The organism is Breznakiella homolactica (assembly GCF_016616095.2).
Taxonomy (GTDB): Bacteria; Spirochaetota; Spirochaetia; order Treponematales; family Breznakiellaceae; genus Breznakiella; species Breznakiella homolactica.
Window position 1 is genome coordinate 3,512,007 of the sequence record NZ_CP067089.2, and the last position, 115,343, is coordinate 3,627,349.

113 protein-coding genes and 1 pseudogene (2 of these 114 cut by a window edge) are annotated in these 115,343 nt (G+C 46.2%); 72 read left to right on the forward strand and 42 right to left on the reverse strand.

Annotated elements, in window-relative coordinates; translation table 11 throughout:
• Together JFL75_RS15820 and JFL75_RS15825 are read left to right on the forward strand one after the other, a co-directional pair.
• On the forward strand, positions 1–754 hold the 3' portion of the coding sequence (locus tag JFL75_RS15820; protein WP_215627644.1) for a nickel/cobalt transporter. It extends 188 nt beyond the left edge of the window; 754 of the gene's 942 nt are visible here — the last part of the coding sequence; its start codon lies beyond the left edge, outside the window; it ends in the stop codon at positions 752–754.
• Between the two features lie 27 nt (positions 755–781).
• On the forward strand, positions 782–1,342 hold the full coding sequence (locus JFL75_RS15825; RefSeq protein ID WP_215627645.1) for a hypothetical protein: 561 nt from the start codon (positions 782–784) through the stop codon (positions 1,340–1,342).
• A 123-nt stretch (positions 1,343–1,465) separates the two neighbouring features.
• Here the strand turns inward: JFL75_RS15825 and JFL75_RS15830 are convergent, their stop codons facing one another.
• The 5 genes from JFL75_RS15830 to JFL75_RS15850 form a co-directional block, all read right to left on the reverse strand.
• The gene (locus JFL75_RS15830) at positions 1,466–2,080 is read right to left on the reverse strand and encodes a DUF3793 family protein (protein WP_223292671.1); all 615 of its coding nucleotides are present in this window, start codon (positions 2,078–2,080) and stop codon (positions 1,466–1,468) included.
• Positions 2,081–2,082: 2 nt separating this feature from the next.
• The gene (locus tag JFL75_RS15835; RefSeq protein ID WP_215627647.1) at positions 2,083–2,511 is read right to left on the reverse strand and encodes a flavodoxin; all 429 of its coding nucleotides are present in this window, start codon (positions 2,509–2,511) and stop codon (positions 2,083–2,085) included.
• A 300-nt stretch (positions 2,512–2,811) separates the two neighbouring features.
• Positions 2,812–4,956: a ferrous iron transport protein B gene (gene feoB / locus JFL75_RS15840; RefSeq protein ID WP_215627648.1), complete on the reverse strand. Its 2,145-nt coding sequence runs from the start codon at positions 4,954–4,956 to the stop codon at positions 2,812–2,814.
• The gene (locus JFL75_RS15845; RefSeq protein ID WP_215627649.1) at positions 4,949–5,299 is read right to left on the reverse strand and encodes a FeoA family protein; all 351 of its coding nucleotides are present in this window, start codon (positions 5,297–5,299) and stop codon (positions 4,949–4,951) included. Before JFL75_RS15845 ends, feoB begins: the two co-directional genes overlap by 8 nt.
• A 113-nt stretch (positions 5,300–5,412) precedes the next feature.
• Positions 5,413–6,567: an endonuclease/exonuclease/phosphatase family protein gene (locus JFL75_RS15850; RefSeq protein ID WP_223292672.1), complete on the reverse strand. Its 1,155-nt coding sequence runs from the start codon at positions 6,565–6,567 to the stop codon at positions 5,413–5,415.
• Between the two features lie 248 nt (positions 6,568–6,815).
• On the opposite strand from JFL75_RS15850, the gene JFL75_RS15855 reads away from it, so the two are divergent.
• The 54 genes and pseudogenes from JFL75_RS15855 (at position 6,816) to JFL75_RS16120 (ending at position 51,440) form a co-directional block, all read left to right on the forward strand.
• Positions 6,816–8,069, forward strand: coding sequence for a tyrosine-type recombinase/integrase (locus JFL75_RS15855; RefSeq protein WP_215627650.1), 1,254 nt, complete (start codon positions 6,816–6,818; stop codon positions 8,067–8,069).
• 179 nt (positions 8,070–8,248) lie between these two features.
• On the forward strand, positions 8,249–9,943 hold the full coding sequence (locus JFL75_RS15860; protein WP_215627651.1) for an ATP-dependent nuclease: 1,695 nt from the start codon (positions 8,249–8,251) through the stop codon (positions 9,941–9,943).
• Between the two features lie 193 nt (positions 9,944–10,136).
• Positions 10,137–10,841 (forward strand): hypothetical protein, encoded by a 705-nt coding sequence (locus JFL75_RS15865; protein ID WP_215627652.1) that lies wholly within the window; start codon positions 10,137–10,139, stop codon positions 10,839–10,841.
• A 435-nt stretch (positions 10,842–11,276) separates the two neighbouring features.
• Complete coding sequence (locus JFL75_RS15870; RefSeq protein WP_215627653.1) at positions 11,277–11,909, forward strand: hypothetical protein; 633 nt, start codon at positions 11,277–11,279, stop codon at positions 11,907–11,909.
• A 186-nt stretch (positions 11,910–12,095) separates the two neighbouring features.
• Positions 12,096–12,488 carry a hypothetical protein gene (locus tag JFL75_RS15875; RefSeq protein WP_215627654.1) on the forward strand — a complete coding sequence of 131 codons (393 nt, stop codon included), beginning with the start codon at positions 12,096–12,098 and terminating at the stop codon, positions 12,486–12,488.
• A gap of 350 nt (positions 12,489–12,838) precedes the next feature.
• Positions 12,839–13,828, forward strand: coding sequence for a hypothetical protein (locus JFL75_RS15880; RefSeq protein WP_215627655.1), 990 nt, complete (start codon positions 12,839–12,841; stop codon positions 13,826–13,828).
• A gap of 1,391 nt (positions 13,829–15,219) precedes the next feature.
• On the forward strand, positions 15,220–16,284 hold the full coding sequence (locus JFL75_RS15885) for a YARHG domain-containing protein (protein ID WP_215627656.1): 1,065 nt from the start codon (positions 15,220–15,222) through the stop codon (positions 16,282–16,284).
• Positions 16,285–16,552: 268 nt separating this feature from the next.
• Complete coding sequence (locus JFL75_RS15890) at positions 16,553–17,101, forward strand: hypothetical protein (protein ID WP_215627657.1); 549 nt, start codon at positions 16,553–16,555, stop codon at positions 17,099–17,101.
• A 222-nt stretch (positions 17,102–17,323) separates the two neighbouring features.
• The gene (locus tag JFL75_RS15895) at positions 17,324–17,881 is read left to right on the forward strand and encodes a hypothetical protein (RefSeq protein ID WP_215627658.1); all 558 of its coding nucleotides are present in this window, start codon (positions 17,324–17,326) and stop codon (positions 17,879–17,881) included.
• 199 nt (positions 17,882–18,080) lie between these two features.
• On the forward strand, positions 18,081–18,383 hold the full coding sequence (locus JFL75_RS15900) for a hypothetical protein (protein ID WP_215627659.1): 303 nt from the start codon (positions 18,081–18,083) through the stop codon (positions 18,381–18,383).
• Between the two features lie 4 nt (positions 18,384–18,387).
• Complete coding sequence (locus tag JFL75_RS15905; RefSeq protein ID WP_215627660.1) at positions 18,388–18,876, forward strand: GNAT family N-acetyltransferase; 489 nt, start codon at positions 18,388–18,390, stop codon at positions 18,874–18,876.
• A gap of 805 nt (positions 18,877–19,681) precedes the next feature.
• Complete coding sequence (locus tag JFL75_RS15910; RefSeq protein WP_215627661.1) at positions 19,682–20,008, forward strand: hypothetical protein; 327 nt, start codon at positions 19,682–19,684, stop codon at positions 20,006–20,008.
• Positions 20,009–20,279: 271 nt separating this feature from the next.
• A complete protein-coding gene (locus JFL75_RS15915; RefSeq protein WP_215627662.1) occupies positions 20,280–20,513 on the forward strand; it encodes a hypothetical protein in 234 nt (77 codons plus the stop codon).
• A complete protein-coding gene (locus tag JFL75_RS15920) occupies positions 20,503–20,835 on the forward strand; it encodes a type II toxin-antitoxin system HicB family antitoxin (RefSeq protein WP_215627663.1) in 333 nt (110 codons plus the stop codon). The genes JFL75_RS15915 and JFL75_RS15920 overlap by 11 nt, the downstream gene beginning before the upstream one ends.
• Positions 20,836–21,036: 201 nt before the next feature.
• Positions 21,037–21,744, forward strand: coding sequence for a dihydrofolate reductase family protein (locus JFL75_RS15925; protein ID WP_223292673.1), 708 nt, complete (start codon positions 21,037–21,039; stop codon positions 21,742–21,744).
• A 200-nt stretch (positions 21,745–21,944) separates the two neighbouring features.
• Positions 21,945–22,808, forward strand: coding sequence for a hypothetical protein (locus tag JFL75_RS15930; RefSeq protein WP_215627664.1), 864 nt, complete (start codon positions 21,945–21,947; stop codon positions 22,806–22,808).
• Between the two features lie 230 nt (positions 22,809–23,038).
• On the forward strand, positions 23,039–23,494 hold the full coding sequence (locus tag JFL75_RS15935) for a hypothetical protein (protein ID WP_215627665.1): 456 nt from the start codon (positions 23,039–23,041) through the stop codon (positions 23,492–23,494).
• 6 nt (positions 23,495–23,500) lie between these two features.
• Positions 23,501–23,980 (forward strand): NIF family HAD-type phosphatase, encoded by a 480-nt coding sequence (locus JFL75_RS15940; protein ID WP_215627666.1) that lies wholly within the window; start codon positions 23,501–23,503, stop codon positions 23,978–23,980.
• An 86-nt stretch (positions 23,981–24,066) separates the two neighbouring features.
• Positions 24,067–24,624, forward strand: a complete 558-nt coding sequence (locus JFL75_RS15945) for a hypothetical protein (RefSeq protein ID WP_215627667.1) — start codon at positions 24,067–24,069, stop codon at positions 24,622–24,624.
• The gene (locus tag JFL75_RS15950) at positions 24,599–25,366 is read left to right on the forward strand and encodes a hypothetical protein (RefSeq protein WP_215627668.1); all 768 of its coding nucleotides are present in this window, start codon (positions 24,599–24,601) and stop codon (positions 25,364–25,366) included. Before JFL75_RS15945 ends, JFL75_RS15950 begins: the two co-directional genes overlap by 26 nt.
• A gap of 197 nt (positions 25,367–25,563) precedes the next feature.
• On the forward strand, positions 25,564–26,010 hold the full coding sequence (locus JFL75_RS15955) for a GNAT family N-acetyltransferase (protein WP_215627669.1): 447 nt from the start codon (positions 25,564–25,566) through the stop codon (positions 26,008–26,010).
• Between the two features lie 498 nt (positions 26,011–26,508).
• The gene (locus JFL75_RS15960) at positions 26,509–27,141 is read left to right on the forward strand and encodes a hypothetical protein (protein ID WP_215627670.1); all 633 of its coding nucleotides are present in this window, start codon (positions 26,509–26,511) and stop codon (positions 27,139–27,141) included.
• 204 nt (positions 27,142–27,345) lie between these two features.
• Positions 27,346–27,744: a hypothetical protein gene (locus JFL75_RS15965; RefSeq protein WP_215627671.1), complete on the forward strand. Its 399-nt coding sequence runs from the start codon at positions 27,346–27,348 to the stop codon at positions 27,742–27,744.
• Positions 27,745–28,068: 324 nt separating this feature from the next.
• Entirely contained in the window at positions 28,069–28,548 is a 480-nt protein-coding gene (locus tag JFL75_RS15970; protein WP_215627672.1) for a GNAT family N-acetyltransferase, read from the forward strand.
• 398 nt (positions 28,549–28,946) lie between these two features.
• On the forward strand, positions 28,947–29,843 hold the full coding sequence (locus JFL75_RS15975) for a hypothetical protein (RefSeq protein ID WP_215627673.1): 897 nt from the start codon (positions 28,947–28,949) through the stop codon (positions 29,841–29,843).
• Between the two features lie 214 nt (positions 29,844–30,057).
• Positions 30,058–30,567, forward strand: coding sequence for a hypothetical protein (locus JFL75_RS15980; protein ID WP_215627674.1), 510 nt, complete (start codon positions 30,058–30,060; stop codon positions 30,565–30,567).
• Positions 30,568–30,814: 247 nt separating this feature from the next.
• Complete coding sequence (locus JFL75_RS15985) at positions 30,815–31,522, forward strand: hypothetical protein (protein WP_215627675.1); 708 nt, start codon at positions 30,815–30,817, stop codon at positions 31,520–31,522.
• Positions 31,523–32,035: 513 nt separating this feature from the next.
• Entirely contained in the window at positions 32,036–32,509 is a 474-nt protein-coding gene (locus tag JFL75_RS15990) for a hypothetical protein (protein ID WP_215627676.1), read from the forward strand.
• A 241-nt stretch (positions 32,510–32,750) separates the two neighbouring features.
• Positions 32,751–33,248, forward strand: a complete 498-nt coding sequence (locus JFL75_RS15995; RefSeq protein WP_215627677.1) for an NUDIX hydrolase — start codon at positions 32,751–32,753, stop codon at positions 33,246–33,248.
• A 436-nt stretch (positions 33,249–33,684) separates the two neighbouring features.
• Entirely contained in the window at positions 33,685–34,074 is a 390-nt protein-coding gene (locus tag JFL75_RS16000; RefSeq protein ID WP_215627678.1) for an RDD family protein, read from the forward strand.
• 215 nt (positions 34,075–34,289) lie between these two features.
• Positions 34,290–34,970: a hypothetical protein gene (locus tag JFL75_RS16005; protein WP_215627679.1), complete on the forward strand. Its 681-nt coding sequence runs from the start codon at positions 34,290–34,292 to the stop codon at positions 34,968–34,970.
• Positions 34,971–35,167: 197 nt separating this feature from the next.
• Positions 35,168–35,851, forward strand: a complete 684-nt coding sequence (locus JFL75_RS16010) for a hypothetical protein (RefSeq protein ID WP_215627680.1) — start codon at positions 35,168–35,170, stop codon at positions 35,849–35,851.
• Positions 35,852–36,676: 825 nt separating this feature from the next.
• Positions 36,677–37,702 (forward strand): putative phage abortive infection protein, encoded by a 1,026-nt coding sequence (locus JFL75_RS16015; RefSeq protein WP_215627681.1) that lies wholly within the window; start codon positions 36,677–36,679, stop codon positions 37,700–37,702.
• Between the two features lie 233 nt (positions 37,703–37,935).
• The gene (locus tag JFL75_RS16020; protein WP_215627682.1) at positions 37,936–38,211 is read left to right on the forward strand and encodes an AAA family ATPase; all 276 of its coding nucleotides are present in this window, start codon (positions 37,936–37,938) and stop codon (positions 38,209–38,211) included.
• A 17-nt stretch (positions 38,212–38,228) separates the two neighbouring features.
• Positions 38,229–38,903, forward strand: a complete 675-nt coding sequence (locus JFL75_RS16025) for an AAA family ATPase (RefSeq protein WP_349629704.1) — start codon at positions 38,229–38,231, stop codon at positions 38,901–38,903.
• 132 nt (positions 38,904–39,035) lie between these two features.
• On the forward strand, positions 39,036–39,326 hold the full coding sequence (locus JFL75_RS16030) for a hypothetical protein (RefSeq protein WP_215627684.1): 291 nt from the start codon (positions 39,036–39,038) through the stop codon (positions 39,324–39,326).
• 72 nt (positions 39,327–39,398) lie between these two features.
• A complete protein-coding gene (locus JFL75_RS16035) occupies positions 39,399–39,599 on the forward strand; it encodes a hypothetical protein (protein ID WP_215627685.1) in 201 nt (66 codons plus the stop codon).
• A gap of 233 nt (positions 39,600–39,832) precedes the next feature.
• A complete protein-coding gene (locus JFL75_RS16040) occupies positions 39,833–40,459 on the forward strand; it encodes a Type 1 glutamine amidotransferase-like domain-containing protein (protein WP_215627686.1) in 627 nt (208 codons plus the stop codon).
• A gap of 533 nt (positions 40,460–40,992) precedes the next feature.
• Positions 40,993–41,397, forward strand: coding sequence for a VOC family protein (locus JFL75_RS16045; RefSeq protein ID WP_215627687.1), 405 nt, complete (start codon positions 40,993–40,995; stop codon positions 41,395–41,397).
• A 19-nt stretch (positions 41,398–41,416) separates the two neighbouring features.
• Entirely contained in the window at positions 41,417–41,914 is a 498-nt protein-coding gene (locus JFL75_RS16050; RefSeq protein WP_215627688.1) for a hypothetical protein, read from the forward strand.
• 209 nt (positions 41,915–42,123) lie between these two features.
• Positions 42,124–42,873, forward strand: a complete 750-nt coding sequence (locus JFL75_RS16055; protein ID WP_215627689.1) for a tetratricopeptide repeat protein — start codon at positions 42,124–42,126, stop codon at positions 42,871–42,873.
• Positions 42,874–43,056: 183 nt separating this feature from the next.
• Positions 43,057–43,440, forward strand: coding sequence for a hypothetical protein (locus tag JFL75_RS16060; RefSeq protein WP_215627690.1), 384 nt, complete (start codon positions 43,057–43,059; stop codon positions 43,438–43,440).
• Between the two features lie 4 nt (positions 43,441–43,444).
• The gene (locus JFL75_RS16065) at positions 43,445–43,957 is read left to right on the forward strand and encodes a hypothetical protein (RefSeq protein ID WP_215627691.1); all 513 of its coding nucleotides are present in this window, start codon (positions 43,445–43,447) and stop codon (positions 43,955–43,957) included.
• Between the two features lie 271 nt (positions 43,958–44,228).
• Positions 44,229–44,432, forward strand: coding sequence for a type II toxin-antitoxin system VapB family antitoxin (locus JFL75_RS16070; protein WP_215627692.1), 204 nt, complete (start codon positions 44,229–44,231; stop codon positions 44,430–44,432).
• A complete protein-coding gene (gene vapC, locus JFL75_RS16075) occupies positions 44,429–44,830 on the forward strand; it encodes a type II toxin-antitoxin system VapC family toxin (RefSeq protein WP_215627693.1) in 402 nt (133 codons plus the stop codon). Before JFL75_RS16070 ends, vapC begins: the two co-directional genes overlap by 4 nt.
• 237 nt (positions 44,831–45,067) lie before the next feature.
• On the forward strand, positions 45,068–45,910 hold the full coding sequence (locus JFL75_RS16080; protein ID WP_215627694.1) for an NADase-type glycan-binding domain-containing protein: 843 nt from the start codon (positions 45,068–45,070) through the stop codon (positions 45,908–45,910).
• Between the two features lie 323 nt (positions 45,911–46,233).
• Positions 46,234–46,482, forward strand: a complete 249-nt coding sequence (locus JFL75_RS16085; RefSeq protein WP_215627695.1) for an AbrB/MazE/SpoVT family DNA-binding domain-containing protein — start codon at positions 46,234–46,236, stop codon at positions 46,480–46,482.
• Between the two features lie 3 nt (positions 46,483–46,485).
• Entirely contained in the window at positions 46,486–46,887 is a 402-nt protein-coding gene (locus tag JFL75_RS16090; protein WP_215627696.1) for a putative toxin-antitoxin system toxin component, PIN family, read from the forward strand.
• Between the two features lie 418 nt (positions 46,888–47,305).
• Positions 47,306–47,590 (forward strand): hypothetical protein, encoded by a 285-nt coding sequence (locus JFL75_RS16095; protein WP_215627697.1) that lies wholly within the window; start codon positions 47,306–47,308, stop codon positions 47,588–47,590.
• A gap of 261 nt (positions 47,591–47,851) precedes the next feature.
• Complete coding sequence (locus JFL75_RS16100; protein WP_215627698.1) at positions 47,852–48,322, forward strand: hypothetical protein; 471 nt, start codon at positions 47,852–47,854, stop codon at positions 48,320–48,322.
• A gap of 238 nt (positions 48,323–48,560) precedes the next feature.
• Positions 48,561–49,046 carry a hypothetical protein gene (locus JFL75_RS16105; RefSeq protein ID WP_215627699.1) on the forward strand — a complete coding sequence of 162 codons (486 nt, stop codon included), beginning with the start codon at positions 48,561–48,563 and terminating at the stop codon, positions 49,044–49,046.
• Positions 49,047–49,340: 294 nt separating this feature from the next.
• A complete protein-coding gene (locus tag JFL75_RS16110) occupies positions 49,341–50,135 on the forward strand; it encodes a nucleotidyltransferase domain-containing protein (protein ID WP_215627700.1) in 795 nt (264 codons plus the stop codon).
• Positions 50,132–50,821 carry a hypothetical protein gene (locus tag JFL75_RS16115; RefSeq protein WP_215627701.1) on the forward strand — a complete coding sequence of 230 codons (690 nt, stop codon included), beginning with the start codon at positions 50,132–50,134 and terminating at the stop codon, positions 50,819–50,821. The genes JFL75_RS16110 and JFL75_RS16115 overlap by 4 nt, the downstream gene beginning before the upstream one ends.
• Before the next feature lie 61 nt (positions 50,822–50,882).
• Positions 50,883–51,440: pseudogene (locus JFL75_RS16120) on the forward strand (AAA family ATPase).
• Positions 51,441–51,549: 109 nt separating this feature from the next.
• Here the strand turns inward: JFL75_RS16120 and ffh are convergent.
• The 12 genes from ffh to JFL75_RS16180 form a co-directional block, all read right to left on the reverse strand.
• Entirely contained in the window at positions 51,550–52,902 is a 1,353-nt protein-coding gene (gene ffh, locus JFL75_RS16125) for a signal recognition particle protein (RefSeq protein ID WP_215627704.1), read from the reverse strand.
• Positions 52,903–53,296: 394 nt separating this feature from the next.
• Positions 53,297–54,367 carry an NAD(P)H-dependent glycerol-3-phosphate dehydrogenase gene (locus tag JFL75_RS16130; protein WP_215627705.1) on the reverse strand — a complete coding sequence of 357 codons (1,071 nt, stop codon included), beginning with the start codon at positions 54,365–54,367 and terminating at the stop codon, positions 53,297–53,299.
• A gap of 47 nt (positions 54,368–54,414) precedes the next feature.
• Positions 54,415–56,262: a M3 family oligoendopeptidase gene (locus JFL75_RS16135; RefSeq protein WP_215627706.1), complete on the reverse strand. Its 1,848-nt coding sequence runs from the start codon at positions 56,260–56,262 to the stop codon at positions 54,415–54,417.
• On the reverse strand, positions 56,246–56,689 hold the full coding sequence (gene ndk, locus JFL75_RS16140; protein WP_215627707.1) for a nucleoside-diphosphate kinase: 444 nt from the start codon (positions 56,687–56,689) through the stop codon (positions 56,246–56,248). Before ndk ends, JFL75_RS16135 begins: the two co-directional genes overlap by 17 nt.
• Before the next feature lie 38 nt (positions 56,690–56,727).
• Positions 56,728–57,201 (reverse strand): DUF6672 family protein, encoded by a 474-nt coding sequence (locus JFL75_RS16145; RefSeq protein WP_215627708.1) that lies wholly within the window; start codon positions 57,199–57,201, stop codon positions 56,728–56,730.
• The gene (locus tag JFL75_RS16150; protein WP_215627709.1) at positions 57,198–58,331 is read right to left on the reverse strand and encodes an ABC transporter permease; all 1,134 of its coding nucleotides are present in this window, start codon (positions 58,329–58,331) and stop codon (positions 57,198–57,200) included. The genes JFL75_RS16145 and JFL75_RS16150 overlap by 4 nt, the downstream gene beginning before the upstream one ends.
• Positions 58,328–59,386: an ABC transporter permease subunit gene (locus tag JFL75_RS16155; RefSeq protein WP_215627710.1), complete on the reverse strand. Its 1,059-nt coding sequence runs from the start codon at positions 59,384–59,386 to the stop codon at positions 58,328–58,330. The genes JFL75_RS16150 and JFL75_RS16155 overlap by 4 nt, the downstream gene beginning before the upstream one ends.
• Positions 59,383–60,996, reverse strand: a complete 1,614-nt coding sequence (locus tag JFL75_RS16160; RefSeq protein WP_215627711.1) for a sugar ABC transporter ATP-binding protein — start codon at positions 60,994–60,996, stop codon at positions 59,383–59,385. The genes JFL75_RS16155 and JFL75_RS16160 overlap by 4 nt, the downstream gene beginning before the upstream one ends.
• Before the next feature lie 214 nt (positions 60,997–61,210).
• Positions 61,211–62,428 (reverse strand): DUF3798 domain-containing protein, encoded by a 1,218-nt coding sequence (locus JFL75_RS16165; protein WP_215627712.1) that lies wholly within the window; start codon positions 62,426–62,428, stop codon positions 61,211–61,213.
• A gap of 54 nt (positions 62,429–62,482) precedes the next feature.
• Positions 62,483–63,727 (reverse strand): DUF3798 domain-containing protein, encoded by a 1,245-nt coding sequence (locus JFL75_RS16170; protein ID WP_223292674.1) that lies wholly within the window; start codon positions 63,725–63,727, stop codon positions 62,483–62,485.
• A gap of 194 nt (positions 63,728–63,921) precedes the next feature.
• A complete protein-coding gene (locus tag JFL75_RS16175; RefSeq protein WP_215627713.1) occupies positions 63,922–64,917 on the reverse strand; it encodes a tryptophan--tRNA ligase in 996 nt (331 codons plus the stop codon).
• A gap of 374 nt (positions 64,918–65,291) precedes the next feature.
• Positions 65,292–65,834 carry a metallophosphoesterase family protein gene (locus tag JFL75_RS16180; RefSeq protein ID WP_215627714.1) on the reverse strand — a complete coding sequence of 181 codons (543 nt, stop codon included), beginning with the start codon at positions 65,832–65,834 and terminating at the stop codon, positions 65,292–65,294.
• Positions 65,835–66,089: 255 nt separating this feature from the next.
• Between JFL75_RS16180 and JFL75_RS16185 the strand changes: the two genes are divergently transcribed.
• The gene (locus tag JFL75_RS16185) at positions 66,090–67,751 is read left to right on the forward strand and encodes a Na/Pi cotransporter family protein (protein WP_215627715.1); all 1,662 of its coding nucleotides are present in this window, start codon (positions 66,090–66,092) and stop codon (positions 67,749–67,751) included.
• Between the two features lie 20 nt (positions 67,752–67,771).
• On the opposite strand, the gene JFL75_RS16190 is transcribed toward JFL75_RS16185, so the two are convergent.
• Positions 67,772–68,416 (reverse strand): MBL fold metallo-hydrolase, encoded by a 645-nt coding sequence (locus JFL75_RS16190; protein ID WP_215627716.1) that lies wholly within the window; start codon positions 68,414–68,416, stop codon positions 67,772–67,774.
• Between the two features lie 29 nt (positions 68,417–68,445).
• Between JFL75_RS16190 and JFL75_RS16195 the strand changes: the two genes are divergently transcribed.
• The gene (locus JFL75_RS16195; protein WP_223292675.1) at positions 68,446–69,615 is read left to right on the forward strand and encodes a hypothetical protein; all 1,170 of its coding nucleotides are present in this window, start codon (positions 68,446–68,448) and stop codon (positions 69,613–69,615) included.
• On the opposite strand, the gene JFL75_RS16200 is transcribed toward JFL75_RS16195, so the two are convergent.
• Together JFL75_RS16200 and JFL75_RS16205 are read right to left on the reverse strand one after the other, a co-directional pair.
• Positions 69,607–70,221: a DbpA RNA binding domain-containing protein gene (locus JFL75_RS16200; RefSeq protein ID WP_215627717.1), complete on the reverse strand. Its 615-nt coding sequence runs from the start codon at positions 70,219–70,221 to the stop codon at positions 69,607–69,609. The genes JFL75_RS16195 and JFL75_RS16200 overlap by 9 nt on opposite strands.
• A 53-nt stretch (positions 70,222–70,274) precedes the next feature.
• Positions 70,275–71,198, reverse strand: coding sequence for a GNAT family N-acetyltransferase (locus JFL75_RS16205; protein WP_215627718.1), 924 nt, complete (start codon positions 71,196–71,198; stop codon positions 70,275–70,277).
• A 665-nt stretch (positions 71,199–71,863) separates the two neighbouring features.
• Here JFL75_RS16205 and JFL75_RS16210 point away from each other — a divergent pair.
• From JFL75_RS16210 to JFL75_RS16220, 3 genes are all read left to right on the forward strand, one after another.
• On the forward strand, positions 71,864–72,604 hold the full coding sequence (locus tag JFL75_RS16210; protein ID WP_215627719.1) for a tyrosine-protein phosphatase: 741 nt from the start codon (positions 71,864–71,866) through the stop codon (positions 72,602–72,604).
• A 64-nt stretch (positions 72,605–72,668) separates the two neighbouring features.
• Positions 72,669–73,202: a TIGR03546 family protein gene (locus JFL75_RS16215; RefSeq protein ID WP_215627720.1), complete on the forward strand. Its 534-nt coding sequence runs from the start codon at positions 72,669–72,671 to the stop codon at positions 73,200–73,202.
• Positions 73,203–73,214: 12 nt separating this feature from the next.
• Positions 73,215–75,521, forward strand: coding sequence for a hypothetical protein (locus tag JFL75_RS16220; RefSeq protein ID WP_215627721.1), 2,307 nt, complete (start codon positions 73,215–73,217; stop codon positions 75,519–75,521).
• A 9-nt stretch (positions 75,522–75,530) separates the two neighbouring features.
• On the opposite strand, the gene JFL75_RS16225 is transcribed toward JFL75_RS16220, so the two are convergent.
• From JFL75_RS16225 to JFL75_RS16245, 5 genes are all read right to left on the reverse strand, one after another.
• Positions 75,531–76,340, reverse strand: a complete 810-nt coding sequence (locus JFL75_RS16225; protein WP_215627722.1) for a response regulator transcription factor — start codon at positions 76,338–76,340, stop codon at positions 75,531–75,533.
• 22 nt (positions 76,341–76,362) lie between these two features.
• Positions 76,363–78,051, reverse strand: a complete 1,689-nt coding sequence (locus JFL75_RS16230; protein WP_215627723.1) for a sensor histidine kinase — start codon at positions 78,049–78,051, stop codon at positions 76,363–76,365.
• 163 nt (positions 78,052–78,214) lie between these two features.
• On the reverse strand, positions 78,215–79,876 hold the full coding sequence (locus JFL75_RS16235; RefSeq protein ID WP_215627724.1) for an ABC transporter permease: 1,662 nt from the start codon (positions 79,874–79,876) through the stop codon (positions 78,215–78,217).
• Complete coding sequence (locus JFL75_RS16240) at positions 79,857–80,960, reverse strand: ABC transporter ATP-binding protein (protein WP_215627725.1); 1,104 nt, start codon at positions 80,958–80,960, stop codon at positions 79,857–79,859. Before JFL75_RS16240 ends, JFL75_RS16235 begins: the two co-directional genes overlap by 20 nt.
• A 98-nt stretch (positions 80,961–81,058) precedes the next feature.
• Entirely contained in the window at positions 81,059–82,120 is a 1,062-nt protein-coding gene (locus tag JFL75_RS16245) for an extracellular solute-binding protein (RefSeq protein WP_215627726.1), read from the reverse strand.
• 637 nt (positions 82,121–82,757) lie between these two features.
• Between JFL75_RS16245 and eno the strand changes: the two genes are divergently transcribed.
• Together eno and JFL75_RS16255 are read left to right on the forward strand one after the other, a co-directional pair.
• A complete protein-coding gene (eno, locus tag JFL75_RS16250) occupies positions 82,758–84,056 on the forward strand; it encodes a phosphopyruvate hydratase (protein ID WP_215627727.1) in 1,299 nt (432 codons plus the stop codon).
• Positions 84,057–84,155: 99 nt separating this feature from the next.
• Positions 84,156–84,722: a hypothetical protein gene (locus JFL75_RS16255; protein ID WP_215627728.1), complete on the forward strand. Its 567-nt coding sequence runs from the start codon at positions 84,156–84,158 to the stop codon at positions 84,720–84,722.
• 20 nt (positions 84,723–84,742) lie between these two features.
• Here JFL75_RS16255 and JFL75_RS16260 read toward each other — a convergent pair whose 3' ends face one another.
• The 6 genes from JFL75_RS16260 to JFL75_RS16285 are packed head-to-tail and all read right to left on the reverse strand — an operon-like array spanning position 84,743 to position 90,189.
• On the reverse strand, positions 84,743–85,552 hold the full coding sequence (locus JFL75_RS16260; protein WP_215627729.1) for an ABC transporter permease: 810 nt from the start codon (positions 85,550–85,552) through the stop codon (positions 84,743–84,745).
• A complete protein-coding gene (locus JFL75_RS16265; RefSeq protein ID WP_215627730.1) occupies positions 85,549–86,313 on the reverse strand; it encodes an ABC transporter ATP-binding protein in 765 nt (254 codons plus the stop codon). Before JFL75_RS16265 ends, JFL75_RS16260 begins: the two co-directional genes overlap by 4 nt.
• Positions 86,307–87,227 (reverse strand): ABC transporter substrate-binding protein, encoded by a 921-nt coding sequence (locus JFL75_RS16270; RefSeq protein ID WP_215627731.1) that lies wholly within the window; start codon positions 87,225–87,227, stop codon positions 86,307–86,309. Before JFL75_RS16270 ends, JFL75_RS16265 begins: the two co-directional genes overlap by 7 nt.
• Before the next feature lie 10 nt (positions 87,228–87,237).
• Positions 87,238–87,819 (reverse strand): UbiX family flavin prenyltransferase, encoded by a 582-nt coding sequence (locus tag JFL75_RS16275; protein WP_215627732.1) that lies wholly within the window; start codon positions 87,817–87,819, stop codon positions 87,238–87,240.
• Positions 87,820–87,866: 47 nt separating this feature from the next.
• Complete coding sequence (locus JFL75_RS16280; protein WP_215627733.1) at positions 87,867–88,745, reverse strand: 4-hydroxybenzoate octaprenyltransferase; 879 nt, start codon at positions 88,743–88,745, stop codon at positions 87,867–87,869.
• A complete protein-coding gene (locus JFL75_RS16285; RefSeq protein WP_215627734.1) occupies positions 88,735–90,189 on the reverse strand; it encodes a menaquinone biosynthesis decarboxylase in 1,455 nt (484 codons plus the stop codon). Before JFL75_RS16285 ends, JFL75_RS16280 begins: the two co-directional genes overlap by 11 nt.
• A gap of 316 nt (positions 90,190–90,505) precedes the next feature.
• Between JFL75_RS16285 and JFL75_RS16290 the strand changes: the two genes are divergently transcribed.
• Entirely contained in the window at positions 90,506–91,003 is a 498-nt protein-coding gene (locus tag JFL75_RS16290) for a pyridoxamine 5'-phosphate oxidase family protein (RefSeq protein WP_215627735.1), read from the forward strand.
• Positions 91,004–91,053: 50 nt separating this feature from the next.
• On the opposite strand, the gene JFL75_RS16295 is transcribed toward JFL75_RS16290, so the two are convergent.
• Together JFL75_RS16295 and JFL75_RS16300 are read right to left on the reverse strand one after the other, a co-directional pair.
• Positions 91,054–91,560: a DUF2314 domain-containing protein gene (locus tag JFL75_RS16295; RefSeq protein WP_215627736.1), complete on the reverse strand. Its 507-nt coding sequence runs from the start codon at positions 91,558–91,560 to the stop codon at positions 91,054–91,056.
• Between the two features lie 47 nt (positions 91,561–91,607).
• The gene (locus JFL75_RS16300; RefSeq protein WP_215627737.1) at positions 91,608–93,527 is read right to left on the reverse strand and encodes an AMP-dependent synthetase/ligase; all 1,920 of its coding nucleotides are present in this window, start codon (positions 93,525–93,527) and stop codon (positions 91,608–91,610) included.
• A 579-nt stretch (positions 93,528–94,106) separates the two neighbouring features.
• Between JFL75_RS16300 and JFL75_RS16305 the strand changes: the two genes are divergently transcribed.
• From JFL75_RS16305 to JFL75_RS16325, 5 genes are all read left to right on the forward strand, one after another.
• Positions 94,107–95,642, forward strand: coding sequence for a glutathione ABC transporter substrate-binding protein (locus JFL75_RS16305; RefSeq protein WP_223292676.1), 1,536 nt, complete (start codon positions 94,107–94,109; stop codon positions 95,640–95,642).
• Between the two features lie 95 nt (positions 95,643–95,737).
• Positions 95,738–96,664, forward strand: coding sequence for a nickel ABC transporter permease (gene nikB / locus JFL75_RS16310; RefSeq protein ID WP_215627738.1), 927 nt, complete (start codon positions 95,738–95,740; stop codon positions 96,662–96,664).
• Positions 96,665–96,673: 9 nt separating this feature from the next.
• Positions 96,674–97,567: an ABC transporter permease gene (locus tag JFL75_RS16315; protein ID WP_223292677.1), complete on the forward strand. Its 894-nt coding sequence runs from the start codon at positions 96,674–96,676 to the stop codon at positions 97,565–97,567.
• A 10-nt stretch (positions 97,568–97,577) separates the two neighbouring features.
• Entirely contained in the window at positions 97,578–98,588 is a 1,011-nt protein-coding gene (locus JFL75_RS16320) for an ABC transporter ATP-binding protein (RefSeq protein WP_215627739.1), read from the forward strand.
• Positions 98,585–99,556 (forward strand): ABC transporter ATP-binding protein, encoded by a 972-nt coding sequence (locus tag JFL75_RS16325; RefSeq protein WP_215627740.1) that lies wholly within the window; start codon positions 98,585–98,587, stop codon positions 99,554–99,556. The genes JFL75_RS16320 and JFL75_RS16325 overlap by 4 nt, the downstream gene beginning before the upstream one ends.
• Before the next feature lie 349 nt (positions 99,557–99,905).
• Here JFL75_RS16325 and JFL75_RS16330 read toward each other — a convergent pair whose 3' ends face one another.
• The 4 genes from JFL75_RS16330 to JFL75_RS16345 all read right to left on the reverse strand — a co-directional run bounded on the left by JFL75_RS16330 (position 99,906) and on the right by JFL75_RS16345 (position 106,312).
• On the reverse strand, positions 99,906–100,457 hold the full coding sequence (locus JFL75_RS16330; RefSeq protein ID WP_215627741.1) for a hypothetical protein: 552 nt from the start codon (positions 100,455–100,457) through the stop codon (positions 99,906–99,908).
• Positions 100,458–102,989: a DNA translocase FtsK gene (locus JFL75_RS16335; RefSeq protein ID WP_223292678.1), complete on the reverse strand. Its 2,532-nt coding sequence runs from the start codon at positions 102,987–102,989 to the stop codon at positions 100,458–100,460.
• 37 nt (positions 102,990–103,026) lie between these two features.
• On the reverse strand, positions 103,027–105,264 hold the full coding sequence (locus tag JFL75_RS16340) for a flagellar assembly lytic transglycosylase (protein ID WP_223292679.1): 2,238 nt from the start codon (positions 105,262–105,264) through the stop codon (positions 103,027–103,029).
• 70 nt (positions 105,265–105,334) lie between these two features.
• Complete coding sequence (locus JFL75_RS16345) at positions 105,335–106,312, reverse strand: Hsp70 family protein (protein ID WP_215627742.1); 978 nt, start codon at positions 106,310–106,312, stop codon at positions 105,335–105,337.
• Positions 106,313–106,908: 596 nt separating this feature from the next.
• Here JFL75_RS16345 and JFL75_RS16350 point away from each other — a divergent pair.
• Complete coding sequence (locus tag JFL75_RS16350) at positions 106,909–108,291, forward strand: tetratricopeptide repeat protein (RefSeq protein WP_215627743.1); 1,383 nt, start codon at positions 106,909–106,911, stop codon at positions 108,289–108,291.
• A gap of 8 nt (positions 108,292–108,299) precedes the next feature.
• Here JFL75_RS16350 and JFL75_RS16355 read toward each other — a convergent pair whose 3' ends face one another.
• The 5 genes from JFL75_RS16355 to JFL75_RS16375 form a co-directional block, all read right to left on the reverse strand.
• Positions 108,300–109,130, reverse strand: a complete 831-nt coding sequence (locus tag JFL75_RS16355; RefSeq protein WP_215627744.1) for a metal ABC transporter permease — start codon at positions 109,128–109,130, stop codon at positions 108,300–108,302.
• Positions 109,127–109,873: an ABC transporter ATP-binding protein gene (locus JFL75_RS16360; RefSeq protein ID WP_215627745.1), complete on the reverse strand. Its 747-nt coding sequence runs from the start codon at positions 109,871–109,873 to the stop codon at positions 109,127–109,129. The genes JFL75_RS16355 and JFL75_RS16360 overlap by 4 nt, the downstream gene beginning before the upstream one ends.
• 2 nt (positions 109,874–109,875) lie before the next feature.
• The gene (locus JFL75_RS16365; protein WP_215627746.1) at positions 109,876–110,625 is read right to left on the reverse strand and encodes a metal ABC transporter substrate-binding protein; all 750 of its coding nucleotides are present in this window, start codon (positions 110,623–110,625) and stop codon (positions 109,876–109,878) included.
• A 474-nt stretch (positions 110,626–111,099) separates the two neighbouring features.
• Complete coding sequence (locus tag JFL75_RS16370; RefSeq protein WP_215627747.1) at positions 111,100–111,540, reverse strand: DUF3842 family protein; 441 nt, start codon at positions 111,538–111,540, stop codon at positions 111,100–111,102.
• A 12-nt stretch (positions 111,541–111,552) separates the two neighbouring features.
• The gene (locus JFL75_RS16375; RefSeq protein WP_215627748.1) at positions 111,553–112,788 is read right to left on the reverse strand and encodes a DNA recombination protein RmuC; all 1,236 of its coding nucleotides are present in this window, start codon (positions 112,786–112,788) and stop codon (positions 111,553–111,555) included.
• Positions 112,789–113,018: 230 nt separating this feature from the next.
• Here JFL75_RS16375 and JFL75_RS16380 point away from each other — a divergent pair, with 230 nt between their 5' ends.
• Positions 113,019–114,572: an NfeD family protein gene (locus JFL75_RS16380; protein WP_215627749.1), complete on the forward strand. Its 1,554-nt coding sequence runs from the start codon at positions 113,019–113,021 to the stop codon at positions 114,570–114,572.
• 86 nt (positions 114,573–114,658) lie between these two features.
• Positions 114,659–115,343 carry the 5' portion of a flotillin-like protein FloA gene (gene floA / locus JFL75_RS16385; RefSeq protein ID WP_215627750.1) on the forward strand. Its footprint extends 299 nt past the window's final position, so only the first 685 of its 984 coding nucleotides appear in the window; its start codon is at positions 114,659–114,661; its stop codon lies off the right edge, out of view.

A 115,343-nucleotide genomic window follows, 5' to 3' on the forward strand; every position in this document is an offset into this window, starting at 1 on the left:
TTCGGCTTTTAAGGATGGCCGCAGTCCTTTTATGGTGGTGGCCGTTCTTTTAGGCGCCTTTATTTATGGGGTCCTGCACGCGGCCGGTCCGGGGCACCGCAAGGCCGTGGTTTTTTCCCTCTTTCTCACGAGAAATGCAAAGCCCTGGGAACCGGCGGCCGCTGGTTTTTTATCTGCCGCGGTCCATGCCGGAACGGGTCTGGCTATTGTCGGTATTTTCAGTCTTATCAGCGGCGCCGCGGCCCGTATTTCCGCGGTGGATAATGCTTCGCTTTATATGGAAGGTTTTAGTTTTGCTGCCCTTGGACTGGCTGGCTTGGTTCTCGGAACAATTAAAGCGATTTCCATGGTACGCCGCCGGAACAACCCAGGAGGCAGCTGCGTCTTTCACGGTACCGGTACTCCGGAGAATAATGTCAATTCCGGCAGCAGGGAGCGCAGCATATATATGGTCGCCGCTGTTTCCAGTTTTGTTCCCTGTCCCGGAGCGACCATGGTACTCCTGCTCGCGCTCTACCTGAATCTGACATTTATCGGAGTTTTTGGGGTTCTTGCCATGTCCGTGGGAATGGGAATCGTAATCTCCGCCGCGGGATACCTGGCGTACTTCGGCAGGGAAGGGCTTTTCATGCGGTTTAAATCACGGGGCAGAACCATCGGTACGCTTGCGGATTTTCTGGAATTATTCAGCTATATGTTTATGGTAATATTTGCTTTTTATACCGCGGCCCCGTTTTTGATTTCACTCTTCTAGTTGTTTATACTCAACATAGGAGTCAGAATGAAACGCCGCCGTGGGATTGTTATAGTTTTGCTGCTGTCCGTAAATACCGCCTATGGTCTGGATCTTTCGGCAATGTGGAATCTCGGGACCATTTCCCTTGACATTACTCCGGTTAATACCAGTCAGCTTTTTGAGTGGGATCTCAGTCTTTTTAATCTGACCCTTTATGATTATTACGGAAACTGGGGATTGAGCACCGCATTCTTTAAAACCCGGTCCGAGCGCGGTGATTCCTATGTTACCCTTTTCCCCCTGGAAATCTCTTTCAGTTCCTATTACAACCGGAAGTTCAAACGGCCGCTCCAGGCTTTTCTGTTGGCCGAACTGGATGTGGGGCCAAAGATACTGCCGTACCTAAAAGCCGGAGTCCGCGTTCAGGTGCAGTCTCTCATTGATTATTCCTATGCTCCCAAAGCCGGCCTGGAATTGAGTTTTGATACCATGCTGCGTTTCAGGATTACCGTATACGCCGATCTTGGCGCGGCGGCGTATTTCTTTTTTAAACGTCAAAGGCGGGATCTGGAGGAACAGATTCCCGAAGGTTATCTACGGTCATAAAAAACCCGGAACTGCGACGCAGCCCGGGTTAGAATGGAGAGCTTGTTTTTTTAAATAAGAACCCATAACCACTAACAACTTATCGGAAATGTCCCAGAGAGGTTGAAGGACCTTCCTATTGTTCTAAATCATTGCCTCCTGTACGAGGCGGATCCGTGCTTCGTTAATATAGTTAAAAATCCGGCTGGCCCTTTCAGGCCGGTGGTAAACTTTCCAGCATCCCTTGCAGGGGTGCGCCTTTTTATTTCCCCGGATAAAATCGATTACATCTTCCAGCGGATAACCGAGGAATATCCCGACTTCATGGGGAATATTTCCCGATATGTTGAACCGGCGGTTCAATTCCTCAAGGCACGCAGTAATCCCGGAATCAACCGGGTAAAGTAAAGAACACAGATACCTGCCCGCCGGACCTGTCAGAACTTTCCTGAGAAGCCGCGGTTTGTACAGCAGCAGCAGTATCCCCTTCGAACTGTCCCGGAGGGGCAGGGCTGAAAGCCCTAGGCCGCCGCACAGTTCCATACCCCATTTTTCCCAGGCTACATTCAATCTCTTATGGTCTTTTGCTATACGTACCATGGACGATGCTTTTATATCTGTAATTGACGCCGCAGCTGTCCAGCGTATAAACAATTCCAGCTGCTTTTTATCCGCCGGCTTCCGGGAGAACACGTGCCTGTATTCTAATAGTAGTGTAGTTTCCGGCAGTGCTTTTCCGGATCCGGCTGCGTCCCGCATAATTACTCGGCCAGCCGTTTCCCGAGGTCATAGCATTTGGAGAGCGCCGCTTCATCCGGTTCCAGCTGTGTTATAACGGCTTCCCCATTGATCTGTGCGCCGAGCCCCTTCATCCGGTCAGCCCAATCCCGCATCCATTGGCCGTCTCCCCAGTCATAGGAGCCGAAAAGCCCCAGGCTTTTTCCTTCCAAATCCTTGGATCCCAGGGATGCGATGAACGGTTCCATTTCACTTTCCTCAAGGACTTCATCGCCCATGGCGGAACAGCCAAACGCCAATGCATCCGCCGCGGCAACATCTTCGGCGGATGCCTTCGCCGCTTGCCGCAGATCCGCTTCGGCCCCGGCTTCCTTGACACCTCTGACCACTGATTCGGCCATGGCTTCCGTATTTCCGGTTCCGCTCCAATATACAATCAGCACCTTCTTCATAATTCCTCCATATAGTTAGAATGTTCTAACAAAAATAATAAAAAAATATAATCGGCAACCTGGTATTCATACAAACACCGGGTTACCGGTTTTAACCATCATCCAGAATGCGGCGCGGCTGCTTTGGTTCCCCACTGCATTGAGAGCAGTGCGGGCAGCCCGCTGGTTTTCCTTTTCCCTGCCGTGATGATCCGGAACAGCAGGAACGTTTGCCTCTGATGGAAGCCACTATCCGCAGGGCAATAAAAACCGCGGCGGCTATTCCGGCCGCGGCTATAATCGCTATTTCAGCGAAAAAACTCAACCGAGACCCCCAAACATACCAATCTGGTAAACCAGGAAACATAGGGTCCAGCCCAGGAGCAGCTGGAACACAAGCTCAAAACCAAGCCATTTCCAGCCGATTTCCGCCTTTATTGCTGCCATAGCCGCAAAACACGGAGGGATGATCAGTGTAAACAGCATGAAAACAAAGGCAACCAGCGGCGACATATTCGGGTCATTGTGTATGGCTTCCCTGAGGCTTTCGCTTTCCTCATTCTCTTCCGTACCAATGCTGTACAAAATGCCCAGTGTGGAAACCACAACTTCCTTGGCGGCGAAACCTGTTATCGATGCAACCCCTATCTTCCAGTCAAACCCGAGGGGTCTGAACACCGGCTCAATAAATTTTCCGAGACGCCCCGCGAAACTGTATTCTATGGCTGAATTGGCTACGGCTGTTTCCACCCATGCTTCGGCTTCCTCTTCGCCGCTTCCGGGATTTTCCGCCATAAAGGTTACTGACAATTCTTCAATATACTCGTCCGACGGTTCGTAGGTCGGGAAGTAAGTAATAAGCCATATCAGGATAGATGACGCAAGAATAATGGTTCCCGCTTTCTTTACATACATCCAGGTTTTTTCCCAGACGTGCCATAAAACACCCCGGAGCGTAGGCGCCCGGTACGGCGGCAGCTCCATAACGAATGGGGTTGGGTCACCCTTAAGAACCGTTTTTTTGAACACGAAGGCGGATAACAAAGCCAGAATAATGCCTATTGCATAAATCAGCATTACCATATTGGCCGCGTTGTCGGGAAAGAATGCCGCGGCAAGCAGGACATGAACCGGCAGTTTCGCCCCGCAGCTCATAAATGGGGTAACCAGGATGGTAATTATCCGGTCCCGCGGACTTTTGAGGGTCCTGGCCGCCATTATCGCAGGAACAGAACAGCCGAACCCAAGCATCATGGGGAAAATCGACTGGCCGTGAAGTCCGAATGCATGGAGCAGTTTGTCGGTCGCAAAAGCTGCCCTGGACATGTATCCGATATCTTCCAGAAGGGACAGCAGGAAAAAGAGGATAACAATATTGGGAACAAACGAGAATACTCCGCCGACGCCGCCGATTATCCCATCGACTATCAGGGATTGAACCATGCCGTCTGGGATAATTGAAGCGAATGCTCCACCGAGGAACTCAAAAAACGTCTCAAGCCATCCCATGGGATATTCACTGAGGATAAATGTCAGCTGAAACACCCCGTAAAGAACCAGGATGAAGATCGGTAGGGCAAGAAACCGGTTCATGATGACTTTATCAATAGCTTCGGTTACTGAGAAATCAACCTCTTTTACTGTTTGCACCGATTCCTGTATGGCTCCGCGGATATACCCATAACGCTGTTCTGAAACAATGATTTCCGCGTCTTTTCCGAAATGTTTCTCAATCCATTCAACGGATTCCTGGGCGGCGGCTTCAATTTCCCCGGCATTGGGATGTTCCTTTAGTCTTTGATATGCATTGGAATCCTTTTCGAGGAGTTTTACCGAAAGCCAGCGTACGGGGTATTTCGCGACAAATCCGGCATCGGCGCTGATCAGTTTCTCCAGGTTTTCCAGTTTGGTTTCGATTTCCTCACCGTAATTAACCGCCCGGTCGGATTTATGCTTTCCTGCCGAAACTTCGTCGATGCAGTCCAGCAGCGCTTCCGTGCCGGTTCCTTTGGGCCCGATGGTCTTTACCAGCGGAATACCCAGCATTGTAGAAAGATGCTTTTCATCAATGCGGATCCCTTTTGATTCGGCCTCGTCACTCATGTTCAGTGCGCCGATGACCGGAATCCCGAGCTCCTGGAACTGCAGACAGAGATACAAATTGCGTTCCAGGTTTGTGGAATCCAAAACGTCCAGAATAATATCCGGCTGTTCATCGAGTATAAAATCCCTCGCGACTACTTCATCAATAGAATACGCGGTTAAGCTGTATATGCCGGGAAGATCTATAAAATGATACTGCCGGTCACCCCTTGTCCGGGTTCCTTCCCGTTTTTCAACTGTTACTCCGGGATAATTCCCGACTTTATGGTGGGCACCGGTGAGAGCGTTAAAAAGTGTGGTTTTTCCGGAATTTGGGTTTCCTGCCAGGGCAATACGCAGTTCTTTGCGGTTTATTTTACTCATCGCTGTTTTCCTTATTTACGGAAGAATTGTTCCCGTTTGAAACCGGCGTTTCGGCGGCCATTCTTTTTGCCCTGAGACGGCCGAAGAAACGGTTCGCGTCGTCTGCGGCTGACCAATCACCGATGGGTTCAACTTCAATGCCTGCGGCCTCAAAACGGCGAATAAGTATATCATAACCCCGAATGCGGATCTGTAAGGGGCCCCGGAAAAAACCGGAACGGACAACCGCTCCTTCAGTTCCCTGGGTAAAACCCATATCGGCCAACCGCTTCCCAACTTCCTTTCCCAGGGTTACTTTTACCACCCTGAAAGAAGCACCATTCGGAGCATCGGATAAAAACATTATTCACTCCCCTTACAAGCGGTTGTTTATTATTCCGGGCAACAGCAACTGCAGAACAAAAATCCAGAAAAACAGCTAATATAAGTTAGTTATACATAACAAGAATTGGGTTGTCAAGGGGATTTTTTTATAGTAGCCATAAGCGGCAGGTGGTCGCTCAGGCCATAGCCGGTCCGTGGATTATACGGCACGGGAACTCCCTTCACACTCGTAAAAGGCGGCGTATCAACAACGGCGCAGGAATCGAATTCCCAGCCAGCATCGTCAAACCAACCCGGTGAAAACAGTAAATGATCGATAGTTTCCCATTCATTTTTATAGTAATACGAACCATTTTTCAATTCCTGTTCCCAGGGTGAGTAAAATACCTGTACGGCTCCCGGAAAATAAACTGTTTTGGGAGGTTTTTCCGCGGATATTATAAGAAAATCACCCTGATATCCAGCTTCTTCGCTTGAATCCCGGAATACAGTTTCCTGCATGGCGAGTTCCGCTGCCTTAGGATCATCAGGCAGGATAGCACATATATAATTTCCCGCCTGGCGGTAAAACTCATCGTGGTTTTCATTCAGATCTCCCATAATGAGTACTGGAATTCCCGGAGTTTGGTTTTCTATTTCCTTAAGTCGCCGGAGAATAATTCTTGCCGAAGCCCTGCGGAGGGTTTCGGTTGTGCTGTCCCCGCCAAGTTTTGATTTCCAGTGACAGATAAATAAGACAATAGGGGAGTTTTCGAGTTCAATCCATATTTCCAATACCGGCCGGGGAGCGGCTTCACCATTGAAAACTATGGCATGAACTTTCGGGCTGGAGAGGGGAAACCGGCTAATGATACCGATTCCCAATGCGGTCCCGGGGGATTTTGAGAAAAACGAATGACCATATCCGCTCCCGGATAACGCTTTCTCCGCCAGCAATTCCAGAACGGCGGGATTTTCGACTTCCTGCAAAGCCAGTATATCGGGTCCGTTTTTTCCTATTTTCTGTATGGCTTCCCCGAGGGACAGCAGCCGGGCGTTGAATTTTTCCGTGTTCCAGCCTTCCGAAGGAAGATAGTCGCTGTATTCGGTTCCGTGTTCCTCCCCGTCAAATAATGTCTGACTATTCCATGATACGATTGTGACAGCCTCGCTCTGTATATCATTTTTTCCGTTTCCGCCGGCCTGTAAGCCGGTCAAACCTTCACAGCTAAGAAGGCAGCTGACCAAAACGGAATACAGCAGCAGCATAACCGGGAATGGTTTTTCGGGGTTCAGCACGTATTTCACTGGATATTCCTCCCGTACTTAACACGGTCTGACAATGAAAAATACTTCAACTCAAAGGCATTTTGATTGAAGCAGAATATATATCCGGTTTTTACTATTTATGTTCGTTTTTTCGTGGTTTTCATGGTAGTATATGAGTAGGATTGCCTAAAAACCGGCTTCCGGAGTATGTTTCGGCTGCCCGGAAATGCTTTTCAAGAATCCTCCATTTCCTGCCAAAAGGGAAAATTTAGCCATACCATGGCACAATGGAGGCAGAAATGGAGCTAATGTATGTTTTTTATAATGAAAATTACATAGTGATCCCTTTTCTTCAATATAATAGTAGTTTTTTCCGTTATATCCTGCAGTCAGGCACGGCTGTATGGAATCCCTGCGGGCGTTTTTTTCGTATTGAAGATTCAATTTTTTCGCGCTGCATGATACAGCTGATCCTTGGGAATACGATTCATATAAAAATAGAGGAAAATACCAGCGGTTCCGTTGAGATTTACAATTTCCTCCATAGACCCTGGTTTACCGGAAATGGATCCGTTCCCGTAAAATCTTCCGCAGAGATACCAAACAAGACGGACCAGATCAATTCCGCTCTTTCCATGAAGAAAATACAGAGGCCGGACGACTACACCTGTCTTATCGAAAGCAAGATTCCTCCGGATCATTTCAGCGCTGAATGGCAGCAAAAATTGGAGGTGGAACTCCATTCCCGGAAATACAGCACCCAGACAGTAAAGGCTTATATTTTTTATAACCGAAAATTCTGCAGAACTGTTAAAAAGGGACCGGCGGATATTCTTCCAGGTGATATTTCACTTTTTTTATCCATTTTGGATACGGTCGAAAACCTGTCTTCTTCATCAATGAACTTGGCCATCAGTGCGTTAAATTTCTTCTATATAAATGTGCTTAAAAAAGACATAATTCACGAACACCATCGTCCCCGGAATGACAAACGGCTGCCATCGGTTCTTTCTTATGAGGAAGTGAGGGATCTGCTTAGTACCGAAAGAAACCCAAAACACCGGCTTTTATTGATGCTTGCATATTCCTCCGGGCTCAGGGTCAGTGAGGTAGTAAAGATTCGCCGGGAGCAAATTGATGTAAACCGGCGGGTTATTTTTATCCGGGCCGGAAAGGGGCGAAAGGACCGGTACACGGTTTTGTCGGAAAGGGCGGCGGCTTTTTTGAATGAGTATTTTAATCTGTTTGCTATTGATGAATGGGTATTCCCGGGAGTAAGCAATAAGTTTCCGATATCGATCAGAACAGCGCAGCGTATTTTTGAGAAATCCTTAAAAAACGCGGGCATATACAAATTGGCTTCCATACATAGTCTTAGGCATTCTTTTGCAACACACCTCCTGGAAAATGGGACGGATATAAAATATATTCAAGCCCTTCTTGGCCACAGTTCAGTCCGTACAACTGAGCGCTATACCCATGTAGCCCGGAAGGATTTGCTGAAAATACAAAGTCCTTTGGATGTAATAATTAATTCTTAGATTAATCAATTTTGGTGAGCTGTCTTTTAATCGTAGTATAGGTGTAATAATGCGAAGTATATGTCAGATAATAAGAACGGTTACTGTGTTATTATGCAACCGCTTTATTATATCAAATTAGCGTATTATGTAACGAGCGTGTAAGGGACGTTAGACGCAATTTTTTAGAAGGAGTTAAAATGGCATTAATAAAACATATTTCAATATCTAATTTTCTGATCTTTAGAAAAGAAATAACATTTATTCTTAATGATGGTGTTATAATAGTTGGAGTAAACAATTCTGGTAAGTCTGCAATATTAAAAGCACTTGATACATATTTTAACGATATTTTTGATATAAGTTATTTGAATAGAACCGAATATCTTTCAAAAGGAAAAGATTATAATAAATCAACAATTAAAATTATTTTTGATTTGGAATATATAAATAACAAAGAACTATTGAAACGATTAAAAAATAAATATAGCGAAGCTATCGAAATTACAAAAACTTTTGTTTATAGACCTGATTCAGAAACAATTGATATTAATTATTATGTTAATGGAAATTTAATTGATATAAATAAAGAAAATGATATAAAAAAACTAGTTACTAGCGTTAAGGTCTCGTATATACATCCACAACAAGGCATCGAACTTTTAAGAAAAGCCCAGGATAAACTAAGGTCAAGATTGCTTGCTCGTTGGGGTCAACATGTAGAAATGACAAAAACCATGGCGGACCTAGATAAACAATGGCAAGCATTAAAAGAGAGAGCCCAAAAATATTTATCGACTATGTTAAGCTCATCGTTACAAACGAGCTGGCCCGGCTCTGAAGTTAATATTGAGTTTCCAAGCAAAATTGATGACATGATAAATATTTCAAATATTGTATTTAGAACACGAAGGAACGAGCCGGCAATACCATTAACATCACAGGGTACAGGTGCACAAGTTTCAATTTTATATAATACTCATTTCATTTTAGATAGTGATAGGAGTCTTCATAAAGGAGAATACCATCCAATATTCTTACTAGAAGAACCAGAATCATTCTTACATCCAGATCTCATTATGAAGCAAATAAAAACATTTATGAGTAATGAATGGCTAAATAATATACAACTAGTTATAACCACACATAATCCTATTATGTTGGCTTATAGCCATGTTCAGGAGGAACGTGTAAATTGGATTTTTATGGATAAAGGCGTTGTAAAGAAAAATAACTTAATAGAAGATTGGAATGATGATGATATTAAAGAGATTTCAAAAGTTATGGGGGATACTAATTTTGAAGTTTATTTTTATAGTTCCAGCAAAAATAGAAATGTCTTTATCGAAGATAAATCCCCAATCATTAGAAAAATATTAGAAACTAATGACATAAATATTTCAAGACAGTTGGGTGGAATTTCAATAGTTAAGAAATATTTAGATATTCTAAAAGATAATAAAGGCTTATTACATGTTCCGACATATTTTCTTGTTGATGGTGATAAAGGGATAGATGAAGTAAGAAGTTATTTAGAAGAAATTGATTCACAAAATAATACAGCCACTAGATATAAAGTTGAGGATAATTTATTTGTAATTGTATTATCAAATCAATGTGCGTTTGAAAATTTATGTGATGCTTGGCCGCGTCTAATAAAACAAGTTTACAATGAAATATATGATAAAAGTGGACAAATTTTAAGTAAAGTACCAAAACAGTATGCCGATATTGTCTCTTTAATCGAAAAAAGGAAATTAGCAAATAAAGATGAAATATTATATTTAATAAAATCCGATTATTCTTTAAAAAAATCTTTCTGGGATGATGTAGAAAAAGGAATTTATAAAATAAGTAAGACTAAAATGGCAGATTTAAAGCATTTGCTTCACTAAAAAACTGCGTCTAACAAACGCTATACGCTACGCCGCCCATTCGGGCGGCTCGGGTTTCGCTGCGGCTAGGTCACATTCGTTCCCACGCCTCCGCTCAACCACATTTGCTTCGGCCCGGTTGGCCTCAGCAAACGTCGTATAGCTGTAACGTTAGGTGCAATTGCATAATTTTATTGTATTTGGATGTTAATATATGGATGAGATAAAAAAAATTACTAATACATTGTTACCCGGATTTCTCCTTGTATTTTTTCTGACTGGGTCATTATTTTTAATTCTCATTTATTCTTATATAAAAATTATTAAATATGATTTTATATTTAATAATTATGATTTATTAGATTCAAATCAATCAATCGAAAAGTTCATTTTTATTCTTTGTTTTATTTTAGGATTGATTATCTTTGGAATTAGAAATCTTGGTTTTCAATATTATCGATCTATATGGAAAATACAAAAAAGGAAACAAAAGAAAAGAGGCATTGTTCAAAAAATTATTTTTTATTTATTTAGAAAAGGCACACTCGTTGAAGAGTGTCTTAAAATGAAAAGAGATATATATGATAATAATCAACATGAATGGTTAAATAAAAGTAATAATCCAGAAAAGGAAATATGGGTTCATGCTCAGAAAATAGCTAAAACAAAACATTCGATTTACACATTTTATTATTTAAGTGAAGTATTCCAAAATTTGGATACTATGCTATTTCTAACTGCATTTATTATTTTATTCTTTAATATTTATAACCTTATATTTCAAATATCAATGACAATTATAGTATCATCATTGATATTTATTTTTGTAATTATATCTTTTCATTGTTTTTGCAAAGCTATTTCAACATCTTTCGCACAAAGATTTATCTTTGAAGTTGAAATTGCATTAAAACAATGAAAAATGTTGATTCTATTCTCATAATAGAATAGTTTTCCTAGCAAAAGATTTAAGAGAAGCAGTATTAAACTAATTGATGAATTTGAAGCGTGGGGAGCAATGACAGATAGACTAGATATTACAGATGCTGTACAGAATATTGAAAAATCTGTATTTTTTATAGAATGGAAGTAGAGAAAATACAAAAGAAATAACTGTATTACATTATTCACCATAAATGCAACTGCACCTAACAAACGCTATGCGCTGCGTCGTCGCTTCGCTCCTCCTCGGGTTTCGCTACGGCTAGGTCAGCTGCGCTTCCCACGCCTTCGCTCAACCACATTTGCTTCGGCCCGGTTGGCCTCAGCAAACGTCGTATAGCTGTAACGTTATGTGCAATTGGGGTGAAATTTCTTAACATCAAACAAAAGAATATTATTGAAGCCTTTTTATATGGAATACTTTGAGAAGAGTAGCATTACAGATTATAGAACTCGATTATTAAATTCTTTTCCAAAAGAATTAGAGATTGATGTTGAAAATGTTATTAAAATATTACCATTTGATAAAAATATTGTAATGGGTTCTAATGGTATAAATTATATTAAAAATGACTTGATTAACGATGAGAATATTAACGTTGCTGTAAACGATGAAATAATAAATATACCGTATAGAATATATTTTAATAAAGTTGAGGATATTGGCAGATTAACTAAAATCCAGAAGACAATTTTAAATTGTATATATTCAAGGCATTTTAATGGATATATTAGACAAGAAAATGTAGAGAAATTAATAACTGAATCGAATTATTGGGTTATACCATATTTCGTACAATTATTTGGTGAATACATTCCTGAAATCTATCCTATAATAGATAAACATATAGATAGAAATGTAAGTAGCTATTTAAAATTTATTAATCAAAATAAAAAGTATTGGGAAATGACAACTCAAAGAATGACAAGTTATTGGAGTGAATTTAATAGAGGTAAATGTTATTATTATAGAAAATATATAGGTAAAAAAATTATTGGGAAAATGAATAGAATAAGAAACTGTAGACACCCCAACTGCACATAACAAACGCTATACGCTGCGCCCTCCCTTCGGTCGGTGCTCGGGTTTAGCTGCGGCTAGGTCAGCTGCGCTTCCCACGCCTCCGCTCAACCACATTTGCCTCGCGTCGGTTACGCTCGGCAAACGTCGTATAGCTGTAACGTTAGACGAAATTGGGCAATTTACTCGTAAGTTACCCTTGAGAAATACATGGAAAATATAATAACACTGGAATATAAAGAAGAATTAAGAAGAGATTTTACGAAAAACTATCTGAAGATTATTTATAATAAAAAGACAGAAATATACAATGAAATATATTTGTATAATTATGAACATGGAATAATAGAAATAACTAATGGTGTAAAAACTGTTCATAGATGGGAAAATGAAGAAGAGGCACAATCGCATTCCTATCTTAATAGAAGATATACTGCAACATTTTTAGATGGTGAAATTAATGATATTGAACTGGAAAAAGAAATAATAAACGAATTATTAAAATATCTAGGAACCATTTTTATCAAAAAAGAAGAAGAGACAATAATTAATAAAATGTTAGAATATATAAGAAAATTATTTTTTAATACTTTGCCCGGATAAAATATAAAATGAAATCTTCCGGATTATAATAATATAAAATCAGGAAACATTTTATAGGAAAAATATTTAATAATGATAATACAAAATAAAATAAAGAATAATGTTACATAAACTAATGGGAAGAATAGGAGATAATGTGTGAGTGCCCAACTTCGTCTAACAAACGCTATACGCTACGCCGCCCTGGCGGGCGGCTCGGGTATCGCTACGGCTAGGTCAGCTACGCTTCCCACGCCTCCGCTCAACCACATTTGTGCGGGCTCGGTTAGCCCGCACAAACGTCGTATAGCTGTAACGTTAGGCGTAATTGGGGTAGCCAGTTCTTTGAAAATCAAACAAGATAAATACTTATGAACATAAAGATAAATAGCATATTATTAATACTCATTTTTTGCAGTAAAATCTTTGCAGATGATCTTAATATTTTAGAAGAATATAAGTTGCTGTATACAGATTTATCACATTTTAATGAATATGGTTATAAATCATTTTACAATGACAAATCAAATAATGCATTGCCAAATATAAATTTCTCACAAGGAATGTTAAAAAGAACAGATAATCATTATGATTGTGCTATTTTTGGCGATGGATTTTTTAAAATACGACTCAATAATGGATTGGTTGGATATACTCGATCTGGAGAATTTAAAATCAATTCAGATGGTGAAATTAAAACCAAACAAGGATATTCATTGTACGATCCAATATTCGCTGATGAATATTTTTCATATATTGAGATACATAATAATCATGAAGTATATGAAGTCTTATATACTGGTGAGAAGAAAATAATAGGAGAATTGTTAACGTATATAGTGCCATATAATTTATTGGAACATTATGAAGATGCAATTTATGTATTAAAAGATAATCAAACAGTCAAAGATGAACTTATAATAGAAAATATGTTGTATAACCAATTTCTTGAATGTAGTAATTATAATATGCTTTCCGTACTTTTAAGGATGTATTATTTATTATCGATCCCAAATAATAATCTTATACAAAATAAAGACTTTAAGAAAGAACTTGTACGATTGCAAATTGCAAAGATTTCAAACCAGAATCTAGTTTTAGATAGAAGCATACTAAATCTAAATGCGAATATAAAAGAAATAATGGTTTTAATGAAAAATATCGAAATACCTGAAATGAAAGAAAGAAATGTTGAAGATAATGAAATTGTTGATTTATTAATGATGGAAATAAAAATCCGAGAGATAAAAAATATGATTAGGCAGATAGAGGAGGGGAGTATTACCCAGTATGATCAGTATTTTGATGCTAATAATAATTATTTAGAAGCAATTCTTCCATTCATAAAATGGGACTATTAAAATACCCCAACTACGCCTAACAAACGCTATACGCTGCGCCGCCCATTCGGGCGGCTCGGGTTTCGCTGCGGCTAGGTCAGCTACGCTTCCCACGCCTCCGCTCAACCACATTTGCTTCGGCCCGGTTGGCCGCAGCAAACGTCGTATAGCTGTAACGTTATGCGACATTTTTTGAAAACTGGTTCGAAATCTTCTGAAAAAAATAAAATAATGGCATTTATACTCCGGAATGATTTCTTGAAAGATAAGGAATTTCCTTCTGAAGGTGTAAAACATATCTTATGATATTTATATCAAAACGGATTGTTCATTTTTATAAAAGAAAAACGGCAATCACTTTTTGATGGCTTTTTCTAAAACGGATTGTGATATTTTATGAGGGCAAATAAGGAAAATAAAAAAGACGAGACTGTAAGAGGCGAATCTGGAATATTCCATCTCGCACTTTTTCAGTATACGCCACACTTTTGATTCGTCAAGGCTAAACCCTTCGGGCTCGCTTCGCTCGGCCTTGACAAATGAAAAGGTGTGGCGTGACAACGCACCTCCTGGTGCGAGATGGCTTGGCTGTTTCGCATACATCATTTTACGGAGGTGCTATATGCACACTACTTCATTGAGTCGCGGTTACTCACCGCAGTTGAGCAGGGACGCTATTTATGTCCTTCGTCGGTTAGCCTGGTTTTATCGCCAGCCTATGACTAAGACACTGGACCAATTGGTTCTTAATGCTGTACAGCAGATAGATGCTTTGGACATCTGTCAGTCATGCAAGGGCACAATTAACCAGTGTAAGAAGTGTATAATCAGAGAAGAAGTGGCCACCCACCAAGGTTCAACCACTCCTTCAAACCACAAGTAAGTGGTCAATTGTATACTGGATGGTTGGAAACAGCCATTCAGTATACATAATATAATACGGAATGATTATGGGATTTGATTTAAGAAAAAGAAAAATACTTTTACTGGAATCAAAAAACGTCGCATAACAGCGTGTATCCGCAGACGCGCACTTCGTGCGCTGGCCTGCGTTCGGCTAGGTCAGCTATGCTTCCCACACCTCACTCCGGCACATTGGACAGCAGCGGCCTTGCTGCGCAAGTCCTTATTAGCTGCTGTCCAATGTCGGATACACCCGGGACGTTATGCGCAATCCGCCCGGGATGTATTTGGCAAATTTCATTCATAGTCAATGAAATATTTTTTTGTGGGAATATGTATCCTAATACTGCATTATGGAGAGATTATTTATGATATCTCAATGTAAAAAGATCGGATTATTAAGTGTGATATTTCTATTCCTATCAATAAATCTTTTTTCAGAAAGCAACTGGATTTCTTCATACAATATTAGCAGTTTACTCCCTCATAGTGAGACTGGTGAATATGATATGCTTGAATTAATAAAAGAAGAAGTTTTTATAAGTTTTCATGAAAATAAATATTTCCCTTCTGATGAATATGTAATACAGGCTGAATATACAATAAAGAATAATAGTAAAAGCGATACAAGATTATCTGTTGGATTATTGTTTTATAATTGGGAGGATAGGGGAAATGTTCCGCCAATTCCTGATGGCGTTGAGTTTTGGGTAAATAGTGAGAAAAAGGAATATAAATCGGAATTAGCTGAAGAGAGATTAAAAAATGATATGTATCCATTCCCTGATGAACCGGTTTATTGGGCGGTTATTGATTGTGTATTCCCGGCGCAGGAAAAAACAATAATCAAAGTAAAATACATTAATGGAATGTCTGGCAGTTTGCGTGAAGTAACTTGTGGTTATAATAACACAATGTTTACTGGTTTGAATCTTCCGGAATGGAAAGGTATACCTGAATTTAGCATAAATATTAGCAATAATCTTTTAGCTATAAATAATGTCTTGGAAAAAGAACTCTTTTATGAATTCTATTGGATTAGTAATGTGATGGTTACGAAAAAATATGATAGAATGAATCCCTTTGACTTAAACGATGAATTACTATTTTTACAAACATTACATCCAGGTTTGTATTCACTTAAAAAAAATGATAATAATAATTGGCAGATTCAGTTTACGAATACTTTTGTTGAGAATTATGGTCGCGATATTGTTTTATTTTTAAAAATCTGGGGTTCTACTCCCCAATATTGTTATCTTGGTCAATATCCAAATAATATTATTCAATTAGGTCATTTTCCTCTTGGGAGTAGAGAGTCTAAAATATCAGAAAGATATCTAGGGCCTTATGAATTGATATTCCTCACCAATAATCAATTGCGTATAATGAGAAATATATTTTATGCACAATATGGTTATATTTTTCAAGATGAAGAATTATTTGATGCATTTAAAATGCTCATTAATTGGCCCTTGTATAAAAAAAATGAATCATTTTCTGAGAATATGTTAACCGACATTGATAGGGTAAATATAGAAACAATTCGAAAATTAGAAAATCTCAAGCCTTAATTAACAGGAGACAAAGATTCTAAAATACTACAACAGTCTGTTTCTGAAATAAATACGACCGACCGGACTGCGCATAACAGCGTGTATCCGCGGACGCGCCTGTCGGCGCTGGCCTGCGTTCGCCTAGGTCAGCTACGCTTCCCACGGCTCACTCCGGCACATTGGCCAGCAGCGGCCTTGCTTGCGCAAGTCCTATTAGCTGCTGTCCAACGTCGGATACACCCGGGACGTTAGGCGACATACCACTTTATTGTAATTCTGGAAAATTATGAAAAACCTTATCTTACTTTTTCTTTTTGCTGTAATATGTAATAACATTCTTAAGGCAGAAGACTATTCAAATCAAGATGTTATTCAAAACGATTTTGATATTTCAAGAGAAAAAATACAATCATTTATTGATAATGAACTATTAAATGGAATTAAGTATCAAGAATCATTTAAAGATAAAGATGGTGTAATTAATACTTATGGGAATCCAATCGAAGATAGGATAAAAACTATTAAACCTTTTTCTTTTGAAGGTGGAACTGTTATTGGAATAAGGGAATTAATATATAATGATTTTATACATACGTATTATATCTTTGAGAATGGAAATCAATTATACGCATCTGTTGAATACAATAATAAATTAGGTAGAGTCAAAAAAATAAATATTGGTAATACATTTGAAGAATTAAAAATAGCGTTTGGAAATCATTATTACGAAGGTAAAGGTGAAAATATAATTTATTATGGAAAAAATGTAGAGGTTATATTTTTAATAAACGAAAAAATAATACAAAGCATACAAATTAATTATTTATTAATATAAAAAAATAAGGTACGTCGCCTAACAAACGCTATACGCTGCGCCGCCCTGGCGGGCGGCTCGGGTTTCGCTGCGGCTAGGTCACTTCGTTCCCACGCCTCCGCTCAACCACATTTGCTTCGGCCTGGTTGGCCTCAGCAAACGTCGTATAGCTGTAACGTTATGTGCAATACCCATTGGCAATTGTTTGATATAAATATGGAGACTAATATAAAGGAGTAATTTATGTTAAAAAGATATTTTTCAAGAATAATTTTAATGATATTTGTTACTATTACTTTTGGGTGTGCAAGCCAACAAAAAGATAATAATACTCTTGAAATTGAAGACAGAATAATTACAAAGTCATTTGGTTCATATATAATATCAGCAGGTTGGGTAGAAGTTCCTCAATGGACAAGGGGTGAAAAATATTTTTATGCAAATGAAGACTCAAAATATTTGAATTTACCGACTAATATTTCAGTAGAAATGGGTACAAATAGATATGTTCTTGATGATCACATGACATTTAGATATGCAATTTTAAGGCAGATGTTAGCACAGGCAGGGGAAGGACATGTGTATGGTTCTGGAACATTTACAGACAAAGGTGACCCTTTATATATATTCACAATAGAAGATGAAAATGAAATTCCAAGAGTAAAAACTGTACAATATTATATCATTGGTGAAAAAAGACATATTTTAATTCACTTAACGGATTATTATAATGAAAATGTACAAAATGCAGAAGAAATTGCTCTTGAAATAGTAAACACTTTTTCTTGGGCAAATAAATAATAAACAATGGGTACTGCACATAACAAACGCTATACACTACGCCGCCCTGGCGGGCGGCTCGGGTTTCGCTGCGGCTAGGTCGTCTAAAGACTCCCACGCCTCCGCTCAACCACATTGCCCTCGGCCCGGTTGGCCTCGGGCAACGTCGTATAGCTGTAACGTTAGGCGACATTTTGAAAAATATTGTAGGAGGATGCCAATGAAAATTATTACTATATGTGGCAGCCTGAAATTTGAAGCGGATATAAAACAATATACAGAGAGACTCGCACTGGAAGGAAACTGTGTATTGAGTATTATCTATCCAGTGAAAGCAAAAGAAGAATACACTCACGAAGAAATTGATCTTTTACATAAAGAACATTTTATGAAGATTCAACTATCAGATTCAATATTTGTAGTAAATAAACATGGTTATATTGGAAATGCAGTGAAAGATGAAATCGCATATGCACAAAAACTTAATAAAGAAGTTTTATATTTAGAAAATATACAAAGTTAATAAAATGATACGAAAAATTATATATGACGATATTCCTCAAGCAGCATCAATGTTTTCATCTGTATGGAAATCAACTTACAAGGATGTATTTGATGAATCATTCCTTGAGAAGAGAACAGCGGATTTTTTTCAGAATAGTTTAGAAAAAGTTATAAAAGAGCATCTTGAAACAATGTATATATATGAAGAGGATCAAAATATTTACGGAATTATTTCTGGAAACATATTACATAATAAAAATTATGATTGCGAAATAATACGACTATATATTAGTTTAGATTCTCAAGGTAAAGGAATAGGAACAAACTTGTTAAACTATATGCAAGAATATTACAGGAGCAATGGATGTAAAGAAATGATTATATGGGCAATAAAAGGTCTGAGAAACAATGATTTTTATAAGAAGCGTGGTGGAAGAGAAGTCGAAAATATGGAAAAAACATTTGGAGATAAGCAGTATCCAATGATAGGATACGGATATAATCTAGCCTAACAAAACGTCGCCTAACAAACGCTATACGCTGCGCCGCCCATTCGGGCGGCTCGGGTTTCGCTGCGGCTAGGTCGTCTAAAGACTCCCACGCCTCCGCTCAACCACATTTGCTTCGGCCCGGTTGGCCTCAGCAAACGTCGTATAGCTGTAACGTTATACGAAATTTATTGCCCAGATTTATCTCCGTAAGCCCGCCGTCCATGGCGGGACATTTCATAAACCATAAATGAGAGAAGAATATAAAAAACAGTTTTATGAAAAAAAATTGTGTTACATTCTTAATAAGAAATACGAGAAGAATGATTTTCTAAAAGTTTAATGTTTAAATATAAATACTTCTAAAGAGAATATTTTATTAGATATTAATTGCATAAAAATAAAGTAAAAGAAGAAATATAAAACTTGAAAAATATATGTTTTAAAATCTTAACTGAAATAATGGAGTAAAACATTTTCTGTAAAAATAAAAGCTAAAGCCATTACTCAAGGTATTACTGGAAAGGGCGTCACTCGGTGTGTTCCATCTCGCGTCTTTTCATTGTACGGTTCATTTTTCATTTGTAAAGGCTAAACCCTTCGGGCTCGCTTCGCTCGGCCTTGACAAAAGAAAATTATAAAAGATTTTATCACACCATATTTTAAGAAAAATGGGTTTATAAAAAGGGGAGTAAAATATTACACCACAATAAATCATCTGACAATTGAAGCGTGGATACAGACTTTAAAATATCATAAAAATGAAAATACAGATGAATTTAGAATAGAAATAAAAATCTACCCCGAAAATGAGGGTGCTTATTCGAACATGTATTTCGGATATTATAAAATTCCTAAAAATGCATCACATCTAATAATAGATGAAAATACAGATCCGGAAAACTTAGAAAAAAGTTTGAACAAAGAATTTAATGAATTTTCAGAATATATGAGAAGATATAAAAATGTTAAAAAAATAATAGAAGAGCAGAGAGAGGAAATAAAAGAATTAGAGAATAAAATACTGGAAAAGAAACATGAATTAGAAATAGAGACACAAAACATTAATCAAATAGCAATAATAAAGAACACGATTAAAATATATGAAGAAGACATTAGTATAAAAACCAATTGGATAAAACTAGTAATGGAATAATTATGTTCAGCGCAACTGCATATAACAGCGTGTATCCGCGGACGCGCCTATCGGCGCTGGCCTTCGTTCGGCTAGGTCACGTTCGTTCCCACGCCTCACTCTGGCACATTGTGCAGTGGCGGTCTTTGCTACGCAAATCCCTATTAGCCACTGCACAACGTCGGATACACCCGGGACGTTAGACGACATACATTAGGCCAATAATATATAAATACATTTTCTAATAAAATTGTACTTGCCGCATGATAGTATATATGCTATCATATATTATATGAATATTGATGGCTTAAAGAATCCAAAGAATGTAAAATTTGAGGATTTACTAAAGATTTGTATCCACTATTTTGGAAAGCCAAGGATTACTGGAAGCCATCATATTTTTAAAACACCTTGGAAAGGAGATCCAAGGATAAATATCCAAAAAGATGGAAAAATGGCAAAACCATATCAAGTAAAAATGGTTTTAAGGGCACTGGAAAAACTAGAGGAAAAACATGGAAGCTAAAGACTTAGTTGATAAATATACATACAGGGTAGAATGGTCAGAAGAAGATAATGCGCATATTGCGCGGTGCCTTGAATTTTCTTCATTAATGGCCCACGGGGATACAGCAAAGAAAGCCTTAATGGAGATAGAGAAAGTGGTAAAAGAAACCATTGAATGGATGGAAGAAGAAAAAGAAGAAATTCCGGAACCATTCGGGTTAAAAAAATATAAAGGCAATTTAACGTTAAGAATACCTTCGGAAGTACATAGGAAATTAGCAATAAAATCAGCCGAAGAAGGTATTTCAGTAAATCAATACATATTGTCAAAAATATCCTAATGTACGTCGTCTAACAAACGCTATACGCTGCGCCGCCCATGCGGGCGGCTCGGGTTTCGCTGCGGCTAGGTCAGCTACGCTTCCCACGCCTCCGCTCAACCACATTTGCTTCGGCCCGGTTGGCCTCAGCAAACGTCGTATAGCTGTAACGTTAAGTGCAATACCCATTGACTTTTGTTTTAAAAAAAAAGAGGAGTTTTTGTGGGAAAACCAATAACAACATTATTTATGCTTATGTCTGTTGATGGAAAAATATCTACTGGAAATATTGATGAGCGCGATGTAGATAAAGATTTTCCAAAAATTATTGGAATAAAAGATGGTTTAAAACAATATTATGAAATAGAAAAAACAACGGACCTCTTTTCAATGAATAGTGGAAAGGTAATGGCAAAAATTGGCTCAAATATTAAAAAAGAAAATGTGTCTAAAATTAGCGTAAGTTTTATAATTATAGACAATAAACCACATTTGAATCATATTGGCATTGAATATTTTATAAAATTATCAAAAGGATTTTATCTAGTTACAAACAATAGAAATCATCCTGCATTTGAATATAAAAACGAAGAAAATTTTCATATAATTTATTATGAAAATAAAATAGATTTTGTGGATTTGTTTGATAAATTAAAAAATAAATATGGGATAAAATCAATGACTATTCAAACTGGAGGGACATTAAATTCAATTTTATTGAGAGAAAAATTGATTGATAAAATATCAATAGTTATAGCACCGGCATTAATTGGTGGGAAAGAAACCTCAACATTAATTGACGGAGAGTCATTACAAACATTTGATGATCTAAAAAAAATAAAGGCATTAAAGTTAATAGAAAATAAGACATTAATGGATTCATATATAAACTTAAAATATGAAATAATGAATGAAACAAAAATAGAATAAAAACAATGGGTACTGCACTTAACAAACGCTATACACTACGCCGCCCATTCGGGCGGCTCGGGTTTCGCTACGGCTAGGTCAGCTACGCTTCCCACGCCTCCGCTCAACCACATTTGCCTCGCGCCGGTTGCGCTCGGCAAACGTCGTATAGCTGTAACGTTAGACGCAATGCCCCAGAATTAACGCAAAGAAGATATTGAATGAGTATATTTGTACACTTAACAGAAGAAAGAAATAAGAACAAAATAATACAGAATGGTATTAAAACCAGTAAAATACATTATGAAAACATTCCTAAAGGTGTTTTCTGTATGCCGGTTATTAATGATTTTTATGCAACCCATCAATGGCTACGAGAGATTAAACAATATAATTCCGGAAACGAAATAATAGCAGTATATTTTCGTATACCAGATGATGATGAAGTTTATTATGGAAAATATACTGAAAAAATGATTATGGGTTTATCAAAAGAAGCTCATAAAACTTTTCTTAGTCTGGAAGATAAGATGGGATTCCAGACAATAATTGAAAGGAAAATAAGTTCAAAAGAAATTATTAGAATAAAAAATTTGCCGCAAGTTATTGGATGGAGGCATTATCCAAAATCTCACGAAAGAAAAAGATGTTTATGCCCAGCTTGTTTATTGAAAGGAAGTTATAAATCAACAGCATTAAAAGAATTGGAACAAGAAAGCTTATTTAAAGAACTAATAAAAGCAACTGATAATGATAAAATTAAAAGTATTCTCTGGAAAATTGATGATTTAGGTTTGCGAGGAGAAATTGGAAGTAAAGAAGAAAAGCTCATTAATGAATATCTTAATTCAAATGATGATGGAATTAGGACTGCTGCTATTAACTGTTTAACCACTTTATACAGAGGTAATTATAAAGATAAATTCTTGGAAATAATCTATGGAAAAGATAGTATTGATGTAATTGAAACGGCGATTGATTCATTAATAAGAATTTATAATGATACAATTGTTGAAGAAATAGATCTTTCAAAATGTAATGAAGAAACGATAAGATTAATAAATGAATATAAAGATTTAGATTAAATGAAGCTAGGGCACTGCGTCTAACAGCGTGTATCCGCAGACGCGCACTTCGTGCGCTGGCCTGCGTTCGGCTAGGTCAGCTGCGCTTCCCACGCCTCACTTCGGCACATTGGACAGCAGCGGCCTTGCTTCGCAAGTCCTATTAGCTGCTGTCCAACGTCGGATACACCCGAAACGTTAGATGCAATTGCGCACGGTTATCAAAATAAAAAACTATCTGAAGGTATTTTGTGAGACTAGAACGTTCAATAAATGAGATTCTAAAATCAGAACAGGATATAGTTACTGATTTATTAGTGTTTTATGATGACGGGAAAGATTATTCAAAAATCATTTATACGGATTGGTCGGCAAAAGATGTTTTAGGTCATATACTATCATGGCATGAAAGTTTTGCGAGAAATGTTAGTGATATAGTAGAAGATAGAAAACCTAATCCCTTAAAAGGTTCTTTATATGAAGTTAATGAAAATGGAGTGAGACAATTTAAGGAAACTCCAATAAGGGAATTATCGCAACGACTGATTGAAGCTCAAAAAATTATAAATGAAAATATCTTAAATAAGAAAATAGAATTGATACCCTATAAAAAAGGTTCAAGAAGTTATTCACCTCAAGAACATTTGGAAGTTGTATATAAACATATAAAAAATCATTTGACTGATTTAAATAAAGCCTATAAATAAATATAAATGAAAATAGCGATAGATATGGATAATACATTAATAGATGAACTTGGCTCAACAAAACGTCCTGGAATTGAATATTTTCTTGAGACAATTTCACAGAAAAATGAACTTCATTTATTGACAAATTCGACTAAGGCGAGAGCCTTGGAAATAATGAAATATAATGATTTAAGAAAGTATTTTGTAGATGTTATCGCGAGAGAAGATTATGATCCGGAAGGAAAAGGAATTTATAAGGATTTACGAAAATATGATTTTGATATACTCATTGATGATGACCCAGAGGAAATACAAATTATTGGGGTAGGCGCAACTGCATCTAACAGCGTGTATCCGCAGACGCGCACTTCGTGCGCTGGCCTGCGTTCGGCTAGGTCAGCTTACGCTTCCCACGCCTCACTCCGGCACATTGTGCAGTGGCGGTCTTTGCTACGCAAATCCCTATTACCCACTGCACAACGTCGGATACACCCGGGACGTTAGGCGCAATCTTTTATAAAATTGTTCTGTTGGACAATTAGGGGGATGTATGGTAAAATTAGACCTTAATAAGGATATAAGGTTTTAATATGCAGGACAATGAATTTAATGAATTAGTAGTTAAAATGGAGAAAATTGCTGAAATTGTAAATAAATTCTCTAATTCTGAACTACAGAGTGATGTTTATAATAGACTAATTTCCTGTCTTAATATTATTACTGTAGAAGATAAAAAGAAGACACCGGTTCCGCCTACACCTCAAGCAGTAAAAAAACAAAAGGCACCACGGAAAAAAGGTGCAAAATATACTCCCAAAATTATTAAAACACTAAACTTATCACCTCAAGGTAAGGTTTCTTTTTCTGATTTTATTATTAAGAAAAAACCGCAAAGCAATGAAGATAAATATCCTGTTGTAGTTTATTATTTGGAAAATATATTGAAAGAATCTCCTGTGACTATCGACCATGTTTTTACAGTTTTTAGGTTAGTAAAAGAATGGAAAGAACCGAGAAATTTAATTGCTGGGATAACTGTTGCGGGATCAAGAAAAGGAACTCTAGATACAGCAGATTATAACGATTTGAAAACAACGCCAGCAGGAAGAAATTTTGTAGAGCATGAACTTCCAAAAAGCAATGATTAATTTATTTCCATCACTTCCTGACTCTTATAAGAAACAGTTAATCGATGAATTTAATAAAATTATCAGAAATTTTCGAGAAAGGCGTTGGGAGCCTGCTGAATTGAATGGTGGCAAATTTTCTGAAGTGGTATATTCAATATTAAAAGGTCATACAGATGGTTCTTTTGGTGATAAACCAAAAAAACCTCAAAATATGGTAGAAGCGTGTAAAAAATTAGAGCTTGCCTCATCATTTCCTAGATCAATTCGAATTCAAATACCCAGAATGTTAATGGCTTTATATGAAATAAGAAATAATCGTAATGTTGGTCATGTCGGTTCTGATGTTGATCCTAATCAGATGGATGCGACTGTTGTTGTCCAAATGTCAAAATGGATAATGGGAGAGTTAATTAGGATTTTCCATGAAACAACTACAGAAGATGCACAGATTATTGTGAATAATATAACTGACAGAACTTTGCCTATAATCTGGGCTTTTGACAATCATGTTAGGGTGTTAGGAAAAAACTTAGATGCTAAAGATAAAATGTTAGCCCTTTTGTATAGTACCGAGAACAGTCAAGATATAAAATATTTACAGACAGCAATTGAATATAAGAATTCAAGTCAATTTGTTGAAAAAGTAATTTTAAAAGCTCATTCATCAGATTTAGTGCATTATGATGCAAAAACTAAAAAGGTTACAATATCCCCAGTTGGGATTAGATATGTTGAAGAAAATATTCAAATGGAAATATAAATATCACTCAAACTAATATAAAAGACTGCGCCTAACAGCGTGTATACGCTTCGTCGCTACGCTCCTTGGGGTTCCGGCTGGCTAGGTCATTTCATTCCCACGCCAGCCTCCACCCACATTTTGTCAGCCCTGGCCTTGCTTCGCAAGCCCTTATTCGGGCTGACAAAACGTCGTATACACCCGGGACGTTAGACGCAATGGCGCCGTTAATCAATGGAAAAAATGAAATGATACACATACAAGAATGTTCGTCTGAAGATATACCAATATTAGCAATGATGAATAAGCAACTCATAGAAGATGAAAAAGCAGAAAATGTAATGACTATATCGGAATTAGAAAAACGAATGAGGGAATTCCTAAGAAGTAATTATAAAGCATATTATTTTAAAGAAAATTTAAATACAATAGGTTATGCATTATGTAACATAAGTAAAGACCCCATATATTTACGGCAATATTTTATTAAACAAGAATATCGAAATAAAGGATATGGCAAGGAATCATTCAAAAACTTACTTTTGTATCTCAATAAAACAGAAATAGAAATTGATGTATATAGTTGGAATGAGAATGGTATAAAATTCTGGGAGTCCCTTGGATTTGTACACAAATATATACATATGAATTATAAAGAAGAATAAAACTATATGAGACAGTTTTAAGGAAATTTAATGTGTATATTTTTATTTCAAATAAAAAAGAAGCGTTAGAAACAAATTAAGGAATATTACATTGGATTACTGAGAATGAATTATTAAATAAAGAATATACCAAAACATATGAAGAAATGATGAAGCATTATCTTACAATACCAGAGATTAAAGAAAGGATAATAATAGGAATTGCAGAAAAGGATAAAAGCAAATTAAAAATGAATTGCTCAAATTTAGAAGATTTTAATAGAGAAGCATAAAAAAATATAGATTTAATGGGAATGATAAAACGCCACTGCGTCTAACAAACGCTATACGCTGCGCCGCCCTGGCGGGCGGCTCGGGTTTCGCTACGGCTAGGTCACGTACGTTCCCACGCTTCCGCTCAACCACATTGTCTTCGCGCCGGTTGCGCTCAGGCAACGTCGTATAGCTGTAACGTTAGGCGTAATTTTGCCTTTTACTAAAATGTTTCTGGAATAATATATGAAAACAAAAAGAATATGCAAAATTATATTTCTATTATTAATAATGCACTGCAGCCACAATATATATGCAGATATAATTAATACAAAATCATTTACAAATGACCCTGTTTTAGTAAAATATATTAATAATGAAAAAATAATTCAAAAAATATTTTCCCCAAAAAATGAATATTGTGCAATTAATGAAGATTATAAATATATAATTATTACAAACAATTTAAATGAAATATTATTTAAATATAAATGGGATGATGAAATCACGGAATACCCAACATCCGATACAGTATATATAGTGAATTGGTCAACAGACCGAAATGTATTATGGTTCTTAACGTATTTTCCTTCAGAAGTTGCATATATTGCGAAGGCAGATATTGATAAAAAACAATTATATCTGTTTTCAATAAAAACAAAAGATATTGTGAAAGAATATACTATTGATACAGAAAATGAGATTTTTTATTATAGTAATTATTATAAATATGACCAATATGATGATGAAAATGAAATGAGAAGTTTATATAAATATAATTTAAAAACAAAAGAAGAAGAATTAATAATTAGTCGAGAAAGAAGGGACGGAAAATTTAGCCCCAGAATAGAAAATGGAATATTGGTATATAATCAATAAATCAAAACTACGCCTAACAAACGCTATACGCTGCGCCCTCCCTTCGGTCGGTGCTCGGGTATCGCTACGGCTAGGTCAGCTGCGCTTCCCACGCCTCCGCTCAACCACATTGCCTTCGCGTCGGTTACGCTCAGGCAACGTCGTATAGCTGTAACGTTAGACGAAATTGGGCAAATTTTCTGGAAAAATACTTTTGAGAATTATATGGAAAATATAATAACACTGGAATATAAAGAAGAGTTAAGAACAGATTTTACAAAAAATTATCTGAAAATAATTTATAATAAAAAGACAGAATTATTCAAAGAAATCTACTTTTATAATTATGAATATGGAATAATTGAAGTAAAAAATGGAGTTAAAACTGTTCATAGATGGGAAAATGAAGAAGAGGCACAATCGCATTCCTATCTTAATAGAAGATATACGGTAACATTTTTAGATGGGAAAATTAATGATATTGGGCTGGAGAAACAAATAATAAACGAAATATTAAAATATCTAGAAACCATTTTTATCAAAAAAGAAGAAAAAATAATACTTAATAAAATGTTAAAATATATAAGAAAATTATATTCTAATACTTTTCCGAATAAAATATAAAATCTTCAAAATTTTAATAATATAAAATCAAGAAACATTTTATAGGAAAAATATTTAAGAATGATAATATAAAATAAAGAATAATATTATATAAACTAATGGGAAGAATTAAGAAAAGTATAAGTGCCCAACTTCGTCTAACAAACGCTATACGCTGCGCCGCCTGGTCGGCGGCTCGGGTTTCGCTGCGGCTAGGTCAGCTGCGCTTCCCACGCCTCCGCTCAACCACATTGCCTTCGCGTCGGTTACGCTCAGGCAACGTCGTATAGCTGTAACGTTAGGCGAAAGATTGACTTTGCTAAAAGAAATACATAAGGTAGAAATATGAAATGCAAATTATATAAAAGACCAGGGCATAAGAAAAAAATAATCAGTGAAATAGTACAGATAATAAATGAATTAACAGGCACATGGTTTACAAAGGAAATACCTGAACTTGTGCCGTACGATTTATACTTCCAAGATCTATTTGTTTTATTGGACAAAAAGAAAATACAATCATTTATTATATTTTCAAGTTTTGATGGAAATATTGTAATAACTTTAATGGCAACAAGATTGGAAAGTAGGTCATATGGATATGGAACAAAATTATATAAAGAATTTGAAAAATATATTCGGAAAATAAAATTTAAAAGAATAATGGTTCAAACAGTACCAGAAGAATCAAATAGTAATTATAAATCAACAATATCATTTTATAAAAAGCAAGGATTTGAAGTAATAAAAATGTATAAGGAATTATGGGAGAGTGGCGCTATAGAATTAGAAAAAGTATTAAATAAAAAAAATGATATACTTTAAATAATGCACAAAAAAGTCACAAAGAATAAGTAGTTGATATTAATAGTATTTTAAAAACAATAAGAAATCATGTATAATAAAAAATCTATATTAGATGTAAGCACATGATTTATTATAGATAATAATTACTTTTCTATTCTTTCAATAATTTAGACTTTTTAATTGTAAGAAAAATACTAGAATATTAATGGGTATAGCAATCCTTCGCCTAACAAACGCTATACGCTGCGCCGCCCAGGTGGGCGGCTCGGGTTTCGCTACGGCTAGGTCACATTCGTTCCCACGCCTCCGCTCAACCACATTTGCCTCGCGCCGGTTGCGCTCGGCAAACGTCGTATAGCTGTAACGTTAGGCGAAATAAAAGTGAGATTTTCTCCAGTAATAATATAGGTTGTGTTATGAAAAAAATATATTTTCTATTATTTCTACTTTTCATTTCTGGGCAAATATTCGCACAAGATATAGTAGATAAATTGGATATGTTTTTATCAAAAAAATACATAGAATCAAATGATGGTATGTATCTTTACTTAGAAATATCTATTAATAATAGAAATGAAGATAGTATTTTCCTTCTAAAAGATTATTCATTCATAAAAGTATTTGAAGAAGAAAATGGAAACATATTATATTTATCGAGCTGGATAGATAATATAGATTTTTTAAAAAATACATCTGCATTATATCATAACCCAAGAATGATAGAAATAAGGAGTATGCAAGTAGTCTATGTACCTATATTAATACCTATTCAAAATATATCTGAAAGTTTCAATAAAGACAAAACTATAAAAAGAATAGAAGGATTAAAGTATTCATTGGATAGATATATTACAGAGGATATTTCTTGGGCAAATAATGTTGATGACTTTGCTTCAAATATTATTAAAAAAGTATATGATTTGGAATTTAATCATAATGAATATACAAATAAGTACGGTAATATTGTTCTTAGCCAAATTAAACCTCCAGAATGGATGTTAGGTACATGGAAAACAAATGGTAAAACTATCCCAGATGGGGAAATTATTAATTCAACATTAAGATATTTGAAAGTAGTTCCTGATGATATTTTTGAAGGAAGCATAAGTACAAGTGAAAGTATTCATGGGTGGCTTATAACAAGAGCTGAAAATACAATCTTTCAAAGTTATGATGAACTTAACTATAAGTTGGATATCAGATTTAAAAATGGCAGAATGGATTATTACCATTTTTTTATGGAAGATGGGAATTTAATAATGCATCATAAAAATTATAATGGCTTATTTATTTTTAGGTTAGAAAGAGAATAAAAGCACTTTTACTTCGCCTAACAAACGCTATACGCTCCGCTCCTCCCTTCGGTCGGTGCTCGGGTTTCGCTACGGCTAGGTCAGCTGCGCTTCCCACGCCTTCGCTCAACCACATTTGCTTCGGCCCGGTTGGCCTCAGCAAACGTCGTATAGCTGTAACGTTAGACGACATTGGACAATTGCTCTAAGAATATTTTTTGATAGGAAATAAAACATGGTACTAATTAGTATTAAGAATCTTGAAAAAGAAATTGAAAAAGAATCTATCACAATAAAGCAATTCGTTATATATTGCTTTATTGCATTTGGTACTTTAGTTTCACTAGTAAAAACAAGTAAATTCCCTGTTAATATTCAAGCCTATAATATTGCATATATACTCTCATTTTTCCCCGGCCTAATAGGCATTTTAAGATACATATTATGCTACAAAGTAGTAAAGCATAGAAATATACATTCGTTTTTATATGTTGTGATACCAATACATGCAGTTTTAATTATTAAATATAATCTATTTTTAACATTACCGTTAGTTATAATAAATGTAAATATGATAAGATATCTTCAGTTGGACTTTATATATTGGAATGTAATAAACTCACAAATTATTACAAATATATATACTATTGTATTTTCAATACACTTTTTGTATGAAATAAAAAAACTTGTTCAGAAAGATTCATTATCATATGGAAGATTTATAAAAAATAAAAACAGAAAATAAAATAGATGAATATATGTAAAGGTCCAACGTCGTCTAACAACCGCTATACGCTGCGCCGCCCTGGCGGGCGGCTCGGGTTTCGCTACGGCTAGGTCAGCTGCGCTTCCCACGCCTCCGCTCAACCACATTGCCTTCGCGTCGGTTACGCTCAGGCAACGTCGTATAGCTGTAACGTTATGCGAAATGCACGCTGGTATGCCAAAGGGTTATTAAATCTTATTCTTCAATGATACGGATGAATTGTAACATGAATAAAAAATTCTTGGTAATATTGCTCTGTTTTATAAGTAGCCATATCTTTTCACAAGATATTATAGGAACTTGGTATAGAACTGAATTATATTCAAAAGCCGAATTAACTATTTCATCAGAAATGGACTTTTCAATCGATGCAACAAATAATGCAAATTTTGGAAATATTGAAGGTAACTTAATAAAAATTAAGGACGGTTATTATTATACGCATATTGCTGATTTTGATCAGGGCTGTGTAATATTATTCATCGAGCATAAAGACAATATTGAAGTTATTGTATATGGAGATCAAATTGGAGCTGGTAGTTCTGTATATTACGATGGAAAATATGAAGAACAACCTTTAACAAAAGAAGAAGAAATGAATAGAAGATTAGATTATATTGTAGAGAGTAAATATGATAAAAATAAGTTGAAAGAATTATTGGGTTCAGATTTAGAATATTTTATAGAATGTTTTGGTACAAGGTTTATAGAAAAAAATGGCAATACAATAATAATTGATGGTTGGATGAGAGGTGTTGCTCCCTGGCAGAATGGGATAATCAAAATACAAAATGATAATATTTATATCTTAATAACCGATTGTAGAGATAGTGTCTTAAAATATTATACAAATGATATTTTTAATAAGACTATTCCTGACGAATTTAAGAGATGGGAATATTATCAAGAAAATATAGTAGTAATAGATAAATAAAGACTATAAAAGAACAAACATAGTGCACGTCGCATAACAAACGCTATACGCTGCGCCGCCCTGGCGGGCGGCTCGGGTTTCGCTACGGCTAGGTCAGCTACGCTTCCCACGCCTCCGCTCAACCACATTTGCCTCGGCCCGGTTGGCCTCGGCAAACGTCGTATAGCTGTAACGTTAGACGAAATAAGGATTTAAACCTTTATTATTATGATACGCATTAAAAATTGTATAATATTGCTCAGGCAATAAAAAATATCTGGTTGATTCTATAAGAAGTGTATCCTTATATGAAAAACCGTACATGTTTTTAATATATTCACTATTGGTAAACATAAATTTGTATATAATTATTATCCTTAACAGGGGTAGCAGTAAAATTTTTTCATTAGCATGATTTAAAACAAAATATTTTTAAAATTGTTTTTTATCATGTTTCTCAGATTTGTATTATAGCCGAATCAATAATATGCTGATTTATTGAAAAGTATATCATAAAAACCAGGATATGATGAAATGGAATTTGAAACAAGTTTAACAGAAAAAGAAATAGAAAATAATCTATCAAAAATAATCAGAAGCGACTTTGGGATAGTCCGTAATATATCTACATTATTCTTTGGAGACATTTCAAAAAATTATCAATATGATGGGTATATAAAAAATAATAATTTTTATTTAGTGTCTTATAGAACAAAATATAGGAAAAATATTGAAATAAAGGGAACGATAAAAGAAATTGGAAATATTAGAAAAGTAGCATTTAATATTAACTGGTTAATGAAAGTAGATGTATTATTTATTATATTTTTTATTAATTTGGTATTAGTATATATTTTAAATTTTGAGGGATTTTCATTAGCAATTTTGTTAATAGTTTCAATTATATTATGGATAACAGTGCTCTTTACAATTATTCAAATAAATAAACTAATAATATTAAAATTGTCAAAATTAATATTTAAAATAATAATTACTGGGGAACAATAAATCCTTACTTCGTCTAACAAACGCTATACGCTGCGCCGCCCTTTCGGGCGGCTCGGGTTTCGCTACGGCTAGGTCAGCTGCGCTTCCCACGCCTCCGCTCAGCCACATTGCCCTCGGCCCGGTTGGCCTCGGGCAACGTCGTATAGCTGTAACGTTAGGCGACATACACCCTAAGTTTTTTTAGAAATTATTGAAATATTGAAGAACATTACTAATAAATTGGTAATGTACGGAGAAAAAAATGGAATATTGGGATTTATATACAAAAGACAGAAAGAAACTAAATAAGTTGCATAAGAGAGGAGAGCCATTAAATATTGGAGAATATCATATTTTTGTATTTGCTTGGATTATAAATAAAAATAATGAAATATTAATTATTCAAAGACATCCAGATAAAACATTTCCTTATAAATGGGATTGTGTTGGCGGGGCTGTGTTGGCAGGAGAAGAAAGTATTGATGCAATTTTAAGGGAAATTAAAGAAGAAATTGGAATAAAAGTAGGGAAAGAAAATGGGAAATTAATAAAGAGTGATGTTTTGGATGATTTCATAGGGGATGTATACATATTTACAGAAAATATAAATATAGAAAGAACAAAATTACAAGATATGGAAGTAATAAATATAAAATGGGTAAGTATAGCAAAATTAAAGAAGATTGAAAAAGAAAATAAATTACCCAAACCGATGATACATAATATAGAATATTTAGAAGAATGTTTGAATGAAATATAAAAGTACGGGTGTACGTCGCCTAACAAACGCTATACGCTGCGCCCTCCCTCCGGTCGGTGCTCGGGTTTCGCTACGGCTAGGTCAGCTTCGCTTCCCACGCCTTCGCTCAACCACATTTGCCTCGGCCCGGTTGGCCTCGGCAAACGTCGTATAGCTGTAACGTTAGACGCAATGCCCTATGCCCTTATTGAAAAATCATTTCTAAATAATAGAAGTTATACATATTATGATACTTATGTTGGTTATTCAAGAAATAGATAATTCCATTTTTAAATTTGCCTTGTTTGCTTTTTTATACCTTAATTAAAATTTCATAATTCAATAGAAATTGAATTGAACATTCCATTTCCTATTTTGAATATTTAATGCTATCATTCATTTAAATATCAATATTTAATAAATAAGCAGAAACTCTATTTATATATTAGGAGAAATTATGAATAACAAAAGATTGTTTGCCGGAATAATTGATTTTGTTGTTACTTGTTTTATACAAGCATTTCTTATGATGATATTTCTTATTCTTCCTTTGACACAAGACAAAATCCGAAGTGACCAAATAATGAGTCGACAATTATTGATTACGTACTGTTTCATTATTTACCTGCTTATTCGTGATGTTTTAGGAAAAAGAAGCATTGGAAAAAGAATACTTAAATTAAAAATAGTTGTCAAAGGATCTGAGGAAGAAGCATCCTTTAAACAAAGATTATTAAGGAATATAACTTGGTTATTAGGTCCTGTTGAAATAATATATTTTTTAATTAAGAAAGAACGCCTCGGAGAAAAAATATTTAAAACTGATGTTGTGGAATTAAATAAATAGGGCACTGCGTCTAACAAACGCTATACGCTGCGCCGCCCATTCGGGCGGCTCGGGTTTCGCTGCGGCTAGGTCAGCTGCGCTTCCCACGCCTCCGCTCAACCAAATTGCCTTCGCGTTGGTTACGCTCAGGCAACGTCGTATAGCTGTAACGTTAGGCGAAATTTGGGCAACGTTTCTGAACAAATGCTTTGAAAATGATTTTGAAAACAAACAGTATGGATAAAACAATACACTTACCTCTTTTTTATAGATTATTAATTGTATTTATAGATTTATTTTTCATATATGGAATAATCTTTTCTTTATCCCGCAGGGATGATTCAACAAATTTTCTCTTAATTCTATCAACATTTTGTCTTTTTTTATTTTCGATTTATACGCTAATAATTTTTATTAAATATATTTTCACTGAAAATAAAATAATAGTGAAAATACCACTCTTATTAAAGAAGGAATGTGTCATTGAAGACATTGTAGGTTTTGCTTTTATAAATACGAGTGGAGAATCTGCAATAAATATTTATTCAAGTAATGGAAAAATAACTATAAGAATTAATGGTAAAAAATTAAAAAGCGAAATAAAAGAATTTGTAGAAAAGAATTATGAAAAGATTAAATTAAAAAACATTCAAGAATTGCAAAAGAAAGGAATAAATGTACAAATTAATAAAAGAATACAATATATATTTTATGAAAATCGATTTGAAGTAATAGAAAATGCAACTATAAAGAGAATCTATTTATATGATAAAGATGTAAAAAAAATCATGAGTGGAAATTCTGTCATAGTAATAATTACTAATGATAATGAAAAATATAAGGTAACACTTTATAAAGCAAAAGGATGTATAGGTCTTTTTGAATATTTGTTGAATTATAAATGGGATTTTGAATAAAGGCCCAAACTTCGCCAAACAAACGCTATACGCTACGCCGCCCTGGCGGGCGGCTCGGGTTTCGCTACGGCTAGGTCACATGCGTTCCCACGCCTCCGCTCAACCACATTGCCTTCGCGTCGGTTACGCTCAGGCAACGTCGTATAGCTGTAATGTTATGTGCAATTTTTGAATTAAACTTTCTTGGAGACTATTCTGTGAAATATAAAGTAATCTTACTATTGATCATCGTTTTATTCTTTTCTTGTAAATCTTCTAAGAATGATGATGAAATAACCATTAATAAAAATGAATATCATAAAATAATGGATGAACTGGTCAAATTACGTGATAATAATAGAAAGTTGTCCGAAGAAATCAATACTTTAAAGGAACGAATAATTCAGCAAACTAAAAGATATCAAATTGTTAAAGGATATAATGAAATTATTGAATATGAAGAAGATTATGAAAATAGGGCGGTGGAATTTAATCTTATTGAAGATACACCTACTGACTTTCTATTTGATTATTATGGGAATGGTACATATTTATTTGGATTAGCAACGTTGGAAGGTTATTATACAAAAGTTTTAAGAAAAGGCTGGGAAGAGGAAGACACAATAATAGAATGTGATGGATTTGTAATCACCGATGGACCTCACTCATACATATCATCAATAAAAAAATTATTATATTCCGGAAATACTGTGTATGATATTACAGAAGAAGGAAAAGTTATTACAGTGATAGAACTTGAACAATTTAATGAAGAAATAATAAATAAAATAAGAAACAGTACAAATAAAAATAAAGTATTAATAGAAGTATTTATAAGGCAACCAACGAAAAGACATGCAACTATTAACTTTACATTTGTAAAATTGCATAATGTGCTATAATTCAAAAAATGCACATAACAAACGCTATACGCTCCGCTCCTCCCTACGGTCGGTGCTCGGGTTTCGCTGCGGCTAGGTCAGCTACGCTTCCCACGCCTCCGCTCAACCACATTTGTGCGGGCTCGGTTAGCCCGCACAAACGTCGTATAGCTGTAACGTTAGGTGTCATATTTTTTGGACCATTGCTGGAACCTTTTTAATAATAAAATTTAAGACGGAAGTAAGAAATAATAAGATTTAAAAAGAAGAATAATGACGTAAGAGAGTAGGGGAGAAGCTGGAGGACCTTCTACGAAGGTCTCCAAAAAAGACGCCACCTAACAACCGCTATACGCTGCGTCGGCCCGTTGGGCCTCCTCGGGTTTCGCTACGGCTAGGTCAGCTACGCTTCCCACGCCTCCGCTCAACCACATTTGCCTCGGCCCGGTTGGCCTCGGCAAACGTCGTATAGCTGTAACGTTAGGCGACATATTTTTTGGATCATAGCTGGAACCTTTATAATAATAAAATTTAAGATGGAAGTAAGAAAAAAGATTATTAGCAAGAAAGAAAGTGAAAAGAGAAAGTAGGGGAGGAGCTGGAGGACCTTCTACGAAGGTCTCCAAAAAAGACGCCGCCTAACAACCGCTATACGCTGCGTCGGCCCGTAGGGCCTCCTCGGGCATCGCTGCGGCTAGGTCGTCTAAAGACTCCCACGCCTCCGCTCAGCCACATTGGGTTCGCGCCGGTTGCGCTCACCCAACGTCGTATAGCTTGTCACGTTAGCTGCAATGCCATAACTTCATGTAATGATTATCACTCAACGGAATAATAAAAGGCAAATAAATGAATTCAATAAATAATATTTTTTCTATAATTATAAAATTTATTGGTTATATATTTATAATAATAGGTGTTGTTTTATTCTTTGCGATTATTTTTAATCCTACTTATTTTAATATGGGTGGAATTATTGATAAGGATTTAGCAACTGATTTTGGGATTTTTTTTCAAGGATTAGTAGGTACTACAGCAAGTATTGCCGGATCAATTTTAATAGTTTCTACATTTATTTTTCAAAATAAACAAATGAAAATATCTCAACTTGAGAATAAATTTTATAAAATGCTTGATTATCATAGAGACAATGTAAAATCTATAAATATTTCTGATTATAGAACATCTAAAAAGGTTAACATTTCTGGACAGCGTAGTTTTATTATTTTCAGATTACAATTAATGGATTGTTTGGAAATTGTAAGAGAAATTAATAATGACTTAAAGAAGAAGCTGGATAGAAATGGAAGAATTGATGTAGGCTATATGATATTCTATTATGGAATTAATGATAAATGGGAAAGGAATGATCTTCATATTTTAAAGAAATACGATAATGGATTATCACAAAAAATTTATAAAAAAGTATTAGAAAACAAGATGGGTAAATCAAAAAATATCGGAAGAACCAATCAAACTTCTTTAAGCGCATATTTTCGAAATATGTTTAATGCAATTATGCTTATTCATAATGATAAAGATTTATCAAAAAAACAAAAAAAATCTTATATTAAGGTGCTAAGATCTCAGTTAAGTAATGCAGAGCAGGCCATACTCTATTTTAATGTAATGTCTAGGTTTGGAAAAAAATGGAAAGAATATAAATTAATTGAAGAATATGAACTCATTAAAAACCTTCCAACAGGATATTGTGGAGATGATTATAATTTTAAAGATGATTTTAAAATAAATTATGAAGATGATGAATTGGAATTAGAATTAGAATTAGATGAAGATATTGAACCAATCGAAGATAAAAACGAGTTAATACCTGTGGATGAACTGTATCCTGATGATCCAAGTGAAAAGAAATAAGAAAATAAAAATTATAGATGGCACTGCAGCTAACAGCGTGTATCCGCAGACGCGCACTTCGTGCGCTGGCCTGCGTTCGGCTAGGTCAGCTTGCGCTTCCCACGCCTCACTTCGGCACATTGGCCAGCAGCGGCCTTGCTTGCGCAAGTCCTTATAAGCTGCTGTCCAACGTCGGATACACCCGGGACGTTAGGTGCAATACCCAAAATTTTCTTGTTATTAAGGATTAAAGCATGATTAGATTAATAGACGTGACCATTGAAAATTTTCGATCAATTATAGAGAAGCCTTTGGAGATTGATTTTTCAAATTATACTGTGATTGTAGGAGAGAACAACTCTGGAAAGTCAAATATATTAAGGGCTTTAAATTTATTTTTCAATGATAAAGTTGATAATGATAAGTACAATCCTCAAATTGATTATCCCCAAGATGTGAATTTGAGTAGACAAGCTCGAACTAAAGTAATTGTTACACTTCAGTATGATCCATTAAAAGAAAAAAAATAACAAATGCAATAAAAGCAATAGAAGATGGATCAGATCAGCAACGACTAGAAGATAATCTCGTTCGGTTGCAATTAAGTTATTCAAAGAATAATTCAAAAGCTTGGTCTTTTATTGGAAAGAAGGGGTTTAGGAATATAAAAGGTGAATTAACAGAAAAAATTGTTTCTGCTGTGCGAACAAGTGTAAAATATAAATATTTACCAGTTGGTAGGGATATTTCTTATTTAATAAAAAATGAATTATCAAATGAACTAATTCAAATACTATTTGGCGGATATAGTGGAGCTGTAGAATATAGAAGAAAAATAAATATTTCAATAGAAAATTTGTTAAGTTCGCTAAAGCCTAAGTTAGACGAAGGAAGTGAAGGTGTTACTTCAACTATGAAAGAAATATTTGAAGAAGTATCTAAATTAAGTTTAGGACTACCATTTAATAGTTTAGAGACATTAATTTCAGAATTAAAAATCGAAATTGCAGATGAATATCAAACACCCATTTCAAGTAAAGGTGCTGGTTTACAGACAAGTAGTTTAATATTCTTATTAAAATATATTGCGGATAATTACCCGCAACGACATAATTCTATTTCAACATATATATGGGCGATAGAAGAACCAGAATCATTTCTTCATCCACGGAAACAAAGGGAAATGGCTAGAACGCTTAAATCATTTACAAATGAAATATAAACAATAATTACAACCCATAATGGTCATTTTATACCGAAAAATGAAGGAAATATCTTTATTGTAAAAAAATCAGAAAAATCACCTTTTTCTTCAGAAATAGTTAGTAATGACTGGGAAGAAGCAAGAAATATTTTGGGAATATCAATTTTTGATTCATTGATTTTATGGCCTATCAATATTATTGTGGAAGGGCTTTCTGATCAAATTATTATAGAAGATGCAAAAAAAAAACTCAAAAATGAAAAAATGATAACTTTTAATTTTGACGTTAATGATATTAGGATACATCCTGCTAAATCTGCAGTTTCTGCTTGTTATACATATGAACGTTATATTAGCGAAATTGATAATAATAGTATAAAATGTAAATTAATTTTAGATGGAGATGATGCTGGAGGGAAAGCTTTAAGAGGATTACAGTAAAGATTAAAGAAATCTAATATTGTATTTAAAAATAATGAAGATTATTTTATTTTACCATCAGATATAGAATTAATGTTTAATGATGAATTTATTGGTTTAATTATCAATGATATGCCTGGTTCTGCTGAAGCAATAAGAAATATTGAGAATAAAATTATTGATGTAAAAATCAGAGATGATAGTAAGGTTCGTTTTGCCCAAAAACTAATCAAAAGAGCAGTGTCTTCAGATTATGATAAATTTATACCATTGTTACAAAAAATGCTACAATAGATTTGTAATGTTGGGTACTGCACCTAACAAACGCTATACGCTACGTCATCGCTTCGCTCCTCCTCGGGTTTCGCTTCGGCTAGGTCACTTCGTTCCCACGCCTCCGCTCAACCACATTGCCTTCGCGCCGGTTGCGTTCAGGCAACGTCGTATAGCTGTAACGTTATGTGCAAGTTTTTTGAATTAATTGGAAAATAAAGAGACAAAACAAAAGGTATAATTAAGGCAATTTTATGATAAAACTATTTTTGACATCCTATTTTGCATGTGTGTCTAAATTATTTGCCAATTTTACAGAAAACACCTGTTTGAATAAAAAAGTAGTTTTTATACCAACAGCTAGTATTGTGGAAGAAGTAAATTATTATGTAGATACTGATAAAAAAGAATTGGAGAAATTAGGCTTGGTACTTGATGAGCTCGAAATTTCAAAAGCACCTAAAAATAAAATCGAACAAAAAATATTGGAAGCAGACTATATTTTTATGGAAGGCGGAAATACATTTTTCCTATTGCAGGAACTTAAAAGGACTGGAACTGATGAACTAATTAAAGAGCATATTAGAAAAGGGAAAATATATATAGGATGTTCTGCTGGATCAATGATTGTTTCAAAAACAATAAAATATGAAAAATATATGTATGAGCCGGATGATTTAAATATGGCTCCTGGACTAAAAAATGATTTTACAGCCCTTTCAGTTGTAGATTTTTCAATAGTACCTCATTATAATTCACATAATAAAATAGCAAAAGAAATTATTAGATTATACTCAAAAAAATATAATTTACGTCCTATCTGTGATAATCAAGTAATCACAGTTGTTGGAAACGAAATAGAAGTATTAACAGTTAAATAAAAAATAAATAATTGGAAAAAGCAAAAAACCAGCACATAACAAACGCTATACGCTGCGCCGCCCATTCGGGCGGCTCGGGTTTCGCTACGGCTAGGTCAGCTACGCTTCCCACGCCTCCGCTCAACCACATTTGCCTCGCGCCGGTTGCGCTCGGCAAACGTCGTATAGCTGTAACGTTAGGCGACATATTTTTTGGACCATTTCTGGAACCTTTTTTAGGAATAAAATTTAAGACATAGGTAAGAAAAAGTAAATTTAAAAAAGAAAGATGACGAAATTAGAAAGAAAAAAGAAATGGAGGACCTTCTACGAAGGTCTCCAAAAAAGACGTCGCCTAACAACCGCTACACGCTTCGTCGGCACTTTGTGCCTCCTCGGGTATCGCTCCGGCTAGGTCACATTCGTTCCCACGCCTCCGCTCAACCACATTTGTGCGGGCTCGGCTAGCCCGCACAAACGTCGTATAGCTTGTAACGTTAGACGCAATTCGACAATACTCTTCAAAAGCTGTATGATGACTAAAGGAACATTTTATGGTAAATGGAATAAACCATATAACAATCTCGGTGAAGGATATTGATTCAGCATTTACTTTTTATAAAAATGTTCTGGAATTAACACCGATAATGAAATCAAAACGAAGTGCCTATTTTACCGCCGGCCAAGTCTGGATTGCATTAGATGAACGGCCAAATTATGAGAAATCAGATAATTATGCTCATATATGTTTTAATGTACCGAAAGAAAAATATTTGCATTTTATAGAAAAGATAAAGCAAAATAATATTACCGAATGGCAATCTAATCAAACAGAAGGTAATTCTCTCTATTTATATGATGATAGTGGAAATAAATTAGAAATACATTTTTCAACATTATCAGAGAGAATAGAATATGGAAAACAACATTTTGGTACTGATGTAGAATGGTTTATATAGTAGAACTGGAAAAGAAATAATGGCAAATTGGAAAGAATCAATAAAAATTATAGCAAAAAAAATAGAAATAGGACCTATCTGGAGTAAGACTGGATTATTAAAGCAAATTATACAAGATTTTGAAGTTTTAATAAAAGATATAGAGTATGATGCAATAGCAACGGTAGAAATGGGTGGAATTATATATGCCGCTCCGCTTAGTGCGAAGACTGGAAAGCCATTACTCATTTTTCGGAAATTGAATAAGATAACATATACAAAAGAAAAATACGTAGAGGAATTTATCAACTGGAAAAATGAAACAGATGGAATAGAAATCGAGAAAGCCTTATTAGAAGGAAGAAATAATATTCTATTTGTTGATGATATAATAGAAACATTAAGTACGGTAAAAGCTGTAAATAAGATATTAGGACAGACCGAATCAAGAATTGTTCAATATATAAGTATAGGAAATATATCCCAAAGAACAGAATATAATGGGATAAAAATACAATCCCTGATAAATCAAATGTAAAAGTCGAACTGCGTCTAACAAACGCTATACGCTGCGCCGCCCATTCGGGCGGCTCGGGTTTCGCTACGGCTAGGTCAGCTGCGCTTCCCACGCCTCCGCTCAACCACATTGCCTTCGCGTTGGTTACGCTCAGGCAACGTCGTATAGCTGTAACGTTAGGTGCAATATTTAGTTGTTGATAATACTGTAAAATAATTTTGGAGATTAAAATGTTGAGAAAAGGTTGTTTTTTCATTTATTTGCTTTTAAGCATGAGCTTGTTTGCTGAAATAAAGGGCTTTGAAATTATAATTGACGATCCAAATGTGCAATTTCAATCAAAAGAGTATTATATTTTACGTATTAAGGAATATTTAGAATTGACTCAATCAATAGACTCTAATCAGACATTATTTTTTGATAATGCAGAACGGGATTTTCAGGAAGCTGCTGAAAAATTTCCAGATGATTTAGAAATACTGTTTCTTAAAGGAGACATTTTATATTATAAAAATGATATTGAAGGTGAAGTCAATTATTACTCAAAATTACTAGAAAAATACCCACATGAATACGAAATATATATAAAAAGAGCAACTTCATATTGGGATTTAAAACAAATGAATAATTTTATAAATGATAATCTTAAAGCAAATGAATTAAAACCTAATGATTCAATTATATTGGGAAAAATCGGATTAGGGTATATGGAAATCGAAGATTATAAAAATGCAGAAATATACTTAACGCAATCATACAATGTTGATAATACAGATGTAGTGACATTAAATAATTTAGGAGCCCTAAATTATCATTTAGGAAATTATGAAATTGCAGATGGATGGATAACCAAATCATTAAGAATAGATGACACGAACCCAAATGCGTATGCTGTAAAATGGTATATACAAAAGGCACTTGGAAATGAAGAAGAGGCAGAAGAAGCATATATGAATATATTGCGCTATAGCAACAACTAAATACTGCACCTAACAAACGCTATACGCTACGTCGTCGCTACGCTCCTCCTCGGGTTTCGCTTTGGCTAGGTCAGCTACGCTTCCCACGCCTCCACTCAACCACATTGCCTTCGCGTCGGTTACGCTCAGGCAACGTCGTATAGCTGTAACGTTAGGCGCAATAATGCAAAACTTGGAGAAGAAATGATTTTATATAGACCTGTTGGTAAAAAAGAATATGATTTGATTAAAGATTCAAATTACAAATTATTTCCACCGCGATTATATTGGCAGCCAATTTTTTACCCTGTTTTAAATAAAAAATATGCAGAAAAAATAGCAAGTGAATGGAATACAAAAGATAAGGATTCTGATTTTATCGGAATAGTAACACAATTCACGATAGATGATGATTATGGAAATAAATTTGAAAAACATATAGTTGGGTCATCAATATGCGAAGAATTATGGATTCCTTCAGAGGAATTAGAAGAATTTAATACACACATTATTGATAAAATAAAAATCATAAATGTATTTTATAGTGATAACTATACTCAAGAAAAAATAGATATGTTCGAGGTATAGAGAAATGAAAAAGATATTTTTTATCGTTTTTCTAACAGGTGTTTTTCAAATAAATGCGCAAGAACAATTACTTATACGGGATTCATATTTATTACATCTCGCAATAGATAATGAAACGTATTGGGAATTTGATGGTCCAGAAATACCTTATGTTTTTGAAAAAGAAACAATTCAATTATTTCCTGGGGAAATAGTAAATTTTGAGTTAATCGAAACAGAAAATGAGAAAATTTTATTAAAAGCAGTTAAAGAAGTTACAGATGAGGAAAACACAATAATAGTTGATTTTAAACAAATTGTAAAAGATGAAGATACAAGAGAACATAATTTTATGATGCTAACTGTAATGAATCCATTTAATAGAACAATAGTTTATAAAGCAAAAATATTTCTTATATTGTATGAAAAATGGGTAGATACGACGATAATTCCTGTCAGAGAATATTTATCATCATATGAAATGTGGCCTGATGTAATAGGAACAATAGTGTTATATGATTTTATGTATGCGGATTGAAAATATGCATTACTGCGCCTAACAAACGCTATACGCTGCGCCGCCCTGGTGGGCGGCTCGGGTTTCGCTGCGGCTAGGTCAGCTTCGCTTCCCACGCCTCCGCTCAACCACATTGCCTTCGCGCCGGTTGCGCTCAGGCAACGTCGTATAGCTGTAACGTTAGATGCAATTGGTCGAAAGAAATTGTCTTAATAAAATACAATCAATAAAAACTCTCCAAAACACTTGAATATTCAATAAATGTGTATTATTATGTGTATAGAGGTGTTTCATGAGAACAAATATTGTATTAAATGATGAGCTTGTCGAAGAAGCTTTTAAATATTCTACGAATATTACAACAAAAAAAGAATTAGTTGAGACGGCTTTACAAGAATATGTAAATAATAGAAAGCGTAAAAACTTAAAAGATTTGAGAGGAAAAATCCAATTTAGAGACGATTATGATTATAAATCTATGAGAGAAAAAAAATGATTCTTGTGGACACTTCTGTATTGATAGGATATTTCAAAGGTGCTGTAGGTAAGGCATATCAACAATTTGATGAAATAATTGAAAACAATGTTCCCTTTGGAATAAATAATGTTATTTATCAGGAAATCTTACAGGGTTCAAAAACTGAAAAAGAATTTGATGAATTAAAGGAATATTTGCAAACAGTACTATTTTATGATATCCACAATGGAAATCATTCATATGAAAAAGCAGCTTTTATGTATTTCAAATGTCGAAAAGCAGGGGTTACAGTCCGAAGTAGTATTGATTTAATAATAGCGCAAACAGCAATAGAAAATAATTTGTACTTATTGCACAGTGATAATGATTTTGTAAATATATCTAAAGTAATTAAAGAATTGAGATTATACAAATAATCACGACCAACTGCATCTAACAGCGTGTATCCGCGGACGCTCACTACGTTCGCTGGCCTGCGTTCGGCTAGGTCATTTCATTCCCACGCCTCACTTCGGCACATTGGACAGCAGCGGCCTTGCTACGCAAGTCCTTATTAGCTGCTGTCCAACGTCGGATACACCCGGGACGTTATGTGCAATGTCCACAAAAATGGTCCTAAGAACTAAAACAACAAGTTCCTAAAGGAGCAGTTAATGAAAAGAAGATGGTTTTTCATAATATTATGTATTTTTAAAACTAGCTTTTTATTTTGTCTAAATTATTCAGCTAGTGATTTGTCTCGATCAATAACCTTAACTGATACTAAAATAATCTTTGAAGAATCTGAAAAAATATTTAGTCCGGAATATAAAATTTTAACTAATAAAGAAGAATATATGATTACATGGGAATTTTCCAATGGTATTGCATATATTAATTTTAATTATACCGGAAAAATGTTTAATGGTGAAGAAAACGGAGAAAAGAAATATTTGGTTTTATATGACGAACCAGCAAATCATCTTTATATTTCTTTTTATAACAAGGATAATGAATTAATTTATGAATTATTTGGATGGAAATATACTATTGATGGAAAAAATAAAGTGACTGCTCAAGCAAGTTCAGAATTACAAGAAAAAAATATATTGTATAGTGCAGAAAATATACTAAATCTAAATAAACTAATACCATGGGTTGAAGGTATTGATGGGGCTGGTATTGGTGAAAAAATAAAAATAACAAGAAAAGAGAATAATTATTTTTTTGGAATGTTACTATCGAATGGGTTTGTAGATTATAACAGGCCGAATTTATATGTAAATAATAATAGAGTAAAAAAAATCCGCATATATTATGGAGAAACAGGGAACTTTACGGATTTTGAAATTAACGACAGTCCGCATTACCAATATATACAATTTCCATATAGTTATAATGAATATTGGAATTCAGGAATAATCATTGATTATATAGAAGTTGAAATATTAGATGTATACAAAGGCGATAGATGGGATGATACATGTATAAATAGTATTTACATACTAGCGGACTAATCTGAAATGTGGACACTGCACATAACAGCGTGTATCCGCGGACGCTCACTATGTTCGCTGGCCTGCGTTCGGCTAGGTCAGCTACGCTTCCCATGCCTCACTCCGGCACATTGGCCAGCAGCGGCCTTGCTACGCAAGTCCTATTCGCTGCTTTCCAACGTCGGATACACCCGGGACGTTATGTGCAATTTTGCCTAAGATTTTATATATAATATAACAACCGAAAGAATATTTATTTTTCCAAAGATGTACATGAAATAATATAAAATTTCTTGACAAATATTGTTTGTTTTAGTATATTCTTATATGTAAGGAAAGTAAGGATGGAAATAGCAAAAGTAACATCAAAAGGACAAATAACGATTCCTCAGGATATTCGGGAAGAATTGAATATAAAGCAGGGTGATAAAATTATATTCTTCAAAGAAAATGGAAAGTATTATTTGGAGAATTCATCATCTGTGGCATTAAAAGTATTTCAAAAAGAAATGAAAGGTGCTTCCAAAGAGGCTGGATTTAAAGATTCTGATGATGTAGTAAAATATGTAAAAGACATACGAAAAAAGAAATGATATATGCGCATTTTTGTTGATACTAATATAATTATATCTGCAGGCTTATTTCCCGAATCAATAGTTGCAAAAGTATTTCAACACATAATTACTAATCATAAAATTATACTATGTAAACAAACAATAGAAGAAGTAAAAAGTGTATGTAAGAGAAAATTTCCTGGTCGAATTAAAATAGTGAACGCTTTTTTAAATAGTTTAGAGTATGAATTAATAGATTTTCATAATTTTGATAAGACTAAATATCCAGAAATAAGAGATGACTGTGATATACCAATATTAGCATCTGCAATAGAATCAAATGCAGATATACTGATAAGTGGTGATAAAGATTTTGAAGAAGTAAAAATAAAGAAACCAAAGATAATAAATCTAAAGAAATATATAGAAGAATATATGCCGTAACAGGCAAAACAGCACATAACAAACGCTATACGCTCCGCTCCTCCCTACGGTCGGTGCTCGGGTTTCGCTGCGGCTAGGTCACGTACGTTCCCACGCCTCCACTCAACCACATTGCCCTCGCGCCGGTTGCGCTTGGGCAACGTCGTATAGCTGTAACGTTATGCGACATTTTTTTGACTTAGTGGATAATGTAGAAAACTGAAATTCATTTGAAAAAGAACCTTTGATAATTTTATTAAAAATCGTTTATTTTTGAAAAAAGTTATTTCAGTTATTTTATTATTAATTTAGTCACATAAAATAATTCTAATATGATCAGATAGATAATGACTTAATAATATTGAAAATCAACATATTCAATTTGAACGATCCATAGATAAAGAAACTTGTTGCAAAGACCTTATTGAAGAAGAAGCTTATGAATAAAAAAGATAAATATGAGAATGAAAAACTCAAAATATTTTATAATTGGTTAACTCTTTTTGGAGGAAGCACTCTAATTATAGTTATTATTTTTATGTATTTATTTACACCATTGAAAGGATCATCTATTCCATTAATTCATTTTTCAACAAATGAAGAAATAATACTTAAAAGTATTCTTATTGGATTCTATATAGTGATTAATATTATTGCAGGATTCAATTATCATAGAAAAGTAAGAGTTTTGAAGAAAACATTTTATAAAAAAAACGTCGTCTAACAAACGCTATACGCTGCGCCGCCCATTCGGGCGGCTCGGGTTTCGCTACGGCTAGGTCAGCTGCGCTTCCCACGCCTCCGCTCAACCACATTTGCTTCGGCCCGGTTGGCCTCAGCAAACGTCGTATAGCTGTAACATTAGGCGTCATTTTTTCTGAAACATCCTAAGAATAAATATTGGAAATAATGCTTGAGAAAATATTTTGTTATAACCTGTATAATATTTTTATTTAATACTCAAAATATATTTAGTATAATCGAATTGAATAATTACCAAATATCAAAAGAGATAAATTTATTTGGAAAGATCCAATTAAAAGATGATGATGTAAAGGATTCTTTTTTTAATGTTCACTATGTTTTTATTCCTGAAAAACCAATGATTATAAAAATTAATAATATAAATAAAGATGTAAATGTTATGGAAATAATATTTTCTGAAAGTTTCTTCCCAAATAATAATAAAGAATTTGTATATAAAATTAAAGGATATTTAACATTAGTAACTGGCGAACAAGACTTGCAAAATGTATTAATCAAGGCAAATGAAATTAGAGAGTATAAATATACAAAAGGAAATATTTTTAATTGGCTTTCAGAGACAAGTGGAAGTTTTAGAGGACAACCTGTTCAAAATTGGGCTCATGTACTGGCTGGTATCATAATATTTACTAATTTAATTTGGTATCTTATAAGTAAAATTAAAAAGAGCAAACGAAAAAACGACGTCTAACAAACGCTATACGCTCCGCTCCTCCCTACGGGCGGCTCTGGTTTCGCTACGGCTAGGTCAGTCGCTCCCGCTAGTCGCTCGTTCCCACGCCTCCGCTCAACCACATTGGCTTCGTCCCGGGTGGGCTCACTAAACGTCGTATATCTGTAACGTTATGCGCAATAAATACCACTTCATTCTTTAGGAGGATAAAATCATTGACAAAGTACTATATCAATCTTAAGAAGGGGAAAGAGTTATGATATCAAATTTATGTACTGCCAGTGGAAAAATATATGAAATTGGAAAACTGGTACCTTCACATCATCAGTATGTTGATAGATTATATCAATTTGATTATGTTCCTGATGAGTTGTCAGGTTGTTTGCATATTAAAACACATGGTGATGATAAAATGATTAATGAAGATGAGGTATGCTTTTCTTTTGATAGTGATCAGGATATTGATGTCTTTATACTGTATCCAGATAAGCAGCCATTTTTACCAAAATGGTTAATTGAATTTGAACGTAAACGAATGAACGTCACTCGAATGGATTCGATGGCATCTAATTTAAAAGGGTATTTCAGTATTTACAAGAAGCAATATAAAAAAGGACCTGTTGTACTATTTGGAAATTCACCTTCTAGTATGCTTGCACAAAATTGGTATGTTGAAACAAAGGGTGCTAATTATTGTATGTACAGTGTTTGTATAAAACCTGCCATCGATGAACGGTTCTAATTGAAACTAAGTAATACGTTGCTCATTAGTTTAGCGGCTGGTCTCATATATCCTGTTTAAGTTGTACGCGGTGCAGAGTGATTCTTAAAATAGAACATATTTAATGATCAAATATCGAATATTTTATTGTTGACTCTCACTCATTAATATCATTTTTATGAGTAACCGTTTACCACATTTTCCCATGAATAACTTAGTTGTAATTAATATCAAAACTCATATATTCTATTATAACATTTCCTAGTTTTATTAATACTATTATATACCTTAAAATAATCCCGGAGGACTAATGATATGAATCATAAAATATTTCTGCGTATCCAGGAACGGCTTCTGAATATAGAGAAAGAACATGAAGTAAAAATACTCTATGCGGTAGAATCAGGTTCAAGAGCATGGGGATTCGAGTCAACGGATAGTGATTATGATGTTAGATTTATTTACTGTCATAAAAAAGACTGGTATTTATATATTCTGCCAAAACGTGATGTAATAGAATATCCAATAATAGATGAATATGATTATTCCGGATGGGATCTCCAAAAGGCTTTGTTCTTAATTAATAAATCAAATCCGGTAATATTTGAGTGGTTTCGATCACCAATCGTCTATTATAAAGAGGATTTTTTCTTTGATAAAGCAACAGAAATATCAAAGTTGTATTTTTCACCAATATCATCGATTTATCATTATTTACATATGGGGAAACGGAATAACCGGGAATTTCTGCAGGGTGAAAATGTAAAAATTAAAAAATATTTTTATGTATTAAGACCAGTATTAGCATGCCAATGGATTGAAGAAAAAAATGAACCGCCTCCTATGGAATTTTCAACCTTATTATCACTCATTTCTGATAAAGAATTATTAAATGCCGTTAATACATTATTGGAAAAGAAAAAGTCTGGTGCCGAGTTAGGACTGGAGCCGCGCGTAGAAATAATCAATAATTATATTGATGAGAAAATAACACATATAGAAAAAATTATAATAGGTTATGATTCCAGGAAAAAACCGGATGCTTCATTTTTAAATCGGAATTTCGTACAAATATTGGATCATTATAATAGTTATTTTTATAAAATATGAAAAATACTGTATTAATTGTCATTCTTGTATTAATCTTAACTGGTTTAATATTATTCGTGAGTTTAGGTTTTAAAACCGTAAACACTGAGTTTGGTTATTTTATAAAAGATAAAATTCTAAAAGAGAATCTGGAAAGAGCTGGTATAAAGATTGATGTCACGCCAATGACAAGAATAAGTGATGGATTCGTTAAAATACTAAATGATACAAGAGAAAGAATAGTTCTTAAACAGCCGTATCAGCTAAGCATTACACTAGATAACAAGAATACTGATATTGATTCCGGAATACTTTTAAAAAACTTGTCACTGTATATGGGGAAGACAACCATCAATTTATCAGAAAACATTTCTGAAATTAGATTGTCAGAATATACCGCAGATGGTATAAAAATGTTTTATAGTTTTACGGATTTTGAAATAGAAGAAACTCAAAGAAACAAGTTTATTGATCTAAGAAACAGAGGAGAAAATCCCTTCTTAATAACTATTGTTTTTAATGATACGCATCTTAAGTATGATGATATTAAAAATTTTAATTTTGAATTTGAGGTTGATGTAAAGAATGGAAATGATGTTTTAAATTACTCATATAATATACAGTTTGAAAGGAAGAAAAAAGTTGATAGAGTACCGGTATGGCTATTATGGCTTTTAAAAAATACATTGTACCGGGATTTTATTTGAAAGTGCAGTCTTTATCAGAAAACACTATATACAATATTTTTCTTTTTCTGAAAGGATAAAAATGTATAGCAATTCCGGAGAAAATTTATTGTATATAATTACCGGCGGCCCTGGAGCCGGAAAAACATCTGTGGTAAATGAGTTGTCTGTTCGCGGTTATAAAACCATTCCTGAAGCAGCGCGTGAGATCATCAGGAATCAAATTGACACGGGTGGGGATGCGCTTCCCTGGAAAAATAAAGAACTCTATACATAGCTGATGCTGGAAGGTTCAATTAAAGGGTATACAGAGGCAGAAAAGACAAATCCGTATGGAATAACTTTTTTTGACAGAGGATTGCTGGATACATTATGTTATGCAAAAATGATTGGTATGGCAGTTTCCGAAGAATTGAACTATATGGCATCGCAGTATAAATATAACAAGAATGTTTTTCTGCTTCCCGCCTGGAAAGAAATTTATGAAACGGATTCTGAAAGAAAACAGAATTGGCAGGAGGCTGTGTACACGTATGAAAAGATGAAGGAGACGTATTTGGAATATGGTTATTCCATTATTGAGGTACCGAAATTATCCGTGGTAGAAAGAGCGGATTTTATTCTTTCCGCTTTAAAATAAAATTTGACGGCCTATCAACTGATGCCGACCTGAAGCTGTATTAAAATATGATAATCTGTTTATTGATCAATTATACGCAAGAGATCTATTTCCGAATTCGCGGAAGATACTAAAAAAAGCCTCCGCCCTGCATGCGCGCCATCATTGACTGGGCGCTTTTCGGATTTTTGCTCATTTTTGACATCTTCTTCATCATAGTGCGCATTTTCTCAAATCTTTTAAGAAGCCGGGCGACTTCCGCGACGGAAGTTCCGGAACCCCTGGCGATACGTGACCGCCGGGACGGTCCGATGATCAGATGGTTTGCCCGTTCTTTCTTTGTCATTGAAGAGAGAATAGCCTCCTGGCTTTTTAATTCAGCCTTATCGATGTCTTCCTCATTTACCTGCCCGGCCATTCCGGGAATCATATCAATCATTGACTGCAGTGATCCCATCTTCTTAACCGATTTAAGCTGGTTCAGCCAATCCTCCAGAGTAAAGTTCTCCTTCTCCATCTTCTTCTGGAGTTCTTCGGCTTCCTTCTGGTCGTAAACCTCCTGGGCTTTTTCAACAAGACTGACCACATCTCCCATGCCGAGAATCCGGCCGGCAATCCGGTCAGGATAAAAAGGCTCAAAGTCTTCAGGTTTTTCACCGGTACCGACAAATTTAAGCGGTTTCCCTGTGATGGTTTTGAGAGAAAGCGCGGCGCCGCCGCGGGTATCGGAGTCGAATTTTGTTAATACAACCCCTGTGAGTCCGATTTTTTCATCAAAGGTCTTTGCGATATCAACCGCCGACTGCCCGGTCATTGAATCGGCAACAAGAAGCAGTTCATCGGGGCGGGCCGCATCCTTAAGACGTGACAATTCCGCCATCATAGGTTCATCAATCTGAAGCCGGCCGGTGGTATCTATGATCATGGTATCGATCATATTCTTTTGGGCCCAGCTGCTGGCATCCCGGTAAACCTTTACCGAATCCTTGGCGCCGTCTTCCTTAAAAACCGGAACCCCAATCTGGGTCCCAAGCACTGCAAGCTGTTCCATGGCGGCGGGCCGGACAAGGTCGCAGGCGACAAGCATGGGCTTTCTGCCTTCTTTTTTGAGACGCAGGGCAAGCTTTGCGGAGCTTGTGGTTTTCCCTGAGCCCTGCAGTCCAAGCATAAGTATGGTTGAAATTGTGTCGGGCCCCTTCAGCTCAAGGTCCTGTTTTGTGTCTCCAAGGAATGAAACAAGCTTGTCGTGTACTATTTTAATGAATTGCTGCCCAGGGTCGACTGAGCGGAGAACTTTTTCGCCCTTGGCCTCTTCTATCGTGGAGTTAACGAAACGGCGTACTACCCGAAGGTTGACGTCCGCCTCAAGCAAAGCCATTTTTATGGCATCTACCGCTTCGTCGATATTTTTTTCGGTGATAGTTGCTTTTCCGGCAACAGCCCTCAGGGCATCGGATACTTTCTGGGTAAGTTTATCTAGCATACTATTCATTACCCCAGAGGAGGGCGCCTGTCAAGTAGGAGGGGGAGCACGGGATTTGTATATGCAGCAAGCACACAGGAAAACAGTATCTGCGGGCCTATCGGATAAAAATGAGAATGGCTCCTCGTCGGCCTTCGGCCTAGAAAGTCGCTCATTCCCATTTTTACCCGATACCCGGCGTTACATTTACACATAAGTGCTTGCTGCCTCTACTTGCCGGGTTTTGTCTTTCCTGGCGGGCTGCTCCCCCTAGCTCCAGCCTTGCCGTATTATCTAAAGACTTACCGCCAAGGGTGGCAAGTCTTACGCCACCCCCACTTTTGGTTTCTGGGTTTGGTTGCTCTTCTGCAGGGAAGCACATCCCGTATACATTATGTAGGCAAAGATTTTTCGCTTACTGCAGATTGCTCAGGAGTCCGTCCAGCAGATCCAGGGGTTCCAGTTCCCTGTTCAGTATTTTGTAGAGACTCGTGGATATAGGCATTTTGAGCCTGTGCTCTTCAATAAGGGTTTTAACGAATTTCGCGGCCACCACACCTTCCGGGAGGTAGCCGATTTCATTTATCCGTCCGATGAGATCATCAAGATCCCTGAAGGAGGACAGGAGTTTCTTTTCGATTATTTCCTTGCCGAAACGCCGGTTCCGGCCAAAAACCGAGCGGCAGGTTACATCCAGGTCACCAACACCGGATATGGATGTAAAGGTTTCCGCGTGGGTAGCGCCCATGGCGCGGCCCAGGATCTGAATCTCATTGAGGCCGGCCGCCAAAAGCAGTGATTCTGTGCCGTCACCGAACATATCTTCGATGCCGTTTTCCGCCGCTCCTGTTTTAAGCGCGTCCAGTATACCAAAGGCGATGGCGATCACATTCTTCGCGGCCGCGGCGACCTGGACACCCCGCACATCAAAGGATGAAAAAACCAGGAGCCGGTTGCTTTTTAGAAGATCCCTGAACCGGATCGAGTTTTTGGCATTCTCGCTGGCCGCGATCAGTCCCGTTATTTTCCCCCGGGATACTTCTTCCGCGTGGCTCGGGCCGGCGATGTACACCAGGGATTTGTGGTAAAATCCGGGGAGGTAATCCTCCAGAGTTTCGAGGATAAGCCGCGGGCCCTTCTGTGTGGGAAGGAATCCTTTTGTAATTACCCCGATAGCCGTTTGACCTTCCCTGATCGAAGGAACCATCAGTATTTTTTTTATCGTATCCAGCAGAAAGAGGGAAGGTGTCGCAAGGATCAGGAATTCCTTGCCCTCCGCGGCCTGGCCGATATCCGTCATCGCGCGCAGGTTGTGCGGCAGTTCCACCTCAGGCAGAAACTGACCGTTTATATGGTTTGTATTGATATCATCCGCAGTGGAAGCTTCATGGCTCCAGATATCCACGTCATGGCCTTTGTCGGCAATTGCCTTGGCCACTGCCGTACCCCAGGCTCCCGCTCCCAGCACCGCTATTTTTGCTGCCATTCTAATTCCTTTTCACTGTAAAAAATTCGCTTATTTTCAGTATATTGCTATTTTGCCGGGTTTGCCAAATCTTCGAATTCGGCGATCCGCTGCCGGATAACCGCCATCCCGCTGTCCCAGAAGGCGGTATCTTCGAGATCGAAGCCCGCCAGACGGGCTACTTGCTCAGCGGAGGATCTGCCTGTTTCGCGGAGCAGAGTCCGGTAGGAATCGGCGAATCCCGGGCCTTCTTCCTTTGCTTTGGCGTACAGGCCGAGGGAAAAAAGCTGCCCGAAGGCATAGGGATAATTGTAAAAAGCCAGGGCAGGGCTGTAATAATGGCCTTTCACCGCCCACATATAGGGATGGAGCAGCGTTTCATCGAGGCCGCCGCCGTAGGTTGCTTTTTGGGCTTCCGTCATTATATCACAGAGCTCCGCCGGAGAGAGTTCCCCTTTTTCCCTGCGCTGGAATAGTTCCCGTTCAAAATAAAAACGTGAAAGGATATCAACTATAACCTGGCAGCTGTCTTTTATACTGCCCTCAATAAGCCCCAGCCGTTCGGCGGCGGGAGCTTCCTTCATGGCGGCTTCAAAAACAACTGTTTCGGCGAAGATACTTGCCGTTTCGGCGAGGGTCATGGGATAGGAACTTTGGGTACGGGGCAGATCCTTGATAAGCTCATGGTGCCAGGCGTGGCCCAGCTCGTGGGCGACGGTGGTAACCGAATCAAAGGAGCCTTCAAAGTTGCAGAGTATCCGGGATTCCCCGGTCAGCGGGAAATCCGTACAGTAGGCGCCGCCGACTTTCCCGTTTCTTCCTTCCGCGTCGATCCATGAAAATTCGAAGGCATGCCGCGCGAAAATACCCATACCGCTGTCAAAAGATGCAAAGTGCCGGATGATGAATTCCTTTGCCTCATCCCATGTCCACTTTTTTCCGGAGGTTCCCACCGGAGCGAAGAGGTCGTAAAACGCGCAGGAATCGATACCCAGAATTTTCGCCTTTGTTTTCAGGTACTGCCTGAACATGGGGAGGGAATTCTCCAGGGAAGCTATCAGAGCGAGGAAGGTTTTCCCGCTGATACGGGACTGGAACAGGGATTTCTCCAGGGCGGTTTTCCACCCCCGCCGTTTGTCAACGGTAATGGCTGTTCCCTTAACGCCGTTCAGCGCGGCGGCCATGGGAATTTCCATGGATTTCCAGACTCCGAGTTCCGCCTCATAAGCCCGCCTGCGGACCATCCTGTCAGGATTATGGGCCAGGTCCCGGAGGGCAATAACGGTTTTCCGTTCCCCCGTATTCCGGTCCCAGAGTGTATCCGCGGAAGATGAAATCGCCTCCTGCAGCCTTCCCCAGGCGTCTCCTCCAGAGCGGGCCAGGTCATTAGCGAGATCTTCCATTTCCGGGGCCATCTGATATTCAGCCTTGGCAATGGCTTCCCTGAGAAAAAATACATACGGTTTATACCGGGGATCGTTTTCCAGAAACGAGAAAATCTTTTCTTTTTCGGCCGCCAGTTTGGAACGGAAAGTCACGATGGCCTTTCCCAGGGGAAGCAGCAGGGTTTCCAGCGCGTTTACTTCGTTAAGCGCCCGGGAACTGCCGGTATCGGTGGTAAATACCGCCGAAGCGTAGGCTTCGAGATTTTCTCCTATATCGCCGGCTTCTTCGTACGCGTGGATCAGGCTGAGAATATAATCAGCCGCTTCCTCGCCGTTAGCCGGCATGGGTTCCGACAGGAGATCCAGGAGGCGGCCTGCTTTTTTTTCGATGAGTTCCTTGTCGCGGGAATATTCCGGGGCATCAAAGGATGTGTATACCGAACGCAGGTCCCAGCGGGGAAGGGCCGCCGTTTCCTGTCCGGCGGTCTCATCCGGCGCACGGACAGGAGATGATTCAGAACCAATGCCCATTGCCGTCCTTCCAGTCGATCAGTTCTTCCGGTTTGAAAAACAGGGCGATTTCCCGTTCAGCGCTGGCCGGGGAATCCGACGCATGGACAATGTTGAGCCTTGTCCGGTAGGCGTAATCTCCCCGTATGGTTCCCGGGAGTGAGACGTCGATATCCGTAGGTCCTACCAGGCGGCGTACCATGGTGATCGCTTCTTCCCCTTCCCATACCATGGCAACCACCGGACCGGAGAGGGTGTACTCCACCAGTTTGCCGTAAAAATCCTTGCCCTTATGTTCCGCGTAATGGGTTTCGACCATGGCCTTATCCATCTGGAGAAGTTTAAGAGCGATCAGTTTAAGCCCCTTCCGTTCAAAACGGTGGATGACCTCTCCGGCGATGCGGCGCTGCAGCACGCCTGGTTTAAGCATGGTAAATGTTTTTTCCATTAATACAGTAACTCCTTTTTCAAAATTTTTAAATTGTGTTATTGTGAATTTGGGGAACCGCCTTCCCTGAGGAAGGCGAAATCATCCTCTTCTTCGGTATCGTCCCGCCGAGGTTCCGGCGCAGTATGGAAGATTTCCACAAAAGGTTCAATCCCCCGTATCATTTTGGGAACTGAAAGCATGTACATATCGTTTTCCAGAGGGAGCTCAAATTTCCCCTCAAAGGGCGGCGTGCCGTCGGAAAATTCCACCCTGATGGTATGTTTCTTGCCGACCACCGTAAAACGGTCCCGGTCTCCCCGGAAAAACTCCAGACCCTTTCCGCCGTCCACGGACACTTTGATGAGATCCGGCGCGCGGTAGGACCCGTCTTCGGCGTTCCGGTTATCCACCAGCAGGGTGTGGCCCCGGGCAAATATAAAGGTAACGACCCCGAGACCGATCCACAGAAGCACCAGCGCTCCCCGGATAAGGGTTCTGCGGATGGATTTGCTGTTTGACGGGATACTCATGAATTTTCTCCTTGCACCGCCGCGGTTTCCGCCGCATCACCGGCGCCGCCCCGCAGGCCGGACCGGGCCGCCTCTGCATTGGCCCGTTTGCGCCACGCATGGAGTACCAGCGCCAGGGCGATTACCGCGTAGCTGAAGGCATCCCGGAAAAATTCCCCGATCATGGCGGACCCGAAAAGATTCGTTCCTGCCCGGGGGACTACAATGTACATAAGATGGAGGAGCACCGTTCCGATAAATACGTTGGGAATGGTCGCTTTGCTTACCGAGGCGCCTCCGACTAAGATAGCCGCGGCGGCGAAGAAGCCCGTCTGCTTATGGGCGTTGTAGGTTGCCATGTTGCCCATGTTCTGGAGGAAGATTATCTGCCCGATGCTGGCAAGGACTGTGGAAATCACGATTGCGATGATTCTGGTCCGGTCCACGGGGATCCCCGCGGAGTGGGCCACCTGCTGGTCCTGGCCCACGGCGCGCATATCCTGTCCGAGTTTGGTTTTTCTGAACCAGATGATGAACAGGCACAAAACGCCGATAACCAGGTAATTCGCCAGGGGAATTGAAATGCCGCCGATCTTGAGGGGGATCAGCCGGTCCAGGGACTGGCGGATCGAATCCAGGGTCAGGGTGTTCCTGATGCCGTATCCCCGGCTTAAGGTTATCGCCAGGGAATGGACCGGAATGACCGATCCCATAAGGTACAGCACTATGAACTGGTATACCCCGTCCATAAAGAAGCCCAGGATATAGCCGGTGACCATTTCGCGTCCCCGGGCGCGGTTGAGAATCTGCCCGGCGATCCAGCCCAGCACCGCGGCGATGGGAACCCCGATGAGGCTCGCGAAGATCAGGCCCGGTACACCGATGATATTCCAGTCCACGGCGAATATCAGGCCGATCTGTCCCGCCATGGCCCCCAGGGTCATGCCGAAGTTGATTCCCATTCCCGCCATAATCGGCAGGATAAGGCTGAATACCAGGAAACAGTTCCGTCCGATCCGGGTCAGTATTTCCTGGACAATGGATATTATGGACAGTCCCGAAATGGGAGTCGCGGCGGCGGTAATGACAACAAAGATCAAAACCACCGCGTTATCCGCCAGAAAGCGGTTCAGTTCAAATTTCTTTTTCATTTGGTCACCTTCGTTTTTCTGGTAAGGGCATAGATGATCATACCGTTTGATATGAGGATCCGGATGACCTCGGACATGTCGGTCTGGAGAACACTGTTGATCACCGAAGGTGTCATCGCCAGGATACTCTGGAACAGGAATGTACCGACCACCACATTGAGGATGCTGGCCTTGTTGACCGAAGCTCCTCCGAGGAGTACCGCGGCCACGGCGGGAAAGGCCATGTACAGCGGCGCGTTGTAAACCTGGATAAAGCCGAAACTCTGCTGGTACACCAGGATACCGATGGCGCCGTATACGGTTGAAACAATGACGCTGATAACCCGCATTCTGTCGGATGAAACCCCGCCGGCCCGGGCAAAATCAGGATTTGAACCCACCGCGGTGAGAGCAGTCCCGGTGCGGCTCCGCATGAACAGCCACATGATCAGCGCCATGAGAATAAAAAACAGGATCGCCCCGGTGGGGAAAATAAAGGTAGTTCCGATTCTGACGGCGAGGAAATTGTTGAGTACCTTGGCCCAGTAGCCGTCCAGGGTAATGGTGGTCCTCAGTCCTTCTCCGGTATAGCCCCAGACCATGGTCGGGTTGCTGTAGGGCAGGACAATCCACATGATGGCCATAAACGTTACAATGGAAAATCCCACGTACATGGCGATGGTCATTTCCTCACCCTTTACCTTGTTGAGAAGCATTCCGTAGAGCCAGCCGAAAATCAGCGCGAAGGGCATGCTGAGGATTATCGCGCCGAAGAATCCGAGCGCTCCGGTAAGCTGCAGCTGCATTGCCAGGGTTGAACCCAGGAGTCCCGCGATGATACCCACGGGGAGCCCGAAGTTGAGCCCCGCTCCGGCCTGCATCATGGGAACCATGGCTAGTACCATGACGCCGTTCTGGCCGAAACGGACAATAACATCCGAAAGGGCGTTGTCCACCCGGACCCCCACAAAGGGGGCGGCGATAAACAGGGCGACCACAAAGAAAAAGATAATAAGCCGGGGCCACCCGAAGTCGGTAATAAATTCTTTTACCCGTAATTTTACTGTATCGCTCATCCGTTCCCTCCCGCAGCAGCTTCATTTGCGGAGGCTTCCCCTGACATGAGCAGTCCGAATTCCGCGGCCGCAGTGCCGGCGGTCCGTATCCCCGCGATGCGGCCTTCGTCAACAATGGCTATACGGTCGCAGATGGACCGGAGTTCCTCCAGTTCGCTGGAGACCATCACGATTGTGGTTCCTTCATTCCGGTTCTGGTGGCGCAGGGTGTCCAGAACAATTTTTTTTGCCCCCACATCGATACCCCGGGTCGGTTCCGAGACAAAGAGCAGTTTGGGTGCCAGGGCAAAAGCCTTGGCCAGGCACACCTTCTGCTGGTTTCCCCCGGACAGTTCCTTGGCCGGCTGCTTTGAACCGGTGGTTTTGATTTCAAGCTGCTTTATATACGTTTCCGCCAGCTGTTTCATTTCTTTTTCATCCCTCAGGCTGAACAGGCCGCCAAAAAAGGATTTTAAGTACATCCCCTTGGTCTGCATGGCGCCGAAGGCGATATTCCATTCGAGGCTCTCATCCAGGAGAAGTCCGACCCCGCGGCGGTCCTCGGAAACAAAAGCCATTCCGGCGTCCAGAGACGTTTTGGGATTTCCCAGGGGAATTTCGGTTTCCCCCAGATATACCGTTCCTCCTGCAGGGTAAAGGCCCATGACGCCGTTGGGAATGCCGAGCTTCCCCTGGCCGGCCAGGCCTCCGATACCGAAGATTTCCCCGTTTTTTACGGTAAAGGATACATCCCGGACCGTTTCCCCGGGCATGTCTACCCAGAGGTGTTCCACCCGGAGGGCGGTCCCGGAAAATTCCCGTTTTTCCATGCTTTTCGCGGAGGCGGCGACCTCCCGGCCAACCATCCAGGACGCGATATTCACCACGGAAACATCCTTGTTGGGAACATCCTTGATGATGTTTCCGTCCCGGAGAACAACAATCCGGTCGGATATCTCGGTTACTTCATGGAGCCGGTGGGAAATAAAGATAATGGCGATTCCCTCAGCAGCCAGCCGCTTCAGGGCAGCCAGAAGAATATCCGCTTCACCTTCGGTCAGAACCGCGGTGGGTTCATCCAGAACCAGCAGCCTGACATTGTCCCGGTCTATTTCCCGGGCGATTTCGGTAAACTGCTTATGGGCCACGGGCATTTCCGCCACCACGGTATCCGGGGCAATTTTTACCCCGAGTTTCCCGATGGCAATGTCCGCCCGTTCGGTCATAATATCCCGCCGGAGAGTCGCCAGGCGGTTGCCGAAGACTTCCACCGCCGGGGAGTACCGCACGGGCTCGCGGTTAAGCATAATGTTTTCCGCGGCGGTAAAACCCGGAATCAGGGAAAATTCCTGGTGAACCATACCGATCCCCGCGTCCAGGGCATCGAAGGGGCTTTTAAACGCAGCCACCGTGTCGTTTATATATACCCGGCCGCCGTATCCGCCGGTGTCGGCGATTACGGGCATTCCGAACAGAATTTGCATTAGCGTGGTTTTACCGGCACCGTTCTCCCCGACCAGGCCGAGGATTTCCCCCTTGTTCAGGGTAAAGTTGACATCCGAAAGGACGGTGGTGCCGTAGTAACTTTTGGATACGCCTTCGAGGCGCAGAATGGGCGTGTCATTCGCCATAAAATAAACCTTATTATAAAGATATAAAACTGAAAACAGTTCTGCTCAGGCTGTGCCGGCGGGGATTCCGGGCTCCGGAGGTGATTCCGTTTTTCCGGTTCCGCCTGGCTGTAAAACATGCAAGGGCCATGGCCGGTATGATCCGGCCGATGGCCCTTGTTCCTCTGTACCGCGCGGCCGATTTATTCCGTAAGGACGACCGCGCGGAGGAGGATTAATTACCCTGGAATTTGATGTTGTAGTATTTTTCGGGAACAACCTGTTCCGTGGTGGGGAGGTATCCCTGGCCGAAGATGTAGGTATCCATGTAAATCAGGATGTGGTTCCGGGCCCGCACACCGGTGTTGGCGTCGATGTAGTAACCGCCGTTCCATTTCGCGCCGGGGGTGAATTCACCCAGGGCCGCATAGAGATCGGATACGCTGCTGAGTTCGGCTTTTCCGTCAATGATGCGTTTCGCGAATTCGCCGAGTCCGGCGGAAACGGTAAATCCATAGGAATAGGCCCAGGTTCCGAACCGTCCGGCTCCACCTTTGGAAACCACCGCTTCTTCAACTTTCTTGAGGATGGCGGGGAAATTTCCCGCTTCCGCGGAAAGGTCTATACCCAGCGCTCCGGGATAACCCATGAGCGGGGAGGGCAGGTCCGCTTCCACAAATTTGCCGCCGTACTGCAGGAGCTGGCGGAGCAGGGGTTCCGTGTGGGCGTCATTGGTGCAGAAATAAGCGCTGTCCTGGCCGTAGTTGGCGATCCACTGGGGGGTCTGTTCCAGGATGTACTGCTGCGCGCCGGCCTGGCCGACATCGGAGGTGGGGTCCGGGGCGGTTTCAAACACAAAGCGGAGGCCCAGATCCTTGCAGGCTTCTTCCATGATCTGGCGGCGGAGCCCCAGGGATTCATAGGACATGTGCCGGGGGAAGGAAATGTGCACAAAGGTTTTTGAACCGAGCTGTTTGGCGGCCCAGATAATGGTATAACCCCGGGAAATAAAGTCCGCGTTGAGCGCGAGATCGGCGGACTGCTGGATTACCAGGGGGTCCTCATGGGCTTCACCCGCGAAACACAGAATATCCGGCCGCCGTTCCTTTACCCGCCGGAACGCTTCCGCGGTGCCGGGTACGGACTGGTTCATGATGATGGCCTTCATTTTGGGATCATCCGCCAGGGTGACAATCTGGGTGATGGTCGTTTCCTGCTGGTCCATGAAGTTGTCCGGGTAGGTAACATGCTGGATAATGCCGCCGTCGGAAACTTTTCCGTACCGCCGGATCAGTTCCTCCGCACCCCGGAGATCATCTTCCGACTGGGATACGGTGCCGGTTACAATACCGATGTGGTATTCCGCGCCGGAGGACCGGTCGCTGCCGCCTCCCGCGAAAGCCAATGCGCTGCCGACAGTCAGTGCCAGCAGGATCAAACCTAATCTTTTCATCTTTTTCCTCCATAATAAATAATTAAATCGTGATTTCTAATTAGTGTACCAGTCTCAGTTCTGCTGAAATTTGATGTTGAAGTATTTTTCCGGGACAACCTGTTCGGTGGAATTCAGGAATCCCTTTCCGAACACGTAGGTGTCCATGTAAATCAGCAGATGGTTTCTGGAGCGGATGCCGGTGTTGTTGTCCACATAGTAGGCGCCGTTCCACCGCGCGCCGGGGGTAAATTCCCCCAGAGCCGCCCACATGTCCGGGAGGCTGTCGAGTTTCGCTTTCCCTTCCAGAATGCGTTTGGCGAATTCCCCCATGCCGGCGCTGTTGGAAAAGCCGTAGGAATACGCCCAGGTCCCGAAACGGCCGGCGCCGCCGCGGCTGACCACCGCGTCTTCAACTTTTTTCAGGATACTGGGGAAATCGCCTGCCTCAGCGGTGAGGTCGATTCCCAGCGCTCCGGGGTATCCCATGAGCGGGGAGGGCAGATCGGCTTCTACGAATATGCCGCCGTATTCCATCAGCTGGCGGAGCAGCGGTTCGGTATGGGCGTCGTTGGTGCAGAAAAAAGCCGCGTTCGTTCCGTAGGTTTTGACCCACTGGGGTGTCTGTTCCAGGATAAACTGCTGCGCGCCGGCGGTTCCCACATCGGAAGTCGGATCCGGGGCGGTGACGAAAACGAAACGGATTCCCAGGTCCTTGCAGGCCTGTTCCATGATCTGGCGGCGGAGCCCCAGGGATTCATAGGACATGTGCCGGGGGAAGGAAATATGCACAAAGGTTTCCGCCCCGAGCTGTTTGGCGGCCCAGGGGATGGTATAGCCCCGGGAGATAAAATCGGCGTTCGTTACAAGATCGGCCGCCTGCTGGACTACCAGAGGATCCTCATGGGCTTCCGCGGCGATAAGCAGGATATCCGGCCGTTTTTCCCGCACCCGCCTGAAGGCCTCGGTGGTGCCCGGGATGGCGTTGTTAATGATGATCGCCTTCATCAGGGGGTCATCCGCCATGGTGGTCACCTGGGAGATAAAGACTTCCTGCTGGTCCATAAAATTGTCGGGATAGGTAACGTGCTGAATGATGCCGCCGTCGGAAACCCTGCCGTACCGCCGGATCAGTTCCTCCGCACCCCGGAGATCATCCTCCGCCTGGGATACGGTTTCGGTGAGGATACCTATATGAAACGGTCCGTTTACGGTCCAGTCCCGGGAGCCTGACGCGGTACTCTGGCTCTGCTGCTGACCGCCGGCAAATATCATAGCCGCTCCCAGCAGCATGGGAACAATGAATTGCAGTTTCTTCACGGGAAACCTCCATTGGTTATGTAAATAGTTCTGTAAAGATTGATCATATTGTGGGCCCTTGGGAATTATGTGTCAAGTTAGTAAATGTGTAAATATGCAGTATTTTACGGTTTGTATGAAAAGAAACCGGTAAAAAAGAAGTACTTTGAATAGATATACGAAAAATATTCCGCCTGCCCGCCGCGTCCCGGGTATTATCCTATACCGGCGGCTTTCCGGAGCCGGGCCACCGTGGCCGCCGCAATGGGCCGCGCCCGCTCAGTTCCCCGGGCCAGAATTTCATTCAATTTATCCGTATCGGATATGATTTCCTCGAACCGGTTCCTGAGGGGAGTAAGTTCCCGGTTCATGACCCGGAACAGTTCCTCTTTAGCTTCCCCCCAGCCCATTCCGCCTTCCCGGTACCGTTTTGCCAGGGCGTCCTGTTCTTCCTTTGTCGCGAACAGCTTGTACAGCAGGTAAATCTGGGACGCTTCGGGATCCTTCGGCTCATCGACCCCCTGGGAATTGGTGACGATCCGCATTATCAGTTTCCGGAGCTGTTTTTCCGGAACGAACATCGGGATGGTGTTGTTGTAGCTTTTGCTCATCTTCCGGCCGTCCAGCCCGGGGACCACCGCAACGTCTTCCTGGATTGAGGCTTCGGGTATTTTAAGGAGTTCCTTTTTATAGTTGAAGTTGATCGCCTGGGCAATGTCCTGGGCCATTTCCACGTGCTGGACCTGATCTTTGCCCACGGGCACCACATCGGAGTCGAAGATAAGGATATCCGCCGCCATCAGGACCGGATAGGTGTACAGCCCCATATTGATGCCCGCGTCAGGGTCGTTTTCCTTTTCCGTATTATCCTGGACCGCGGCCTTGTAGGCGTGGGCCCGGTTCATCAGGCCCTTGGCGGTAAAGGCCATCAGAAATGTAGTGAGCTCAAAAATTTCTGGGATGGAACTCTGCCGGTAGAAAATGACCTTTTCCGGATCGAGCCCCGCGGCGAGCCAGCCCGCGGCAACCTCCCTGATATTGGTTTCCATCTCCTTGGGGTCCTTCACGGTGTTGAGTGAATGGTAATCGGCAATAAAATACCGGGCATCGTATTCCCGGGCCAGTTCCAGGGCTGGTTTTATGGCGCCGAAATAATTGCCGATATGCAGGATGCCTGTGGGTTTTATGCCCGTGAGGGAAATTTTCTTCATTGATGGACTCCGGTGAAAGTATCTGCTGTATCATAATCGGATAGTACGGAGTCTTTCAAGCCGGAAAGCACCCGGGGGACGGTGCCGCGGGGCCTGCCAGGGGGTGCTTCCCCGGAAGGTCACCCTCCTCGGAAACGCTCTTCTCACCCCAACTCTTTCCTGGAAGGCAAGGCACCTGCGTTATTAAAGAACAGCGGCAAAGAAGCATGGTTTGACAAGGTAACACGGGGTGCCTAGGTATAAGGGGGTATGAACGACTTTCGAGGCCGAAGGCCGCTGAGGAGTCATACCCCCTCATACCTAGGCAGGACCCCCGGAACCGGTATCTCCATGCTTCTTTGCCGGGTAATACATATAAGACAGGTGCCCTGCGGTTACAGGGCGAATTCCTTAATAGTTTTTCCTTTAATTCCGCCGGAACGTATTTCCCAGTACCGGATTTTGAACCATTCGTTTTTCGGACATTCGATGGTGGCGAAACTGGCGCCCAGAATGCTCCGGGGGTTTCCCACACTGCCGGGATTAAGGACCAGGATTCCTTCGATTTCTTCCCAGTAGGGAATGTGGGTATGGCCGAACAATGCCGCGTCCGCTCCGGCGGATTTCGCCACGGCGGTGAGTATTTCCATGCCGTTGGATACCCCGCTGAGGTGGCCGTGGCTCAGGAAAAAGGTGTGTCCCGCGAACTCCACGGTTTCGGCGTAGGGCACGGCGGCGTCAAAATCCCCGTTTCCCCGGACCATTGTCCAGGGGATATTGAATCCGGTCTGTTCCGCGGCCAGGGGAACATCACCAATTCCGTCTCCAAGGAATGCCAGCCTGTCCACGCGGTGCTTTTTTCCCCAGCTCAGCGCTGCCGCCAAAGCCGGAATGTTGCCGTGGGTGTCGGAGATAACCTGCAGAACCGGTGTTTTCATTTTGGTACAATCCTCAGCTGAAGTTTAAAATTCTTCCAATATATGTGAATTGTAAGGCAAGAAAATTTCAATGTCCAGGGCACCGGCCGTATTAGTAACGCGGGGTGCCGTGGAGAATGGGGGTATGAGCGACTTTCGAAGCCACAGGCCGCTGAGGAGCCATAATCCATCACCCGCGGCAGGCCCCCGGATCCGTCACGCCCATGCCTCTTTGGCTTTTCAAACCAGCGTATTTACGGTACGATGCAGCTGCCTATGGAATATATTGGAATAGTGTTTCGGATAGCCGGAAGCCTCGGATTGTTCCTCTACGGAATGCGTATTATGAGCGACGGCATCCAGCAGGCCGCCGGCGACAGGCTGCAGCGGGTCCTTAATTTTATGACCGGAAACCGCTTTACAGCGGTGCTCACCGGGCTGGCCGTGACCGCCATAATCCAGTCATCTTCGGCAACCACGGTTATGGTGGTCTCCTTTGTCAACGCCGGCCTCCTGACCCTGACCCAGTCGATCGGGGTTATCATGGGCGCCAATATCGGCACCACCGTAACGGCCTGGATCGTTTCACTCATAGGATTTACCCTGAATATTTCTTCCCTGGCGCTTCCCGCGGTGGGACTCGGTTTTGTCATGAAAGTGGTAAAGTGGAAACACCGTGACCTGGGTGACATTATCCTGGGGTTCGGGCTGCTCTTTTTGGGGCTCGATTTCCTCACCAAGTCCATGCCTTCCATAAGCGCCGATACCATTTCATTTATCGGCAGGTTCTCGAATTTGGGATTCCTGTCCACCCTGCTGGGCGCGGGCATCGGTGTGGTTATCACCATTATTCTGCACTCATCCAGCGCTTCCACCGCCATTGTACTGACCATGGCCCACGGTGGCCTGATCGGGTTTCCCATGGCGGCGGCCATGATTCTCGGGGCCAATATCGGAACCACCATAGACGCGGCCCTCGCCGCCATCGGCACGAAAACCGCGGCGAAACGGGCGGCCCTGGTTCATATTCTTTTCAATGTGATCGGCACGGTGCTGGCGCTGATTTTCTTTAATCCGCTGCTGTCCCTGGTTTCCTTTATTACACCGGGTCCGGCGGACGGCGTGGGCATAGCGAACCGCCTGGCCATGTTCCACACTATGTTTAACGTGCTCAATACCCTGGTGTTTTTCCCCTTTGTTACGCCCTTCGCAAAGCTGGTCAGTTTCCTTATCAAGGACAAGGACGGCGAAAAGGAGCCGGAACCGTATAAGCTGGAATATATATCCGGCTCAATTCAGGATACACCGGAATTCAATATTCTCCGGGCGGAAAAGGAAATCCGGGACATGGCCGGTATTGCCGCTTCCATGTATTCCCGGATTACCGCTGCCATACAGAATCTCAACGCGGATACGGTGAAGGGTCTCGTGGAGGAGATGCAGGAAAAAGAAGACTACGCCGACCAGATGCGGGAGGAGCTTACCCGGTTTCTTATTGAATGCACCCGGCAGCAGCTTAACCGCCGTTCGGAACAGAATGTATCTCAGCTGCTCCGTATTATCGCGGACCTGGAGGATATGACCGACGACTGTTTCAGTGTCAGCCTTCTCCTGGAGCGGAGTGTCCGCAAGGAACTTCATTTTAAATCAAAGGAAATGGAGGCGCTCCTCCCGTACATCGGGCTGGTTGAGGAATTCCTCAGCTTTGTCCAGGAACAGCTTGGCCACCATCTGACGGAAGAGCAGTCGGAATACGCGGAAAAACTGGAGAATAAGATCGACAAGTCCAGGAACAAACTGCGCAAACTCGGCCGCAAACGTATCGAGGCGGGAGAAAATGTCAAAACCGAGCTGCTCTTTATTGATCTTGTACGGCGCATCGAAAAGCTCGGGGACTACTGCTACAATATTACCGAAGCCCTGTACCACATGCTGTGATGCGAAGGAGCTGTCTGCGGCTACAGGTAGTGAACGGCTTCCGCTCCAATGGTGGTTGCCGGCCCGTGGCCGGGATACGCCCGGATTGAGCCGTCCAGGGCAAACAGCCGTTCCAGGCTTGTTTTCATTGCGTTCCAGTCACCGCCGGGAAGGTCGGTCCTGCCGATTCCGTTTTTAAAAAGAACGTCCCCGCAGAACATGATGCCCGCCTTTTTATCGTGATAGGCGGCGCAGCCGCTTGTGTGCCCGGGGAGATGGAGAACCGTAAAGGGCCCTACGGTATCCCCGTCTTCCAGTTCGATATCCGCTTTGGGCGGTTCTTTGAAGGCTTCCAGCAGCATAACCGCGCCCGCTTCCCGGAGATCAGCCTGATGAATCCTGAGGCTTCCCGGTCCAAGGCGCGCGGCGTCGGCCCGGTGGATGGCTATCTGCGGCTTCGGTTCGTAATGCCGGACCAGGTCCGAAAGAGCGCCGACATGGTCAAAATGGCCGTGGGTCAGCAGGATGTACCGCGGGGAGAGGTTTAACTGTTCAATCCGTGATATAATTGAACCGGCATCATCCCCGGGGTCGATCACCGCGCAGGCGCGGCCCTCCGGCACCCCCGGAATTGGATAGAGCCAGCAATTGGTGGCAAGGGCCCCGACGGGTATCTGTTCAACCATGGAGGTATAGTACCCTGCAGAATAGTAATTTGCTAGCCATAATAGGAGTGGCGGTTTTTTGGTATGTCCTGGTCCCTGTGGGCGGCGCTTTCTGGATCCGCCATACCTGGCGGAAATTCCGCGGCCGTTTTGATGGTCTGCGTCTCGTTCCTCTGCTGGACTATGCCCGGTACCAGGAGAAAACAATCTCCGGAAAAAATTTCCGGTTTCTCGGGGGGATGGAGTCGTTAACCGATGAGGACACCCTCTGGGTGCGGAACCGTGAACTGACCATACCGGTGGCGCTCCATAAGGCCCACGCGTATATGCTCCCCCAGCCGGAAAGCGGCGATTTCTTCGCCCCCTTTGATCCGGGGCAGGAACTTCCCAGGAGGGTTCACTGGGGCAAAATATCAACCATAAACGAAGGAGCCAAGGTTTTTATCGGCGGCCGTCTGGAATTAATAGACGACCGGCTGACCTTTGTGTCCACAAAGGAAGAACCGCTGCTCATTATTTTTTATGATGGTCCCGACAGCTCCCTGACGGTCAGGGCAATCCGGGCGGGCCGGCATACTAACGAATATTGGAACCGTCTGACCCCTTATGCCCTGGCGCTGGGAATTTCGTCACAGCTGCTGATCGCGTTGTCCTATATGCAGCGGCCGGCATTCAGGCTTTCGGCAATCACCGCATTTGCGGCCGCCTTCGGCCCGCTGTTTCCCCTCGTGCCTCCGGGGGTTTTGTTTACGGTTATTTGCGGCCGGTTGTGGTGGCGGGCCAGGATTTACCGGGCTTACCGCGACCTGGTGCGGCTTCCCCTTAAATACATTCCCCCTGATAAAGATGAAGGCAGTCTGCCGGACAATGAACGGTACGGGTATATCCGGTATGCGGTGCTTCCTCCATGGGTTGCGGAAGCTAAATTTCCCCTGACTCCTCCGGGGGTGATCCCGCGGAAACATGAAGTCTGGTATGTATACGGCACGCTCCCCGAAAAAAATCAGGAGCATCCCGGAGGGGATGAATTGGATACGCTACTGCTGAAACCGGATGACCCTTTTGCGACCTACGGGGCTATACCGGGGGATCCGAAAATTCTCGCCCGCCGGTATACGGTGCACGCCTATGTTCTGGAGATTTTATCCTGTATTCTGATGGCCGCCGGAATCGGGCTCAACTGCCTGTTTGTGGCGATGATTCTCTTTTTCTTACTGTGACGCTTCGAGGGAATCCTCGGGCTCGCGGTTTTCCTGTCCCGCCGTTTCGGAAGATTCGAGTTCGGCATCTTTGGAATCACCCCGGGCACGGGCGAAATTAACCGTCAGGGTTCTTCCCCTGAACTGTTTTCCGTTTAAAGCTTCTATGACTTCATTTGCCGCGGATTCCCGGACCTGGACAAAGGAGTAATTATCCAGAATCCTGATAGTGCCGATATCGTCTTTGGATACCGAAGTTTTGGAGTTGATAAGTCCCAGTATTTCCCTGGGGAAAACCCTCCGGTTTCTGCCGATGCTTATAAAAATCCTGACCGCTTCTTCATCCGGCAGGGGATACCGGGTATTCTCACCGCGGGATGAATCTTCCTGATCCGTCTGCCCGCGGCTGTTTTTGCGGGATTGTTTTCCCCGGGGTACAGAAGCGCCCCCCTGTTCAAGCTGCATCAAAAGGTAGGCGGCAAAATACCCCCGGTTGAAGAAAGACACTTCCTTGCGGATCATGGACCGGTATGCGTTGAGCAGATCGATATCAGCTTCCGAGTGGATGCTGCTGACTATTTCCTCAATATGTTTTTTCGTTTTTTCCTTATCAATGTGAGAAGCCATCAGATTTTCCTATTCCTATTATAAAATATTTTACAAATCATGACATATCCGCGTTATTTACTCAATGTGTCCCGCAAATTTACGTAATACCGCGTTGCCAGGGGTTTAAAATATTCACGGAGCAGGACCCGTGAAAACCCTTCCACATGTGAGGGGATATCTATCAATACCTGAAAATACCGGGATTTGTCAACCGACTGGGTAAAACGCTGGAGCAGCGCTTCTCCTATGCCAAGTCCGCGGTATTCCGGAAAAACTTCCAGAACCTTTACCATCAAAATCCGGCCGGTACTGACCGCGGAAATATGCCCCGCGTAATCGCCGCCGCCGGTTTCCGCGATAAGGCTTTCTTCTCCCGGAAAAACCCAGTTGCCGGTCTGCTCCCAGAGGCTGCCCGGCGCCGGCTTCCCCGCGGGTTCGGGACAGCACAGGGCGGCTGACAGTTCCTTAAGGCAGAGGGCATGGAGCTCATCCGCGGATTCCCTGTCCGATGGCTGCGCCTGCCGGAACCGGAAATCTTCGAGAATGAGATCCCCTGTTTCCTCCGGTTCCTCCCCGATCAGGTCGAGTCCCCATTCTTCCCTGAGGCCGTTGTACCATTTGATTATTACCCGGCGCATTTCCCGTTCTTTAAAACTGAACCAGAGCTGTTCCACTTCAGTATGCCGGTTGAGGGCGTTTTTAAACGCCCTGAAAACCCCGCGGCCCTGGTCAAGGGCCTGGACGAGTTCTTCCCGCACTATGGGATTTTTGAAGCCCGCAGCGAACCGTTCCATAAGCCGGAATCCGTCGGAGGATTCCCACCGGGGGATCCCGATATACCGCTGGTCCTGATGGTCCCCAGCGGATGGTTCCCCGCTGATTTCCGCCGCCGTAACCACGATACCTTCCTGGGTGTCCACGAAAAAATCGTCATTCTGGTCTTCCATGGAAAAGAGGATATGGTTGATCAGCGCCTCGGTCAGTTCAAACTGCATACCAGAATTGTAGGTTCATCCGGATACGCCGTCAAGCGGGGGAGCACCAAGTCTGACAATCCGGAAGCGCCCGGGGAAGACGTTGCCGCGGGGCCTGCCGGATAGGAATGGATATGGTTCCTTGTCGGCCTTCGGCCTCGAAAGTCACTCATACCCATTCCTATCCGGCACCCGGTGTTACCAATACGGCCCGGGCGCTTTCCGGCTTAACCGCCTCGGTACTGCCCTTCGCGAGAGGGCGGCTCCCCCTCGCTCCAGCCTCCTCGCGGCAGATCTTTCAGATTTGCCGCTCCGGTGGCTTCCGCTGCCCCCTCTTCGGGTTCCTGGGCGGCAAGTCTTTTAGGAGTTTTGCGGAGCAAAACTCCACAGATATTTCGGCAAGGCTGGAACCAGGTGGAGCAGCCCGCCGGAAAAAACAGCAGCCCAGCAAACAGAAGCAGCAAGCACATGACCATAATAGTAACACCGGGTGGCGTGCAGCGAGGGGCTGAGCGGCTTTCGAGGCCGCAGGCCGCTGGGGAGCCAGCCACTCTGCTGCACGCCAGGACCCGCAGATATGGTTATTCTATGTGTTTGCTGTATATGCAGCCTACTGCTCCCCCCTCACACTGGAACAAAAGTTCTATCTGGTAGATACTGTATGGGATCATTATTCGGAGTAGATTATGCTGGAACAGACCATTAAGAAAGAACGGATACTGCCCATGGAAGGGGTTTATAATGTACGTGACCTCGGCGGATACCGCACAAATCAGGGAACCATAGTTTCCTGGGGAAAGGCATACAGGGCGGGGGATCTCAATACCCTTACCAAACAGGACTTTGCGGTTCTCGAGGAACGGAATATTAACACCGTAATAGATTTCAGGGACCAGGAAGAAAAAGACGCCGCCCCCGACGGGAAAATACGGACCGTTAAACATTGGGAAGAAATACCCATTGAGGCGGGGAACATGATGGAACTGAGCCGGGCCGCCGCCCACGGCCCTCAGGGCGCCGCGCTTATGGCGGAACTTTACCGCGTCCTGGTGCGGGGAACTATTTCCGAATATACCCGGTTTTTCAGCGTAATTTCCGACCCTGCCTGTCCGCCGTTTCTTTTCCATTGCTCAGCGGGAAAGGACCGTACCGGATACGCCGCCGCGCTGTTTTTAGCGGCCCTCGGGGTCGACCGTAAAACCATTTTCGAAGATTACCTGCTCTCGGCGGAATGCGTCTGGGAGAAATACCGGCCCTTCCGCGCCAAAACCCCGGAACTGGCGCCGATGTTTACGGTGGCGGCGGAATACCTCGAAGCGGCCTTTGATGTTATCGAAACCGAATACGGCGGTATGGAAAATTTTCTTTCCCGCCATCTCGGGGCCGATTTAAAACTGCTGGCATCGCTGTATACCGAATCCCCGTAATTTTTTTCTCTTCCGCGGTGGTTTTCTTGAAGATATTTCTCCGTTTTGGGGTTATAGTAGAATTATGATAAAAGCAATTGCAAAACTCATTGTGGCCCTCAACGGCAATGTTAAGGCAAGTCAGATTGCCGCCGGATTTGCCTGGGGACTTCTTCTGGCCCTTGTTCCAGTGGGAATAATCTGGGTTGTGCTGTTCATTGTTTCATTCTTTTTTAAACATAACCACGCGTCAAAACTTCTGGTTATGGCGGTCTTTAAACTTATCGGCCCGTTAACGGCAATCCCCCTCGATCTCCTCGGCTGGGAGATTCTCCATATCGAAGCCCTGCGGCCGGGGCTTACGGTTCTGTACAATACGCCGCTGGTGCCTTTTACCAAATTCAACAACACCCTGGTCGCCGGGGGACTCGCCGCGGGCATCGTACTCTGGATCCCGGTATACTGTATTACCAGAGCCCTGATCCCGCTGTACCGCAACACCCTTGCTCCCAGAATCAGGGAAAGCCGGTTTGTGAAAGCCGTAAAAAAAGTCCCCCTGATTTCATCCATCGCAAAAGCCGTTTCATCCCTTTCGGATGTACACAAAGCGGTAAACTAGGGAGAAGGAACCATGGCGGAAAAGAAAGAAAAAATCCCTGGGATGTTCCGGAAACCCATTCCGGAAAAACGTTTTGAGAAGCGGCTGCTGAAATATATCGAACAGCCTGCCGAAAAGAAATTTTTCCGGTCCTGCTTTGAACTCCGGGACGGCCGGTATCATATTGTTTCCGGCCTTGACGGGAAAGCCCAGAAACGCCTCAAGGTCCTGGCAAAGGCGATACGGACCAACCGAAAAATGACGGTGCGGATACTCCCTCTCGTCTTCGCGGTTGTTCTGGTTGCCGCCATTGGGATTTTCATAACCGTGTTTATGAATCCCCTTATTGAAAGCGGAATTGAAAAGGGCATGGAAACCATTTTTGAGGCCCGGGTCGATGTGGACCGGTTCAACCTGAACCTCCGGCGGCTCCAGGTCAGCATAGGTTCCATCACCGTGGCAAACCGCGATAAGCCCATGCAGAACCTTTTCCAGATTGGCCGTATGGAATTCAGACTTAATCCCGCGGCAATCTTCCGGGGGAAAGTGTATATAGAAGAAATCCGGGCCGATTCCCTGCAGTTCGGCACTGCCCGGCGGGTCTCCGGGGCGCTTCCGGCGTATAAAGCCAAGGAACAGCAGCCAAAGGAACCGAAGGCCGAACTCCCGCCCCTGATTGACCTGCAGAATTTCGACGCCCAGGCTCTGATAGACCGGGAGTACGCCAAGCTGATGACTCCCAAGGCCTATGACGCCGCGGAAGAAGCCATCAATACGGCTATAGATAAATGGCAGGGTCAGGTCGCGAATATTGAAAACCGGACCGAGGAACTGCAGGATACCGCCCGTCCGGTGATGGCTATCAACATCAAGGAGCTTACGACCCCCGAGGCAATAACCGGAGCTATCCGGGATATCACCGCCCTGGTTAAATCGGTCCAGGGCGCTGTGGATGATGTTACCGCTGTTGTGGAGGGCGTCCAGGAGGATGTGGAAACCGTTAAGTACCTGGAACAGCTGGCCAGGAATTCGGTGACCGGCGATATCGACCATCTCAAGTCGTACCTGGATTTTGGGAGCGGCGCCGCCCTGAACGCCCTGGAGCCTTCAATTAAGGAAATCCTTACGGATACCGCCGAAGAGTATATTGCCTACGGTATACGGGCCCTGGAGGTCCTTGAAAAAATAAAAGCCCTGTCGGAAAGTCTGCCCAAGCAGGAAGCCAAGAAAAACCAGCCCCCGACGTTCCGGGGCCGGGATGTGGCTTTTCCGTCGGCGGAGTATCCCCGGTTTTTCCTGGGCATACTGGCTTCGGATTTTACGATTAACGATTGGCGGTGGGGATTTGATCTCCGGGGGGTCAGTTCCGATCCCGATCTTTCAAAACAGCCGGTGGTCCTTGACCTGGGGGTGTCCGAACTGGCTGACGGCGGAAAGGTTCTCCGGGATTTTGCTTTCCTGGGAAGCGCCGATTTCAGATCATCCGCGCCGGAATTATTCAGTGTTGACTTTACCGGCAGCGGCTTCGCGGTAAAAATCGGGGATTACCTCAAGGATGCCGGAATAGGCGGATTCACCGGGAACGCCGCGTTCTCCCTGGACTTTTACGGTACCAGGACCGGCGGAATGGGCGGCGGCGGGGATATTGCCATCACACAGGCGGCGCTGGTAGATCCGGCGGGCACCCTGGCTGAGGCCATGGATGAGGCCATACGGTCGGTTGAAAAGGTGGCGCTCCAGATAGGTTACGACCGTCTTCCCGAAGGGGACGATGATTTTACCCTCTCCACCAATCTCGGCGAGCTTGTTCTGGATATCCTTAAGCGTACCGCCGAGCGCTACGCCCGGCAGGCCGCGGCGGAAATCGAACGGGTGGTCCGGGAATACGTTTCGGCGCATCTTGAAGGGAAGCTGCTTTCCGGGGAACAGCTGGATCTTCTTTTCGATATCGCCAAGGGCGATCAGAATGCCCTCAACCAGCTGCAGAATACCCTGGAGGAAAAACAGCGGGAACTGGAACGGCGGATCCAGGGCGCGGTTGATGAAGTCCAGCAGCAGATAGAAGACGCGGCGCTCCAGGTCCAGAACCAGGCCGAAGCGGCGGCGGCGGAGGCAAAACGCCAGGCCGAGGAAGCCCAGCGACAGGCTGAGGCTGCCGCGGAAGCAGCCCGCCGCCAGGCCGAAGAAGCCGCCGCCCAGGCCGCGGCCGAGATAAAACGCCAGGCCGAGGAAGCGGCGGCGGAAGCCAAACGCCAGGCGGAAGAAGCCGCCCGGGAGGCGGCCCAAAAGGCGCTGGAAGACGCGGCCAAAAAATCAGGGATTCCGCGGCTGCCGTTCTAGCGGCGGCGGTCAGTCCTGTTCCGCGCCGCGGACGAAATGGTTTCTCCGGATAAATTCCGTGGGCGTATAGCCCACGTATTTTTTGAACACCGTACTGAAGTACTTGTAATCCTCGAAACCTGTGTTTTCCGCGGCTTCATACACCCGCTGCTGTCCCCGGCTGAGCAATGCGATTGCCTGCCTGATGCGGAACCGGTTAAGCAGCACCGTAAAGGTGCTGCCGGTATATTTTTTTAAATTTTCGTTGAGGCTCGTGGCGCTGATCCCGAGTTCGGAACTCATTGCCTGGAGGGAGATCTTTTCCCGGTAATGGTTTTCGATAAAGGAAAGGGTTCTTTGAATATTTTCCGGAACAGATCCGGTGCTTTCCGGCGGCCAGATAAGTCCGGCGATTTTGCTCCGGTCAATGATTTTGGCGTATTCGTCCAGGATACGGTAATTGTTCCGCCGGTCAAGCTTACCGATTGCCTTTGTCAGGGCGGCTTCAAGTTTTTCAATTTCCACGGGTTTCAGTAAGTATTCGCTGACCCCAAGCCGGATGGCATCCCGGGCGTATTCAAATTCACCGTATCCTGAAATAATGATGGATTCATACTGTACTTCCCCGCAGGTTTCCCTGATCATATCGGGACCGTTCTTTAGGGGCATTTTTACATCGGTAATGACAATATCCGGTTTCATGGTCCGGATTTTTTTTATTCCCTCTTCGCCGTCCGCCGCTTCACCGACAACAATGCAGCCCAGCTTCTTCCAGTCAACAGAGAAAATCAATCCTTTGCGGATTATGGTTTCATCCTCCGCGACAAGTACCTTGTACATGGACGCTCCGCGTTCTTCAGGATTACTGTTCATTATAGGGAAGGGTGATGCGGATTTCCGTTCCGACCCCCGGGGCGGAAGTTATCGCCACACCGTAGTCCCTTCCGTACAGAAGCTGCAGCCGCCGGTGTACATTATAGATGCCGATATGGACCGAGCCGGGACGGGAAGTCTCGACAATGGTTTTTATTTCCCGTTCCTTTTCCGGCGTCATCCCTTCGCCGTTGTCCCGGATATAAATATACAGTGTATCACCGATCTTTTTAAACGCAAGGCCGATGGTTAATTTTTCTTTGGTTGCATAGGCGTATTTTATGCTGTTCTCAACAAAGGGCTGGGCGATAAATTTAGGAATACGGCAGCTGCGGATTTCGCCTTCAATAGAAACTGTGTATTCCAGGCGTTCATCGAGGCGCGCTTTCTGCAGTGCGAGGTAATCCTCAAGGTAAACAATGTCGTCTCCAAGCCGGACTTCCGGGCTGTCACGGTTTATGGTGTACCGCAGTATTCCCGCCAGACGGGTAATAGTTCCAGCGACGGTTTCCGTATCGGTTCCCATATAAATCATATATTTGAGCATTTCCAGGACATTGAAAATAAAATGAGGGTTGAACTGTTCTTCCAGCTGCGCGATCTCCGTGACCCGCTGGAGGTCGCTAACCTCCCGGTTTTTTTCCAGGAGCAGGGCCAGTTCCTGCACCATATGGTTATATTCCTGCGCCAGGAGGTAGAATTCATCATCCGAATCCAGTACCACCTTGTATTCCAGATTGCCCCGCTGGAATTCCCTGATCGCCTCCATAAGCTTCGCCAGGGACTTGGTATTCTGCCGCGACATGCTTCCGGCAAGCCGGAAGGTCACGAAAAAAATCAGCACACAGGATACCAGGAAAAAAAGCAGATGCTGGGTGATGGTCGTTTGGGAAGTAATAAATGAGGAAATCGTGTAAACCCGGATACCGTAACCGGGGAGCACCGAAGAGACCATGTGGTATTGGCTGCCGTTCATTTCAAACAGTTCATTGTCCGTTTCCGGATTAAATTTCCCTCTGCTGTCCCTGACAAGCTCATCGGTGGTAAAGATCACGTTGTCGAAACTGTCGGTAACGATGGTTTTTGCCGCCTGGGTGTCCGCGCTGACCGCGCTCCATCCGGGGCTGAGGGTTTCGAGGACAATGTATCCAGCGGGCCTGCCGCCCTGAATCACCGCCCGCCCGAAGCTGAACAGGGACACCTGGCCTTCCTGGTAGCCCCTGAGGCGTATTCCATGAACGGAAGACTGAGGAGCGCGGCCCATCTTTTCAGCGAAGGAGACAAATCCGGATGTGTCGTTTTTGTTCCAGTATCCGGCCCAGGCATTGGAAATGAGAGGAATTCCCCGGTCATCCAGGATATAGAAAATACATTTTACTTCCCGCTCCGCGTTGAACCCGTAGAGGATTTCGTAGAGCTGGGTTTCTCCGGTTCCGTTTTCGAGGTAGACAGTTACGGCGGGGTTTTGGACGAGCCGTTCCAGTTCCCCGGTATAGGCATCGAAGATGGTTTCCAGTCTGCCGGCAACGATTCTGTTGGCGTCCCGGTTGTGGTTGACCACGCCGAGGCGGAGCAGAAAGGCGGTAAACAGGGAAAACAAAATAAGCACCGTCAGGGCCGGTATGAGGGCGTATAAAAAGAATGATTGTTTAACCTTTTTCTGAAAGGATTTTCCCATCGTTCCTGCCGAATCCGCGCGCTCCGCTGCAGAGCAAAGGATAAAGTAAAACTTTTTACCCGGCAACCCCCGCGGCCGGACAAGGCAGCGGGGATTACATAAAGCAGCGGAACCGGTCCCGCCGGAACGGAGGCGCCCATGAGGGCCAATCCCGCTGCCGGGGTTACATTTCCAGTTCCTTTTTTCCGGTGACCTTGAAGAAAATAAGCAGTGTTACGACCGTGGTCAGCGTCAGGATTGACGACAGAGCCGCCGCGGTGCCGTTGTTCCCGTGGAGAACTTCAGTGTAAATACTGATGGTCAGTGTCCGTGTCCGGGTTGTGTACAGCAGAATGGACGAACTCAGTTCCGTTATAACCGAAAGCCAGCTCATCAGCGCGCCGGAAATTACCCCGGGGAGCATCATAGGCAGGGTAACCATAAAAAACGCCTTGATGTTTGAGGCCCCGAGGCTTACGGCCGCTTCCTCGATGCTGGGACTTATCTGGTGCAGGATAGCGGCGCTGGACCGCAGAGTATACGGCAGCCGGCGGATGATCCACGCGAGGATGATGATGAAGGCTGTTCCGCTCAGGAGCAGGGGCGGCTTGTTGAACGAAATCAGCAGGGCAATACCCAGCACGGAACCGGGGATAATATAGGGAACCATAGAAACCGTATCGAGGATATTGTTCAGGGTGTTCCTGCGTTTCACCGAAACATAGGACACCAGCACCCCCAGGAGGACAATACAGGCGATAGCGATAATCCCGAAAACGTATGTATTGACGATGGAGCTCCCCATTTTGCTGAAGCCCTTGGCGTAGCTTTCCAGGGAAAATTCAGCCTTAAACAGAGTCCCGCTGGTTTTCAGAAATGATGTGGTAATAACCACCAGCTGGGGCATGATGGTCATCAGGGTGAAAAAGTAACAGAAACCGTGGGCGAGGATGTTTTTTATTCCCCCGCAGGGCTTGGCCTCCATGGGGTTCATCGAGGATGAACTCACCGCCTTTTTATTGGTGATGTATTTCTGCCCGATAAAGATCACCAGGGTAATCACGATGGTGATGACGCTCAGGGCCGCCGCGAAACCGTCGTCGCCGCCCACTTCGCTGATGAACTCGTTGTATATGAGCACCGGCATGGTTTTGTATCCCTCGCCGATCAGCATGGGCGTACCGAAGTCGGCCATGGCCCGCATAAAGACCAGGAGCGCGCTGGCGAGGAGTGTGGGGAGAACCAGGGGAAGGATTATTCTCACCATGATTTTAAAACTCCCGGCGCCCAGGCTTTCCGCCGCTTCGCTCAGGGATTTATCCAGGTTGTTGAAGGCTCCGGTCATGTACAGGTAAATCAGCGGCGCCAGCTTAAGGGTGAATACCATGAGTATTCCGCCGAACCCGTAGATCCCGGGAAGCTGGACCGAAAACAGGGCATTCATGATCCGGGTCAGAACGCCGTTCCTGCCGAAGAGCACCACCCAGGAATAGGCTCCGATAAAGGGCGGCGACAGGATGGAAATCATGATCATGATATTCAGAAGCTGCTTCCCTCTGATCCGGACGGTCTTCATAATATACGCCAGAAGGCTCCCCATGACCGCGGTGAGCAGGGTCACCAGGAGCGTAACCTTGAAGCTGTTAAAGAGCGCTCCGTAGTAATAACTTTTGCTGAAGAACTTGGCGAAGTTTTTCAGTGTCCATTCCCCGGTGGCGGTACTGCGGATACTCTGGATCAGTATGGTTCCCAGGGGGTATATCAGAAAAAGTATGAAAAAAGCCAGCGCGGCGAAGGTGACGATATGCCAAAAATCGAGCTTTGCCCTAAGCTTCTGCCAGATCATTGTGCACCTCCTTCATCAGGCTTTTTTCTCCGTCCGGGGTAAAGACGTTGATCTTGTTCTTTTTGATCCGGAGCTTGATTTTTGCCCCCCTGGCAAGAATCCTGTCGGTTTCGGATTCCTGGATGACCTCAACCTGCTCTCCTGATTCCAGATCCGCCACGTAATGGGTGGTGCTGCCCAGGAAGATACTGTCCGCAACGGCCGCGCCGATTCCCGGGCCGTCATGGCAGATTATGAATTCCTCCGGGCGTACGGATACTTTTACCGTTGAATAATCCGAAGCTCCGGCATCCATGGTGGTCAGTTCCTCGGTATAGCCGCCGGCCATGGTGACCGAAGACCCGCCGCTTATTTCCGCGTCGAGGATGTTTGAGCGGCCGATGAATGTGGCCACAAAAAGATTGGCCGGCCGCTGGTACAGCGTCTGGGGGTCGCTCACCTGCTGGATGATTCCTTTATTCATCACCGCGATGCGGTCGGAGATGGCCAGGGCTTCTTCCTGGTCATGGGTAACGTACACCGTTGTTATACCGATTTTGTGCTGAATGTCCTTGATGGCTCCCCGCATTTCAACCCTGAGTTTCGCGTCCAGGTTGGACAGGGGTTCGTCCAGGAGCAGAACCTCGGGATGGATGACAATGGCCCTGGCCAGGGCTATGCGCTGCTGCTGGCCTCCGGACATCCGGTCGGGTTTGCGGTCCCGGAGCTCATGGATCTGTACGATCTTAAGGATTTCATCCACCTTCTCTTGTATGTCGTTCCCCGGTACCTTCCGGTTTTTCAGCCCAAAGGCGACATTCTGGGCGACGGTCATGTGGGGGAAGATGGCGTAGTTCTGGAATACCATGCCGATATTCCGTTTGCTCGTGGGTATGTGATGGATCGGCTTCCCGTCAAATTCAATACTCCCTCCCTCAATGGTATTGAAACCGATAATCGCCCGGAGCAGGGTGGTTTTGCCGCACCCCGACGGGCCAAGGAGAGTAAAGAGTTCACCGTCCCGTATTACGAGATCGAGGCCGGGAATTACCGTGTGGCTGCCGTATTTTTTTACGATATCTTTCATCTGAATGGAAACACTCATTCAACATTTCTCCCGAAAAAAAGACCCCAAAATCTGATACTGTATTTTGGGGTCCGGTTGCTGCACAGGGGACCCGGACAGTGTCCGGGTTCGTAAGATTATTTGCTCTGGGCCGTGGCAAAGAGGTCGGAATATTTTTCCACCACCATGTTTTTATTATCCACCGGCCACATGATGTCTTCTTTGATGGTGGTTATTTCCTCGATGGGTGTCATAAGGTCTGAAACCCCCGCGCCTCTGGCCACCGGCCGGACACCGAGTTCGGTACCCATCCGGTTCTGTACGTCCACGGAAATACAGTAGTCAATGAAGCGCCGGGCATTGTTGGGGTGCTTGGCGCCTTTGACCACCGCGGCGGCGGCATCCTTGAATATGACCCCTTCCTTCATATAAATAACTTTTACCGGCGCGCCCGCGGCGATGAGGTCGATAACCGGACCTTCATAGGTGAGCCCCACCACGTATTCGCCGTCGGCCACACCTTTGTACGCGCTGGAGGAGCTCCCCGCCACTTTGCCGTTGAGATTGCGGATGAATTTATCAACGTAATCCCAGGCTTCGGGAGAATTGGGGTCTCCGTTTTTGCCCATGGCATACAGCATATTTATAACGTGGTTGTACGCCGAACCGGAGGAGGCGGGGTCGCTGTGGACGATTTTGCCCTTCAGCGCGGGATTAAGCAGGTCCGCGTAGCCTTCGACCTTGATATTGCCGATCAGGTTGGTGTTAATGATCAGAACGCTGGGGGTACTGTTAAAGCGGGTCAGGTACCCTTCGTCGTTTTTGTGGCCCTCGAGCTGGGTAATCTCATTGGGAGAAACGTAATCTTCAAGGAGTTCCCGTTTGGGAATGAGCAGCGACGGCGAACCGCCCCAGATTACGTCCGCCAGGGGATTGGCTTTTTCCGCTTCCAGGCGCTTCATGAGTTCGCCCATGCCCGCGGCGATAATCTCGGTTTTGATCCCGGTTTCTTCTTCAAAACCTTTAATAACAAGGTTGATAAGTTCTTCCCGGGCGGGGGTATATATGGTAAGAACCTTTTGTTCCTCACCGGATCCGCCGGAACTCTGATTCTTATTGCTGTTTCCGCACGAAACCAGCATAGCCGCCGCCAGGGATACTAATACTACCCATGGTCCCAGTTTTTTAAGTACCGCCATTTTTTCCTCCTACAGTAAAAACGGATACGGGATACATCTTTTAAAGTTTTTGCACAAATTTATTCCGTGGGACAATTTTAGGGCCGTTTTTTTCTGGGAACAATCCTAAAAAATCACAATAGGGTTTAAAAAATAACGGATTCCGGGTATAGGAAAAGAAGCATGGGATGCCGGTTCCCGGCACCCCGCGTTACCATTATGGCATGCTTCTTTACCTATACCCGGCCTCTGGAGATGGGGTGATTTGTATGTTTAGGGCAGGGCGTCTGTGCGGGGGTTAGGGGCAACAAAGCGGGTTAAGCCGGGAAGCACCCGGAACCAGAAGTGGGGGTAGTGTAAGACCCGCGAAGCGGGGCTGAAACGAGGGGGAGCCGCCCTCTTTTTGGGCAGCACTGAGACGGTTGAGCCAACAAGCATCTGGGCCGTACTGGTAACGCCGGGTGCCGGATGAGAATGGGTATGAGCGACTTTCGAGGCCGGAGGCCGCTGAGGAGCCATACCCATTCTCATCCGGCAGGACCCGCAAATGCGGTTCCACAGATGCTTGTTGGCTTGTCAGTCCCGGTGCTCCCCCTGCTTGACGCGGGGTGCATAAAACCGGAGAATGTAATAGTATTCTATAAAGAAGGAGCGATATATGAGTATCATTGAATATGTAGAAGCCCGAGAGATTATTGATTCCCGGGGCAACCCCACGGTTGAAGTGGATGTCGTCCTCGAAGACGGTTCCATGGGACGGGCGGCGGTTCCCTCAGGTGCATCCACCGGTGAGCATGAAGCGGTGGAACTCCGGGACGGTGACAAGAGCCGCTATCAGGGCAAGGGTGTCCTTAAGGCAGTGGACAATGTAAATAATATCATCGCCGCCGAAATCCAGGGCCTGGACGCGCTGGAACAGGTGGATATTGACCGGACTATGATCGAACTCGACGGCACGGAAAACAAGGGCAAACTGGGAGCCAACGCGATTCTCGGCGTTTCCATGGCAACCGCCCGGGCCGCGGCTAATTTCCTCGATATTCCCCTGTACCGGTACCTCGGAACTTTCCACGCCAACCTGCTGCCGGTGCCCATGGCCAACATCATCAACGGCGGCAAGCACGCGGACAATAAGGTCGATTTCCAGGAATTCATGGTCATGCCCGTGGGCGCAGAATCCATGCGGGAAGCCGTGCGCTGGACCTCGGAGATTTTCCATACCCTCAAGGGTCTGCTCAAGGACGCGGGAAAAAACACCGCCGTCGGTGATGAAGGCGGATTCGCCCCCGACATCGGCAACGAGGAAGCCCTGGACTTTATCATGAAGGCCACCGAAAAGGCCGGCTATAAGCCCGGTGAACAGATCTGCATCGCCCTGGACTGCGCCAGCTCCGAGCTGTTCGACGAAGGCGGCAAGAAGGGATACAAATTCTGGAAATCAAATCCCGATAAGCTGTTCTCCGCCGACGAAATGATCGAAATCTACACCAAATGGGTGGACAAATACCCCATCATTTCCATCGAAGATCCCCTGGATCAGAACGACTGGGACGGTTACGTAAAGATGACCAAAGCCCTGGGTTCCAAGATCCAGATCGTCGGTGACGACTTCTTCGTAACCAACACCAAGCGGCTCGAAAAAGGCATCGACATGGGCGCCTGTAACTCCATCCTGATCAAGGTCAACCAGATCGGAACAGTTACCGAAACCTACGAAGCCGTGGAAATGGCCAAACGCGCCGGGTACACCGCGATTATTTCCCACCGCTCCGGCGAAACCGAGGACAGCTTTATCGCGGACCTCGTAGTAGCCCTGGAAGCCGGACAGATCAAAACCGGTTCCATGAGCCGCACCGACCGGGTCTGCAAGTACAACCAGCTGATGCGCATTGAGGATATGCTGGAAGGCGTTTCCGAATACGCCGGCAGGAAGGCTTTCTACAATATCAAGAAGTAGCCCTGATTTCCGGGAATGAAACCGGACTCGCGGTATAACGGCTGTCCCGGAAATCCGGACAGCCGTTTTTTATTCTGATTCTGTTTTGGAGTGCCCGCCATGAACAGCTATTACCCTGAGATGGAATTCGTAAAAAAACAGAACGGCTGCGTTATCCGGCCCGCAAAGGCGGCAAGAAAAACACGGATATTGGTTGCGGTGCCCGTAGCTTTTGTCAGCCTGCTTATGGTAATCACCGCTGTGTCCGCCGGAATCGCCGGAGCTCCCCTCCGGCAAATAGCCAGTTTTGCGGTGCTGGCGGTTGTGTGCTGTGCCATTGTCTTACGGAATTTCAGCGAAGATACGATTTTTATTGACCAGGGAGCGGGAACAGTTCTTTTTGAATTGGGAATGCCCTTTCTTAAGAACCGGATTGTACTGGAAATTTCCCGGATAAAAAACGTTTCCCTCAGCAACCAACGCGCAAAAGACCGGCACAGCGAGTTTTACGTATATTCCCTGGATATCATTGATACGGAAGACCGGGCATACCGGGTACTCCAGTCGCTTAATTACGGCAGTGCCCTGACGGAAAAGGCCGCTGCCCTGGGCGGTATTCTCGGAGTGCCGGCGGAGGATCGCCATGATACGGATGGTTCCGAAATATACCGGGAACGGATGGTGTAGGCGGTTCTGAATCCCTGGGGTTACCGGTTCCAGGGGCAGAGGATTTTTTCCAGGATATCCACCAGACCGAAGAGCAGAAGCCCCAGCAGGCTGAGGGCCATGATCGCCGCGTACATTTCAGGGTAGGCGATCCGGGTCCACGCGTCGATGATGAGGTAGCCCAGGCCCGTGTCGGTGGCAAAGGTTTCCGCCAGGAAGAGCACCGCCACGGCGGTTCCCAGGCTTACCCGGACGGAGGTGAAAAGGTCCGGCAGGGCTGAAGGGATGATGACGTGCCGGATAATGCCGGTCCTGCCCGCTCCCAGGGAACGGACCGACGCGATGAGTTCCTCCGGCACCCGTTTGGAGGAATCCCGGGCCGCCACCAGGATCTGGCTGAAAATTATGAACCCCAGCAGAAAGATTTTCGACGCTTCCCCCAGCCCCAGGATGAGCATAATAATCGGAAGAAACGCGGCCTTGGGCAGAGGATGGAGTATATAGATTACGGGTGAAACCACGGCGTTGATCCGCGGGGACCGTCCCGCCGCGAGGCCCAGGGCTGCCGCGGGGATAAAGCTGGCGGTGAAGGCCCAGAAGATCCGGGAAATGCTTGCCCCCAGATGGCGGGCAAGGACACCGGCCGCGCCAAGCCGGACAAGTGCCTGCGCCGCCGTTCCGGGGCCGGGAAGGAAGGGCCTTTTCATGACCGCCGCCGCCAGGCTCCATAAGAGTACAATCGCCGCGAGGACCGCGGCAATGCCGGCAGCCTTCCGGAGGATATCCCTGGATTTGCCCGCCGGGGTTTCCGGTTTTTTTGCCGCGGCCAGTTCCGGGGCTGAAGCCCTCATCGGTTTTCCTCCCTGGAATCTTTCAGGTAATGCCGGATGGTTCCGCAGAGTTCCTGGAAACGGGGATCTTCCCGAAAATCCCGGGCTTCATCCTTTTGTACCGCGAAGTGTTTTGAAATGGTCCCGGGATTCCGGCCGGTCATGACAAAGACGTTTTCGGACAGGTACACCGCTTCCTCAATGGAATGGGTCACCATAATAATAGTGAGGTTTCTTTTTTTCCGTACTGAAAGCAGGAAATCCTGGGCATCCTCCCGGGTAAGCGCGTCGAGACTTGAGAAAGGCTCATCCATGAGGAGCAGATCCGGTTCCGCGGCCAGGGACCGGGCGATGGCCAGACGCTGTTTCATGCCGCCGGAAAGCTGCCGGGGATAGAGCTTCCTGAATTTCCAGAGGCCGAATTCCTCAAGGATAGGCAGTACTCGCTCACGGCGGCGGCTTTTCTCCATGCCCGCTACCGTCAGGGGAAGCTCAGCGTTGGCCAGTACGGTCTTCCACGGCAGGAGTCCGTAATCCTGAAAAATTACCGATGTTGTTTTCCGTATTCCCGAGACAGGAATCCCGTCAATGGTGATCCGCCCGGACAGCGGTTTAAGCAGTCCCGCGGCCGCGTGGATAATACTTGTTTTGCCGCAGCCCGACGGGCCGAGGACAGCGGAAATACTCCCCGCCGGAAAAACAGCGGCGGCCGATTCAACAGCCTTCACCGTTTCCCCGCCGGGAAGGGGATACTCTATTGTAAGATCCCTGATATCTACCATTCAGCCACGGCCCGGGTATCCACCAGGTCCGATGCGCGCAGATCCGCGGAAAGAAGATTCCGGCTTTTAAGCCAGGTAATGGCGCCCGCGATCTGATCATCCGCGGGAAGGCTTGGTTTCCGGTAGGTAACAAACCGGTACGCATCCCGGACTTCCGCGGGGAACGACGCCTTTTCCACCAGGTAATCCCGGTACGAGTCAGGGTCGGCGTTTATTTTCTGCGCGGCCTTGTCGTAGGCCCGGTAAAAACGGCGGACATCTTCCAGCCGGGAATCCAGAACTTTCTTTGAAAAAAGCAGGATTCCCGCGTCGATTCCGGTGGTGTCCGTGGTGGCCAGAAGCACCGCGCCCCGTTCCACCGCCGCGGTCAGCAGGGGCTCGGGAAGTCCCGCGGCGTCGAGCTGTCCGGTGATCACCATTTCCATACGCACAGGCATGCGCGGAACAGATACCGCGTCATACCCTGTTATGGGAATACCGGCGCTGCCCAGGAGCGCGTCCACGGTATACTGGATAATGGTATTGGTCGAAAGACCGATCCGTTTTCCGCGGAGCCCCTGGAGGGTTCTGTTATTTGAAACCGGGGAACCCACAATTCCGTAGCGGCCGTCGGTCAGGCTGGTTACCTTCATGTCGAATCCGCCGGCGGCAAAAAACGCCGCCGCCAGGAGATCCGAAATAGCGCCGTCCAGACGGCCGGCCTGGATCGCCGCGTCCCGCTCCTGGGGATTAAAGAACGATACCAGTTCGACTTCAACATTTTCCCGGGTAAAAAAACCTTCATCCCGGGCGACCATAAACGGAAGGGAATCCGCGTCGGGAAGTATCCCGACCCTGAGGGGCGCCGCGGCGGCAAAACACGGAAACAGAATCAGCAAACTCATAACGAAGAAAGGCACGCGAAGTTTTTTCATTTTATACTCCTTAATTACTCCACCGTTTAAATAACGTATGATCCACCGAAAGGCGGTCGAGAATTTTTCCCGCGACAAAATCAACGAGGTCGTCTATGGTTTTCGGTCCGTGGTAAAAACCCGGCGCGGCGGGCAGCACCGCGGCGCCCGCCTCGGCGAGGGCCGTCAGGTTCCGCAGATCGATCACGGACATCGGCGTCTCCCGGGGAACGAGAACCAGGGGGCGCCCTTCCTTGAGGGCAACCAGAGCCGCCCGGTGGATCAGGTTTACGGAAATTCCCGAAGCGATGGTCCCCGCCGAACTCATCGAACAGGGAACAATCACAGTCCCATCCAGCCGGAACGATCCGCTGGCGGGCGGGGCGGAGAGATCCTCCGGCGGGTAAACCCGTTCCGCGGGAAGGTTCAGCTCAGCGAGCCACGAAGCGAAGGGCCGCTTGGTTTCTTCCTCAATGACCTTCATTCCCCACCGGGAAATCACCCCGTGGACCTCATGGCCCGCCGCAGTTAAAGCTTTGATTGTACGGAGTCCGTACACCGAACCGCTCGCGCCGGTGATGCATATCAGATATCTGCCGTTTTTTATTTCCATTTTTTACCCGATCCTCCGGTGTTTACCGGAAAAAAATCCCAGAGTCATCATATATAAATATCGAGAACCGTTCCAGCGAGTACCACCAGAGGCAGAATCTCATTGATTGAATAACTGGCGATCCGGATGTGCCGCTCGGTTTTGCCCAGGGCAATGATATGCTCCGCCGCCAGCATGGCCGTTCCCGCCGCGACGCCGCAGAGGTATATCCAGGACAGATCCCAGAAAAGGGGCAGCATGAAAAGCCCCGCCACGGTTCCGCAGTGGGAAAGCACGGCAATGATCCGCGCTGCCTTGGGCCCGAAGCGCGCGGGAATTGAGTGGAGCCGTTCCGCCCGGTCGAATTCAATATCCTGGAGCGCGTACAGAATGTCGAACCCCGCGACCCAGAGCGCGTGGGCTCCGGCAAGGACGAAGTACCGGAATTCGAATCTTCCCGAAATGGCTATAAATGAACCCATGGGCGCGCAGGCGCAGGCAACCCCGAGCCAGTAATGGCACAGCCAGGTAAAGCGCTTGCTGAAGGAGTAGCCTCCGATGAGGAAAGCCGCGGCGGGCAGGAGAATGACGCACAGCGGATTCAGCAGGGCGGCGGAAACCACCAGGATCACGCACAGTATTCCGGCGAAAATGAGGAGCGCCTTTTTTGAGAGCCTTCCGCTGGGAAGGTGGCGGTCAGCGGTGCGGGGATTCTTCGCGTCGATATCCGCATCGATGACCCGGTTCAGGGCGTTTGCCGCGTTCCTGCCGGATGCCGCCGCCAGGATAATAAGCACCACCTTTTTCAGCGGCGGATGGCCCGCTGTTTCCAGCAGAATGGCCATCACCGCGAAGGGCAGGGAAAACAGGGTATGGCGGAAAATCACGGCGTCGCCGATCAGACCCAGACGTCTCCCCGCGGCGGCGGCCAGACTCCTAAAGCCCATATTCCTTCCAGCGCCGGTTTACCAGATCCACAATCGCGTCGTCCATTTTGAGGGGCGATGGCCAGGGCCGGGTATGGCCCTCGTCGGGCCCTTTCCGGGTCGCGTCCAGGCCGATCCTGGTGCCGTACCGAGGGAGCGGCGAGGAATGGTCCAGGGCGTCCAGGGGGCCGTCACTGAACACGATATCCCGGCGGCCGTCGGTATTGTTGAAAGCCCGCCAGGCGACTTCGGACACGTTCTTGGGGTCCACTTCCTCATCCACGATGATAATGAGTTTGGTGTACATCATCTGTCCCATTCCCCAGAGGAAATTCATGACCTTCCTGGCCTGTCCGGGGAACCGTTTGCGGATGGAGACAATGGCGCAGTTGTGGAACACACCTTCCAGGGGCATGGAAAGATCGACAATCTCCGGGCAGATCTGCTTCAGCAGAGGAACGAAAAGCCGCTCCGTGGCTTTGGCCATCCAGCAGTCTTCCTTGGGGGGAATACCGACAATGGTGGCGGGATAGACCGGCTGCTTCCGCCGGGTTATGCGTTCAAGATGAAAAACCGGGTAGTCGTCCTCCAGGGAGTAGAAACCCGTATGATCTCCGAAGGGGCCTTCCCGCCGGATCTCATCGGGGTCTACATAGCCTTCCAGAACGAATTCCGCGTCTGCCGGAACATCCAGATCGCTTAGGGTCGCCTTGCAGTTCTCGGCACTCTTTCCCCGGAGGAATCCGGCAAAGAGCATCTCCCAGATCCCCTCGGGCAGGGGCGCCGTGGAGGCGTAGGTCACCGCGGGATCGCAGCCCAACGCCACCGCCACGGGCATTCTCTTTCCCAGGGCCTTGTATTTCTGGAAGAAGTGGGCTCCGTCCTTGTGGAGGTGCCAGTGCATGCCCGCGGTTTTGTTGTCGTAGACCTGCATGCGGTACATGCCCACATTCTGGATTCCCGTTTCCGGATCCTTGGTGCAGACCAGCGGAAGCGTCAGGAACCGGCCGCCGTCTTCGGGCCAGCACTTGAGCACCGGCAGGCTGTCAAATCCCGCTTCGTTGTCGATCACTTCCTGGCATTTGGGGTGTGAAACCTTTTTCGGGAAAAAGCTCATCGCCAGGGGCAGTTTGGGCAGCGCCTCCGGCACCGTCCTGAGCAGGCTGAAATCCTTGAGCTGGGTCCATGCCCATGCGATGAGGTCTTCGATTTCCTTGGCCTTGGCGTCGAGGCTTTCCGCGCCGAAGGCCATGGCCATGCGCTTTTCGCTGCCCATGGCGTTGATGAGCAGGGGATAATCAGAGCCTTTTACGTTCTCGAACAGCAGCGCCGGGCCGGTTTCCCGCATGACCCGGTCCGCAATCTCGGTAATCTCCAGCTCGGGGTCAACCTCCGGGCGTATCCGTTTAAGCTCCCCGGCTTTTTCCAGGGCAGCCATGTAATCCTGTAAATCCTTGTATGCCATGGGAAAACTATACCAGAAGCGCGGGAAAAATGGCAGAGCCCCCGCGTTACCTTTTCTGCACCATGCTTCTGTGCCTGTTCTCTGGAATACTGCGGGGGCCCTGCCCTGGGCGGGGGCTGGATATGGGTGGCTGTTCGGGGATGGTGTGTTACCGGAATCCGGTAACGAAGCATGACCGGAAATATCCGATTTGAAAGGAATGGTTCCTGCACCGCGCTGCCCGTAAATGCAACAGGGTAGCATCACCGGCGGCTAATCCCATACTATAGCCGAAAGGGCTGTTATTTATACTATTTATTGCCCTGGAGGTTCGATCATGCGGAGAAAAGACCGGGAAATGCCCAGGGAATTCGCCGGGGAAGTTTTGGATAAATGCGGGTACGCGAGTCTCGCCACGGTTGGCAGTGACGGGTTCGCGTACTGCGTTCCCGTATCGATCGTCAGAGACGGGGAATGGATTTACTTCCACTGCGCGCCGGAGGGACGCAAGATCGAAAACCTGCGGTATCAGCCCCGGGTCTGTATTTCAGCCGTGGGGGAGACCCGCATCCCGGAAAACGAATTCACTACGGAATACGAATCCGCGGTTGTAACCGGCACTGCGGAGGAAGTAATCAATGACGAAGAAAAGATCCACGCCCTGCGGCTGCTCTGCCTCCGCTACACCCCCGGCAATATGGCGGCTTTCGATGAAGCCATAAAGCGGAGTCTCGGGAGGACCAGTGTCTGGAAAGTACCTATGGAATCGGTCTCCGGGAAACGGAAAAAATATGATAGCAGCGGCAAGGAAATGAAATTCGGAAGAATGGAATGAGCTGCCGCGGAGAACCAAACAGGATCTGCGGATAAACCGCCGGGAATTGCTTACTCAAACAGTTCCAGATAGGCCGCGGCGGTTTCATCCCGGTCCATGGGGGGTGTTTTTTCCAGCAGGTATTTTATGGAAAGCCCGCCGCGGATTTTTCCATCCTTCATATACATCCAATCCGAAATATCATCTATATAAAAAGGCACCCTGTCGCCGATGGAGAGGCCGCTGATATAAAGCGGAACGTTGGATACCACCCCGGAGAACTTGTTGTTTTCAAAAGAAATATCCCTGAGCCAGATGTGTTCACTCAGAAAATTCCCGCCCGGATCTGTCTCGAAAGGGTATTTTACCTGGAAGTTGTATTCATCCTTTTCCGGGGCCTGGAGCTGCCGGATGAATTCCGGAAGCCCCTCCCGGGCCGCTTCCCGGATAGATACAAGCTCGGAATCTATTTGTTCCGCACTGACCACGGGATCACGGTAATTTTTTTCCGTTGTATATCCGCAGGCTCCCAATAATCCCGCGGCCGCGATTGCCGCGGCAATACCCAGCGCTTTCATACTGCTGAAAAGTATACCACAGAACCGCCTGCCGCGGACCCCGGAAATCACTGCTTGTCTCTGAACATATGGCCTATTTCCCTGGCATAAATTGCCGAAACTCTGTGCCGCATCAGTTCCTGTTTGGGCGACAGCTCAACCCCCGGCTCAAAGGGTTTGGGAACCAGTTTGAATTTGAATACCCGCTCAAAGGGTTTAAAGCCTGAATGGGGGTTCACGAGATCCGCTACTTCGTTGGCCACAACCTCGTTGATTTCCGGCTGATGGAGAAGCAGTTCGTAGTCGACTATGGGAATGTTGTTTTCTTCGGCAAAGGCAAGGACCATTTCCTGGACCGGTACAATGATAGCCGCCAGGTACTTCTGGTCCTGGCCGACCACCATGCACTGGCGGATCCATTCACTTTCGCATATTTTCTGCTCAATCGGTACGGGCTCCACATTCTCACCGCCCCGCAGCACAATCGTATCCTTTGCGCGGCCGGTGATTTTAAGCTCGTTGTCGTAGGTCATCATGCCCAGGTCCCCGGTGTTGAGCCAGCCGTCTTCGGACAGAACAGCCGCAGTCACTTCAGGTTTATTGTAATACCCCTTCATAACCTGGCCGCCCCTGATATGGATAATTCCCTGCTGGCCGGGAGAAAGAACCGTACCGTGGTCATCGGTTATTTTGGCTTCCGTATTGAGAAACAGCTGTCCGACGGTTCCGGGGCGCGCCTTCCTGAGATAGCGGCATGAAACAATAGGGGATGTTTCGGTAAGGCCGTATCCTTCCAGGAGTTTCAGGCCCACCGCATTAAAGAAATGGTCCGCCTTGGCGGGCAGGGCGCCGCCTCCGGAGATGCCCGCCCTGAACCGTCCGCCCAGCCGCGCCTTTATCTTGTTGAAAACCAGAATATTCGCAAGCCCCTTGGCGGGACACAGCAGAAGCCACGGCAGGAATCCCATGAGAGCATCCAGGATACGGACCCGGCCATGGAAATTGGGAAGCAGGCCGAAGGTCAGGTCCCGGAAATAGTTATGCATAATTCCCAGGGAAACGAGAAAGTTAAACATGCTTTTTTTGAACTTACTCTGCTGTTTTATGTTGCGGTAAATTCCATCCATGATAGCTTCCCATATCCGCGGGACACCCACCATCCACTGAGGTCTGACGGCCACAAAATCGGCCATCAGCACTCCCGCCACAGGTTTGGAATAGGCAATGCCGCTGTGATAGCATGGCGCGGCGTATTCAATGGCGCGTTCGAAACTGTGCCATACCGGAAGCACCGAAAGCCATATATCCCCGGGTTTTATATCCAGAATCCGGGCGAACGATGGCAGCTGGTGCAGGAACGTACCGTGGGTCAGCATGACCCCCTTGGGCTCTCCCGTGGTTCCGGAGGTGAAGATTATGGTGGCAAGATCCTCCCGCTGGCCCTTGTCAATTTCAGCGTCGATTTCCCCGGGGTTTTTTGCCCGCCGTTTTTTTCCCATTTCCCTGACCGCGGCGTAATGGTACAGCCCGATGCCGGCTGCCGATGCCGCCGATTGTAATGATTCGTCAAACTGGTCAAAGCAGATAAGCGTTTTCAGCAGAGGCAGGCCAGCGCTGCGGGCGAGTATTTTTTCCGCCTGTTTCTGGTTTTCCGCAATGGACAAGGAACACTCGGAGAATCCGAGGATGTATTCTATTTCCTGCCCCGTGGTATCGCAGCCCCGGGGAACGTCCGCCGCGCCGATGGAAAGCACCGCATAATCGGTAACAAACCATTCCTGCCGGTTGTCGGAAATCAAGCCGATGTGGCTGCCCCGTTCTGCCCCGAGCTCCAAAAGGCCTGCGGCGATTTCCTGCATTTCGTCGTAGAATTCCCGGAAGGTTTTTGGTTTAAAAGTTCCTGTTTCGTCTTTCGCGTACTGGGCAATGATATCAGGTTTCGCTTCGGTACGTGCCCTAAGCATAAGAGGCAGGGTTCTTTCTTCCATGATTGGATAAAACTCCTTATGTGCTGAATATTTTACTTTAAAATGTCATTATAACACAATCTGATATTTTGTCAAAGTGAGGGGAAAGTGTTTTTAATTTCTTCTGAAGATAGTACTGGTCAGCGGTTTGGATAAAAAAAAGCCTTCCGGGAAAAGGAGGTGAGGAAACCCGGAAGGCGGTCTGAAAATGCGGTAGGTGTAATATAAACAAGCGGATGAATTAACCCAGCCACTGGGGGGTGGCCCTGGTGAAAAGCACATCAGAACCGCATCATCAGAATTTATGATACCATACAATTATTTTATATAATGGTCAATATATATAGCAGGGCAACCGCAGTATTATTGTGACTCAGCACAGAATCATCGGAGTACCAAATCTGCGGTTACACTGCCGTGGACGGGGGAATGGGGCCTTTTTCCCGTTGCTGTGGTTCTCCGGAGTATGGATATAAAAACCATATTAAAGAAATTTAATTTGTTTTTTCTGTAAATTTTACGGTTTTATAAAAAATAACTTCCGAATTTATTTGTCATAGGTTATGATTTACTGCAGTTTATTATTCTTGGAGGAATAGAGTGAAAAATGGAAAAAAGTGGCTTTTATTGCTGGCGGCAGGAGCGCTGCTGCTGGCCTCATGCAACTCCAATAGGGGAGATGCATCAGGGGGAAAACCATCAAATAAGAGTACGATCGTGGTCGCGGCGCCGGCGGACGTCCGGTCCATGGATCCCCACGATACCAATGATCAGCCTTCTTCCCGGGTGTGGAAGCAGGTCTATTCCAGCCTGATGTACCAGGGGCCGGATCTGGCTATCTCGAAGGGACTGGTTCAGGACTACCGGGTTGTCAGTGATACTGAATATGAATTCGACCTGATTCCGAATGTGAAATTCCACAACGGTGAAGTCCTCAAGGCGTCGGACGTCAAATTCACTTTTGAACGGATGCTTGAGAAAAAAGCTCCCGGCGCGTTCCTGATCGGCGCCCTGGACCGGATTGAAGTGACCGGTGACTACTCGTTTAAAATGATCCTTAAATATCCCTTCGGCCCCTTCCTGACACACCTGGCCCACACGGCCACGGCGATCGTCAATGAAAAGGCTGTCCGCGCGGCCGGGGACAACTACAACCGGAATCCCGTGGGAACCGGGCCCTTTAAGTTTGTTGAATGGCGGTCCGGGGACAGCATCACCCTGGAACGTTTCGACGACTACTTCGGGGAGAAGGCAAAATCCGAGAAAGTCATTTTCCGGGTGATTACCGAAAATCCCCAGCGGGCCATTGCCCTGGAAACCGGAGAAGTCGACGTCGGCTACGACATCGATCCGGCGGATTTTTTCAACCTGGCAACTATGCCGGAAATTCAGACCTTCCAGTCCAAGGGGCTTTCCACCTGCTACATGGGATTCAATACACAAAAGGCGCCCTTTGATAACGTAAAAGTGCGGCAGGCCATCAACTACGCGGTTAATACCCAGCAGGCCATCAATGTTATCTGGCAGGGCGCGGCCTCGGTGCCGCGGAGTCCCATCGCGGCCTCGGTACAGTTTGCCCGGGAAGACCTCCCCGGTTATTCCCAGGATATAAATAAAGCCAAACAGCTTCTCGCGGAAGCGGGCTTTCCCAACGGTTTTAAAACCACCATGTGGACCAACGACAATCCCATCCGGATGCGGTACGCGGAAATTTTCCAGGAACAGCTCCGCCAGGCGGGGATTGACGCCTCCATCGAAGTCCTTGAATGGAGCGCCTACCTGGACCGTACCTCCGCGGGGGAACACGATATGTTCATCCTGGGATGGACCGCCGTTACCGGGGACGCCGATTACGGTATGTATTCCCTCTTCCATTCCAGCCAGTTTGGCGACGCGGGAAACCGGACCTTCTACAAAAACCCCACCATCGACCGCCTTCTGGATCTCGGCCGGACCACACCCGACCCCGATGCCCGGCGGGCCGCTTACTACGAAGCCCAGGAAATCATCATGGACGAGGCGCCCTGGGTGTTTGTCTATGTCCAGGACAACCTGAATGTGACCCGGAGATGGGCCCATGGCTTTGATCCCCACGCTGCGGGTCACCACGAGCTTGTAAATTTCTACAACGAGTAGCAAGAGGCGTTACAGAATCCAATTATAGTAATAACGGAAAATTTGCCGCCCTCCGGGGCGGTAAATTTTCCGATTCTCTTTTTAAAGAGGTTTCCATGTACAAGTACATATTCCGCCGGATACTGCTCCTCATCCCGGTGCTGTTAGGCGTTTCCTTTGTGGTTTTTTCAATCATGTATTTTACTCCCGGGGATCCGGCGAAGCTGATTCTTGGCGAGCGCGCCCCCGCGGACGAAGTGCAGGCCCTGCGGGAGCAGATGGGGCTTGATAAACCCTATATCGTCCGGTTCTTCAATTTTCTGAAAGGCGCGGTAACCGGTGATCTCGGCCGGTCGTATTCGACCAAACGTCCCGTGACGGAGGAATTATTTGCCCGTTTCCCGGCGACCCTCCAGCTCGCGGCGGCCGCTATAGTAATTGCCGTCTGTCTGGGAATACCCATCGGAATCATTTCGGCGACGAAACAGTATTCCGCATTTGATATGATTTTTATGGTTCTGGCATTGGTAGGTGTATCCATGCCGAATTTCTGGCAGGGGCTCATGATGGTGCTCCTGTTTTCGATTGTCCTGGGGTGGCTGCCCTCCAGCGGATACGGTACCTTCGCCCATCTTATTATGCCCGCCCTTACCATCGGAACGAGCACCATGGCGCTCATCGCCCGGATGACCCGCTCCAGCATGCTCGAAGTTGTCCGGCAGGATTATATCCGGACCGCCCGGGCAAAGGGCCTTTCCGAGCTGGTGGTCATCAACCGCCACGCCCTTAAAAACGCCCTTATCCCCATTGTCACCGTCATCGGCCTCCAGTTCGGGAATCTTCTGGGCGGCGCGGTTCTAACGGAAACCATATTCGCCTGGCCCGGCGTGGGCCGTCTCATGGTGGATTCCATCCGCCAGAAGGATTTCCCTATGGTTCAGGGGGGCGTTCTTCTTCTGGCTATCACCTTCAGCATTGTTAATCTGGCGGTGGATATTCTGTATGCCTACATTGATCCCCGGATCAAGGCTCAGTACAAATAGGGGGCGGACGTGGCACAAAGCAATACCGTTCCCGCCCGGACCGCGGGAACTTCAAAAAAAACGACAGGCCGCTGGGCCGCTGTCTGGCGGCGGCTCCGCAGAAACAAACTGGCCATGGTGGGTCTGGTGATTATAACCCTCATAGTGCTGTGCGCAATATTTGCCGATGTGATCGCGCCGTATAGTTACCGTGAGCAGAACCTTGACCTGATCGCGCAGAAGCCGAGCAGGGATCATCTGCTGGGAACCGACGACCTCGGGCGGGATATTCTGTCCCGGATCATTTACGGAACCCGTATTTCCCTTCTGGTGGGTCTTGTGGCAGTCAGTATATCCGCCATAATCGGCGGAACTCTGGGAGCCCTGGCGGGGTTCTACGGCGGCAGGACCGATAACATAATCATGCGGGTTATGGACATCATGCTGGCTATACCGTCGACGCTTCTGGCCATCGCCATAGTCAGCGCCTTCGGCGGGGGACTGGTGAACGTCATGATCGCCGTGGGAATCAGTTCGGTGCCGACCTACGCGCGGATCGTCAAGGCGTCGGTGATTTCAATAAAGGAACAGGAATTCGTTGAGGCCGCCCGGGCTGTCGGGTCCCGGGACCGGCGGATTATTCTGAAGCATATTATCCCCAATTCCATGGCTCCCATTATTGTGCAGGCCACCATCGGGGTCGCGTCGGCCATACTGTCCGCCGCGGGCCTTTCCTTTATCGGTCTCGGGATTCAGCCCCCGACTCCCGAATGGGGATCCATGCTTTCCAGCGGACGGTACATAATCCGGACCGCCTGGCATGTGGCTACCTTCCCTGGTATCGCCATTATGATTACCATCTTTGCCCTGAATGTGCTGGGCGACGGTCTCCGGGATGCCCTGGACCCGCGGCTTAAACGATAGGGGGCGTTCGATGTCGGAAAAATTGCTTGAAATAAAAAACCTGTCCGTAGAATACCGGACCGAAGAAGGGGTGGTGAACGCCGTAAACGGGCTTTCCCTTTCAATTGACAAAGGCGAAACCATGGGCCTGGTCGGGGAGACCGGCGCCGGAAAAACCACCACAGCGCTTTCGGCCATCAGACTCGTCCCGAATCCCCCGGGGGTTATCACCGCCGGTGAAATTATCTTCCACGACGAAGACCTCATGAAGGTGAAGGAAGAAAAAATGCGCTCCATCCGGGGCAACCGTATATCGGTAATATTCCAGGATCCCATGACCACCCTCAACCCGGTGCTGAGCGTTTCGTTTCAGATTGAGGAAGCCCTCATTCTCCACCAGAAACTCTCAAAAGATGAGGCCCGGAAAAGGGCTGTATCCATGCTCAACCTGGTAGGCATCAGAAGCGAACGGGCCAAGGATTATCCCCATGAGTTTTCCGGAGGAATGCGCCAGCGGGTGGGAATCGCCATGGCCCTGGCCTGCAATCCGGAACTGCTGATCGCCGACGAACCGACCACCGCCCTGGATGTGACCATCCAGGCCCAGGTGCTCGATCTCATGCGCAAGCTCAAGGAAGAATTCAGCACATCCCTCCTGCTTATCACCCACGATCTGGGGATTGTGGCGGAAACCTGCGACCGGGTGGCGATCATGTACGCCGGGGAAGTTATTGAGCTCGCCGATGTGGAAAGCCTTTTCAACAACCCGAAGCATCCTTATACCATAGGCCTTCTGGAATCGATCCCCAGTCTGGATGAAGAAGTGAGCCGGCTCAAGCCGATTGAGGGCCTTATGCCGGATCCTACGGATCTGCCGTCGGGATGCAAATTCCATCCCCGCTGTCCTAAGGCCATGCCGGTGTGTTCGGAACACTGTCCCGGAACAACGGCCATAACCGGCAGCCACGACGTATCCTGTTTCCTGTACAGCGAAAAAAGCCGGGATACCGGCGGTCAGTCCGAACCGAGGAGCGGAACATGAGCGAAATAGTACTTGAAGTGCGCCGCCTCAGAAAGGATTTCCATACTAAAAAGGGTATCCTTAAGGCGGTTAACGATGTTTCCTTTGCTATCCCCAAGGCCGAGACCCTGGGCCTGGTGGGCGAATCCGGCTGCGGCAAAACAACCACCGGCAGGGCCGTCATCCGGCTCCTGGAAGCCACCGGCGGGGAGATCCTGTTCGAGGGCAATGATATCCGGAAGCTGGACCACAAGGGCCTGCGGGAAATGCGCAAGCACATGCAGATTATTTTCCAGGATCCCTTCGCGTCCCTTGACCCCCGCCTGTCGGTGAGCGAAACCATCCGGGAACCCCTGGATATTTACGGCATCGGCACCGCGGCGGAACGGGCGGATAAGGTCGCCGAGCTCATGTCCCTGGTGGGTCTCGCGGAACGGCTGGCCAATTCTTATCCCCACGAACTCGACGGCGGCCGCCGCCAGCGGGTTGGGGTCGCCCGGGCACTGTCCCTGGAGCCTAAGTTTATCGTGTGCGACGAACCCGTATCCGCCCTGGACGTTTCCATCCAGGCGCAGATTCTCAACCTGATTCAGGATCTCCAGGAAAAACTCGGCCTTACCTATCTGTTTATTTCCCATGATCTTTCGGTGGTAAAGCATATATCCAGACGCATCGCCGTCATGTACCTGGGAAAAATCGTGGAGATAACGAAATCCGCGGAGATTTTTAAAAATCCCCTCCACCCTTATACCAAGGCGCTGCTGTCGGCTATTCCGATTCCCAAGGTCGGGATGAAGCGGGACCGGGTTATTCTGGAAGGGGATGTTCCCAGTCCCATCAATCCGCCGCCGGGCTGCATCTTCGCGGGCCGTTGCAAGTTCGCTATGCCGAAGTGCAGGGAGCGCGACCCGGCGCTGACGGAGGTATCCGAAAGCCATGAGGTAAAATGTTTCCTGTACAGTGATAAGGAGCAGGGTGGAGCAGAGTAATCGCTGTATTTCCATTGCTGAACCCGGCAGCATGGAAATTCCGGTACCGGGGGGCCTGTCGTATGAAAAAAATCAGCCTGAGGCTGGTTCTGTAAGGTATTGATATAAGGCCGCTCCCGCGGCCTGCGAATCCCGCAAGTCGGTATTTCTTTTCAAACGACACCCCGCGCGACCTTGTTCGCCCCATGCTGCTGTGTCGACACTCTGTACAATACTGCGGTTACACTGCTTGTGAGGGGATGCTGGGTATATCTGGTTATTTCCGAAAGGATGTGACGCCGGCAACCGGAAGGGTACTGTTCTGTAGTGAATTACTGTAATTCTTTATAATGCGGTCCACCCGGGAAGGTTAGTCTTCGTCGTCTTCTTTTTTTTCCGGTCCCTCAAAGGGGATTCCGCAGAATTCCGCGACGGCGGTGCCCAGGGTTTCAAGGTTGTCCTTGTCCCAATGGGAACCGTCGTCGATGAGGAACCGGGGAGTTTCGCTGTTTTTGAATTCCAGCCACAGGGTTGAGCGGCCCTTACGGAAGAGCTTCGGGAAAATCGGATCCTTCGCGTAAGGACTCTTGTCTTTTTTTTCAAAGGACGAAGAGACAGCACTCTTCAGGATTACCGCCAAAAAGCCGTCCATGGGATATTCCCGGCGCCGGCAGACGGGACCGATCCCGGAAACGGCGGCGAAGGTACCGGCGGTCCGGTTGAATTCCATTTTGTCATCGTAGAGGCCGGCGAAAAGAGAAACCGCTATGAGGATGATAAAAAGCAGCGGCGCTTCATTCAATATAATAATTCCCGCGAGAAAAAAAGCCGCCAGAATAAGAAAGAAGAGCCGCCATTTCGGGGACCGGGCCAGCGTAAGAACCTGGTCGTCCTTTGAAATGATCCGGATGGAAAGGATCACTTAAAGCCCCCGCAGCACTTCCCGGGGCTTTGAACCCTGGGCAGGCCCGACGATTCCCTGGATTTCCATTTCTTCCACCAGCCGGGCCGCGCGGTTGTACCCGATTTTGAGCCGCCGCTGGATATAGCTGGCGCTGGCCTTTCCCTGGGACATAACAATCTCCAGGGCCTTTTCGTACAGGGGATCCTCACCGTCGGAGAACAGGGACGGGCCCATATCGTCTTCATCGTCTTCGAAAAATATTTCCTCGTCAATGTAATCCGGCTCTCCCAGGGTTTTGACGTATTCCACCACCTTCTCGACTTCCTCTTCGGAAACAAAGGCGCCCTGCATACGGATGGGGAAGGGGTCGACCACACCGGCGTAGAGCATGTCCCCTTTGCCGAGGAGTTTCTCCGCGCCCACCATGTCAATGATGATGCGGCTGTCCATTTTGCTGGCCACCATAAAGGCAATGCGGCTCGGTATATTCGCCTTGATGAGACCGGTAATAACATCGATGGACGGCCGCTGGGTGGCGAGAACCAGGTGGACCCCCACGGCCCGGCTCATAGCCGCCAGGCGCGCCACCGTGGATTCCAGCTCCTTGCCGGTGGTTGCCATGAGGTCGGCGAATTCATCGATGACAACCACGATATAGGGCATATGTTCGGCGGCGATGTTCCGTTCCTTGATGCGGCGGTTGTAGCTCCGGATATCCCGGACTCCCATAGAGTCGAGGCAGGCGTAGCGCCGTTCCATTTCATATATGCAGTACTGCAGCGCCTGGAACGCCTTCTTTGGTTCGGTAATGACCGGCGTAAGCAGATGGGGAATATCGTTGTAGAGTTTTAATTCCACAATCTTGGGGTCAATCAGGATGAGCCGGCATTCCGCCGGGGAAAGCTGGTACAGGATTGAAAGGATCATGGAGTTGACGCAGACCGACTTTCCGGAACCGGTGGCTCCGGCTATAAGCAGATGGGGCGTCTGCACCAGGTCGATGATCTGGGCTTCGCCGGTGATGCCCTTGCCGAGTACCACGGGGACTTCCGGTTTTTTCTTGCTCTTATCCTTGAGCTCCCCTTCAATGATTTCTCTGAAGGAAACGATGTTACGCTGAACATTGGGAACTTCGATACCTACCGCGTGTTTGCCCGGAATGGGCGCCACAATACGGACCGACGAAGCCGCCAGCCGCAGGGCGATGTTGTCCTGGAGGTTTACGATTTTGGACAGTTTGACCCCTGGGGCGGGGAGAATCTCAAACATGGTGATTACCGGGCCCTTGCGGATGCCCGTAACCTCCGCCTGGATGTTGAATTCCTTGAGGGTTTCCTTGAGGGTGACCGCGGCGTCCCGGGTGGCCTGGTCTATAATCCAGTATTCGCCGTCGGGGTATTCCGTGAGGATCCCTTCCACGGGAATTTTATAGGGCCCCCTGCGCCGGCGTTTCTTGACTTCCTCCCCGTGGTCGGCATCATGTTTTTCCTTCGCTTCCCTGGTTTTCTGGGATGCCTCGGCTTCGGCATCGGAGAGGGCTTTTTCCAGGTCGGAATCGATATGGGATTCCTCCGGTTCAATGATGCCGGCGGGAGAATCCGCCGCCGGCCGCCGGTTCTTATCCCGGACCGCCGCGAGAAAAGCCTCCGATCCGTCATCCGCCGGTTCAAGGGGTTCAAGATCCTCAATTTCCTCGTCATCCGGCGCTTCCAGATACCCGAGACTGTCCTCGTATTCCCGCCGCCGGGCTTCGATATCCCCTTCGGGCCACGCGTCGGGATCGTAACTGTCCTCATCGTACAGTTCCGGGTTTTCCATTTTGCGGAAGGTTTCCGCGCTGGACAGGGGCTTGGGTTCCGGAAGGTCCATCTCATAGACAGGCGTTTTCGGGGCCGCTTCCCGGACCGCCGGAGGATGCTCTTCCTTGCGGTCGCTTCCTTCCACCGCGGACGCGGCCCTGGTATATATATCCTTAATGCTGTTTTTAATCGGAAGGAACAGCGGTGTTTTTTCCCGGGGCTGTTCCGCAGCGCGGTTATTGTTTTTCGCCGCCCCCCGCTCCCGGGCGGCCTTTTTTCCGGTCCCGACTTTTTCCCGGGGGAAAAGAATCGACTTGAGGGCGGCAATGATGAGAATTTCAAAAATGGTCAGGAAAATGACGATAAAGCTGAATCCCACCCTGCCTGCGGCGGCAAGGAACCGGCTCGTTTCCGCCCGGAATTCAAAATCCCGTAAAAAGGCGAAACCCAAAGCCAGGGTGAGGAAGGGGAGAACCGTCGCGCTGAGCACAAAGATCCGGTCCGGCCGGTACCGGGGATCGGCCAGGATGAGGGCGGCGCAGAACAGGTACGCGGGAACCGCGAACGCCAGAATTCCGTAGGAATCTACGAAAAAACCTCCGGGGCCGGAGAAAAATACCGGGAGATCAAACAGCGCCGCCGCAATGGAAACACCGAGAGCTATTGAGAGTACTCCCAGCGCCGCGGCGCTTATGAGCGCCGCTTTGCGGAATCGGGAATCGGGTTGGGAAATTTTTGACTGCCGGGGCACGCTGCCTGGACCTCCGATGTGTTGCTTTAAAATGGGGCTAGTTTTCCGAATTTCGCCTCATAGTAAATATATCGGCAATTACGGCTTCCATCGTCATATCATAATACAAAAATCCGTAAGCCGCGGCGGCGGCAAGCACCTTTCTTCCGTACTGCCGGGTCTCGGGGTACTCAATGGTTTCCAGGAAAAGATCCTCCGGCAGCGCCGGCTCCGCCCGCCGCCAGGTCCGGACCCGGCCGATTCCCGCGTTATACGCGATCAGGGCCATCATGGGACTGTCGAAGAGGTCAATCAAATAGTTGAGGTACCACGCGCCCAGGTGCACATTGATTTCGGGATTCTGAAGATCTATGGCGCCGTTTTCCCGGTAGTCTGGGCCGCCCCGGCGGGCGATACGGCCCGCCACATCCATGGCCGTGGCGGGCATAAGCTGGGCCAGACCCACCGCTCCGGCCCATGAGGCGATATCGGGGACAAAGGCGCTTTCGGTCCTGATAAGACCGAAGAGGACTTCCGTGGGAATTTCCGCGTCCCGGGCGTTGCCTTCGATGAGCTCCCGGAAAGGCTGGGGATACAGGAGTTCCATGTCCCGCCGTTCGATTTCGTAGCCCTCCCGGCTTACCAGAGCGGCCATGATCCTGATCACCCCATCCCATTGTCCGGACTCAGCGAAGGCTTCGGCCAGGGACCGAAGTTCCCGGTTTTCCAGGCCGGGAATAGCCGGCTGCACATAGGCCGGGGCAAAGGCGGCCGCCCCGAAGCGGTGAAAATTCAGGAGGAAATCCAGTTCTTCCCGATGGGGCATGGCGGTCCGGTCCCCGGAGACTGGCCGGGCTTCTGGAACGGGGACAACGGTTTCACCCAGGATGGACGCCGCCAGGGCCCGGTAATAAAAGGAAGCGTTTCCTTCCTCAAAAGCGATTCTGAAAAAAGCCGTTTCCGCGGAAGCGCCGCCGGTATCGATATACGGCGCCGCGGCCTCGGGGGTTATATAGCCTTCCTGCAGGGCCCGTCCGATGATATAGGCGTATTGTGCAATGGTGGCGCCGTCGGTTCCATCCTTAATAAGGCTGAAAACCTTCAGAAGGGTGTCCCAGTCCCTGGAATCCGCCAGATGCCGGGATACCCGGTCGAGGATATCCGAAAAATACGGGTCCGAATGCCAGCGGGGGGCGTATTCAAAAACCAGCGCCGCCGCCCGGGATGGTGACCCGGAAAGGGTTACGTTGAGAATATACCAGATGCAGGCGTCTTCCTGTTCCGGATCCGGGGCCAGATCAAGCGCCCTGACAAACTGGGCCGCGGCTTCGCCGTAATTCTGCATCTGCCGCTCGATTCTGCCGGCAAAATACAGAAGCAGGTACCGTATGCGGGGAATATCAATGGTGAAAATGGACATGCCCATCTCCGTACCGGTACGCAGATACTGGTCCCACTGCAGGAAAAGGTCCGCCCCTTCCCGCTGGTTCTGGGTAAACTGGAAACACCGTCCCAGGTCATTCAGAAGGTCGGGATAATGGAAAAACAGCGCCGGCTGCAGGCTGAGTACGGTCCTGAACTGTTCCATACCCTGGCCAAAGGCTGAACGGGCCACGGCGAGCCGCCCTGCGGCGGCGGCGGTTTCATATTCGTTTAGTAAACCCTTTCCCCTCCGGGTTATTTCACTGTAGACCCAGCGGTGAGCCCCGCCGGGAGTCCCGGCACAGAGAAAGTCGAGGATTTTGCCTGCCGCCGCCCGGGCTTCGGGGGAAAAATCCGGTTCATCGCCGGTATCCGGGGATTGGGCCTCCAGCGGGATTGCTGTGCGGAGCTCGCCCATAAGGGTAAACGCCTCGTCCCAGCCGCCTGCGGCATCTCTGAGGGGTTCAATTTCCCCGAAGCGGCCCAGGAGCGTATACGCTGCCCTCCGCAGAGTTGCCATGGAAGGATCGTCCTTCAGGGCAGTATTGTCCTGCCGGGCCAGTTTCAGGAACCCTTCGTAGCGGTTCCGGTTTTCCCGGTCCGGTATCGGGGTTTCTGAGGAAAAGAGCAGTGGGAGCAGTTCCGAAAGCGCCGCTTCCCTGACGGGTTTTAAAGGGCTCGCCATGGCGGCGGAAAAAAGTTCCCGGGCCCGGTCCGCGTCCCCCGCGGCCTGGATCTGGAGTCCGGCGTAAAAAGTGGCGGACGGGTCAATCCGCCGGATTTCATCCATTTTTCCAATGTCCCCTTGGAGGATAAAATCCAGTTCTCCGTTTTTGAGGTGTTCACCGGCGGTTCTGCCGGGCAGTCCCAGCACCGTATCAGCCCCGCAGGACGCGAGGCTGAATATGGTGAGAAACAGAAGAATTAGTGCCGGAACAGCGTCCCTAATTTCTCGGCGGAATCCGGATCGTGGTCCCCGAAATGATAAGATCCGGGTTGCGGATATTGTTGAAACGGGCAATACGGGGGTAGAGCCAAGGGTTACGATAAAAAGCCTCCGAAATATCCCACAGGGTATCTCCCCATCGGATTTTATAGGGTACTCCCTCGGGCGGAATCGTTTGAGGAACCGAATAAGACGCTACCGGCGGGGCCGGGCGGGTCCTTCCCGCGGAAGGCCGGGCCGGAGTTTCCTGGGCCGGCACGGATGACGGCGGCGGCGCCTGGATAACCGGAACGGTGCCGGACTGCGATCCCGCCGGGGGCGTGCTCTGCCCTGTTCCGGTCTGCGCGGACGCCGAAGGCGCCGGGCCGGAACCTGTCTGCCCTGCGGGCCGTTCCGTGGTCTGCGCCGGTTTTGGAGATCCCGCGGCGGTGCCGGGTTTTCCCCGTCTCAGCTGGCACCATGCCAGTAATCCGAGGAATATCAGGATAATAAGGATAAGGACCACCAAAAGCCAGGGGAATTTTTTGCGTGATTCCTGTTTATTGACCGAAGACGCCCGCTCGTACAGCCCCTGGGGCGGCGGCTCGTGGGAATCGAGTTCAAAATCGGGTATATCGTATTCCCGGGATGCCTCATCCAGGGATTGAAGCGAGACGCTCAGGTGGTGCTGCTCTGATCCGGGCGGGGCGTCGAGATCCGTCGCGTCGGCGCTTATTTCACCTTCCGCGTTGGATGAAATTATCAGCTCGATAGAAGGATCGCCCTTGGGTTTGGGTTTGATATTTTCCACCACCAGGCTGCCGATATAGGACGCATCCGCCATGGTCTTAAGGGCGCTTTTATACAGGTCAATCTGGACGCTTTTCTGGTTATCGTGGACCGTGGTAAGAATAAGACGTTTCTTTACTGTGGATGACTCTTCCAGAATGGAGTAAAAATCCCCATTCGCAATTTTTATGCCGATAGTTGATGCCATTGCTTATACTCCTTTGTGCAGGATCCTAAAGTGCATGGGTGTTTTATTTTCGGCACAAATTCTAAAAAACCCCATTATTAGACTTTAGACAGGCATTCTTTATTTGTCAATGATGAATAATCAGGACGCCGGCATTATACCTGCCGGATCACCACAGAAGCATGGTAGGTACCGGTTCAGCGGGTCCTGTCATGGAAAAGGGTGGATGGCGGCGTGTCGGCCTGCGGCCTCGAAAGCCGCTCATCCACCCTTTTCCATGACACCCGGCGTTGCCGTTACGGGACCATGCTTCTGTGCTATTTCTGGTTAGTAATGCCGGCGCCCTGCTTTGGCGGGGGGCTGGGTGGTGGTGACAATTCCCGGGTAATTGTAGGGCTTTAGATGGGTGGAAGCGAGTTTATGTAATGATTTTCCGGCATGTGACATAATCCAGTCCTGGCAACATACTGCCCCGCAAAATTCTCCCATACCCAGCCCCCTTTTCAGGCAGGACCCCCGGATTTTTCTCTCCATGCTTCTGTGTTTTATACAATATAATGCGGGTGCCCTGAATACATACCCTTGAGCATTTTACCCTGTATACCGATAATAACAGCATGACTGGTATTGTTTCTATTCTAATGGTTGTGGTAGCCCTGGCCGTTATTGTGGTCCTATTTATAACCCTGGCAGGCCGCGCGAAAGGCGGCAGCCGTTCCAAACGCGCCAAAGGCCGGGAATCGATATTAAAAGAGGCCAATAAACGGCTCGCCCAGAACCCCAGGGACCCGGAAGCGCTCTGGGATCTGGCGGATCTGTATTACCAGGAACAGACCTGGGACAAAGCCTTTAAAACCTATGAAATGCTGATCGAACTGGCCGGATCTTCACCGGTAATCAACGAATATGAGGCAAATTTACGGTACGCGGTTTCTGCGCTGAAGCTCAATCTGAACAATGAAGCCTACAAAGGCTTCGCCGTGGCCCGGTCCCTCAAACAGGATAGTTTTGAGGCGAATTTCAATCTGGGGTACCTCGAATTTTTAAAGAAAAATTACGAAAAAGCCGTGGTTTTTTTTAACCAGGCGAAGATGCTGGATCCGGAAAACGCTCCCACCCTCCGGTATCTGGGCCACGCGTATTTCAAAATGAAAAAATACAAGGAAGCCATGACATTAATCCGCAGATCCATCGATCTCGCGCCGGATGACAAGGAATCCCTGTACACCCTGGGAGAATGTTATTACGAGCTCAACCAAACGGACCAGGCGCTGCGGATTTTCAGCCACCTGCGGCCGGACCCGGTGATGGGGCCCAACGCGAGCCTTTTCTCGGGAACCATCAACATAAAACAGCATCAGTATGAAAAGGCGATAGAGGATTTTGAAATCGGTCTCCGGCACCAGAACATCAAGCCCGAAGTTGCCCTGGAGCTTAAATACCGCCTGGCCACAGTTCTCCTTAAGCAGCAGGAAATCGGCCCGGCCCTCGGTTATCTGCGGGAAATTCAGGAGGTCAGCGCCAATTTCAAGGACGTTCCTCTGCTGCTCGCGAAATACCAGGAGCTTAACGCCAATAAAAACATGCAGATTTACCTTATGGCCCCTTCCGCGGACTTTGTGGCCCTGTGCCGCAAAATCGTGATGAATTACTTTCCCCGGGCAAAGGTTAAGATTACCAATATTTCGGTTAATAAAAATGAATGGGCGGATCTGCTGGCCGAAGTGGATACCCCTAAATGGTCGGATCTGGTTATGTTCCGGTTTATCCGCAGCCAGGGATCCGTGGGGGAACTCACGGTCCGGGATTTCCATTCCCACCTGAAGGAAGTCAAGGCGGGAAAAGGCTATTGCCTTACGGTAGGTTCCTTTACCGAAGAAGCGAAACGGTACACCGAAGCCCGGCTCATCGACCTGATCGAAAAGGACCGCCTGACCGCCATTCTCAACACGGTGGATGCCAAGGCGGCGAGGTCAGGCAGTACACCTTCCAAAAGATAAGCCCCCGTTTACTTGCTCTTCCGCCGCAGGCTGAGCCCCGCCGGTTTCCCTATCCGGGAGCTGGCAAAAACGGATACGGCCCCCATTACAATAATCGCGGGGCTGATGGGCAGATCGAAAACCAGCGCCAGTACAAATCCTCCGATATTGTTGACCAGCCCGAATACCGCCCCCCAGAGCAGGGTTTTGGAAAAATCCTTCCGCATGTTCCTGGCCGCCAGGGCGGGGAGTATGGTGGACGCGTCCGCCATGAGAGCGCCGGTGAGCCGCATGGCAAGTCCGACTCCCAAACAGACACCGATCACCAGAATGTAATAGATAGCCCTGGCGGGATACCCCGATGCCGCCGCCAGGTCCCGGTCAAAGAGCACCGCCAGTATTGGCCGGAGAAAACCGGCAATCAGAACCGGTAAAAGGACCGCCGCCGCGATGGTAAGCCGCGTTTCCCCGGTGTTTAGGGCGAGGATATTGCCCCAGAACAGGTTGAATGCCTCTATTCCGTTTATGTCGGTTTTGTAGAAAATTATGAAAGCCAGGGCCATGGCCAGAGTCATTACGAGCCCCAGCGGTCCCGACGCTGAGGCGCCGCTTTTTTCTCCCAACCGCGCTACCAGAAATCCCGCCAGGGCCGCGGCCGCAAGGGCCGATACCGTGGGATCGATGCCGAAGACCATCCCCAGGGCTGAACCGAGGAGCGCCACATGCATGACCGCGAAACGGGCGGGGACCAGCTCGAGGCACAGGATCAGTGTTCCGATAACCGGAAAGGAAATACCCGTGGCGATCAGCGCCGCCAGCCCCCGGGAAAGGGCGGGGATAGCCAGTATTTCCCGTATCATACAGTACCATCCTGGTGATGCGGCCTGGAGAAAACACGGCCATCTGAAAAATACCAGGTCAGGGAGCAGCACGCGCACAGATCGGGATCATGGGATATCAGGACGATACTGGTTTTTCCTTCTTTTATTATGGCTTCCAGGGTTTTAATGACCAGGGCTCTGTTTTCCTGATCGAGAAAAGTAGTGGGTTCATCAAGAAACAGGATATCCGGCTTTCCCGCCAGAGCGCGGGCTATGCTGACCCGCTGGTACTGGCCGCCGGAAAGCTCCTGGACGATCCACGGGGAAAGCTCCCCGATTCCGCAGGTTTCCAGGGTTTCATCAATAATAACGCTGTCTTCTTTCGAAAGCCGGGAAAAAGGCCGGGCGGTAATGTTCCGCCCCAGGGAAACCGTGTCCCGGACGGTCAGCCGGAGCGGCCCCGGCGCCCGCTGCTGGGGCACCCAGGCGGTGCGTTTAAGCGCTTCCCGGTAGCCCTTCCTGCCGGCCGGACAGCCCAGCAGGGAAAAAGACCCTTCCAAAGGAGGAATAAGACCGAGGAAGGTTTTGAGAAAAGTCGTTTTTCCGCTGCCGTTGGGGCCGCAGATCGCCAGCGGCCCCTGGCCGGCGGACCAGCTCAGGTTTATCCCGAAAACCACCGCCCTGCTGGGGTATCCCAGGGTGAGACCCTCCGCCGCGATGAGCGGGATCTCCCTGCCGGCCTGCTGAATTTGCGGGCGTTCCGCCGTATCTGTTCGGGTCATGGCTACCGGGCCGCTTCCAGGAACTGCCGCTGGTTGTAGGCAAATACATCCTCGATGGTCCGGGTGCCGTCCTTGCCGGGGAAGTTGATCAGTTCCACATAGGAAGCGGGAAGGCTTTCCGCCAGGGCCTTGCCGGATACATTGTGCCAGTTGTCGATAATTACCGCGGGCTTCAGCCGGACCAGGTTCAGCAGCGCCTGGGGGGATGATTCGCCGGGACCGAAGGTTCCCACCACTTCAAACCCGAGCCATTCCGCCTGGGTCGCCAGGAACCGGTGTACCACCGCGCGTTTGTCGGGGTACGCCGCGCTGAGCCGGTCTTTCATTTCCGCCGTCATACGGTCGAAGGAAGCCTCCCAGGCGGCGTATTCGGTTTCCGTTCCCAGAACAACCGCCACTTTTTTCGCTTCCTGTTTAAGGACCGAAGGCAGGTTATCCGTATACACCTCCAGAATCCGGGCGTTTCCCACGGTTTCTCCAAGGCGTTGGGCGAATTTTTCGTATCCCGAATATACCAGCAGGTCCGCGGAACGGGCGTTTTCGAGATCCGAAGGTTTTATATCGTATTCCGGGGGATGTTTCAGTTCCGGCGGGGCGATGGTAATGATATTCCGGGCGCCTCCGGCCCGGGCGATGGCGGCGGTCCACGATGTGGAGGCCACCACCCGGGGTGAATCCTGGGCCTCCAGCTGAAACACCCCTGCCCACAGGGACAGTACAATACCGGTCAATGCAATGGCTGACTTTTTCATGGGGTTCTCACTCTGAATACATGTGCGGATATCGGCTTTCGAACCGGCGGGAAGGAATCAAGGAATCCTGTGATGCGGCCCTTCAGGGCCGCCCCAGCAGCTTCTTGCTGCGGATTTATTCTACTACGGCAGCGGGAATTTGGCAATTCTCTAATATGTGAATTTATTGTGAAAATCCGGATTACGGGGCCGCGGTATTTTCATCCCCGGCATCATTGGTAAACAGGTATTCATCCGCACCGAGGAACCCGAAGTGGGGGTAGTGGAAGACCCGCGAAGCGGGGCTGAAACGAGGGGGAGCAGCCCGCCGGAAATAGTATCCTCAGCAGGTAAAAGCAGCAAACAACCGGGCCGTAATGGTACCGCCGGGTGTCATGTAAAAGGGCGGATGAGCGGTTTTCGAGGCCGCAGGCCGACGTACCGCCCTTTTACATGACGGGCCCCGCGGACCCGGTAAACACGGGTGCTTGCTGTTTATACAGCCTGGTGCTCCCCCGCATCCCTGAGCCGCTCCCGCAGCAGTTCCACGGTCCGTTCAAGCATTCTGCCCAGGGGCAGCGGCTCCGCTCCTACGATATGAAAATGGTCCTGCTGCAGGGGAAGCAGGATCCGTTCTCCCGGCGCCGAAAGGACCGCGTCGGCCATTACGGGGGTTATTTCACCCATAAGGCTGTTGGGCAGGACTATACCGATGGGCCCAAGGATAAAATCACCCAGCCGGGCAGAGGTTTTTATCGCGTTTTCCCCGGTGGCGCCCCGGGCCGCCCCGGCTTTGACCATCCGTTCGGTGGCGCTCGAGTTCGTTCCCAGGGCGATCAGCTCCAGGTCCGGCAGACTCAGCTCTTTCAGCCGCGCTATAAGCTGGGCTCCGACACCGCCGCCCATTCCGTCAATTACGATCACTGTCCTGTTCATAGCCTTTGCCCCTTAGTCGGTTTCCGGATCGTCGGACAGCGGAACCGCCTGACCCTGGAACGTTTCGACGCTGCTCAGTTTTCCCCGGATAGTCCGGGATTTTCTGTCCGCCAGGTCGACAGTGTCCGCCGCTTCCTGAAGTTTCTTCCGGGTCTTATCCAGGAGATCCCCGAATTTCGCGAATTCCGTTTTTACCATCCCCAGGGTCCGCCAGACTTCACCGCTCCGCTGCTCCACCGCCAGGGTCCTGAATCCCATCTGCAGGCTGTTGAGCAGGGCGGCGAAGGTGGTGGGGCCCGCCGTGATTATCCGGTAGTCCCGCTGCAGGATGTCCGTAAGCCCCGGGCGTCCGATGCATTCGGCGTAGAGCCCTTCGGACGCGAGGAACATGATCCCGAAATCCGTGGTGGAAGGCGGGGCGATGTATTTATCCCTGATTTCCCGGGCGGACAGTTTTATCCGCCGTTCCAGCATCTTTGCCGCTTCCTCGGATGCCGCCTTATCCCCGGCTTCCCGGGCGTCCATGAGCCGTTCATAATCTTCCTTGGGGAATTTCGCGTCCACCGGAAGCCACACCGGCTCGTCACTGGAATTTTTTCCCGGCAGGCGGATGGCCAATTCCACCCGTTCCTGGGAACCGGGTTTCACCGGAACGTTGAGGGCGAACTGGTCCGGGGACAGCACATCCTGAACAATGGAGATAAGCTGGACTTCTCCCCAGGTGCCCCGGTTTTTTACGTTTCCTAAAACCCGCTTGAGATCTCCGACCCCCGCGGCGAGACTCCGCATTTCGCCGAGGCCTGTCTGGACCAGTTCCAGCCGTTCTCCCACAAGCTTGAAGGATTCCCCCAGCCGGCGTTCCAGGGTTTCGTGGAGTTTTTCGTCCACGGTCCGGCGGATCGCCTCCAGCTTAAGGGCATTGTCGCTTTGGATTTCCTTGAGTTTCCGGTCCACGGTTTCCCGGAGCGCGTCGATGCGGCGGTCGTTTCCCTGGCCGAACCGGGCCAGTTCCGCCCGGATGGACGCCAGCTGGGACGCCTGGGCTTCCGCGGCGCGCCTGACGGACAAAGCCGTTTCTTCCCTGTTCCGGGCGAGTTCTTCCCGGAGGGTCCGTTCGATCCGCTCCTGGCCTTCGGCAATGGCAAGGAGCCGTTCCGGTGATCCCCGGCGCGGCCGGAAGAGCAGCACGAGGAAGACCACCAGCAATACAAAGGCAAAGGCCACGATGGCTATGAACAGCAGGTCCATGGCTTTAAGTATACATAATCACGGGACGTACGGAAAGGCGAAGCTTTACTATCCGGCTGTTCAGGTCTCAAAACCCGCGGCCGGCGGACATGGCGGAACCGGTGTATTGAATGGGATTTCGGGCTGAGATTTATTCCTGCCCGGCTTTGCCGTGATTCCGAATATCGGTCTCCGGGTGGCATTTCTTACCGCAGTATAGACGCAGCTGTGATATAATGTAAAATATGTATATGAATTACGGTATTGAATGGAAGAAACTATGCTGCCGGTGTCTGTTTTTTGTGCTGGCCTTCGGTATAACCGGATTCTCCCTCCAGGCTCAGACCCCTGAAACTTCTCTGCCGGAAGGGACTGCCTGGATTATCCCGGTAAAGGGGGATATAACCAACTCCCTTTCTACATTTGTACGGCGGGAAGCCCGGAAGGCCCTCAGTGAAGGGGCGAGCCATATCGTCTTTGAAATCGATACCTTCGGCGGCCGGGTGGATTCGGCCCTGCAGATTACGTCTTTCATCGTTTCGATAAAAAGCGCCAGGACCGTTGCCTGGGTGAACAACAGTTCCCAGTCCATGGGGGTAAGCTGGTCCGCGGGTGCCCTCATTGCCCTGGCGTGCGCGGATATCTATATGGCCAACGGAACATCCATAGGAGCCGCGGCACCGGTAACGGTAAGCGCCAGCGGTGAAACCGAAGCCACCGGGGAAAAGACCGTCGCGGCGGTCCGGTCCCAGATGGCGGCCCTGGCGGAACGCAGCGGCCATCCCGTGGGCATTGCCCTGGCCATGGTGGACCAGGATATAGAGCTCCTGGAGATTTCAGTCAACGGCAGTATCCGGGCGGCGACGGTCCAGGATACGGAGCGTCTCGAGCGGGACGCTTCTTTGAAGGTCGAACGTCTCTCGGTGATTTCCCCCGCGGGAAAACTCCTTTCCCTTACCGCCGGGGAGGCGTACAAATACGGATTGGCCAAGGGCCTCGCCGACGACCGGGAAGCCCTTTTTACGGCTATCGGTGTCCGGGGGGACGTAACCGAAAGCGCGCCCAGCCTCGCGGATACCATTGTATTTCTTCTCACATCGGGGCCTGTTCAGGCCTTGCTGATTATCGCCGGCCTTATAATGCTGTTTCTTGAACTGCAGAGTCCCGGTTTCGGCGTGCCCGGAGTTGTGGCGATAATCGCCTTTATTCTCGTGTTCGGCTCCAACGCGCTTCTGGGAACCGTAGGTTCCCTGGAGATGATCCTTTTCCTGATAGGAATCGGCCTTCTGGCGGTGGAGATATTCATACTGCCGGGATTCGGGATCGCCGGTATCTCCGGACTTATCCTGATTGCCCTTTCCCTGATATTCTCTATGCAGGATTTCATCATCCCCCGTTTTGACTGGGAATGGGGGATCCTTGGAAGGAATGTTGTGGTGGTGCTTGTCGGTCTCGTTGTCGCCATCGCGGGAATCGCGGTAATTGCCCTCATGGGACCGAAGATAAAACTGTTTGACCGGCTCACCCTTAAGGCGGCCATAACCGGAACCGCCGGCGGACCCGATCCCGATACATCCGCGGTAAAAGCCAGCGATACGTCGCAGCTTGCCATGGAGGATGAAGAGGACCTGAGCGCACTGGTAGGAAAAGAAGGGAAAGCCGCTTCAACCCTGCGGCCTTCCGGAAAAGCCGACATTGACGGCCGGCTCTACACCGTTGAAGCTGACGGAGAATTTATTGAACCCGGAGCGGCCGTACAGGTTGTCCGTGTCCGGGGAAACAGGATAATCGTTAAATCCTGCTGATTGTACCGAATCCATGCAGCCTGTGAGGCTGTACCATGAATGCAATTTTTTGTACGCCTCCGGGCAGTACTGTTAAGGAGTAAACTGTGGGTTATCTTGTTCTGCTGATATTTGTCGGGCTTATCGCCCTGGGTTTCCTGTTCCTCTTTTTCCGTTTTTTCGGACTCTGGTTCAGGGCTCTGCTTTCCGGTGCCTCCGTGGGTATGGGAAAGCTCATTGGTATGTGGCTCCGCCACGTTAATCCCGGGGTTATTGTCGATTCCCGGATCATGCTTTCCAAGGCCGGCATTGAAGTTGACTCGGATATGCTGGAAACTCACTTTCTTGCCCGGGGTGATGTTCTCAAGGTAAGCCGCGCCCTGGTGGCCGCCAACAAGGCCAATATTCCGCTGCCGTTTCAGCGGGCCGCCGCGATCGACCTCGCCGGCCGGGATGTCCTTGAGGCAGTGCGGACCAGCGTCAACCCCAAAGTGATCGACTGTCCGGATCCCACCAAAGGGAAGGTCACCATCGATGCGGTTGCCAAAGACGGTATCCAGCTCCAGGTAAAAGCCAGGGTTACGGTACGGGCCAATATTGAACGGCTCGTCGGCGGCGCCACCGAGGAAACAATCATCGCCCGGGTCGGAGAAGGTATTGTTACGACCATCGGTTCTTCGGAAAGCTATAAAAAGGTTCTCGAAAATCCCGATACCATCTCCAAACTGGTGCTTGGGAAAGGCCTCGACGCGGGAACGGCTTTTGAGATTCTTTCCATCGATATCGCGGATA

Coding starts and splice junctions, on each gene's coding strand:
- JFL75_RS15825 (WP_215627645.1), top strand. CDS start 782: ATGAAACGCCGCCGTGGGATTGTTATAGTTTTGCTGCTGTCCGTAAAT.
- JFL75_RS15830 (WP_223292671.1), bottom strand. CDS start 2,080: ATGCGGGACGCAGCCGGATCCGGAAAAGCACTGCCGGAAACTACACTA.
- JFL75_RS15835 (WP_215627647.1), bottom strand. CDS start 2,511: ATGAAGAAGGTGCTGATTGTATATTGGAGCGGAACCGGAAATACGGAA.
- feoB (WP_215627648.1), bottom strand. CDS start 4,956: ATGAGTAAAATAAACCGCAAAGAACTGCGTATTGCCCTGGCAGGAAAC.
- JFL75_RS15845 (WP_215627649.1), bottom strand. CDS start 5,299: ATGTTTTTATCCGATGCTCCGAATGGTGCTTCTTTCAGGGTGGTAAAA.
- JFL75_RS15855 (WP_215627650.1), top strand. CDS start 6,816: ATGGAGGCAGAAATGGAGCTAATGTATGTTTTTTATAATGAAAATTAC.
- JFL75_RS15860 (WP_215627651.1), top strand. CDS start 8,249: ATGGCATTAATAAAACATATTTCAATATCTAATTTTCTGATCTTTAGA.
- JFL75_RS15865 (WP_215627652.1), top strand. CDS start 10,137: ATGGATGAGATAAAAAAAATTACTAATACATTGTTACCCGGATTTCTC.
- JFL75_RS15870 (WP_215627653.1), top strand. CDS start 11,277: ATGGAATACTTTGAGAAGAGTAGCATTACAGATTATAGAACTCGATTA.
- JFL75_RS15875 (WP_215627654.1), top strand. CDS start 12,096: ATGGAAAATATAATAACACTGGAATATAAAGAAGAATTAAGAAGAGAT.
- JFL75_RS15880 (WP_215627655.1), top strand. CDS start 12,839: ATGAACATAAAGATAAATAGCATATTATTAATACTCATTTTTTGCAGT.
- JFL75_RS15885 (WP_215627656.1), top strand. CDS start 15,220: ATGCTTGAATTAATAAAAGAAGAAGTTTTTATAAGTTTTCATGAAAAT.
- JFL75_RS15890 (WP_215627657.1), top strand. CDS start 16,553: ATGAAAAACCTTATCTTACTTTTTCTTTTTGCTGTAATATGTAATAAC.
- JFL75_RS15895 (WP_215627658.1), top strand. CDS start 17,324: ATGTTAAAAAGATATTTTTCAAGAATAATTTTAATGATATTTGTTACT.
- JFL75_RS15900 (WP_215627659.1), top strand. CDS start 18,081: ATGAAAATTATTACTATATGTGGCAGCCTGAAATTTGAAGCGGATATA.
- JFL75_RS15905 (WP_215627660.1), top strand. CDS start 18,388: ATGATACGAAAAATTATATATGACGATATTCCTCAAGCAGCATCAATG.
- JFL75_RS15910 (WP_215627661.1), top strand. CDS start 19,682: ATGTATTTCGGATATTATAAAATTCCTAAAAATGCATCACATCTAATA.
- JFL75_RS15915 (WP_215627662.1), top strand. CDS start 20,280: ATGAATATTGATGGCTTAAAGAATCCAAAGAATGTAAAATTTGAGGAT.
- JFL75_RS15920 (WP_215627663.1), top strand. CDS start 20,503: ATGGAAGCTAAAGACTTAGTTGATAAATATACATACAGGGTAGAATGG.
- JFL75_RS15930 (WP_215627664.1), top strand. CDS start 21,945: ATGAGTATATTTGTACACTTAACAGAAGAAAGAAATAAGAACAAAATA.
- JFL75_RS15940 (WP_215627666.1), top strand. CDS start 23,501: ATGAAAATAGCGATAGATATGGATAATACATTAATAGATGAACTTGGC.
- JFL75_RS15945 (WP_215627667.1), top strand. CDS start 24,067: ATGCAGGACAATGAATTTAATGAATTAGTAGTTAAAATGGAGAAAATT.
- JFL75_RS15950 (WP_215627668.1), top strand. CDS start 24,599: ATGAACTTCCAAAAAGCAATGATTAATTTATTTCCATCACTTCCTGAC.
- JFL75_RS15955 (WP_215627669.1), top strand. CDS start 25,564: ATGGCGCCGTTAATCAATGGAAAAAATGAAATGATACACATACAAGAA.
- JFL75_RS15960 (WP_215627670.1), top strand. CDS start 26,509: ATGAAAACAAAAAGAATATGCAAAATTATATTTCTATTATTAATAATG.
- JFL75_RS15965 (WP_215627671.1), top strand. CDS start 27,346: ATGGAAAATATAATAACACTGGAATATAAAGAAGAGTTAAGAACAGAT.
- JFL75_RS15970 (WP_215627672.1), top strand. CDS start 28,069: ATGAAATGCAAATTATATAAAAGACCAGGGCATAAGAAAAAAATAATC.
- JFL75_RS15975 (WP_215627673.1), top strand. CDS start 28,947: ATGAAAAAAATATATTTTCTATTATTTCTACTTTTCATTTCTGGGCAA.
- JFL75_RS15980 (WP_215627674.1), top strand. CDS start 30,058: ATGGTACTAATTAGTATTAAGAATCTTGAAAAAGAAATTGAAAAAGAA.
- JFL75_RS15985 (WP_215627675.1), top strand. CDS start 30,815: ATGAATAAAAAATTCTTGGTAATATTGCTCTGTTTTATAAGTAGCCAT.
- JFL75_RS15990 (WP_215627676.1), top strand. CDS start 32,036: ATGGAATTTGAAACAAGTTTAACAGAAAAAGAAATAGAAAATAATCTA.
- JFL75_RS15995 (WP_215627677.1), top strand. CDS start 32,751: ATGGAATATTGGGATTTATATACAAAAGACAGAAAGAAACTAAATAAG.
- JFL75_RS16000 (WP_215627678.1), top strand. CDS start 33,685: ATGAATAACAAAAGATTGTTTGCCGGAATAATTGATTTTGTTGTTACT.
- JFL75_RS16005 (WP_215627679.1), top strand. CDS start 34,290: ATGGATAAAACAATACACTTACCTCTTTTTTATAGATTATTAATTGTA.
- JFL75_RS16015 (WP_215627681.1), top strand. CDS start 36,677: ATGAATTCAATAAATAATATTTTTTCTATAATTATAAAATTTATTGGT.
- JFL75_RS16020 (WP_215627682.1), top strand. CDS start 37,936: ATGATTAGATTAATAGACGTGACCATTGAAAATTTTCGATCAATTATA.
- JFL75_RS16035 (WP_215627685.1), top strand. CDS start 39,399: ATGTTTAATGATGAATTTATTGGTTTAATTATCAATGATATGCCTGGT.
- JFL75_RS16040 (WP_215627686.1), top strand. CDS start 39,833: ATGATAAAACTATTTTTGACATCCTATTTTGCATGTGTGTCTAAATTA.
- JFL75_RS16045 (WP_215627687.1), top strand. CDS start 40,993: ATGGTAAATGGAATAAACCATATAACAATCTCGGTGAAGGATATTGAT.
- JFL75_RS16050 (WP_215627688.1), top strand. CDS start 41,417: ATGGCAAATTGGAAAGAATCAATAAAAATTATAGCAAAAAAAATAGAA.
- JFL75_RS16055 (WP_215627689.1), top strand. CDS start 42,124: ATGTTGAGAAAAGGTTGTTTTTTCATTTATTTGCTTTTAAGCATGAGC.
- JFL75_RS16060 (WP_215627690.1), top strand. CDS start 43,057: ATGATTTTATATAGACCTGTTGGTAAAAAAGAATATGATTTGATTAAA.
- JFL75_RS16065 (WP_215627691.1), top strand. CDS start 43,445: ATGAAAAAGATATTTTTTATCGTTTTTCTAACAGGTGTTTTTCAAATA.
- JFL75_RS16070 (WP_215627692.1), top strand. CDS start 44,229: ATGAGAACAAATATTGTATTAAATGATGAGCTTGTCGAAGAAGCTTTT.
- vapC (WP_215627693.1), top strand. CDS start 44,429: ATGATTCTTGTGGACACTTCTGTATTGATAGGATATTTCAAAGGTGCT.
- JFL75_RS16080 (WP_215627694.1), top strand. CDS start 45,068: ATGAAAAGAAGATGGTTTTTCATAATATTATGTATTTTTAAAACTAGC.
- JFL75_RS16085 (WP_215627695.1), top strand. CDS start 46,234: ATGGAAATAGCAAAAGTAACATCAAAAGGACAAATAACGATTCCTCAG.
- JFL75_RS16090 (WP_215627696.1), top strand. CDS start 46,486: ATGCGCATTTTTGTTGATACTAATATAATTATATCTGCAGGCTTATTT.
- JFL75_RS16095 (WP_215627697.1), top strand. CDS start 47,306: ATGAATAAAAAAGATAAATATGAGAATGAAAAACTCAAAATATTTTAT.
- JFL75_RS16105 (WP_215627699.1), top strand. CDS start 48,561: ATGATATCAAATTTATGTACTGCCAGTGGAAAAATATATGAAATTGGA.
- JFL75_RS16110 (WP_215627700.1), top strand. CDS start 49,341: ATGAATCATAAAATATTTCTGCGTATCCAGGAACGGCTTCTGAATATA.
- JFL75_RS16115 (WP_215627701.1), top strand. CDS start 50,132: ATGAAAAATACTGTATTAATTGTCATTCTTGTATTAATCTTAACTGGT.
- ffh (WP_215627704.1), bottom strand. CDS start 52,902: ATGCTAGATAAACTTACCCAGAAAGTATCCGATGCCCTGAGGGCTGTT.
- JFL75_RS16130 (WP_215627705.1), bottom strand. CDS start 54,367: ATGGCAGCAAAAATAGCGGTGCTGGGAGCGGGAGCCTGGGGTACGGCA.
- JFL75_RS16135 (WP_215627706.1), bottom strand. CDS start 56,262: ATGGGCATTGGTTCTGAATCATCTCCTGTCCGTGCGCCGGATGAGACC.
- ndk (WP_215627707.1), bottom strand. CDS start 56,689: ATGGAAAAAACATTTACCATGCTTAAACCAGGCGTGCTGCAGCGCCGC.
- JFL75_RS16145 (WP_215627708.1), bottom strand. CDS start 57,201: ATGAGTATCCCGTCAAACAGCAAATCCATCCGCAGAACCCTTATCCGG.
- JFL75_RS16150 (WP_215627709.1), bottom strand. CDS start 58,331: ATGAAAAAGAAATTTGAACTGAACCGCTTTCTGGCGGATAACGCGGTG.
- JFL75_RS16155 (WP_215627710.1), bottom strand. CDS start 59,386: ATGAGCGATACAGTAAAATTACGGGTAAAAGAATTTATTACCGACTTC.
- JFL75_RS16160 (WP_215627711.1), bottom strand. CDS start 60,996: ATGGCGAATGACACGCCCATTCTGCGCCTCGAAGGCGTATCCAAAAGT.
- JFL75_RS16165 (WP_215627712.1), bottom strand. CDS start 62,428: ATGAAAAGATTAGGTTTGATCCTGCTGGCACTGACTGTCGGCAGCGCA.
- JFL75_RS16175 (WP_215627713.1), bottom strand. CDS start 64,917: ATGAAGAAAATTTCCCTCACGGGCATAAAACCCACAGGCATCCTGCAT.
- JFL75_RS16180 (WP_215627714.1), bottom strand. CDS start 65,834: ATGAAAACACCGGTTCTGCAGGTTATCTCCGACACCCACGGCAACATT.
- JFL75_RS16185 (WP_215627715.1), top strand. CDS start 66,090: ATGGAATATATTGGAATAGTGTTTCGGATAGCCGGAAGCCTCGGATTG.
- JFL75_RS16190 (WP_215627716.1), bottom strand. CDS start 68,416: ATGGTTGAACAGATACCCGTCGGGGCCCTTGCCACCAATTGCTGGCTC.
- JFL75_RS16200 (WP_215627717.1), bottom strand. CDS start 70,221: ATGGCTTCTCACATTGATAAGGAAAAAACGAAAAAACATATTGAGGAA.
- JFL75_RS16205 (WP_215627718.1), bottom strand. CDS start 71,198: ATGCAGTTTGAACTGACCGAGGCGCTGATCAACCATATCCTCTTTTCC.
- JFL75_RS16210 (WP_215627719.1), top strand. CDS start 71,864: ATGCTGGAACAGACCATTAAGAAAGAACGGATACTGCCCATGGAAGGG.
- JFL75_RS16215 (WP_215627720.1), top strand. CDS start 72,669: ATGATAAAAGCAATTGCAAAACTCATTGTGGCCCTCAACGGCAATGTT.
- JFL75_RS16220 (WP_215627721.1), top strand. CDS start 73,215: ATGGCGGAAAAGAAAGAAAAAATCCCTGGGATGTTCCGGAAACCCATT.
- JFL75_RS16225 (WP_215627722.1), bottom strand. CDS start 76,340: ATGTACAAGGTACTTGTCGCGGAGGATGAAACCATAATCCGCAAAGGA.
- JFL75_RS16230 (WP_215627723.1), bottom strand. CDS start 78,051: ATGGGAAAATCCTTTCAGAAAAAGGTTAAACAATCATTCTTTTTATAC.
- JFL75_RS16235 (WP_215627724.1), bottom strand. CDS start 79,876: ATGATCTGGCAGAAGCTTAGGGCAAAGCTCGATTTTTGGCATATCGTC.
- JFL75_RS16240 (WP_215627725.1), bottom strand. CDS start 80,960: ATGAGTGTTTCCATTCAGATGAAAGATATCGTAAAAAAATACGGCAGC.
- JFL75_RS16245 (WP_215627726.1), bottom strand. CDS start 82,120: ATGGCGGTACTTAAAAAACTGGGACCATGGGTAGTATTAGTATCCCTG.
- eno (WP_215627727.1), top strand. CDS start 82,758: ATGAGTATCATTGAATATGTAGAAGCCCGAGAGATTATTGATTCCCGG.
- JFL75_RS16255 (WP_215627728.1), top strand. CDS start 84,156: ATGAACAGCTATTACCCTGAGATGGAATTCGTAAAAAAACAGAACGGC.
- JFL75_RS16260 (WP_215627729.1), bottom strand. CDS start 85,552: ATGAGGGCTTCAGCCCCGGAACTGGCCGCGGCAAAAAAACCGGAAACC.
- JFL75_RS16265 (WP_215627730.1), bottom strand. CDS start 86,313: ATGGTAGATATCAGGGATCTTACAATAGAGTATCCCCTTCCCGGCGGG.
- JFL75_RS16270 (WP_215627731.1), bottom strand. CDS start 87,227: ATGAAAAAACTTCGCGTGCCTTTCTTCGTTATGAGTTTGCTGATTCTG.
- JFL75_RS16275 (WP_215627732.1), bottom strand. CDS start 87,819: ATGGAAATAAAAAACGGCAGATATCTGATATGCATCACCGGCGCGAGC.
- JFL75_RS16280 (WP_215627733.1), bottom strand. CDS start 88,745: ATGGGCTTTAGGAGTCTGGCCGCCGCCGCGGGGAGACGTCTGGGTCTG.
- JFL75_RS16285 (WP_215627734.1), bottom strand. CDS start 90,189: ATGGCATACAAGGATTTACAGGATTACATGGCTGCCCTGGAAAAAGCC.
- JFL75_RS16290 (WP_215627735.1), top strand. CDS start 90,506: ATGCGGAGAAAAGACCGGGAAATGCCCAGGGAATTCGCCGGGGAAGTT.
- JFL75_RS16295 (WP_215627736.1), bottom strand. CDS start 91,560: ATGAAAGCGCTGGGTATTGCCGCGGCAATCGCGGCCGCGGGATTATTG.
- JFL75_RS16300 (WP_215627737.1), bottom strand. CDS start 93,527: ATGGAAGAAAGAACCCTGCCTCTTATGCTTAGGGCACGTACCGAAGCG.
- nikB (WP_215627738.1), top strand. CDS start 95,738: ATGTACAAGTACATATTCCGCCGGATACTGCTCCTCATCCCGGTGCTG.
- JFL75_RS16320 (WP_215627739.1), top strand. CDS start 97,578: ATGTCGGAAAAATTGCTTGAAATAAAAAACCTGTCCGTAGAATACCGG.
- JFL75_RS16325 (WP_215627740.1), top strand. CDS start 98,585: ATGAGCGAAATAGTACTTGAAGTGCGCCGCCTCAGAAAGGATTTCCAT.
- JFL75_RS16345 (WP_215627742.1), bottom strand. CDS start 106,312: ATGGCATCAACTATCGGCATAAAAATTGCGAATGGGGATTTTTACTCC.
- JFL75_RS16350 (WP_215627743.1), top strand. CDS start 106,909: ATGACTGGTATTGTTTCTATTCTAATGGTTGTGGTAGCCCTGGCCGTT.
- JFL75_RS16355 (WP_215627744.1), bottom strand. CDS start 109,130: ATGATACGGGAAATACTGGCTATCCCCGCCCTTTCCCGGGGGCTGGCG.
- JFL75_RS16360 (WP_215627745.1), bottom strand. CDS start 109,873: ATGACCCGAACAGATACGGCGGAACGCCCGCAAATTCAGCAGGCCGGC.
- JFL75_RS16365 (WP_215627746.1), bottom strand. CDS start 110,625: ATGAAAAAGTCAGCCATTGCATTGACCGGTATTGTACTGTCCCTGTGG.
- JFL75_RS16370 (WP_215627747.1), bottom strand. CDS start 111,540: ATGAACAGGACAGTGATCGTAATTGACGGAATGGGCGGCGGTGTCGGA.
- JFL75_RS16375 (WP_215627748.1), bottom strand. CDS start 112,788: ATGGACCTGCTGTTCATAGCCATCGTGGCCTTTGCCTTTGTATTGCTG.
- JFL75_RS16380 (WP_215627749.1), top strand. CDS start 113,019: ATGAATTACGGTATTGAATGGAAGAAACTATGCTGCCGGTGTCTGTTT.